The sequence below is a fragment of the Bradyrhizobium sp. 179 genome, assembly GCF_023073535.1.
In the GTDB taxonomy this organism is placed as follows: Bacteria; Pseudomonadota; Alphaproteobacteria; order Rhizobiales; family Xanthobacteraceae; genus Bradyrhizobium.
In genome coordinates this window covers 1-110,377 of the sequence record NZ_JADPJR010000005.1, presented here as the reverse complement: position 1 = coordinate 110,377, position 110,377 = coordinate 1, and the positions used below count along the sequence as shown (strand labels likewise).

Sequence of the window (110,377 nt, the reverse complement as noted above, 5' to 3'; positions counted from 1 at the left end):
TCCATGACTCGATGGAAGCCACTGTGGACCCTTATCCCGGGGTCCCGATTGGATGCCGATCACCCCGAAAACGGGGTCCTTATTCCATGCCGAAACACAGTGTGCGATACGGAGCCTTTTCGGTCGCGGGGACCTGCTGCATGGGCGGCAGTTCGCCAGTCCAGCGCCAGCGGTCGCGAGGATCAGCAAGCTCCCACTGCATGACAAGCCTGCTCGCATAGTCCGACTGCAAACCTTCAGCCGGCGAGAAGGCTAGCGACATAATCGCCTGCACTTCGTCTTGGCCGATCTCGTCAACGACACCCCACAGCTCAGCGTGCCGCTGAGCGCAGTCGACCGCGTCGGTTTTTTCCAGGATGCCATCGAGCCACCAGCCGACATAGTCCTGGCAAAGCTCTTCGAATGCGCCGACGTTGCTCATTCGGTATTGCTCGCGTCCAGCAAGCCAAGCTCCTGGGCTTTTGCCAGGGCTTTATTGATAGCCTTCGCGAGATCGGGCAGACGCGTGACCTTGATGGCGATGCCCTTTGGGGTCGGCTTTAGCTTGCCGTCGCGATGCATCGCGTGCTTGCGCACGTTGATGAGGTTGTGTCCCTGGTATGTCGACAGCTCGGTGATGATCGCGTCGTGGCGACGGTTGGCCCAAAACTGGTCGACAACGACCGGCTCGGCGAGCTCCGGCTTGCGTGCTCCCATGATCAGGCCGCCGTCTCAGTCATGCGAGATGCGAGCCATCGGCGATTTTCGCCGATCGTCACGCCAATGCGGCGAGTGGAGATCCTTACAAACTGGGGACCCTTGCCATCACGCAATAGGCGTTGCCCCGTGCTACGGCTGAAGCCATTGAGGCGGCACCACTCATCGAACGAGAGCATCCGAATGTCGGATAGTGCGAGGTCGTCGGTCACGAAACGCTCCCTGAGCATCTAAGATGCCAAAGGAGTATTCAGCGCGCGCTAGGCTGTAACCGTAAAATAACTCGGCCTCTCAATCCTTGAACCAACCTTCATCGCGCGCGCGAACCTTGGCGCCGCGAAACAACTGACGCACACGCTCCATTTCGGCTCGCCCAATCTTGTCGGGCCCAAGTCCGAAGTAAGTCTCGGCATACCATCGATAGAAGGCCTCCTTCCCAGCGCCCGGGTTGCCAAGCATCCACGACTGTTCCAGAGCGACAAGCTCTGCGCGCGTGAAATAGTCCTCGCGCTTGCGCTTCTGGTCCCCGACGTGCCGAGGATCGGAAACAAACTTGGAAGGAGGCCTTCCCATCTTTCAGCTCTCAGCCCGACGGAGCTGGACGACGTTGTCGGCCGGCGCGACGATCGCCAGCAAGTAAGCCTCCCACTTGCGCAAAGCTTCTCCGATCTCCGCCTCGTAGGAGTGATGGTCGTAAACCCCGCCGATGCCTGACTTGTGGCCGGCATGGTTCAGGACCAGCTCGGCGATATGCGGGAGCACGCCCAGCTTGCCCAAGCGCGTCCGAACCGTGCGGCGCAGGTCGTGCAGGCGCCATGGTGCCAAGCTCTTGCCGGCGGCCGTGGTAATCGCGGCGTTGATCCGGAGGGTGTTATAGCTCCAGGCGTTGAAACCGCTTGGGCCGCCTCCGAAGACCGTCTCCCGGCCGTGCCGACGCGGTACTTCAGTATGCCGCGAGCAGTCTCGGGCAGCGGCAGGACAAACGGGCGTTTGCTCTTGATGCGCTCCTTGGGGAACGTGATTTTTCCGGCATCCAAATCGAGCTCCGACCAGCGGAGCGCGCCGATCTCGTCGCGCCGACAGGCTGTGAGGAGCAGAACCCGCACGATGCGGCCGAAGTCATCGTCACCGCAATGGCGCCAGATCGCCCGGATCTCGTCGTCGGTCAGGACGCGATCGCGCGGCTCTTTGCCCTCAATCGGGTTCTCCGTCCCGATCACCGGATTGGCCCTCACCTTGGCCTGACGCAGTGCCCAGACGAAGAAGGCCCCCAGGGTGCCGCGTGCGCGGGCCGCCGAGGTCGGACCATGGTCGCGGACGAGATCGCGCAGCAGCCCCGCGACGTCCGAGAAAGTCACCTTCGTGACGCCCTTCTTGTGCAGCGGCGTGCAGTGGTCGAGCAGATACCGCTTGGCAGCGATGTAGGTGTTGGGCCGCATCTTGGACACGCGGGTCTCGAGATATTCCTCTGCCGCCTTCAGGAAGGTGTCGGCCTCTGCTGCCTGCTCTGCCTCCAGGCGCTTCCGATCGGCTACCGGGTCAATGTGGAGCTCGACCTGGGCAAACCGCTTCCGCGCGATCTCGCGAGCGTCCTTCAGCTCCAGCTTCCGCACGTCCCCAAGGCTCTCGCGCCGCTGCTTCCGGCCGATCCGGTACTGAACAACGAACGAGCTTCGCCCTCCTCGGAGCCGGACACCGAAGGAAGGCAGCTCAGGATCCCAGTGGATGAAATCCGACTTGTCAGCCGGCGCGACCAATTTGCGGACCGAGGCGTCAGTCCATTTATTTGCTCTATCCGAAATCATGGGAAGCAGTCCTCGTTTTTGGGAAGCACGGGGGACGCGTCAACTTGACCAATAGTGAACACTGCTGAGGCCGACAGTCACGTGCTAGTGCCGACTAAGCCATTGATATCTGTGGATGTTGACGTGTCCTGAATGCTCGTGACGCTTCAGGCTACCTGTTAGCCGGAGATCGACAGCACATGGCCCAAGCCCCGAGATGAACATGGCGTCGTTGACGGGCGTGGTGATGGCATCGCGCCGCCCGGTGAGCAGCGCGGTCGCGATCGCACGGTTGTCGCCCTCGAGCGTCGCACGGATGCGTGCATCGATCGCATCACGCAAGCCCTGCATGAAGGCTGCGTAGCGCAGCCGCAAGCCGCCGGTCTCCGGCGGGGCTGCCACCGAGCTCATCTTGACGACGAGATCAGGACGCTCGCCGGCGAGATCGAACGAGACGGTTGCCGCCATGTTGATCAGGTCAGGACCTGCCTGCGCGGCATGCACCTCGGAAAACATCGCACTCGGCTTGCGCCATCGCGGCAGGCCGTTGAAATAGTCCGCAACGCCGTCCCTGCCCCGGTAGAGTTTCGGGTTGGAGCCGAAGAAGAACGCGTTGCTCGCATAGAGCGAGGACAGCGCGGCTGCATCAAGCGTCGCGAAGCCGGCGCACCATTTCGCGATGATGGCGGAAACGATGGCGTCGGTTTCGTTGCTCATGGGTGCCTCAACCTTTCGCGACTTCCTTTGCAAACGTGTCGCGCAGACCGATGGTGCGCGAAAACACCGGCTTGCCCGGCGTCGAGTCCTTGTCGCGCACGAAATAGCCCTGGCGCTCGAACTGCATCGGCTCGGTCGAATTGCTCTCCGCGACCGATGCCTCGATCCGCGCATCGGACAGGATCTCCAGCGACTGAGGGTTGAGATCGGCCGCGAAATTCGAGGCGTCCGGGCTCGGATTGGAGAACAGCTGGTGATAGATGCGGATTTCAGCAGGCTTCGACGTCGCTGCCGGCAGCCAGTGCATCGTCGCCTTGACCTTGCGCCCATCGGGCGCGTTGCCGCCCTTGGTCGCGGGATCGTAGGTGCAGCGCAGCTCCACCACCTCGCCTGCGTCGTTCTTGATCACGCCGGTGCACTTGACGAAATAGGCATAGCGCAGGCGCACCTCGTTGCCTGGCGACAAGCGGAAGAATTTCTTCGGCGGGTTCTCCATGAAGTCGTCGCGCTCGATATAGAGCTCGCGGCCGAAGCTGATCTTGCGCGTGCCGGCGCTGAGGTCATCCGGGTGGTTGATCGCCTCGAGCTCCTCGACCTGCCCTTCCGGATAGTTCTCGATCACCACTTTCAGCGGCTTCAGCACCGCCATGCGGCGCTGCGCTGTGCGGTTCAGCTCCTCGCGGATGCAGAACTCGAGCATGCCGACATCGACCACGCTGTTGGACTTGGCAACGCCGATGCGCCTGACGAATTCGCGCAGCGCGGCCGGCGGCACGCCGCGGCGGCGCATCCCCGCGATGGTCGGCATGCGCGGATCGTCCCAGCCCGCGACATGGCCGTCGCGAACGAGCTGGGTCAGCACGCGCTTCGACAGCAGCGTGTAAGTCAGGTTCAGCCGCGCGAACTCGTACTGGTGCGGCTTCGAGGGCACCGGCAGCTTGTCGATGAACCAGTCATAGAGGGGGCGGTGGTCCTCGAACTCCAGCGTGCAGATCGAGTGCGTGATGCCCTCGATCGCATCCGACTGGCCGTGGGCATAATCGTAGCTCGGATAGATGCACCACGCGTCACCGGTGCGCGGATGATGCGCGTGCAGGATGCGGTACAGAACGGGATCGCGCAGATTGATGTTGCCCGCGGCCATGTCGATCTTAGCCCGCAGCACGCGTGCGCCGTTCGGGAATTCGCCGGCCTTCATGCGGCGGAACAGGTCGAGGTTCTCCGCAACACTGCGGTCGCGGAACGGCGAGTTCTTGCCGGGCTCGGTCAGCGTGCCGCGCGAGAGGCGGATCTCCTCCTGGGTCTGGTCGTCGACATAGGCGAGGCCGTCGCGGATCAGCTGCTCCGCCCATTCATAGAGGCGATCGAAATAGTCGGAGGCGAAGAACAGGTTCTTGCCCCAGTCGAAGCCGAGCCAGCGCACGTCGGCCTGGATCGCATCGATATATTCCTGTTCTTCCTTGACCGGATTGGTGTCGTCGAAGCGCAGATGGCAGCGGCCCGGAAACTCCTGCGCGATGCCGAAATTGAGCGCAATCGACTTGGCGTGGCCGATATGCAAATAGCCGTTCGGCTCCGGCGGGAACCGGGTCACGATCTCCTTGTACTTGCCCTGATCGAGATCGGCCTGGATGATGTCACGAATGAAATCGCGCCCAACCTCAGTCGCCACCGGTTCTGTCATTACGAAAATCCTGTAGGGAAATCAGCGGTTCTTCTGCCAAATTCGTGTGGCCGCGCCAAGGCCCACGAGGTCGGCCGACGGGCTTTAGTTATGTCCCGTTCCTGCTATACACCACCGCTTCCCATGCATAGGCCCTGCCAAGAATGACCGATTCCGTCGTCACGCGCTTCGCTCCCTCGCCGACCGGCTTCCTCCATATCGGAGGCGCCCGCACGGCGCTGTTCAACTGGCTCTATGCGAAGAAGCACGGCGGCAAGATGCTGCTGCGGATCGAGGACACCGACCGCGAGCGCTCCACCGAGGCCGCCATCGCTGCCATACTCGATGGACTCAAATGGCTTGAGCTCGGCTGGGACGGCGAGGTCATCTACCAGTTCGCCCGCGCCGCCCGCCACCGCGAGGTCGCCGAGCAGCTGCTCGCCGACGGCAAAGCCTATCGCTGCTACGCCACGGCCGAAGAGCTCGCCGCCATGCGCGAGAAGGCGCGCACAGAGGGCCGTACTCGCCTCTATGACGGCCTATGGCGCGACCGCGACCCGGCGACCGCCCCGACCGATGTGAAGCCCACCATTCGCCTGCGCGCGCCGCAGACCGGCGAGACCGTGATCGAGGACCAGGTCCAGGGCCGCGTGGTCTGGCAGAACGAGAATCTCGACGACCTCGTACTTCTGCGGGGCGATGGCAATCCGACCTACATGCTCGCCGTGGTCGTGGATGACCATGACATGGGCGTCACCCATGTCATTCGCGGCGACGACCATCTGATCAACGCCGCCCGCCAGAAGCAGATCTACGATGCGATGGGCTGGACGCTGCCGAGCATGTCCCACATCCCCCTGATCCACGGCCCGGACGGCTCGAAGCTGTCGAAGCGCCACGGCGCGCTCGGCGTCGATGCTTATCGCGCCATGGGCTACCTGCCGGCGGCGCTGCGCAACTACCTCGTCCGGCTCGGCTGGAGCCATGGCGACCAGGAGATCTTCTCGACCGAGGAGATGATCGCAGCGTTCGACCTCGCCGGCGTCGGCCGCGCCGCCGCCCGCTTCGATTTCGCCAAGCTAGAAAACCTCAACGGCCACTACATCCGTCATGCCGACGATCAATCACTCGTGAAGATGTTCGAAGATGTGCTCAATCACGTCGTGCCCAGCCGCGACGAGATCAAGGCCAAGTTAAACGACAACACGCGAGCGCAGCTCTTGAAGGCCATGCCGGCCCTGAAGGAGCGCGCCAAGACGCTGATCGAGCTGATCGATGGCGCCTACTTCATCTTTGCCGACCGCCCGCTGCAGCTCGATGCCAAGGCGCAGGCGCTGCTGACAGCCGAGAACCGCAAGCTGATCGGCCAGCTTCATTCCGCGCTGGAGAAAGTCGAGACATGGAGCGGCGCCAGCACGGAAGCTGCGCTGCGCAGTTTTGCCGAGGAAAATAGTCTCAAGCTCGGCGCGGTCGCCCAGCCCTTGCGGGCCGCGCTGACGGGACGGACCACCTCACCTGGTATTTTTGAGGTTTTGGACGTTCTTGGACGCCAGGAGAGCCTGGGCCGGCTTAAAGATCAGTCTACGACGTAAGTCGACCATGCGTGCGGCGATCTTGCAGCGCACACAGCAATAATATACCCATCTCCCCGTACATTCTGGAACATCCGGCCTGCCCCCAACGATCTCCTTTGGGGCTCCGGCTCCGGCCCGTTTCACCACACATCGGGGACCTACGATGGACGCAAAACCAAGCAATAAGACCGCCACGCTGACGGTCGGAAACAAGAATTACGATCTTCCGATCCTCAGCGGCAGCGTCGGACCTGATGTCATCGATATCGGCAAGCTCTACGGCCAGTCCGGCCTGTTCACTTACGACCCGGGCTTCACCTCGACGGCGAGTTGCCAGTCCAAGATCACCTATATCGACGGTGACGCGGGCGTGCTGGAATACCGCGGCTACCCGATCGAGCAGCTTGCCGAGCACGGCGACTTCCTGGAGACCTGCTATCTCCTGCTCTACGGGGACCTGCCCACCGCCGCGCAGAAGAAGGATTTCGACCACCGCGTGACGCATCACACGATGGTGCACGAGCAGATGGCTCGCTTCTTCCAGGGCTTCCGCCGCGACGCCCATCCGATGGCGATCATGGTTGCGGCCGTCGGCGCGCTCGCCGCGTTCTATCACGATAGCACCGACATCAACGATCCGAAGCAGCGCATGATCGCTTCCATGCGCATGATCGCGAAGATCCCGACGCTGGCGGCAATGGCCTACAAGTACACGGTCGGCCAGCCCTTCATCTATCCGAAGAACTCGCTCGGCTTCGCCGAGAACTTCCTGAACATGTGCTTCGCGGTGCCCTGCGAGGACTACAAGGTGAGCCCGGTTCTCGCCGACGCGCTGGAGAAGATCTTCATCCTGCACGCCGACCACGAGCAGAACGCCTCGACTTCCACGGTGCGCATCGCCGGCTCCTCCGGCGCCAACCCGTTCGCCTGCATCGCGGCGGGCATCGCCTGCCTCTGGGGCCCGGCGCATGGCGGCGCCAACGAAGCCGCGCTCAACATGCTCTACGATATCGGCACGGTCGATAAAATCCCCGAGTTCATCGCCAAGGTGAAGGACAAGAACTCTGAAGTCCGCCTGATGGGCTTCGGGCACCGCGTCTACAAGAACTACGATCCGCGCGCCAAGATCATGCAGAAGATGTGTCACGCCGTGCTCAGGGAGACCGGCCATGGCGAGGATCCGATGCTGAAGGTGGCAATGGAGCTCGAGAAGATCGCGCTCAGCGACCAGTACTTCATCGAGCGCAAGCTCTATCCGAACGTCGATTTCTATTCGGGCATCACGCTGAAGGCGATGGGCTTCCCGGTCTCGATGTTCACCGTGCTGTTCGCGGTCGCCCGCACCGTCGGCTGGATCAGCCAGTGGAGCGAGATGATCGAGGACCCGCATCAGAAGATCGGTCGTCCGCGCCAGCTCTACACCGGCGTCGCCAAGCGCGACTACGTGCCGATCGCCACCCGCAAATAAGTTCGGCCATTACGGCTTTCGAAACGGCGCCATCTCACAATGGCGCCGTTTTTGTTGGGCCATCCACGATGACGCGCCAATCGCTGAGCGAACCACCGGCAGCGAGTTTCCCACCGGCACAACTTGCTGCCGCGCACAACAACAAGTCGGCGCATCGGAGCGGTAATCGCTTGACAGCCGAAACGCTCCGCGGGCAAATTCTTACACTAAGTAAGAATGACGACTGGGATGGAAATGCCGGATCAGCCGAGAAGTCGGCGGCAGACGCGCGCTGCCATTTTGACTCATTTGCTGCAGTCGGGCGGCTCGTTTCGGCCGCCGCTGGCGAAGGCGGTGCGCCTGTCCGAGGCGAGCCTGTCGCGCATCCTGCTCGACCTGAAGGCCGAACGCCTGATCGAGGAAGTGCGGCGCCCTGCCCCTTATGTCGGCGGCCCGACGGGCCTCGTGTCCCTCGACGGCTCGGTCGCGCTCGCAGCCGTTGAGCTGACCGCCCAATGGCTCAGCGTCGGCGTCGGCGGTCTCTCCGGCGAACTGCACTACACCGAGCGTCTGCCGTTGCCGAAGGCGCCGACGGTCGAGACGGTCGGCCGCGTCTTCCGCGAAGCGATGACATTGCTGCGCGACTGGACGCGCCGCCGCCACATCACACTCTCACAGATCGGCGTCTCCATTCCGGGCCTTGGCCGCTTGACCATATCCGGCAATCCGATCATCCCCTGCGACGTCGGGCGCATCAGCGGCATGATCGGCGAGATGTTTGCCGGCGTGCCGCTGGAATTCACCAATTCCGTGGTGGCGCACGCCACTTTTCACCGCTGCCGCACGCAGAACTATCCATTCAGCGGCACGCATCTGTTCGTCTTTGTCAGCCATGGCGTTGCCGGCGCCTGGATGGATGACCCGACTGAAGCTGATGCACTCCAGCCGGTCGAACTGGGCCACATGGTATTTGGACCGGAAGGACCGCGCTGCCGCTGCGGCCATCTCGGCTGCGTCGAGGCCTATACTTCGCTCACCGCCATGGCCGAGCTCCTCGATATCTCCGACGCCGAATTGCTCCAGCCCGGCAGCCAATGGGTGCACACGATCCCGCGCTCGGGGCGGGTGCGCCAGGAGCTGCGGCGGCGGCTGTTCCGGCTTGGCCTTGCGATCGGCAACACGCTGAACGTGAAGCCATGCGGTGGCGTCGCCATCAGCGGCTGGCCATCGCTTCTCTCCGACGACGATCGCAATGCCGTGGTCGAGGGGATCGACGCCTGCCTGCTGGGCGGCCGGACATTGGCGCAAGTGTCCATCGCTTTCGTGCCACCCTCGACCGGCAACGATCCGCAGGCTGCCCTCGCCTTCGCCGCCTTTTGCCTGGCCAGCCGCGGCGGCATGCCCGCCGCATCGAGGGAGGCCGCCTGACATGCCCTAAGTCGTTCGGCCTCAACGCGCAAAGCACTTGAAACGGAGGAACTTGCCATGCCGATCACAACAACCAGGCGTCGTCTGCTCGCTGGATCTGCTGCCGCGCTCGCGCTGCCGGCCTTTGCCCGCGCGCAAGGCGCGGTCAAGCCGCGCCTGACCGCGATCTCGCAATGGTCCGCAGGCAGCGATGGGGCGGCTATCACCGCGCTCGGCAAGAAATTCGAGGAGAAAGGCGGGGTTTGGCAGCACTCGCCCGTCCCCGGGTTCACCACGGAGATGATGAACAAGCTACGCGCTCAGATCATGGCCGGCGATCCACCGGCCTGTTCGCAGCTCAAAGGCCCGGAGATTGCGGCCTGGTCGAAGATTGCTCCAACCGTCAATCTCGACGACCTAGTTGCCGCCGCCAGCTACGAAAAGGTTGTCGCTCCTGATCTTGCACGATTGCACAAGCCGGGCGGCAAATGGATTGCACTGCCGCTGCAGATCTACAGCACCAACATGCTGTTTCTCTCCAAGCGCGCGATGGACAAGGCCAAGGCCGGCAAGATCCCCGTCACATGGGCCGACTTCAACGACCTTGCCGAGAAAATGAAAGCGGGCGGCGTCACTTATCCCATCGCCAACGGTGGTACCCGCCCGGACGATGGCCAGAAATTCGAGGCCGCTCTCGCCGGCATCAGTCCCGCCTCCTACCGCGCAGCCATCATGAATCTTGACGAGAAGGCGTTGAACGGGCCCGAGATAGGCGCTGCCTTCGCACAGGTGCGCAAGATCGCCGACTGGATGGATCCCAATGTCGGTGCTCAACACTTTTCGACCAACCTGAAGCGCTTCGTCGACGGCGACATGGGCATGATGATCATGGGCGGGTGGGCACAGGGCGTGTTGCGCAACGCCGGTTTCAAGTTCGACGACTTCATCATCGCCCCTGGCCCGAGCGACAATACCAAGCCGGTCTTTCTGTTGAATGCCGATGCGTTCATATTCTGGCAGCGCAAGGAGCCCGACCTCCAGGCCGGCCAGACGCTGATGGCCCAGCTCGTCATGGATCCAGCGATCCAGACGATGTATTCGCAGATTACGGGATCGATACCCGTGCGCACCGATGTCGATCTTTCCGGTGAAGGCTGGTCGGATGGTCAACGGCGGACCGCAGCAGCTCTGAAAGACGCTATCGCCAGCAATCAGGCGGTCCTGAGCCTCGCGCACAATATGGCGCAGGAGAACGGCATGACCGCTGCGATGATCGACGTGATCACCGAATATGTGAAGAACAAGACGATCAAGCCGGAGCAGGCGGTCACCCGCCTCGCCGAGGCCGTCGAGGGCGCGCGTTGATCGATACCGTCTCCATAGCAACGCGGCCCGCCCGGCCGGCGATTGCTGGCGCGGTGCGCCGGCTGCCTGAGTATCTGATGATCTGGGTGCCGCTGCTGCTGTCCGCTGTGCACCTCGTGTCGTTCTCGCTGTGGACGATCTGGATATCGTTCACGCCATCCACTCTGGTCCCGGTCTCGGGCTGGGTGGGTCTGCGCAACTACACGGCGGTCGCGGCATCTCGGAACTGGCAGATCGCCTTCGATAATCTCCTACTGTTCGGCAGCGCTTTCGTGCTGCTGAGCGTGATGACCGGCCTTGTCCTTGCGATCCTGCTCGATCAGCGCATTCGCGGCGAGAACCTGCTGAGATCCATCTTCCTCTACCCCCTTGCGGTGTCGTTCGTGGTCACGGGCACGGTCTGGAGCTGGTTGCTCAGTCCTGGCATCGGGATCCAGAAACTGGTCCACGACCTCGGCTGGACCTCCTTCAAGTTCGATTGGCTGATCGACCGCGACATGGCCATCTGGACCATTGTCATCGCTGCGATCTGGCAATCCTCCGGCTTTGCCATGGCGCTCTTTCTTGCCGGCCTCAGATCTGTCGACGCCGACATCATCAAGGCCGCGCAGATCGACGGCGCCGGGCCGATCCGAATCTACCGGCGCGTCATTTTGCCGACGCTGTGGCCGATCACCATCACCGTGGTCGTGGTGCAGCTGCAGTTTGCGATTTCGGCCTTCGACCTCGTCCGCGCGCTCACCAACGGCGGACCGGGAATCGCGACCCAGCTACCGGCCCTTGTCGTCTACGACCTGATGTTCCAGCGCAGCCTGCTCGGCCGGGGGGCGGCGGCAGCGGTGCTCATGTTGCTCATTCTTCTCGCGGTCCTGCTGCCCTATGCAGCGTGGCGTTATGTCCAGCGGCGGCGTGCTACTCATGCGTGACCGAACCTTCGCACCAAGCCGGATATCGATCTATCTCATCGTTTTTTTGATCGCGGCGGCCTGGCTCACGCCATTGGTCGTTGTCGTGCTGAACTCGCTCCGCACCAATGAGGAAATCGCGCAGGCGTCGATGATCGGCTGGCCGAAACACTGGGCTTGGAGCAATTACGCAACTGCCTGGAGCGGATTCTGCGTGGCCGAGACCTGCGCCGGCATCAGGCCGTACATGCTGAACTCGGCGCTCATCACGATTCCCGCGACGATTTTCTCGACCATGCTCGGTGCGATCGCCGGGTACGCCGTGTCGCTCTGGCGTTTTCGCGGAGATACCTGGATCTACGGCATCGTGACCCTCGGCCTCTTCCTTCCCCAACAGATGCGATTGCTTCCCTGGACAATCGTGCTGCGGGACATCGGTCTCATCAACACGCTGACGGGCCTCGTGCTGATTCACACGATCCAGGGGCTGTCCTTCACCACGTTGTTCTGCCGAAACTACTATGCCGCCGTGCCCCATGAATTGATCAGGGCCGCGCGCATCGACGGGGCCGGGTTCTTTCGTATTTTCTGGCGCATTATTCTGCCGGTCTCGGCTCCCATCCTGATCGTCACCGTGATCTGGCAGTTCACGCACATCTGGAACGAGTTTCTCTATGGCGTGACGTTCACAAGCGGCCAACAGCAGCCCGTCACGGCCGCTCTCATCGCGCTGTCTGCTGCGGTCGCAGATATCCCCCAGCACGGCGTGCAGAGCGCGGCAGTGATCATCGCAGCCCTGCCCACTTTGTTGATCTATCTCCTCGGCGGCAGGTACTTCGTGCGCGGCCTTACCGCCGGCGCAGTGAAATGATGGATTTGTCATGGCAGCACTGAGCATTCGCGCCCTGTCCAAGCGGTACGCCAACTTCGAGGTACTGAAGGGCGTCGATCTCGACATCGAGAGCGGCGAGTTCACGGTCCTCGTCGGGCCATCCGGCTGCGGCAAGTCCACGCTGCTCAACATCGTCGCCGGGCTCGACCGACCGAGCACGGGGACGATCGAGATTGGCGGGCGCATCGTCAACGACATCCCGCCCAAGGACCGCGACATCGCCATGGTGTTCCAGTCCTACGCGCTCTATCCGTCGATGACGGTGCGCCAGAACATCACCTTCGGCATGGAATGCCGTCATGTGCCGAAGGCCGAGCAGGAGAAGGCGGTCGCGAACGTGGCCAAGCTGCTCCAGATCGAGCCGCTGCTCGGCCGCAAGCCGTCGCAATTGTCCGGCGGCCAGCGCCAGCGTGTGGCGATGGGGCGGGCGCTGGTGCGCAATCCCCTGCTCTTCCTGTTCGACGAGCCGCTGTCCAATCTTGACGCCAAGCTGCGCGTCGAAATGCGGATGGAGATCAAGCGGCTGCACCAGCGGATCGGCGCCACCATCGTCTATGTCACCCACGACCAGATCGAAGCGATGACGATGGCGACGCGGATCGCCGTGATGCATCAGGGTCGTGTGCAGCAATTCGCCGACCCCGATACCGTGTACCGCTACCCGGCCAATTTGTTTGTGGCGCGTTTCATGGGTTCGCCGCCAATGAACACGATGCCGGCACGGCTCGAGAGCGGGAATGACGGGCCGGTGGTCGTGATCGGCGCCGGGCGGCCGGAGGAGGTTCGTCTTCGCCTTCGAGGATATGACGCCGCGGCATCCTACGTCGGTCGCGAAGTGGTGTTTGGCATCAGGCCGGAATGCATTGCCGAAGGCAGCCGCGCATTTTCCGGCGATGCGCCTGTCCTCGTCGATGCGCCGGTAGAAATGGTCGAGCCGACCGGAGCCGAGACCATGGTGTTGCTGCGGCTCGGGGGCGAGCCCGCGATGGCGCGCGTCTCGCCCGATATCCGCCCCGCGCCCGGCGCGTCCGCCTCCTTTGCGCTCGACACGCGCCGTATTTGCCTTTTCGACCCCGAAACGGAGCGACTGATCGCATGACGAAGACCACCTATTCCGGCCTGGCGGGCCGCGTGGTGTTGATTACCGGCGGCGCCAGCGGCATTGGCGCCGCCTTCGTACGGGCCTTCGCGGGCCAGGGGGCCCACGTCGCCTTCCTTGACATCGATACGAATGCCGGTGAAACGCTGGTGCGGGAAGTGGCGGCAGCGCGCGGGACCACGCCGCTGTTCGTGCCCTGCGATCTCCTGGACATCGACGCCTTGCGCACCGCGATGGCAGAGGTCCACCGTTCGCTCGGCGACGCCGCCGTTCTCGTCAACAACGCCGCCAACGATCAACGCCAGGTTCTCTCCGAGGTAACGCCGGCCGAGTTCGACTGGATGATCGGCGTCAACCTCAAGCACGTCTTCTTCGCAGCACAGGCGGTGGTGCGACAGATGCAGGCGCGCGGTGGCGGCTCGATCATCAACATGTCGTCCATCGCCTGGATGCGCGGCGCACCGGCGCTGCCGGCCTATGCCGCGGCGAAAGCGGCGATCGTCGGCTTCACCAACTCGCTGGCCCGGCTGGTCGGGCCCGACCGCATTCGCGTCAACGCGATCGCGCCGGGCATGGTGATCACCGAGCGCCAGCGCCGGCTGTGGTATCCGGACGAGCAGGCCATCGCCGAGATGCGCGCGCGCCAGGCCGTTCCCGATGCGGTGACACCCGACGACATCGCCAACATGGCGCTGTTCCTCGCCTCGGACGAGAGCCAGCGCATCACGCGTCAATGTTTCCAGGTCGACGGCGGCCTCGGCTAGCTCACCGGCCTGCCTTTGCGCATCGTCGCGAGCACGATGTCGGCGGCGAGCACGCTCGGCGACTTGTTGCCGGTCGACATGATCTGATCGAGTCGTGCGAACGCTTCGACCTGCTCCCGCCGCAGCGGCGAATCCGTCAGCAGGGTAGCGAGGGCCGGTGCCAGCTTCTCCGGCGTGCAGTCTTCTTGCAGGAATTCGGGAATCACATCCTTGCCGATCACCAGATTGGCGAGGATCACCGAGGAGACGCGGATCGCGCGGCGCAGGATGAAGGCCTCGATCGCGCCGACGCGATAGGCCGTCACCATCGGAATGCCCGACAGCGCGAGCTCGAGCGTCACCGTGCCGGACTTCGCCAGCGCCGCGTGGGCAATGCGGAAAGCGGCGCGCTTGTCGTTCTCGCCGATCACGATGTGCGGCTTGACCGGCCAATTCGCGATGCCCTCGCGGATGGTCGCTTCGAGGTGCGGCATGGTCGGCAGCATCAGCTCGAAGGCGCGCCCCTCCGCCTGCAACCGTCCGAGTGCTGCACCGAAGACGTCGAGGTGATGCCGGATCTCGCTACGGCGGCTGCCGGGCAGCACCAGGAGCACCGGCGGCTCGCCGTCGCGACGCGCCTGCTCCTCCGCGTTCGGCCGCAGCGACGCCAATTGCTCGACCAGGGGATGTCCGACATAACTGCATGGCGGCCCGCCGAGCTTGCGGTATTCCTCCGGCTCGAACGGCAAAAGGCCGAGCACATGGTCGACATAGCCGAGCATGGTCCGCGCCCGTCCCGGCCGCCATGCCCAGAGCTGCGGCGAGACGTAGTCGACGACCGGGATCGCGTGATTGCGGGCACGCACGTGGCGGGCGACGCGATGGGTGAAATCGGGGCTGTCGATGATGACGAGCGCGTCGGGCGCGGCCTCTAGCACGGCATCGGCCGTCTTGCGGATCAGCCGCAGGATTTTCGGCAATTGCTGAACGACGGCGGCAAAGCCGACGATCGACAGCTCTTCGATCGGAAACAGCGTCTCGAGCCCCTCGCGCGCCATGGTGCGGCCGCCGACGCCGACGAACTCAACGCCGTCGCCGAGCCGCTGGCGCAGCACCTGCATCAAGGCGCTGCCGAGCCGGTCGCCGGATTCCTCCGTTGCGATCAGGAAGATCTTGCGCTTGCGATCGCGGCCCTGCATCACGCCGGCAGGCCGATGACAAAGAGGTATTTTGCGTCGGCGAGCGCAATCATCGCCTGCGGCTCGGCGGCGATGGTGTTGTCGGCGACGACGGCGATGCCGGCAAGGCCGGCCTTGGCAACACCCTCGATGGTGCGCGGTCCGATCGTCGGCAGGTCGAAGCGCAGGTCCTGGCCGCTCTTCGGCGCCTTCACCAGCACGCCGCGGCCCATGGCCGCGCGGATGCGACCCTCCTCACGCAGCCGCGCGACACGCGCGAGCAGCGCGTCGGTGCCCTCGATGTCCTCGATCGCCACGACGTGACCGTCGATCACCACCGCGGCCTGCCCAATGTCGAACGGACCGAGCGCGCTCAGCACCGCCCGGCCGCGCTCGATGTCGGTCTTGCTGGCGTCACTCGGCCAGGCGCGGCTGATGCAGCCGTCGGGCATCAGGAGATCGGGCGCGACGTCCTTGATGCCGACCATGCGAAAGCCGTCCTGCTCGAGCATGCGGCCGACGCCGGACAGGAGATGATCGTCGCCGCCGCGGAAGGCGCGAATGACGTTGCCGAGCAGGCGCAGCGTCTTGACGTCGAACCGGATCTCGGACAGCGAAGGGCGGACCAATGTGCCGATGAAGATCAGGTCGCTGCAGCCTTCTTCGCGAAACAACCGCATCGCGCGGCCGAGCTGGCCGACCGAGATCCAGCGGTGGCGGAATTTCTCGACCCGCGCCGGATCGCAAGCCCCGCGCAGCGGAAACAGCACCGGCGTAATGCCGCGCGCCGCAAGCGATTCGGCGACCGCGAACGGCATGGCGCCGCCGCCGGCGACGATGCCGACCGGTGAGGAAACCTCCGCAGCCGCCGATGTCATGCCCGCGGCCATCCGAGGATCACTTCGCGATGGCGGGAAGACAGAGCGGGCGCTTGCCCTTGCCGATGAAGTCGAGGATCTCGGCGATCGCAGGGTCTTCGCCCGCGAGCGGCCGCGCCGCCTCCAGCCGCTCGGCGAACGTGCCGGGACCATGGAAGAGTTTTTGGTAGAACCCACGCACGGTTGCAAGCCGCTCCTTGGTGAACTTGCGCCGCTTCATGCCGATCACATTGAGGCTTTCCAGGACCGCATATTGGCCGTTGACCAGCCCGTATGGAATGACGTCGTCGCGGACACCGCACACGCCGCCGACCATGACATAGGGGCCGACGCGCGTGAACTGGTGCACCGCCGACAGGCCGCCGATATAGACGGCGTCGCCAATCTCGCAATGACCGCCGAGTGTCGCTGACGTCGCGAAGATCACGTTGTCGCCGACCACGCAATCATGGCCGACATGGCTGTTGTTCATGAAATAGCCGCCGCTGCCGACTCGCGTCAGCCCTCCACCCTTGATCGTGCCGACATTCATCGTCGCGCCTTCCCGGATGGTGCAGCCGGAACCGATCTCGAGTTTCGTCGGCTCGCCCTTGTAGCTGAGATCCTGCGGAGCGCCGCCCAGCACTGCGAACGGCGAGATCACGCAGCCATCGCCGAGCGAGGTGTGGCCGATGACGGTGACGTGTCCGATCAGCTTGCAGTTCGCGCCGATGACGACGTTCGGGCCGATGATGCAATAGGGTCCGATCTCGCTGCCATCGCCGATCACGGCGCCGTCCGCGATCCGTGCGGTGGGATCAATCTTGCTCATCAAGCCAATCTTACTCGTCAAGAAGGTCAGGTTATGTATTGAAGTCGCTCGGTTTTCGGGTGGTTAGCGCGACTATGCCCGATCTGTCCAGTGACGTATCATCTCGCCGTGTTTCATGTGCTGGAGAAGGCGGCGGCCTTCCCGGCTCATCAGCAAGTTCATGCGGAGCTTCAGCGGTCGTGGTCAGAGCCCTTGCCTTGTTGCTCGCACAGCTCGTGGCCACACCGGTCGTCTCCGAGACGATCGAGACCGACCAACGCGGCCCCGTGGATCTGGCGACGTTCGAATGCCGCGACATCAACCGCAGCACGATGCTTCAGCGCGTCTGCTACGACCGGGCGCAGCAGGACCTCGTCGTCGCCATCAACGGCAGGTACGATCGTTATTGCGGCGTGGCGGCGGAGACGGTCGAGGGCCTTCTGGGCGCACCGTCCATGGGTCAGTTCTTCAATCGGAATATCAGCCGCGAGGTGGCCGGCAGCCGCTACGATTGCCGGGCATGACGAGCGCGCTCAATCCGTCAGCATGGCGCCGACGTCGGCTTCCGCAACCACCTGCCCGTTGACCTTGGCATCGCCGTGAAACCACCACATGGCCTTGCGGCGGCCGAGCGAGCGCATGTGATATTCGATGGTATCGCCGGGCAGCACGGGCTTGCGGAACTTGCACTTGTCGATGGTGAGGAAGTAGACCGCCCGCGGCTTCTCGGTGCCCTCGACCGACTTGATGCCGATCACGCCAGCGGTCTGCGCCATCGCTTCGATCATCATGACGCCCGGATAGACCGGGCGCTCGGGGAAGTGCCCCTGGAAGGCCGGCTCGTTGAAGGTGACGTTCTTGATGCCGATGCCGCTATAATCGGCACGGATGTTGATCACGCGGTCGATCAAGAGCATCGGAAAGCGGTGCGGCAGGGTCTGAAGGATTGCATTGATATCCACCAGCTCGAACTTAACAGGCGATTCCTGCGTCATTCCCGTCCCTCGTCCTTCGGATCGACCTTGCTGTCGCGCACCAGACGCTCCACCGCGATGATCTCCTTGAACCATTGCTTGGTCGGTTTGGCAAAAAAACCACCCCAGCGTCCGCCCGGCGGGATGTCGTCCTTGACGCCGCTCATCGCGGTGACCTGGGCTCCATCGCCGATCTTGAGGTGGTTGTTGATGCCAACCTTTGCTCCGAGCGCCACGTTGTCGCCGATGGTCAGGCTGCCCGCCAGCCCGATCTGAGCCGCCAGCAGGCAATTCCGGCCGATGGTCACATTGTGGCCGATCTGGACCTGATTGTCGATTTTGGTGCCCTCGCCGATCACGGTATCGCGCAAGGAGCCGCGATCGATGGTGGTGCCGGCGCCGACCTCCACATTGTTCTGGATCAGCACGCGGCCGGTCTGCGGCACCTTCAGGTGGCCTTCGGGCCCGAAGAAGATGAAGCCGTAGCCGTCCTGGCCGATGGAGCAGCCGGGGTGAATCAGCACGTCATTGCCGATCAGGGCGCACTGGATGGCGGTGCGGGCGCCGACATTGCAGTCCCGGCCGATCTTGACGCCGGGGCCGATCACCGCCCCGACGCCGACCACGGTGCCGCTGCCGATCTCGACGTTCGGGCCGATCACGGCGAGGGGATCGACGATTACGCCGTCTTCGAGCCGGGCCGTGGGATCGATGATGGCTGACGGCGCGATGCCGTCGTTGCCGATCCAGGATTGCGGCCTGAGCGCATCGCCATGCCATTCCCGCGCGAGCCTGACGAAGGCGCGGAAAGGCTGCGCCACCCGCAGCACAGCCACATGTGCGGGCACCCGGGCTTCAAAGCGCGGGCTCACCAGACACGCCCCCGCCTTGGTCGCCTTCAGCTCATCGACGTATTTCAGGTTGTCGAAGAACGCCAGATGCATCGGTCCGGCTTCGTCGAGCGACGCCAGACCCGTCATGGTGTCGTTGCCTCTCGCGGGGTCGACCAGTTGCGCCTTGGCCAGCGCAGCGATGTCGGCCAGCGCTGAGGCAGGCGGCTTTGTGAAGAAGGTCGGCTGCGCCATTCCACCCCGTCGCGGTCGGAAACCGGCTCCAGTGATCCGGATCGTGCCGTGCTGATCGAATTAGAACGTGGTGCCGCCGCCGAACCGGAACTCCTGCGTGCGGTCGTACTTGCCCTTGCTGAGCGGCACGGCGTAGTCGAAGCGCAGCGGACCGAACGGCGACTGCCAGATCAAGCCGACACCGACGGACGAGCGGATCACCTTGCTGTCGTCGTAGACGAGGCCGGTACAAGTTCCGGTGCTCGTCGGATTGATAGTCGACGGGATACAGCCGGGCGCATTGACCTCGTTAGTGCCAGAGACGCCGTTGAAGGCCCAACTTGTCGGTCCCTTATAATCGTAGAGACCGCCGGCGTCGGCATAGACCGCGCCCTTCAGACCCACTTCCTTGGGCAGGAACCAAAACGGCATCTGCAACTCGAGCGAAGCGCCCCAATATTTGGTGCCGCCGAGCGCGTCCTGCGTACCGAAAGGATTCAGATCGCGCGGGCCGATGCCGTTCGGGGCGAAGCCACGGACGAGGTTCGGGCCCATCTGGAAGTGGTCGAGCATCCGCAGATCATCGTTGATCTTGGTCAGAACACCGCCCTGGAGACGGACGATGCCGACGATATCAGACACCAGCGGGGCGTAATACTTTCCGTCCGCCACGGTCTTCAGATAGCTGACGTCGCCGCCGACGCCGGCGAAATCCTGCCGGAAATCGATGAGCAGACCGTCCGTGGGGTTCTTGTTGTTGTCCAGCGTGTTGTAGGTGAGCGTGTAGCCCAGCGCCGAAGTCAAGGTCTTGCCGTTGGCAAGCTCCTTGCGCACCGGCAGAGAGGCTTCACCATCGCTGTAGCATCCCAGGCCGTTGGTTGAGGCAGCCAGAGGAATACCGGTGGCCGCGGAGAACGCCGGGCTCGGGTTGAACGCGGCCGAACCGACCACATTGTTACAGTTCGCCAGGTAGCTCGGCAGCGTGATTTCCTGCTGGTAGATCGAGTAGCGCAGCTGGAGCGACAGATCTTCACGCAAGGAGAAGCCGAGGCGCGGCGAGAAGCCGAGCGTCTTCGTGCCGTAGGAGATGTAGCTGTTTGAAAGCTGCTGGCGCTGATACAGGTCGAGGCCGAGCGCGACCCGGTAGTCGAGCAGATACGGCTCGACGAACGACAGCGAGTAGCCGCGCGCATATTGGCCATAGGTCACCGCCGCCTTGGCGAACAGGCCGCGACCGAGCAGATTGCGCTCGGAGACCGAGACCTCGGCCAGCGCGCCGTCGGTCGTGGAGTAGCCGCCCGAGATCGAGAAGTCGCCGGTCGATTTCTCTTCCATGTCGACGACCAGGATCACGCGGTCGCTCGACGAGCCGGGCTCCGTCGTGATCTTCACGCTCTTGAAGTAGTCGAGGTTCTTCAGCCGCCGCTCGGCGCGGTCGACCAGCGCGCGGTTATAGGCATCTCCTTCCGAGATGTCGAACTCGCGGCGGATCACGTAGTCGCGCGTGCGGGTGTTGCCGCGCAGGTTGATGCGCTCGATATAGGTGCGCGGGCCCTCGTCGATGTTGAAAACGACGGAGACGGTGTGCGCCTCGAAATTGCGGTCGCCGCCGGGACGAACGACTGCGAAGGCGAAACCGCGGCGCGAAGCCTCGATCTGCATCTCCTCGACCGACTTCTCGACCGATTCGACGTTATAGAGCGAGCCGACATTGACGCGCGAATAGCCGCGCATCGACGAAGGATCGAAGTTCGGAATGCTGGAGCGGAAGTCGACCGCGCCGACGCGGTATTGCGCGCCTTCCTCGATCTTGAAGGTGACGTTGAAGCCCTTCTTCTCCGGATCGTATTCGGTGAGCGCGGCCACGACCTGGACGTCGGCAAAGCCGTGCTTGAGATAGAAGCGGCGGATCAGGTCGCGGTCGGCCTCGACGCGATCGGGATCGTAGATGTCGCCGCTGGCGAGGAAGCTCAGCAGGTTCGATTCGCGCGTCTTGATGACGTCGCGCAGCCGATAGGACGAGAACGCATTGTTGCCGACGAACTCGATCGACTTGACGCCGGTCTTGGCGCCCTCCTCGATCGTGAAGATCAGGTCGACGCGATTGTTCGGCTGCTCGATGATCTCAGGCGTGACGCGCACGTCATAACGGCCGGACCGGCGATAGATTTCGGCGATTCGCAGCGTGTCGGACTGCACCATGGCGCGGGAGAAGGTGCCACGCGCCTTGGACTGGACTTCAGTGGTGAGCTGCTCGTCCTTGATCTTCTTGTTGCCCTCGAAGGCGACGCGCCCAATCACCGGGTTTTCCACCACGGAGACGATGATCTGGCCGCCGGGGCCGCGATTGATCCTGACGTCCTGGAACAGGCCGGTTTCGATCAACGCCTTGAGGCCGTCGTCAATGGCGCCTTGATCCAGGCGGCCGCCCGGACCCGGCTTGAAATAGGAGCGGATTGTCTCCACCTCGACACGGCGATTCCCCTGGACGGAAATCGACTGCACGGTCTGCGCGAGCGCAGACGAAGACACAAAAACAGCCCCAACCGGGGCAATCACCGGCGCGCCGAACATGATCAGGGTTGCGAGCAAGCCCCCCCGGAGTCGCAGTCCAAACTTCATCGCGCAACGCGCCCTTATCATTCCATACCAGACCCACCCAACACCGGTCTGGAAGATTCCCCAAGTTCACGCCGCTTGTAGCCAATTTCCCGGACGCCGCAAACGGCCGAAAGCGCCGTGATTTCAATTTCATTGCAAGACGTTGCTCAACAGCAACGCCACAAAAACGCCCCTATCAGGACGCCGCCATCCGAAGGATGTCGTTGTAGGTCGCAAACACCATCAACATCAGCACCAAACCGAGCCCGATTCGGAACCCCATTTCCTGAGTCCGTTCGGACAGAGGCCGGCCGCGGACAACTTCTGCCGCGTAGAACATCAGATGGCCGCCATCGAGCAGCGGAATCGGGAACAGGTTCAGCAGACCGATCGACACGGACAGCACCGCACACAGATTGATCACGAACTGGAACCCGGCGCTGGCCGCCTGCCCCGACATCTTTGCGATTCCCAGGACGCCGCTGACCTCGTTGGGATTGCCGTTTCCGACGAACAACGAGCCCAGGAACTTGAAGGTGCTGGTGATGATGAACCAGACCTGCTCGACGCCGATCTTGAGCGCTTCGCCGACGCCCACGGGGGCGGTCGAAGCCTCACCGGCCTGCGACTTGTGCTCGACACCGAGCACACCGACGCGGTGGCGGTTGCCGAACGGATCCTTGCGCTCAAGCAGCGCGGGGGTCGCGGTCAGCGATACGATGGCGCCGTCCCGCTTGACCTGGAACGCAAGCGTTGAACCCGCGCTCATCGCAACGATCCGCTGCATGTCGGCAAAGCTCTCGATCGGCTTGCCGTCGATCTGGACGACAACGTCCCCGACCTTGAAGCCGGCGGCAGCCGCCGCGCCGTCGGCGACGACGCCGTCGACGCGCGCAATCGTGCTCGGCTTGCCGTAGTACAGCGCCATGCCGGCGAAGATCAGCGCGCCCAGGATGAAATTGGCGATGGGTCCGGCCGCGACGATGGCGGCGCGCGGGCCGACCTTCTTGTGGTGGAAGCTGCCGGCGCGTTCCTCGGCCGTCATGGCGGCGAGCGTTTCGGCCGAGGGGGTCGAGGCCTCGCTCTCGTCACCGAAAAACTTGACGTAGCCGCCAAGCGGAATTGCGGAGATCTTCCAACGGGTGCCGTGACGGTCGTTGAAACCGACCAGCTCGGGTCCGAAGCCGAGTGAAAAGGTTAAAACGCGAACGCCCGCCCAGCGCGCGACCAGGAAATGGCCGAGCTCGTGGAAGAACACGACGATGGTCAGGACGAACAGGAAGGGTACCGCGTAGCCGAGGAGCCCATGGCTCAACGTGTTGAAACTATGGACGAAAAAGTCGATCATCGATTCCCCTCATCCAGCGCCGCAAGGCCCTGGCCCGAACCATCTAGGATGCCTTTAAGGCAATTTGAGGCAATAGGGCGGCAGCTCTATTTCGCGCAACATGGTCAACGGATATTGCGTCGTCAGCCGAGGTCATCGCCGCCTGGTTCCCGCTACGTATCCAGTCGTCCAGCGTCGCCTCGACCAGGCGCGCGATCGCACCAAACCGGATCTTGCCGGCAATGAAGGCGGCGACCGCGACCTCGTTGGCGGCGTTGTAGACGGTGGTCGCTCCCTTCCCGGTCCGGAGCGAATCGTAGGCCAGGCGCAGACCTGGGAACCGCTCGAAATCCGGCGCCTCGAAGGTCAGCACGCCGATCTTGGCCAGATCGAGCTTGGCCGCCGGACCCTTGATGCGGTCGGGCCAGCCCAGGCAATGCGCGATCGGCGTCCTCATGTCGGGCGCACCGAGCTGCGCCACGACGGAGCAATCGGAAAACTCGACCATGCCGTGGATGATCGACTGCGGATGAACAAGCACGTCGATCTCGTCGGGCGCGAGCGCAAACAGATAGGACGCCTCGATCACTTCGAGCCCCTTGTTCATCATCGAGGCGGAATCGATCGTGATCTTCTGGCCCATGCTCCAATTTGGATGCTTCAGGGCCTGCTCGAGCGTCGCCTGCTCGATGTCGGCAGGCTTCCAGATCCGGAACGGGCCGCCCGAGGCGGTGATGATGACGCGGACGAGCTCGTCGCGATTGCCTGAGCTCAACGCCTGGAATAGCGCATTGTGTTCGGAATCGGCCGGCAGGATGCAGGCGCCGGCTTTTGCCGCGCGCTGCATGAAGAAATCGCCGGCGCAGACCAGACATTCCTTGTTGGCGAGCGCGACATGCGCACCGCGATCGACCGCGGCCAGCGCCGGCTTCAGCCCGGCGGCGCCGCTCACGGCCGCCATCACCCAGTCGGCCGGACGCGCACCGGCCTCGATCACCGCGCTTTCGCCGGCGCCGCATTCGGTGCTGGTGCCCGCCAGCGCAGTCTTGAGCTCGCCGAGTTTGGAGCTATCGGCGATCGCGACGAAGCGCGCGGAAAATTCCTTCGCGAGCTTGGCCAGTGCTGCGACATTGCCGTTCGCCGTCAGCGCCTCGACACGGTAGCGCTCGGGCGAGGCGCGAAGCAAATCCATCGTGCTGTCGCCGATCGAGCCGGTGGCGCCGAGAACCGTGACGCTGCGAACGTCGGACGCAGCAAGCCTGTTGTTACGCAATGGGACTGCGCTCATATCCTCACCAAACCATAAGACCGCTTCCGGCGCTATGCACACCATGGCGGAGAAAGCCGATAATCCATGCCGCCAGGATGGCGGCGACAAAGCCGTCCAGGCGATCCAGAAGTCCGCCATGGCCGGGAATTAAGTGACTGGAATCCTTGACACCGAAGCGCCGCTTCACCGCGGATTCGAACAGATCGCCCAGGGCCGACACCACCGATAGAGCAGCGCTGACGAGTAGCAATGGGGCCAGCTTTCCGAGCCCGCACGCCGCGAAGCCTGCCGCAACCAAGAGGCTTGCGACAAAGCCGCCGAGAGCGCCCGCCCAGGTCTTCTTCGGACTGACGCGCGGCCATAGCTTCGGTCCACCAATGCTGCGGCCGGCGAAATAGCCGCCGATGTCTGTCGCCCACACCACGAGCAGCACGAACATCAGGGCGGCGAAGCCGTTGACGAGATCCTGCCGCACCAGGATCGAGGCCAGCAGCGCCGCCGATGCATAGGCAAATCCGGCAGCCGCCCAGACGAACTTGCCCCGCGCGATCAGCAGCACGATCACGCCGCCGATGAAGCCGGCGATGACAGCGGTCCTGAGCGCGCCGAAGGCAACGCAGAATCCCATGATGGCGATAACGATGGTCCCCGTCCCCGTCAGCGCGGCCGAACCCGCGCCCACCACCATCAGCCATTCAGCGAACAGCCCGATCGATACCAGGGTGACGAGAAGTGCCCACAGCCAGCCGCCGGCGTAGGCGAGCGCAATGGCGAGCGGCGCCAGCACGAGCGCCGCGAGGACCCGCAGCACGAGATTGCTCGAGGCAGGCGCGGAGCCCGCCGGTGCGGCGTCGGGTTCGCTCACGAGGCGGTTTTCGCGACCAGGCCGCCGAAACGGCGCTCGCGCCTGGCAAATTCGGCGATCGCGCCTTCCAGCGCTGCCTTGTCGAAATCGGGCCAATGGATCCGCACGAAGACGAGCTCGCTATAGGCGGCCTGCCACATCAGGAAGTTGGACAGGCGCTGCTCGCCGCTGGTGCGGATGATGAGATCGGGATCGGGAATGTCGGGCGCGTCGAGATGCGCGCCAAGCGTCTCGGCGTCGATCGTATCCGGATCCCGCCTGCCCTCTGCGACCTCGCGCGCGAGCTTCTGCGCGGCCTTCGCGATCTCCTGCCGCGAGCCGTAGTTGAAGGCGACGACGAGCGTGAGGCGCGTGTTGTCGCGCGTCAGCTCCTCCGCCTCGTTGAGGAGCGCGCAGATGTCGCTCTCGAGCCCTTCGCGCTCACCGATGATGCGGACCTTGACGCCGTCGCGATGCAGGCTCGCCAGATCGTTGCGGATGAAGCGCCGCAGCAGGCCGAAGAGATCGCCGATTTCGCTCGCCGGGCGCGACCAGTTCTCCGAAGAGAACGAGAAGATGGTGAGATAGCGAATGCCGAGCTCGTGCGAGGCGCGCACCACGCGGCGCAGCGCGTCCACGCCGCGGCGATGCCCCTCCGCACGCGGCAAGCCGCGCGCAGCCGCCCAACGCCCGTTGCCATCCATGATGATGGCGACATGCGCGGGCGCGTCGGACCGGTCAGATCCTTCCGTTGCGGGCGCGGCGGCGTTGGACATGAAGGCGATGCCTTAAATGGTGAGGATTTCTTTTTCCTTGGCGGCCAGCAGCTGGTCGATCTCGGCAATCGTGCCGTCGGTCGCCTTCTGCACCTCGTCGGCGTGACGCTTCTGATCGTCCTCAGACATCTCGTGATTCTTTTCGAGCTTCTTGAGCACGTCGAGACCGTCGCGACGGACATGGCGCGCGGCGACCTTGGCGGCTTCCGCGTATTTGTGCGCGACCTTCACCAGCTCCTTGCGCCGCTCCTCGTTGAGCTCGGGGATGCGCAGGCGCAGCACCTGGCCCTCGGTCGCGGGCGACAGGCCGAGATTGGAATCGACGATCGCCTTCTCCACGGCCTTGACCATCGACTTGTCCCAGACCTGCACCGAGATCAGGCGCGGCTCCGGCACGCTGACGGTGGCGAGCTGGTTCAGCGGCATGTGGGTGCCATAGGCATCGACCTGCACCGGATCGAGCATCGAGGCCGAGGCGCGCCCCGTCCGCAGGCCGCCAAGCTCGTGCTTGAGAGCCTGCACGGCGCCCTGCATGCGGCGCTTCACTTCGTTGAGGTCGAAACTACCCGTGGCCATCACGTTTCTCCTTCAAATCCCGGCGACCGGTCCGCGCCCTTCTCTCGGGCGCGACGACGAGCGGTCAGCCGGCGACAATGGTTCCGTGGCCGGTGCCACGCAGAATCGCACCGATCGAGCCCGGCTCCGCGATCGAGAATACGATGATAGGCAGCGACGTCTCGCGGGCAAGCGCGAAGGCGGTCGCATCCATCACCTTGTAGCCACCCTCGATGGCCTGCGAGTGCGTCAGACGGTCGAACCGCGTGGCGGTCGGATCCTTCTTCGGATCGGCTGAGTAGACGCCATCGACATTGGTCGCCTTGAGCACTGCCTGGGCGCCGATCTCGGCGGCGCGTAGCACCGCGGTCGTGTCGGTGGTGAAGAACGGATTGCCGGTTCCGCCGCCGAGCAGCACGATCCGGCCCTCGGCGAGGTATTTGTGCGCCGCGGTGCGGGTGAACAGCTCGGAAATCTCCGGCATGACGAAGGCCGACAGCGTGCGGGCCGGCGTGCCCTTGCGCTCGATCGCCGCTTCCAGCGCGAGGCAGTTCATCATGGTGGCGAGCATGCCCATGGTGTCGCCGGTCGGGCGCGACACGCCGCGGGACGACACCTCGACCCCACGCACGATGTTGCCACCACCGATCACGACCGCCACTTCGGCGCCAAGCTTGCGGGCGGCGATCAGATCATCCGCGACCCGGTCGACGGTCACCTGGTCGATACCAAAACCCTGCTGTCCCGCGAGATATTCGCCGGACAGCTTGATCACGACGCGACGATAGACCGGATCAGTCATGAGCACTTTCCTCGTCCGGGCGCCGCTTCCGGCGGCACGCCGGAAGGAACGTTCCGGCGCTTACTTCTTGCCGCTGGCCGCCGCGACCTCGGCTGCGAAGTCGCTTTCCTGCTTCTCGATTCCCTCACCGAGAGCATAGCGCATAAAGCCCGCGATCTTCACGGGCCCGCCGACCTTGCCTTCGGCCTCCTTCACGGCCTGCGCCACCGACTTGCCGGTGTCGTGGATGAAGGCCTGCTCGAGCAGGCAGACTTCCTTGTAGTAGGTCTTGAGGCCGGACTCGACGATCTTCTCGATCACGTTCTCGGGCTTGCCCTGCTGGCGGTATTTGTCGGCGAGCACGTCCTTTTCGCGCTTGACAACCGCCGGATCGAGGCCGGTGGGATCGAGCGCCAGCGGGTTGGCGGCGGCGACGTGCATCGCGATCTGGCGGCCGAGGGCGGCGAGCTCGTCGGCCTTGCCGGGCGATTCCAGCGCCACGATCACCCCCATCTTGCCGGCGCCATCGACGACGGCCCCATGGACGTAGCTCGACACCACGCCCTGGCTGACTTCGAGCTGGGCGGCGCGGCGCAGCGTCATGTTCTCGCCGATGGTGGCGATCGCGTCATTGATCGCGGTCTCAATCGTGACGTCGCCGACCTTGGCGGCCTTGATCTTTTCGACATCAGCACCGACGTCGAACGCGACCTGGGCGATCATCTTGACCAGCCCCTGGAACTGGCCGTTGCGCGCCACGAAATCGGTCTCGGAGTTGACCTCGACCACGACGCCCTTGGCGCCCTTGGTGAGCGCGCCGATGAGCCCCTCGGCCGCGACGCGGCCCGACTTCTTGGCGGCCTTCGACAGGCCCTTCTTGCGCAGCCAGTCCTGCGCCGCTTCCATATTGCCGTCGTTTTCGGTGAGCGCGGCCTTGCAGTCCATCATGCCCGCGCCGGTCGACTCGCGCAGGTCCTTGACCATCGCAGCTGTGATCGTTGCCATCGTTGAAAATCCTTTGTGCCTGCCGGTTCGCCGCGGCGCGGCATCGAGGCGCCCCGCCGCGGTCCATCTCAGGAATTCGCGTCACTGAAATGGTGGCCGGACCCTATCCGGCCAACCCATCGCTCTTTTTGACTATTCCGCTTCCGCGGTCAGCGCCTTGGCCTTGGCCACCCAGGCATCCGCGCGGCTCGGCAGACCGACTTCTTCCCCGATCCTGTGCGCGGTGTCGTGGTCGAGCTCGGCGAGCTGCCAATAGTGGAAGATGCCGAGATCGTTGAACTTCTTCTCGATCGCACCCGACACGCCCGGGAGTTTCTTGAGGTCGTCGGCGGTGCCCCGGGGACCCGCAAGGCCCTGGAAGCCGCTCGAGGAAGCGGCCGGCAGCTCTTCGGCGACGACCGGCTGGGCCGAGGCGCCGATATCGATGCCCGAATCGCCCTGAGCGCGCGAGATGCCGTCGATCGCGGCACGCGCAACCAGGTCGCAATACAGCGAGATCGCGCGGCCGGCATCGTCATTGCCCGGCACCACATAGGTGATGCCCTTGGGATCCGAATTGGTGTCGACGATCGCCGCGACCGGGATGTTGAGCCGCTGTGCTTCCTGGATCGCGATGTCTTCCTTGTTGGTGTCGATCACGAAGATCAGGTCGGGCAGGCCGCCCATGTCCTTGATGCCGCCGAGCGAGCGGTCGAGCTTGTCGCGCTCACGCTGCAGCGTCAGGCGCTCCTTCTTCGTGTAGGAATTGGCTTCGCCGCCCGACAGCACGTCATCGAGGTGACGCAGGCGCTTGATCGAGGCCGAGATCGTCTTCCAGTTGGTCAGCGTGCCGCCGAGCCAGCGCGAATTGACGAAATATTGCGCGCAGCGCTTGGCCGCGTCCGCAACGCCGTCCTGCGCCTGGCGCTTGGTGCCGACGAACAGGATGCGGCCGCCCTTGGCAACCGTGTCGCTGACGGCCTGGAGGGCCTGATGCAGCATCGGCACGGTCTGGGCGAGGTCGACGATGTGGATGTTGTTGCGGGTGCCGAAAATGAACGGAGCCATTTTCGGATTCCAGCGGTGAGACTGGTGACCAAAGTGCACGCCAGCTTCGAGCAGCTGACGCATGGTGAAATCGGGTAGCGCCATCGTTCTAATTCTCCGGTTGGTTCCTCCGGAAACGTGTGAGCAAAACGGAGCGTTCTCGCCCCGGTTGCCACCGGACGGCCTTGTGAGCCATGTTTCCGTGTGAGATGGCGCGCTATATAGCGCCATTTCGGCCAGAAGCAAGGAAATAAGGCGGGTCCTCCAGGGCGCCCGAAAGCTTCAGTCGCTTCCTGGCGCCCCCTTTTCAGATCCCTAGCACTTCGGCTGGCCGGGCGGACAGGTCTTCGGTGGCGGGCCGGCCGGTCGCGGTGGAGGCGCCGGGCGCGGCGGCGCGGCGGCCATGGGAGGTGGTGCCGGCCGTGCGACTGGGGGTGGCGGCGGCGCAGGCCGTGCGATCGGAGGAGGTGGCGCCGGTCGCGCCATCGCGGGCGGAGGCGGCGCGGGCCGGGCCACGGGCGGCGACGGCGCCGGTCGAGCTACGGCCGCGGGCGGAGGGGCGGCCCGCGGCGGCGAAGGTGGCGCGACACGGGGCGGCGGCGGTGGCGTCGGTCTCGCCACAGCTTGGGGGTGCTGCGGCGCAACGGGCTTGGACGCCTGCGGCGGCGGCGCCGGTCGATGATCCTGAACCCTGGATGGCTCTCGCGCCGCCACTGGCGCCGGTGGAGGCGCCGCCGGCTTGGCCGTGCTTGGGACCGCCGGCTTACCACCGGCGGCTGCAGCCGGCGGCACTGCGCCCGGCTGCGGACCGGCTGGCCTGCCGCGCACCTCCGCTCCAGGCGGCATCGTTGCCCCTGGCCTAGATAACCGCGCTGACGGGGTCATCGGACCCGCGGGAGCCGTCGGGTTTGCCGGCGCCGTCGCCGCGTGCGGCGGCGTGGGCGGAGGGTTGCCGGCAGGCGCCGTCGCGGTCGAAGCAGGTCTGCCATGGGGCGTGGCAGCACCAGGCGCTCCCCCTACCCCAGCCGGAGGTGGCGGTCCGCCAGCGGTGCCGGGCGCAGGCAACGTATTGGCCTGCGGCAGCTTGGCCGGAGCCGGCGCTTGCGGCGTGGCAGCAGGAGCACCTCCGGCGGGGGCTGTCGCGGTCGGACTGGGTGCACCCGGTCTCGCACCAGGAGTGACATTGGCGGGAGCAGGAGCCGGTGCCGAGATCCCCGGTCGCGCCGTCGGCTGGATGGTCGCACTCGGCGGCATCGGCGCCTTGCCCTGCTGGATCAGGGCGGCGCGCTGGATGACGGCCTGCGGCACCGCTGGACCTGCCGGGTTGGCGCGTCCGGCGACGGCTGGTGCCAGATTGCCCAGCGCGGGCGCTGCCCCGGTCGGCGGCGCCGGCGGCCGGTTGATCACGGTGTTGATGACCGTCGTATTATGAATGTTCGCATAGATGATGTTGTTCGGCGGCGGCGCGACATAGGCCGGCGGCCGGACGAACACCGGGATTGGGACGAACACCGGCTGCGGCAGCACGAACAGGCCGACCACGGGCAGCGGCGGCGGCAGCACGACGAAATCCGGCGGCGGCGGCGGCAAATAGTAGACCGGCGGCGGTGGTGGCGGCGCGAAGCCGAAATCGGGATCGCTGAAATACAGCACGGAGCGGTCGACATAGACCACCTCCTCCGGCGGCGGTGGCGGCACGTCGTAGTCGATCATCGCAAAGCTCGGCGGCGGCTCGGGCGGTGCGGTGAGGATCGCAAGGCGTCGGCGCGCATCGGCCGCATGCGGCCCGCGCGGATAACGGCGCAGATAGGACCAATACGCCTCCGGCGTGTCGGTCCGATAGGTCCGCCGCCAGGTGATCGCCTCGCGGCGCGCCGCGACGATCGCCATGACTCGCTTGGACAGCGGATCATTGGGAAAGGCGGCGAGGAATTCCTCATAGGCCGCCAGCGTGTCGCGCTCGAGCGCGGCGGCGTAGGCATCCTGCACGCCGAGATCGCGGATCGGCTTGCTCCGGATCGCGGCGACTTGGTCGGGCGAGGCCTCCGGCGGCGGCGCGTCCGGCGCCCGCTCGAAGAAGGAAAACTGGGTGGTGATCTTCTGCTCGTTCCAGGGCACCTGCGCACCCTTGGAGGCCTCGTTGACGCGCAGGCGGACGCGGTCGAATACCTCGGGCAGCAGCAGGCCGCCGGTGCGGATCATTTCGGCGAGCGACTGCGCATAGATGCCGTAGGGCCCCGCCTCCTCCGGCGCTACCGTGCCGGGCGCCGCATTGAAGGCGATCAGCATGTTCGCCTCGGGCTCGACCAGCGCAAGGCCACTCGCGATCGGCTGGCCGCCCTCGATGAAGGGCTGCGCGCGGGCCGCATCGAGCACGATGATGCTCGCCTTGAGCGGAATGGCGGCGAGCTGGCGGATATAGTCGCTGACGCGCAGGGCCTCGGTCGGAATATCGGTGTCGCGGGTGATGTTGGAATCGACCGGGATGAAATAGTTCTCGCCGGCAAGCTGTACGCCATAGCCTGCGAAATAGACCATCGCGACGGTGCCAGGGCCTGAGGCCTGCGCCTTCTGAATGAAGTCGCGAAGGCTCTTGCGCAACGTGTCGCCGTCGAGATCGCGCGCGCCGACGACGTCGAAGCCCGCGGCCTGCAGCGTCTGCGCGATCAGGCCGGCATCGTTCGCAGTCGTGGCCAGCGGCGACTTGGCATAAGCGCCATTGCCGACCACGAGCGCGATGCGCTTCTCCGGCTGCTGCGCGTTTGCGGGGCCCGCGATGTTAGCGGCCGCAAGCAACAGCATTGGCAGCAAGGCGAAGATAAAAACTCGGTTTGTCCCACGCATGGCTTGTCCGCCGCTGTTGTTGTTGAAGTCCCTACCGTACACTAGGCCCGTGGCAGCCTGAACGGAATTTGAACGGATTGCGGCAGCCGATGGCCGTAGCCAACGTCTGTTCGGCAAGCCCCCTCACTTGAAAGTATGAAAGCGCACTACTCCGCCAGCCGGAGCTCCGCGACGGTCGTCCTCGCAGCCACCTCATCAACCGGCGAGAAATCCACCGGGCCCGGATTCTTGTAGGCCGAAGTCATGGCCAGGGTGAGGCCATATCCCAGCAATCCGGTGCTGGCATTCGCGATCACGGCGTTCTTGCGGTCGCTGTTTCGGGCCAGATAGAAATAGGTTCGGCCAGATTGGACCGAGATGTCCTGACGCGTCTCGCCAGGAAAACCGGGCTCTGCCGCGAAAAACTGATGCTGGCCGGCCGGCCGATCGGCGTAGAGGTAGGTGCCGGTCTTCAGTCCCTTGAGCACCGCGCCATCCAACGCAAACTCCCAGCCCGCGTCGGCTACGCCACCGAAACCCTTCTCGCGGAACACCACGATGCGCGCCTGCCCCGCCTTCGGCGGTCCAATCTTCAGCATCGCGGTCGCGTAATCCAGCCCGCTCCGCTCTGTTTGACAGCCACATAGCATAGCCGCCGCAATGAGCAGCAAAACCCCACGCAAAATCATCGACGCCCCCGCCTACCCAGGCGTGAGGCTAGCGCAAAACAGCTTTTGATTGCAACACAGTCAGCATGGTTGTCCTGTGCCGCTCCACTGCAATTGCTACGCCTCGACCTTGCGGCCGGCCTCTGCCGGAAAGAGGCGCGACCACCCCCGATGCTTCGCGAGGTGGATTCAGCCCTGGGCAATCAACTCGACGGTCCCCGTATTGAGCCGATAGATGCCGCCGACCACCTTGAGCTTGCCCTGCTCGACCGCTGCGTTGAGAATTGGGGCGGCCGATTTCAGCTTGGCGACGTTGTCGATGACATTCTGGCGAATAGCGTTGTCGAGCGCATTCCCACTTTGCTGGGCAACCGCCTTCACCGCCGGCGCGATCGCGGACACGAGCGAGGGGATGTGCCCCGGCAGCGGCTTGTCGTCCTTCAGCGACTTGATCGTCGCCTCGACGGCGCCGCAGCTGTCGTGGCCGAGCACCAGGATCAAGGGCGTGCCGAGCACCGCGACCGCGTACTCCATGCTGGCAACGGTTTCATTGCCCGCGAAATTTCCGGCGACGCGGCACACGAAGAGGTCTCCGCGTCCGCTGTCGAAGGCATATTCGGGTGCGATGCGCGAATCGGCGCAACTCAGAACGGCCGCGTACGGATTTTGACCGCCGACCAATGCCTCGCGCTCATGCGTGAAGTCGTGGCGACGGGAAACGCCCGATACATAGCGCGCATTGCCATCCATCAACCGCTTGAGTGCGGCATCGGGCGACAGCACGTTCTGCGGTTTGGGCGGCGCCTTTGCCTCCTTGGCCACCGCGGTCCCGCCAAACGCCGCCATCCCGAGCGCCGAGGCGGCAAAAAGCACCATCGAGCGCCGGGAGGGAGCAACCGTTTGATGCAGATTTTCAGAGCATTTTTCGCACATGGCTGTTGTCCTCCCTGAAGACCCGCCGAACACGATTATCCGGCAAACAGCTGATAGCTGCGCCAGGCAGATTTCGAAACCAAAGAATGATAGTCAAGATTTGGTTTGCCGCGGTGCCGGCAACGTCAGAGCTGCTGCACGTCGACCACGCCAGCGACCGCCTTGATCGCACCGGCGATCTGCGGCGAGACCTTGAAGCGGCCGGGCAGCTTCATCTCCACCTCGGTCTCCAGGTCGAGCATCATCACCAGCGAGACTTCGCCGTCGCCGTTGGAGCGCGGTGCGGTGCCGGGACTGCCGATCTTTGGCGCGGCACCGTTCGCGGGCGCCATCTCTGGCCCGGCGAGACGCTTGGCAATCGACTCCAGCGGCTTGGTATCGCGCACGAAGATGCGCAGGCCCTTCTGCGTCTTGGCGGCGGCATCATCCAGCGGTTCGGCATGCAGCACGCGGGCGCGGACGTCCTCGCCCTGGAGCTCGGCGCCGAGCTGGAGCAGCACGGCGGCGCCCGGCTCCAGCACGTCGCGATATTGCGCAAGGCCTTCGGAGAACAGCACGGCCTCGAAATGGCCGGTCGGATCGGACAGGCCCATGATGCCCATCTTGTTGCCGGTCTTGGTGCGCCGCTCCATGCGTGAGACCACGGTGGCCGCGACCTTGCCGGCAGTCGCGCCGGTCTTTACCGCGCGCGAGAACTCCGCCCAGCTCTGCACCCGCAGGCGCTTCAGCACGGTGGCGTAATCGTCGAGCGGATGTCCGGACAGGAAGAAGCCGATCGCGTCGTATTCACGCCGCAGCCGCTCGGCCGGCAGCCAGGGCTCGACCTGCGGCAGCATGATGCTGGGCGCATCAGCCGAGCCGCCGAACATGTCGTTCTGGCCGATCGTCGCGGCTTCATGCGCGCGCTGGCAAGCGGCCAGAATCGCGTCAGCGCCGGCGAAGACGCGCGCCCGGTTCGGCTCCAGCGTGTCGAAGGCGCCGGCGGCGGCGAGACTCTCGATGATGCGCTTGTTGATCGCGCGCGGCGAGACCCGCGCGGCAAAATCGGCGAGCGAGGTGAACAGGCCGTTCTTGGTCCGCTCCGCGATGATCTGATCGATCGCCTGGATGCCGACGCCCTTGAGCGCGGCAAGCGCGTAATAGATCGTCTTCTCGCCGACCTCGAAGGTCGCGCCCGAGCGATTAATGTTCGGCGGCTCGAGCTTGATGCCGAGGCGCTGCGCCTCGGAGCGGAATTCGGAGAGCTTGTCGGTGTTGTTGAGATCGAGCGTCATCGACGCCGCGATGAACTCCACCGGATAATGCGCCTTCATGTAGGCGGTGTGATAGGACACCAGCGCATAGGCCGCCGCGTGGCTCTTGTTGAAGCCGTAATCGGCGAATTTGGCGAGCAGCTCGAAGATGGTCTCGGCCTGCCCCTTGGGCACGCCGTTCTTCACCGCGCCCGCGACGAAGATCTCGCGCTGCTTCTCCATCTCGGCGCGGATCTTCTTGCCCATGGCGCGGCGCAAGAGGTCGGCGTCTCCGAGCGAATAGCCCGACATCACCTGCGCGATCTGCATCACCTGTTCCTGGTAGATGATGACGCCGAAGGTCTCTTTGAGGATCGGCTCCAGCACGGGATGCAGGTATTCCGGCTCCTCGTCGCCGTGCTTGCGCGCGCAATAGGTCGGGATGTTCGCCATCGGACCCGGGCGATAGAGCGCCACCAGCGCGATAATGTCCTCGAAACGGTCGGGGCGCATGTCGATCAGCGCGCGCCGCATGCCCTGGCTTTCAACCTGGAACACACCGACCACGTCGCCGCGCGCCAGCATCTGGTAGCTCTCGGCGTCGTCGATCGGCAGCGTGGCCAGATCGACGTGGATGCCGCGCGGTTTCAAGAGCTTCACCGCGACGTCGAGCACGGTCAGCGTCTTCAGGCCGAGGAAGTCGAATTTGACGAGGCCCGCCGGCTCGACCCACTTCATGTTGAACTGGGTCACCGGCATGTCGGATTTGGGATCGCGGTAGAGCGGCACGAGCTCGCTCAAGGGGCGATCGCCGATCACGATGCCGGCCGCATGGGTCGAGGCGTGCCGGGTCAGGCCTTCGAGGCGCTGGGCGATATCGAAGGCGCGCGCCACCACCGGGTCTTCGTCGCGGAACGCCTGGAGCTTCGGCTCGCTCTCGATCGCAGCCGCCAGCGTCACCGGCGCGGCCGGATTCTGCGGCACGAGCTTGGTCAGCTTGTCGACCTGCCCGTAGGGCATCTGCAGCACGCGGCCGACATCGCGCAGCACGCCCCGCGCCTGCAGCGTACCGAAGGTGATGATCTGCGCGACCTGGTCGCGGCCGTAGCGCTGCTGCACGTAACTGATCACCTCGCCGCGACGGTCCTGGCAGAAGTCGATGTCGAAGTCCGGCATCGAGACGCGCTCGGGATTGAGGAAGCGCTCGAACAGCAGGCCGAACCTGATCGGATCGAGATCGGTGATGGTCAACGCCCAGGCGACCAGCGAGCCGGCGCCGGAGCCGCGGCCCGGCCCGACCGGAATGCCTTGCGACTTCGCCCATTTGATGAAGTCCGACACGATCAGGAAGTAACCCGCGTATTTCATGCGGGTGATGACGTCCAGCTCGAAGGCAAGGCGCTTGGCGTATGTCTCCTCCGTCGTGCCTTGCGACAGTCCGTGGACGCGCAGGCGGTTGGCGAGCCCCTCCTCCGCCTGGCGTTTCAATTCGGCGGCTTCGACCGCGGCGGCATCCGAACTCGATGCGGCGCCGACGGTGAAGAAGGGCAGGATCGGCTTGCGTGTCATCGGGCGGAACGAGCAGCGCTCGGCGATCTCCACCGTCGAGGCCAGCGCCTCCGGAATGTCGGCGAACAGCACGGCCATTTCCGCGCGGGTCTTGAAGCGGTGATCGGGCGTGAGCTGCTCGCGGTCGGTCTCGGCGATCAGGCGCCCCCCGGCGATGCACAGCAGCGCGTCATGCGCTTCGTAATCGTCGGTCGCGGCGAAATACGGCTCGTTGGTCGCGACCAGCGGCAGGCCCTTGGCATAGGCGATGTCGATCAGGCCGCTCTCGATGCGCCGCTCCTTGTCGGTGTTGTGGCGCTGCAATTCGACGTAGAGGCGGTTGCCGAACAGGCCGGCGAGACGCTCGCAGCGCAACGCCGCGATTTCGGCCTGCCCGGTGGCGAGCGCCAGCGAGACAGGTCCATCCGGACCGCCCGTGAGCGCGATCAGCCCCTCGGTCTCACCTTGGAGCCAGTCGAACTTGATGTGGGGGGCGTGGGTGTCGGGCGTCTCCAGGAACGCCCGCGAGTTCAGCCGCATCAGGCTGCGATAACCGCGCTCCTGCGCCGCCAGCAGCACCACGCGCGACGGCCCCAGCGCGTTGCGCGCATTCGGATCCTGGTCGCCGAAATCGACCGCCAGCTCACAGCCGACGATCGGCTGAATGCCGGAACCCGCCATCTTGTCGGAGAACTCCAGCGCACCGAACATGTTGTCGGTGTCGGTCAGCGCCAGGGCCGGCTGGTGGTCTTTCTTGGCGAGCTCGGCGAGCTTGGCGATCTTGATCGAGCCCTTGAGCAGCGAATAGGCCGAGTGAACGTGAAGGTGGACAAATCCGGCGCTCGGCATGGTCGCGTGACGGCCTCTTGCAGGGGGGGATGGAGCGGTCGCCGGCTCCTCAAGGCAATCATGCACTCGCCCGGCCGACTCGCCTCCTAATGGTGCGGTGTGGCGCCGCGAGAGTCCACGGCGGAGCGGCCGATCCGCCGCGTCGTCCCGCTTTTCCCCAACCGCCTCCTCTAGAGCTGGGGAATCACTTGGGCCCAGATCGCGATCATCCCGACGAACAGCGTGATCGAGGCCAGTGCGGCGGCTTCTTCCACGAAAACCCTGAACATGTCTCGCTCCTTTTCCTAGAACGTATGAAGAACATTGTTCTCATTTCGTTCTCTGGAGTCAAGCCAGCTCAACCATTCCGAAAGGGGATGGTTAACTCGTTGAATTCGAAAAGAAAAAAAGCCCCGGCGCGAGGCCGGGGCTTTTCGACGGTCGCTTCCTGAAGGAAGCGATTTGTCTTAGTAGCGGGCAACCATCGGGCCGCCGAACTTGTAGTTCAGGCGGACGAGGCCCATGTCGACGTCCTGACGGATGCGCTCGGTGCCACCGAAGCCAGCGAACGTCACGTCCTTGTCGGCCAGGAAGATGTGGTTGTACTCGACGCCAACCGACCAGTTCGGGGCGAAGCCGAACTCGAGGCCGGCACCGACCGTACCACCCCAGCGGGTGTCGCTGGACGAGGCGAGCAAGGGACCGCCGAGGCCATAGATCTCGTACTTGTCGCCGACCACAGCCGCACCGCCCTTGACGTAGAGCAGCACGTTGTTCCAGGCGTAGCCGACCTGGCCGGTGATCAGACCGAACGAATCGATCTTGGTGCGGTTGCGGGTGAGGAACAGCGCGCTGACATTGTCGCCCGTGAAGTCAGCCCAGTTGCCCTGGCCTTCCACGCCGAACACGAACTGGCCAGACTGCCAGCGATAGCCGATCTGGCCACCGACCGTGCCGCCGGTTGCATCGTGCGAGCCTTCGCGGCCGACACCAACGAAATCCCAGGTGGTGCGAGCCGAACCGCCACCGCCGTTGACGCCGATGTAGAAGCCGCTCCAGTCGTAAACTGCGGCGATCGCCGCCGGCGGAGCCTTGGTGTAAGGCCGCGCCGCCAGGTCAGCAGCCACCGCCGGCGCAGCCGCGCTGAGCGCAATCAGGCTGACAGCGGCAAGCAACAAATTCTTCTTCATTTGATTCCCGTTCCAGTTTCTTCAGTAGGCCCCCGGGCCGTGCCGTCGTCATATCAGCGATCGACAGAATTGCTGTAACCACGACGCAACAGTTAGAGCCAAAGGGCCGCGCTTCATTAATGAACATTTAGCGCAGCGCACCGGAAACCCTTTTGAAACAAGTGTTTTCAGCAGTTCCAATGTCGACTACACGACATAAGCTGCACGCGCGCGTAACAACGTCGCGGGCACATTCGCGTGATTGGAGAATTCAGATGCGAGTCCAGGCTACTCTCCCCATTGTCGCCACATTTTCGCTCGGGCTCGCCACATTTGCGCTCGGGCTCAGCGCGAGCTCGCCGGCGCGCGCCTTCGGCACGCACCATCCATTCTGCCTCACCGGCGATGAATGGCCCGGGCTGAGCAATTGCAGGTTCGATACCTATGCGCAGTGTCAGGCGAGCGCATCCGGCCGCGCGCTGACCTGCATCGCCAATCCGTTCTTCGCAGGCCAGAGCGATGATCCCTACGCGTATCAAAATCGTCCGCGCGCGCAGACGCCGGGCTATGCCTTGCCGCGCTGAAATACGCGGCGCGTGGACCATGCTCGTCGCAACCGGCTTGCTCCTTACGAGCACTCTAGCGCACGCGCAGACCTATGATCCGCGCTATCCGGTCTGCATGCAGATCTACGGCCCGGTCGGCTATTTCGATTGTCGCTACAGTTCGCTCGAGCAGTGCAGATATCTCGCCGTCGGACGTTCGGCGAGCTGCGCGGTGAATCCGTATTTCCCGCCAAAGAAACCGGCGTCCCCTCGCCGACCGAGCCGCGCCGCCGCTGGCGCCGGATAATCCAGCGATCGTATGGTCTGGCGTCTCTCAGCTTTGCCAGGGCGTGTTGCGGATGCGCGTACGCATTTGGCTTGCGGAACGTGGGATCGTGATCTTCGATGGCATCTAGGTTCCCGGCCCGGCTGCGAGCCGGGGATGCCGTCTCTAAGCTTGCAATGCTATCGGTTCTAGCAGATCCCGCCCTACACCGGCGTATAGATCACGAGCTTCAGCGCGGGATCGTCGTTGGCCTGAAAACTGGTGTGCTCGAACCGGAGCACGCCCTTGGTCGGATGGTTCATGGTCTTCAGGCCCGAGGCGGTGCTGCGGATCTCGTGCGCCTCCCACCAATCGACGAATTCCGGACTGCCCTGACGCAGCCGCGTGAGCAGCTCGGTGAAGGCGGGATCGCCGGCCCAGACGTCGTGAGTGGCGCGAAACATCGCGACCATGCTCTTGGCGACGTCGGTCCAGCTCACGCCATAGAGTTTTCGCGTCTGCTTGTTCGTCAGCACCAGGAGCAACGTATTGCGATCCTGCTCCGGCAGCTGGCCGAAGCCAAAGATCTCCTCGGCCGCCGCGTTCCAGGCCAGCACGTCCCAGCGCCGCCCGGTGACATAGGCGGGCTGCGTCAAGCTCTCGATCATCCGCCGGATCGGCGGCGGCACGATCTCGGGCACGAAGGCAGCCCTCGCGCCGTCGCGCGCCAGCGCCTTCAGATGCGCATGCTCGGTCTTGCTGAGACGCAGCGCGCGGGCGAGCGCATCGACGGTGGTGATCGAGGGGCTGACGGTGCGGCCCTGTTCGAGGCGGATGTACCAGTCGACGCCGATGCCGGCGAGCTGCGCGACCTCCTCACGCCGCAGCCCCGCGGTGCGTCGCCGGCGGCCCGCCGGAAGGCCTACTGCCTTCGGTGACAGCTTTTCGCGGCGGGACCTGAGAAAGTCGCCGAATTCGACGCGACGTGGGTCGGCCATGATGTCGTTCCCGCCATGGAGGGTCCTTGCAATACTAGGATAATACCAGGCCTTCTTGTCCCCTCCAAGGCAGCGCATATGCGCTTCACCCGACCTTGAGAGGTGAAACATCGTGAAAGCTGCCGTACTCAAATCCTTCGGCTCGCCACTGGTGATCGAGAATGCCCCCGAACCGGTGCTCGGCACCGGCGAGGTCATCGTCGATGTCGTTGCCACGCGCGTGCTGTCCTACATGAACGAGGTCTTCGACGGGACACGCAATTATGCGCTCGAACTGCCGATGATCCCCGGTCCCGGCGGCATCGGCCGGGTGCGCGCGATCGGCCCGGACGCAACCAGGCTTGCGATCGGCGACTGGGTGTTCTGCGATCCGACGGTGCGTTCGCGCGACGATGCCGTTGCGCCCGACATTGCCCTGCAAGGGCTCACGGCCGCCGGCCCTGGCGGCATGCGCCTGCAACAGCATTTTCGCCACGGCTCGTTTGCCGAGCAGATGCGGGTGCCCACCGAGAACGTCACACGGCTCGGCGCGATCACGCCGGAGGCAGCGGCGCAATGGTGCGCCCTTGGGACGCTGCTCGTGCCCTATGGCGGCTTCCTCGCCGCGAACTTGCGACCAGGCGAGACCGTGCTGGTGAGCGGGGCCACCGGCAATTTCGGCAGCGCGGCCGTCTCGGTCGCGCTGGCAATGGGCGCGGCCTGCGTGGTCGCGCCCGGCCGCAACGAAACAATCCTGGCCGACCTCGTCCGCCGCTTCGGCAGCCGCGTGAAGCCGGTCAAGCTGACTGGCGTTGAGGACGACGACCGCGAGAGCATGAAGCACGCATCATCAGGTCCGATCGACTGCGTGCTCGACATCATGCCGCCCTCGGTCAGCACCAATGTGGTGCGCGCGGCGGTCATGACGGTGCGCCCGTATGGCCGCGTCGTGCTCATGGGCGGCGTCGGCATGGCGGGCGGTGCAGGACTCGAGCTGCCCTACCCATGGATCATGCGCAACTGCATCAGCATCCACGGCGTTTGGATGTACCCGCCGGACGCAGCAACCCGCCTGATCGCGCTGGTGCGCGCCGGGCTGCTCAGGCTCGACGAATACGAGGTGACGGCGTTCGATCTCGACCACGCCAACGGGGCCGTGGAACACGCCGCCGCCAATGGCGGGCCGTTCAAACTGACGGTGATCCGGCCTTGAGCCCTAGAGGCGCGGCGCAGCGCCGTCGCCAATTTTTTTCGCAAGTCCCGCCAAGCACTTGGCTACTGTGCATGGGGTTGTTCTCGCATTTTAGTCGAGCTCGACCACCTGGCCGTTCGACAGCGAGACGCGCCGGTCCATGCGCCCGGCGAGCTCCATGTTGTGGGTCGCGATCAGCATCGACACCTGCGTCGCCTTGACCAGCTGCATCAGCGCCTGGAACACGTGCTCGGCGGTGCCGGGGTCGAGATTGCCGGTCGGCTCGTCCGCAAACAGCACGCGCGGCGCGTTGGCCACCGCGCGCGCGATCGCGACACGCTGCTGCTCGCCGCCCGACAATTCCGCCGGACGATGGGTGATGCGGTCGCCGAGACCGAGATAGCCCAGAATCTCCTTGGCGCGCTTGACGCTCTCGGATTTTTTCAGGCCGCGGATCATCTGTGGCAGCATGACGTTCTCAAGCGCCGAGAACTCCGGCAGCAGCCGGTGCGACTGGTAGACGAAGCCGATATCGGTGCGGCGCAACTGGGTGCGCTCGATGTCGGGCAGCTGCGAGGTCGGCGCGCCCGAGACATAGACCTCGCCGGAATCCGGTGCCTCGAGCAGCCCCGCAATGTGCAGCAGCGTCGACTTGCCGGAGCCCGACGGCGCCACCAACGCGACCGACTGCCCGCGCCACAACGCCAGCTTGGCGCCGTCGAGGATCGTCAGCGGCATCTCGCCCTGCACGTACTGCCGCTTTATCTCGTGCAGATAAATGACCGGTACATCATCCGCCCCATGCTGCTGCTCCATCAGCCCCTCACTCGTACCGGAGCGCTTCGACCGGATCGAGGCGCGCGGCGCGCCACGACGGGTACAGCGTCGCCAGGAACGACAGCGTCAGCGCCATGACGACAACCGCCGTGGTTTCGCCGACGTCGATCTCGGCGGGCAGCTTCGACAGGAAATAGAGTTCAGGCGAGAACAGCTCGGTGCTGGTGAGCCAGGACAGGAATTGCCTGATGGACTCGATGTTGAGGCAGATCACGAGACCGACGAAGAAACCGACCAGCGTGCCGACCACGCCGATCGAGGCGCCCGTGATCAGGAAGATCCGCATGATCGAGCCCTGCGAGGCACCCATGGTGCGCAGGATCGCGATGTCGCTGCCCTTGTCCTTCACCAGCATGATCAGGCCGGAGACGATGTTGAGCGCTGCGACCAGCACGATCATGGTCAGGATCAGGAACATCACGTTGCGCTCGACCTGGAGCGCGTTGAAGAAGGTCGAGTTGCGCTGGCGCCAGTCGACCAGGAACACCGGGCGGCCCGCAGCATCCGTCACCGCCTTGCGGAAGGCGTCGATCTTGTCGGGGTTGGTGGTGAACACCTCGATCGAGGTGACGTCGTTGCTGCGGTTGAAATAGGCCTGCGCCTCGGCCAGCGGCATGAACACGAAGCCGAGATCGTATTCGGACATGCCGATCTCGAACACGGCGACGATCTTGTACGGCTTGATGCGCGGCGTTGTGCCCATCGGGGTGACCGCGCCCTTCGGCGCCACCAGCGTCACGCTGTCGCCGGCATGCAGCGACAGCTGGTCGGCGAGCCGGCGGCCGATCGCGACGCCCTGCCCCTCGTCAAAGCCCTCGAGCGAGCCCTGCTTGATGTTCTTGGCGATCGAGGTGAGGTTGTTGAGGTCGTCGGAGCGGATGCCGCGCACCAGGACGCCCGAAGCGTTCCATGGCGATGACGCCAACGCCTGGCCATCCACCACGGGAGCAGCGAGCCGGATGCCCTCGACCTGGCTGAGGCGGTCGGCGACATCCTTCCAGTCGGTCAGCGGCGATTCCAGCGGCTGGACCAGGATATGGCCGTTGAGCCCCAGAATCTTGTCGAGCAGCTCCTTGCGGAAGCCGTTCATGACGGCCATGACGATGATCAGCGTCGCCACGCCCAACATGATGCCGAGAAAGGAGAACCCGGCGATGACCGAGATGAATCCCTCCTTGCGGCGCGCTCGCAAATAGCGCCCCGACAGCATCCACTCGAATGGCGCAAAAGGCGCGGTCTGCACGGTTTCGGTCATGGTCTCGTCCATCGCTCGATAATCCCATGATTCGGGGTCAATTGTGGCCGGATTGGCGGCCGCGATATCGCGCGATGAACAATATTCAGCCGACTAGGCGGGCGACCGCGTCCGCAGGCGACATGGTCTCGCGTGCGCCGTCGGCTCGCCGCTTGATCTCGACCTTGCCGTCAGCAAGCCCCTTCGGTCCGATCATGATCTGCCAGGGGATGCCGATCAGGTCGGCGGCGGCGAATTTGGCGCCGGCACGCTGGTCGGTATCGTCATAGAGGACATCCACGCCCTTGGCGGTGAGCTCCTCATAGAGCTTCTCGCAGGCCGCATCGACCGCGGCATCGCCCTGCTTGAGGTTGAGCACCACGGCGCGGAACGGGGCGACGGCTTCCGGCCATTTGATGCCGGCATCGTCATGGCAGGCCTCGATGATGGCGCCAAGCAGGCGCGAGACGCCGACACCGTAGGAGCCGCCATGGATCGGCACCTCGACGCCGTCGGGACCGGCGACCAGCGCCTTCATCGGTTCGGAATATTTAGTGCCGAAGTAGAAGATCTGGCCGACCTCGATGCCACGGGTGTTCACTCGCTTGTCCGCGGGCACCTCCTGCTCGAACCGCGCGGAATCGTGAACGTCCTCGGTAGCAGCATACAGCGAGGTCCACTGCTTGATGATCGGCGTCAGATCGCCCTCATAATTGACGTCCTCGCCCGGCACCGGCAGGTCCAGCACGTCGCGATTGATGAAGACGCCGGATTCGCCGGTCTCTGCCAGCACTATGAACTCGTGGCTGAGATCGCCGCCGATCGGGCCGGTCTCGGCGCGCATTGGGATCGCCTTCAGCCCCATCCGTGCGAAGGTTCGCAAATAGGCGACGAACATCTTGTTGTAGGCGACCCGCGCCGCCGCCTCGTTGAGGTCGAAGGAGTATGCGTCCTTCATCAGGAATTCGCGGCCGCGCATCACACCGAACCGTGGACGCTGCTCGTCGCGGAATTTCCATTGAATATGATAGAGATTGAGCGGCAGGTTCTTGTAGGACTTCACATAGGCGCGGAAGATCTCGGTGATCATTTCCTCGTTGGTCGGTCCGTACAGCAGCTCGCGCTTGTGGCGGTCGGCAATGCGCAGCATCTCCGGACCATAGGCATCGTAGCGGCCGCTCTCGCGCCAGAGGTCGGCGAGCTGGAGCGTCGGCATCAGCACCTCGATCGCGCCCGAGCGGTCCTGCTCCTCGCGCACGATCTGCTCGATCTTCTTGAGCACGCGGAAGCCAAGCGGCAGCCAGGCATAGATGCCGGCGGCCTCCTGCCGGATCATTCCGGCGCGCAGCATCAGCCGATGCGAGACAATCTCGGCTTCTTTCGGATTTTCCTTCAGGATGGGCAGAAAGAATCGCGACAACCGCATGGCAACACTCTAGGAATCAGTGACGGGTTGCAGTGAAACCGGATTGGGAGCGAAAACACAAGACCGCGAGTGAGGAAAAGCCGCTAACGCGGCGGAATTCCTGTCATTTTCCGTTGACCTCAGGTTTGGCTTGAGGAGCAGCATGCCAGCAAAGCCGGCGAGCCTAGGGCGGCGCCACCTCGAGTTCATCCTCCAGCGTAATGCTCTCGAAGTCGCTCACCAGTGCATCGATACGGATATGCCAGCGGCCAGCGAAGGGCAGTTCGACCTTGCGCACATGCCAATAGCCGTCCGGCTCCAGCGAGGTACCCCGTTCCATCGGCTCGATGCCGCGCTCGGGCAGGCTCAAGGTCAACGTCACCTCCTTAGCCGCGAGCGGCGTCCCCTCGCCGGTCATGAGCTGGACCACGAAGTCATCGACACCGGCCTTGCCCGGCGAGACCAGGACTTGGAACATTGCCTTGTCGCTGTGGACGTGGATCGCGAGCGGCGCCCCGGGAAGCATGGTCCGCGGCGGCGGCGTGAAGCGCCAGCCGGCGACGACCGCGAAGATGACGAGTGCGATCGCGCATTCGAACAGGATCGAGCGCTTGAGGGCGGACGCGGCCTCGTGATCGCTCGCCAGCGCCGGGCTCAGGTGAAAGCGGTTGAGCGCGGCGAGTGCGAGCAGCATGAGGACCAGCGCGAGCTTGATTGAAAGGATGAGGCCATAGCGGGTCTCGACCAACGCTGAAAGCCTTTCGAGCTGGACGAAAGCGAGCCCAAGGCCGGTCAGGGCCAGCGTGGCGACGGCCAGCACGGCGATTCGGGAGAAGCGGTTTACGACAGGCAAGGCCGTGGCCGCCGGCTTCGACACCAGCACAACGAGCGGCGCCAGCGCCCCGATCCAGAACGCGACGCCGAGACCGTGGAGGAAGACCGCCGGCCGCGTCAACATTTCGGGTGGCGCCGTTGCGGCGTGCCCGGTCGTGGCCAGTGACAGGCCGACGCCGATGAACGCGATGAACGCAAGAGCGCGCGCGTACCAGGCAGCACGCAGCGCCATCAGGGCCAGCAGCATCGCAGCGACGGCGACCAGCAAGGCGGGGCCGGCGCTGGTCGCGAATGCGACTTTCCAAGGCGCGGCCGTCGCAAGAGCTGCCGGTGGCAGGCCGAGAAGATCGAGACCCAGCGCACCGAGGGACATCACCGCGCTCGGAAGGCCGATCGCGAGTGCCACGCGCGGCACGATCATGCTGGTCGTCGACCACGCGATCCAGTGCGCGAACAACACACCGCCGACACCAACAAACAGCCCGATGTAAAGACCAACCCGCGCCAGCCAGATGAGTATGCTCAACCCGCTATCCGTATTCGCGAGAGGCTTCGTCCCCGTCGGCATGCCGATCGAGAAGATCACCGATCCGGCCACGGGATGGCCGTCCTGCGAAATCACGCGATAGCTGAAGACCGCCGTACCCTGCGGCAGGTCCGGCGGCATCGCAACCGAAATGGCCTCCCCCGACGCGTCGATGCGCAGATCGTCCCGCGTCCTGCCCGCGCCATCGATCAGCCGGATCGCGCCGGGCGTGACGGCCTCGTTGAAACGCAGCATCACAGCCTCCGGCGCGGCCATGAGCCTGCTGCCGCTCGCCGGCTCGGCCGAGATGAGTGCCGCATGCGCCGAGGCCCCGGTCGCAAAGCCGATGACCAGGAGCAGCGTCGCGAGCGCGGCGAGCAGGCGCATCAGGGTTTCGGCAGCAGCTTCACACCCGGGGCGGGCGACTTGCCCTCCTGCGAATGCCCGGCCCCCTCAGCCGGGATCTCGATCCAACGGCTGACACCGGTCTCGCATTCCTGGACAACGGGGAAATACAACGTCGTGTTCGGCTTGAGCTTGTCGGTTAGGACCGTATGCATGACGAACTCGTCATAGTTCTTGTCCGGCAGCTTGCCGCCGGCCCACGCGACCTCCTTGACGCCGGACGAGACCTTATTGCCGTGATAGTCATATTCGCTGGCATATTTGCCTTCGACGACATCGATGGTCCAGCCTGCCTTCGGCATCGGCTTCACCGCGATCACCCCTTCCGGAATCTGCACGCGGATCTTCACCGTGGGCGAACCCGCACAACCATGGGGCACTGTGAAGACAGCCTTGTAAGACGCACCCACCGTGGCTTGCTTGGTCTCGAGCGACACGTGCGCCGCCGCCGGCGAGGCGGCGAACGCAGCAATCAGGATCAGGCGGAATAGCTTCGACATGTTCAGCCTCCCGAGAGTTCGGATCCGTCTCATTTCATCTTCATCCCCGAGTGATCCGGCATTTTCTTCATGTCCATATGACCTGAATGCTCGGCATCGCCCGGCGCCTGCGCGCCGACGCCCTGCACGTCGAGGGAGACTGCGACTTTGCCGGCCTTCTCGAACTGAAGCGTCACTGGCACCTTGTCGCCCTGCTTGAACGCGCCCTTCAGCTCCTGGAGCATCAAATGATTGCCGCCGGGCGCAAGCCTCACGGTCTTGCCGGGATCAATGACGAGCCCCTTGTCCAGCGGGCGCATCTTCATCACGCCATTGTCCATCGCCATCTCGTGAATCTCGGTCTTCCCCGCGAGGTCCGCGGAAGCGCTGACCAGCCTGTCGGCCGCCGCCCCCTTGTTCTCGATGGTGAGATAGCCGCCCGCGACCTTGGCGCCGCCCGGCGTCGCCCGGCTCCAGGCTTGCGAGATCACGAGATCGCCGGCCTTGACGTCGTCGGCCGATGCAACGGCGCAGCCGCCCAGCAGCAGCGCGATTGTGAGGAGAGTCTGCTTCACTTTCTTCATTTCGATAGCCTCATTGATGATTACTCTGGCGGAGACGTCCGTGGTCATTTGCTATTTGGTGCGTCACCATCGATACCTTATTCCGGCGTATACCGCCCGCCCGGTGCCCGGCTCGAACAAGGGTGACGTCGCCGTTGCCCGATCGATGATGCTCGCGCTAGCAATGTAGGTCTTGTTGGTGAGATTGCGTCCCTCGACATAGGCGGATAGCGGACCGCCATTGTCGAACCCGGCTTTCAATCCCAACAGCGCATAAGGCTCTGTCTTGAGCGTGTTCATGCTATCGACAAAATAGCCTTGTGGCACCCATTCGACGTTGGGGCCGACATAGAGACCCGTCGGATGCTTGTAGAGGAGCTCTGCGCGCAGGTAATGACGGGGCGCGCCCGGCAATTGATTGTCCCCAAAGACAGGGTCGCGGTCGAAACGGAAGTCGTTGAACGTGTAAGAGACGTTAAGCCAGACCTTGTCCGGCGCGGAGCCATTGACGAAGATGTCGCGAAAGATTGCTGCACCTGCCCCGGCCTCGATTCCCTGGTGAAGCGTCCGGTCGGCATTGGTCACGTTGCAATTCCCGAACGCGCTATAGAGGCATTGCAGCTCATCGCGAATATTGGCGCGATAGGCGGTGAGCTCCCAGGCATAATCCGGCCGCCTCATGCGCGTTCCGACTTCGTACGTGGTCGCGATCTGTGCGCGGATGCTGGTGAACGGGATGGTTGGAATGCCGGGACCAATCGAGCTCTCACCGAAGCTCGGCACCTCGGCACTTCGCGAGACATTTGCGAAAGCTTGCCATGTTGGATCGATTTGCCACAGGAGGCCTGCCTTCGGCGACCAGAGATTGAACCGCGTTGCTCCCGATTGATCTCCGTCGCCGAGGAAGCGATCCTGCCGATTGCGAGTTGCGTACAGAAACTGGGTACCGGCTATCATTGCGACACCCGGAAGGAAGTAGAAGCTGTCTTCAACATAAACGGAGGCGTTCTCCGAGCGATCGATCGAGGAAGAAAGCAGCCTGCCCTTCTGACCGGCAAGATTGGCAAACTGCTGATTGGCGATGCTACCATTCAATACGTAGACACCCGCGACCAGTCTGTTGCGAAAACCGCCGATGGTGCGGTCATCCGTGACCTTCGCGAAGCCTCCATAGTCCTTGTAGCGGTAGTCCAGCCACTGGAAAATCGGATGCATCAGATGGCGGTCGAGCCCGAAGGCGCCGAATTCAAGCTTGGTGTCATCGAAGCGGACGGTCGTCTTGTTGGCCAACCTGACTGTATCGATATTACGCTGCTGATCCATGGCAACGTTCGCCGGAGCGGCAGCCTCCGGATCGGTCAAGGCAGACGCCTTGGTCACGGTACCAGGGATCCGCTGCCGCACCTCGTTGGCGTTGAGGTAAAACCGTGTCTCAACGTCCGGAGAGAATTGATAGCCGAAATTGCCGCTCAAGCGATTGCTCGAGCCGAAGCTATGATCGCGAAATCCATCAGCGGCCTGCGTGGAAGCGGTCACGAAACCGTCCCACGGCCCGTTCGCGCCGCCTGCGTTCGCCTGAAGCCGCTTGAAGCCGAAACCTCCGACGTCGAAAGACACGCCGTTCGGAAATGAATCGCGGCCCGACGGAGTTACAAAGTTGATGGCGCCCCCGAGGGAATTCGCGCCGAACTGGAGTGCGTTCCCGCCCTTGTAGACTTCGACATATTTGTAGGCAGTAGGATCAATCTCCTGGAAATCGCCATAGCCGTCGGCAGTGCTGATCGGGATGCCGTCCATGTAGAGTTGGACGCCGCGAAGGTGGAAGTTGCGCGACAGGCCCGATCCGCGAATCGAGAGCCGCGTGTCGTCACCCCATTTAGGCTGGGCGAACACGCCAGGCACGTAGTCCAGCACGTCCTTGATCGTGTTGGCGGGCGTCGAATTCCTGTAAGATTCCGCCGTTACGAGCGCTACGCCGCCCGGCGTCTGGTTGATTTCCGTCAGCGCTTGTTGCGCGGTCAGCACCGTCAGGGACCCAGGGACCCTGGCGCCTTGCACGCTCGCGGCTTGCTGCGGCAGGCCAGCCGGTCGTGCGCTTCGCGCCACACGCGCTGATCGCACCGCGTCGCGCTGAGGCCGGACCCGAGCCGCGCGCTTTTGCTGTGGAGCTTCAACAATAACCGAGGGAAGTTCCGACCGACTTACCTGGGCACCCGAAGTGTGTGGAAAAGCCAAAATCGATACGGACGCGAGCAGAATGCAGCGCGCGTGCACACTCCGCAAAGAACGAAGACAAGGCATGGGACATTTCCTGACAGCGGCACGCAGCCGATCTGTTGCGAAGCGAGATGCGGCATCAGCAAGCCGCACCGAGCGCAAGTTCGTCGCGGGTCAGGAAAATTGAGGGGGCGCGCGCGCCTGGGCGCCAAAGCCCCTATCGGCAGCAACGACGGATATGTCCAAGGCGTGCCATGCCACGCGCTTGGCGTGACGGAAGGGGATGGAGAGCCCAACTTGGGGCGCCGAATCGAGCGAGGCGTTGGCCTGCGCCAAGCAACACAGCGCGCACGCGCCGGTGTGCGCGGTGGGGCTGCCGGACTGATCGTTCAGGCCCCCCTGCTCACCCCCGCTGTGGCAGATGACGCCGGCGGACAGCGGATCGGCAACGGCCTGGCCGGCCGCCAAGCAGGCGGCAATCGGCGCCAGCACCTGCATCGCCAGGGCGAGCAGGACAACGGGTAGGAATTTTTGCAAGCGCGCGCGCATCCGCCGAACCGTTCGTTCGTCCCCTAACTAAACACCGCCCCAAGCCCCGAGTCGAGGTCGGTTCCGCCGCCTTGTTGGCCTAGCGAAAACATCTCGAAGTGGTCGGGAGCACCCTGCCCGGGGCGCCAGGGGTCCGGCATTGAGGCAAGTCAAGCCACCTCCCTCATCCAAAAATTCCTGTTATTTCCCATACATTTACAGGGATATGAGCCCGATCATTTCGTTACATGCTCGAATTTTGAACATTCGTTGCCGAAAATGATGACAAGTGAGAAAAGTTGATCTAGCATCCCTCTTGCTCAGGCTGGCCGTGAGGTCGAAGCCTGGTGGTCCAAGTCTCGGGAGGAGCCCCTGGCGCGCAAAACGCAGCGTCGCCCCGTCAATCAAGAGCAAATCTTAGAATCGGGGATAATAGGGTCGACACAATTTTTGAGCGGGGCCAGGGCCCCGCTTTTTTTTGCCCGCATTTTATTTGCCCATGGTTTCGATGCCAATGAGCGCGTCCGCCAATCCGTCCAACGGAGGTTCGAGCTGGTGGCGTCGCGCTGCGAGAAATCTGACGCCGCTGGGTCTATCGGCGTTTGTTCGAAGAGTATCCCGAAACGTGGGGCGACGTTCCGCTCGATAGGCAGCGAGCTCGTGATGGGATCGATGCTCACGCTGATGATCGGGGCAGACGCTGATGCTGCGATCCAGCGATTGATTGCAGATTGAGTGGCATCAGCTCTTGTGAGACACTTTCGGACATCGGTCGCGCATTCAATGACGCGCCGACGATAATATTTTACGGGAGCGAGCGATGTCCGGGACGAAAGATTTTTCGACGACGAGGCGCGATCTTCTTCAGGCGGCAGCGACCGCCGGCGCCGCGACTGCCATCCTCGGCAGCATGGGCATAAACCCAGCACTTGCAGCCGAAGTCGGACGAAGCGAGAAACCGCTGAAAGCGGCCTTCTCCAACGCGGGCCTCCAGGCCACCTGGTGCGCGCAGGGCAAGCAGGCCGCGGAGTTCTGGGGCAAGCTGTTCAATGTCGAGGTGACTTGGTTCGATGGTCAGCTCGACGCGGTCAAGCAGCGCGCCGCGATCGACAACATGGCCTCGCAGAAATGGGATTTCGTCGCGATTCAGGCCTTCGGCATCGGCACCCTCACCCAGCCCGTGCAGAAGATGATCGACGCCGGCACGCCCGTCATCGACATGGACACGCTGATTGCGCCGCTCGACCAGATCAATGTCCACTCCTTCCTTGCCCCCGACAACGAGTTCATGGGCGCCTCGGTAACGCAGGCGCTGTGCAACGCGATGGGCGGCAAGGGCAAGATCATCATGACGCAGGGTGCGCTCGGCCACACCGGCGCACAAGGACGCGCCAAGGGTTTTAACTCGGTGGTCAAGCAATTCCCTGGCATCGAGGTGCTCGACACCCAACCGGCCGACTGGGACGTCTCCAAGACCGCCCGCCTCTGGGAGACCTATCTCACCAAATATCCGCAGATCGACGCTGCGTTCTTCCACAATGACGACATGGCGCTCGCCGCCTACAACATCATGAAGGCCCGCAACCGCACCAACATCCTGATTGGCGGCGTCGATGCCATGCCGCCGGCGATCCAGGCGGTGAGCGAGGGTCGCATGTTCGCGACCGTGCGCAATCCGTCGTGCCGCATCCATGGCGGCGCCATCATTGCAGGCGTATCGGCCGTGGTCGGCGGCGAGAAGAGCGGACAGGGAATCCCGAAGAACGTCGTCACCGACGGCCCGGTCGTGACCAAGGCCAATGCCGCCGGGATGCAATGGATGCAGGATCACTTCCTGATCTGAGCCTCCATGCCTGCGGGACATCAGCCCATCCTGGAACTGAAGGGCATCACGAAGAGCTTCGGCGGCGTCGAAGCGCTTCGTGGTGTCGACTTCGCGCTTCTTCCCGGCGAGATCCATGGTCTCGTCGGCGAGAACGGCGCCGGCAAAAGCACGCTGATGAAGATCATCGCCGGCGTGCACACCGAATTCTCCGGCCGCTTCCTGGTTGACGGGGCGCAAACGCATTTCCGCTCGGCGCGCGATGCCCATGCGGCCGGCATCGCCATGGTGCACCAGGAGCTCAGCGTTGCGCCCGACCTCACGGTTGCGGAGAACGTCTTTCTGGGCAACCAGCCGGTCAACCGGTTCGGCCTGGTGCAATGGCGGCGGATGGCGCGCGAAGCGGGCGAGCAGCTCGCCCGCTTCGGCATCGACGTCGACCCGATGTCGCGGCTTGGGGACCTCCCGATTGGGCTCCAGCAGTTGATCGAGATCGCTCGCGTGCTGTTCTCGGGCGCTCGCATCGTCATCCTGGACGAGCCGACCTCCGCCCTCTCTCCACCCGAGGTCGAGCGGCTGTTCACAACGCTCCGGCGTCTGCGCGAGGAAGGCACTGCGATCGTCTTCATCTCGCATTTCATCGAGGACATTCTGCGCGTGTCCGACACGGTGACCGTCTTCCGCAACGGGCGGAAGGTCGCGGAGACCGCCAGCGCCGCGACCAGCAAGGGCGCGCTGATCGAGGCCATGATCGGCCGCGGCGGCGAAACGCTCGAGCATAGCTACACTGACGATTTGATGCTGCCGCGGCCGAGCGACAGCCCGGTCGTCCTGAAGGTCGACCAGCTCTCCCTCGCGCGCAGCCTTCAGGATGTCTCGTTCGAGGCCCGCGCCGGCGAGGTGCTCGGCATCTACGGCTTCATGGGCTGCGGCCAGCAGGAGCTGTCGCGCATCCTGTTCGGCAAGCTGAAGCCGGACAGCGGCACGCTCGCCGTCGAGGGCACACCAAAGACCTTCGCCAGCACGGCGGCGGCGCGGCGCGCCGGCGTCGCGCTGGTGCCCGAGAGCCGGCGCGACATGCTGTTTCACCAGGAGCCGGTCTACAAGAACATCTCGATCAGCATTTTGGATCGCATCTCGGCGCTGCTGCTCAAGCCGGCGCAGGAGCGCGATATCGCAAGGCGCCAGGTCGAGCAATTGCAGATCAGACCGCCCGTGGTCGGCCTCGACCTCGGCATGCTCTCCGGCGGCAACCAGCAGAAGGTAGCGCTGGCGAAATGGCTGACCTATCCGCCCAAGCTTCTGGTGCTGTGCGAGCCGACCCGCGGCATGGATGTCGGCGCCAAGAACGACGTCATCAACATCGTCCGCGACCTCCGTGCCAAGGGGCTTGCCGTCATCGTGCTGTCGACCGAGCCGGAAACGGTGCTGTCGCTGGCCGACCGCATCCTCGTGCTCAAGCGCGGCGCATTGGTGCGGGAATTCAGGAACGAGCCGGTCAGCAAGGACCGCCTGCTGGAAGCGGCGTGACGGAGAAGCACCATGGCGAGCAGTGACACGGTTCCGGCGGCGGCTGCTCGAGCGCGGGGACTTGCGCCCTTCCTGCGCTCGCAGATGCGCAACATCGCGCCATTCCTGACGCTGATTTTCCTGTCCGGCTTCTTCGCCTTCGCCAGCCCCTCCTTCGCGACGCTCGACAATCTCGGCAACATCCTCACGCAAGTGTCGGTGACAGGCATCATCGCGGTCGGCCTCACCTTCGTGATCCTCTGCGCCGAGATCGACCTCTCGATCGCCAGCATCGCCAACGTCACCGGCATCGCGGTCGCCTATTTCACGCTCCAGGAATCCTACGTCAACATCGCGAATGTGCCGCTGCCCGGCGCGGTCGCCATCATCCTGTCGATCCTGCTCTGCGCGCTGCTCGGCCTCGTCAATGCGCTGGGGCTGACCGTGATCGGCATCCCCTCCTTCATCATGACGCTGGCGATGATGCAGATCGCGGCCGGCATCTCGGCGCTCCTGGTGCGCGGCCAGATCGCTTACAAGGTGCCGAGCCTGATCACGACGCTCGGCTCGGGCTCGATCGGTGGCATCCCCTGGATCGTCATCGTCGCCGCCATCATGCTGCTCGGCGGGCATCTGGTGCTGACCTACACGCGCTTCGGCCGCTACGTCTACATGGTCGGAGGCAATCGCGAGGCGGCCGAATATTCCGGCCTCAACGTCAAGCTGATCCTCGGCGCGGTCATGGTGATCTCGGCGGTCTGCTCCGGCCTTGGCGGCATGCTCGGCGTTGCCCATTTCGGCAGCGCGCAGCAGAACGAATTCGACACCTACCTGCTCGACTCCATCGCCGCCGTCGTTGTCGGCGGCACCAGCCTGTTCGGCGGCCGCGGCGGGATCGGCAACACCATCGTCGGGCTTTTCGTTCTTGGTGTTCTCAATAACGGGCTCGACCACGTCAACATCGACAGTTTTTTGAAGATCCTGATCCGCGGCCTGATCCTGCTGGCGGCGCTGGTCATTAACGTCTATGCGCAGCGACTGAGGGAAAAAGCCGCGGAGTAGACGGCCTTCAAAAGGAAAACAGCGAAAACAACCCCATGCACAGTAGCCGGGGCCAGCGAAATCAATGACTTGCCGGCGGCTTCGCGGCATTGCGGCATTGCGGATTTTGCGAAGTGGATTTGACTCGTCGGGCAAAACAGGGGCATGATGTCACGATGGCCGGCGGCTCCGAGAGGCGGTGCCTGCTCCCGTGATTGCGAGCGGAGCGAGGCGATCCAGACTGTCACCGCGGAAAGATTCCGGATTGCTTCGCTGCGCTCGCAATGACGATGTGAAGGCAGCAGAGGAATCCTGGATCGTCTCAATCGCGAAGCCAGGGAACGCGTCCTAACTCTCGGCCTCCGTATCCGACGGCAGCCGCGAGAAGCGGAAATTGCAATGGCTCGCACCGCCGGCCAACGTTTGCGTCCTTTCCAGGCGGATGCCTTCGTGGCATAGGCGTCGAAATCAAGCCCGCAAATGTTCGGCAGGATGTCCTTGTCGCCGTGGCGCGCTGCGAGCTTGCAGAAGCCACAGGCCTTGTAGTTGATGCCGAATTCGAAGGTGTCTCCTGGATCCGGCTCTACGAAATCGTAGACGAAGTCCTCCGGAAACTCCCTCTGATGGCTTTCCGTGACGCTCCTTGCCGCCTGCTCGCGCAGCAGAGCTTGGTTCTCGGACGACAGGAATTGTCGTCCCGAGGCAAGGCGTTCCGCCTCTGACACGGTGAGCAATTGCGCCTTGTGGGTTTCCCGTTCGATCTCCCCGATCACCGGGACCGGCACACCGTGGCGCCGGAGCACCCGACTGATGGCCATAAAACCCGTGAGACGCATGAAGAAATCACTCATGCGGCTGGCCGCGCCGCCGACATAGGGCATTTGGGTCAGCACGATTTCGAATTCGTCCATGACTTCCTGCCTGATCTTCTCGATGTCGGATAGTCGCGCGCGCTCGCGCAATATCGCATCGGCAAGGTCGAGGCGATGCCGCATGGCGGCTTCCATTGCGTCCCGATGCGTCTCGTAGAAAGGATGGATCTCAGCCATTGGACACCCGATATGATTGGCTCATTGCAATGTGGGCGACGCCGGTTTCATTCTGCGGCGATCGCCTCGATCTCCAGCAGCCATTTGCTGTCAACGGTCTCGACGATCACGACCGTCAGCGCGGGTTGGTGCTCCCCGAGCACCGCCCGACGAATAGTGCGGTTGGGCACGACCTGGTTGCGGTCGGTCAGGAACGTGGTGACCTTGACCAGATGCTCGACGCCCAGACCCGCAGCGGCGAGCACTTCCCTGACGTTGCGCCAGGCCTGCTCGCATTGCGCCTCGAAACCTTCGGGCACGGTGCCGTCCGATCTCTCTGGCACCTGGCCGCTGATGAACAAGAGGCGGCGATGCTGCTTCAGTTCAAGTCCCATGCTGTAGCCGCCGGCTGGAGCGTGGACCGTTGCGGGATTGTGGGTGACGACGTGAACTTGCGGCATGGGGTCTCTCCGTGTTGCGGCCGACCCTATCCGGCGGCAACGCCGCGGCGCAAAGCACTATTGCGGCGGTTCAGCGCAAGAAAATCTATTGCAAGCACGCAGCCATTCAGTGACAAACTGGGCAGCAATGACTTACATCCTTCCACCGCTCAACGCGCTCCGCGCATTCGAAGCCGCCGCGCGGCATCTCAGCTTCAAATTCGCCGCGCACGAGCTGCACGTAACGCCCGCCGCCGTGGGGCAGCAGGTGAAGGCGCTGGAGGCGCGCCTCGGCGTACGCCTGTTCGAGCGGCTGCATAAGCAACTCATCCTCACCGCGGCCGGCCGGGCCTATCTACCGGGGATATCCGAAGGCTTTCGCCACATCGCCGAGGCGACCTCGCAATTGAAGCCGGCAGGTGCAGTGCTGCTACAATTGGGCGTTCATGGCAGCATCGACCTGCGCCGCCTCGCATTGGCGGAGTTTCGCAGCGCGCATCCAGATATCGGTTTGCGGGTGCTGCAGCCCGCCGGCCTGCACGAGCTGGTCGAGGGCAAGGTCGACTTGCTGATCGCTCGCGGTCTTGGCCACCATCCGGGCTATCGCTGCGAGCGGATGGATGAGGGATCGGGACTGGGTGATTGGCTCGTCGCGCCTGAAGGCACCGCGGATTGCCCCGAGATCGTGAGCTTCCGCGAATGGCTGCGCGCCTTGCTGGCCGAGCACGCACTTTCGAATACACCCCCGCGCTTGGTCGGCAGCATCAGGAGTTGAGGCGACCGCAAAGCCGCAACAACTCGGCGTCAAGCGACCGCGGCGCCGGTGTTTCTTCTAGCAAAACGGCCATCAACCGGCCGGCAAGTCCCCGCTGCGTCGGTCTAAACTGATGCGAAGGGGACGGCGCCTGCCATCATTTCCGATACTGGTCGTCCCTCACCTTTTCCAACCAATCAACATTCTTGCCGCCAACGGATTCCTGGATCGCAATGTGGGTCATTGCCGTCGTCGGTGAAGCGCCATGCCAGTGCTTCAGTCCGGGAGGAAACCAGACAACGTCGCCGGGCCGAATCTCCTCGATCGCACCGCCCTCACGCTGCACCCACCCAAGCCCGGCGGTCACAATTAGGGTCTGACCTAGGGGATGCGTGTGCCAGGCTGTCCGAGCGCCGGGCTCGAACGTGACCTGGCCAGCTCCTACTCGGGCCGGATCGGGAGCCTGGAACAGCGGGTCGATCCGGACCGTCCCAGTGAACCAGTCTTCCGGTCCCTTTTGGGAGGGACGCGAGCCGTTTCGTTTGATGTCGATATCCATTTGAGATTCCTTCTGTGTTTCGGACGAGAGCGCCCGGTGAACTCCGATGGTAACAGCGACGGCGCCGCTGACGAGTACGTTCCGACGTGTGATCATCTCACGCCTTCGCTCATCGAGGGTCGTACCCGGGCTTCTTGTAGATGGTGTCCGGCTTGGCAATGATGTCGGGGTTGTAGACCTTTTCGGTCCAGTGTTTCGGCTCGACGTCCTCGATGCCGACGGAAACGGATTCCTCTCCGTAGCAGAGCGCGCCAGTGACCGCTTCGGCGACCGCTTGCGCAAGGGCTTGCTTCTGGAGTTGGCTTTTGCCCGAATAGAGTTTGACGATGACGTGTGGCATTGCTGGATTCCTCAGTGTGGACGCTTCTCGATGACGTCCTTGACGACCGGCGCTGCGGAGAATGCGTTGGGCCAGCCGGCGTAGAAGGCGAGATGGCCGAGCACCTCGCCGGCTTCCTCCCGCGTCAACCCGTTGTCCATCGCGCGGTTCAGGTGATAGGCGATCTGCGCGACCTGACCGGTCGCGATGAGAGCGCTCACGGTGACGAGGCTGCGGTCGCGGGGAGCGAGAGCCGGCCGGAGCCAGAGATCCCGGAACAGCACGTCTGTCGTGTACTCGACGAGGCTTGGCGTGGTTTGCCCGAACTGCTCTCCGACGCGCGTGGCCCGCTGCTTCTCCGCCGCCTCGTCGAGCGAGAGCTGCGGTCCTAAGGCCGGCGGGAGCTGGTCGGCTCCGATGTTGCGGCTCTTGAACACTTCCCTGGCCGCCGGGATCGCATCCATCGCGTTCGCCCAGCCCGTGTAGAACGCCAAGTGGGTGATGATCTCCGATATCTCCGACGCCTTCACGCCGCTGTCGAGCGCGAGGGCCAGGTAGTGCGGCAGTTCGACGATTTGGTCGCGGGCGATCAACGCGGCAACCGTGACGATGCCGCGGTCGCGACGGGAGAGGCCCGTTCGCTTCCACAGGTCGTCGACGATGAATTTCTGCGCATACCCTTCGAGGGCCGGCGCGACGGCGCGGATGTCTTCGGGCTTGGGCATGCCGTTTGCTCCTTGGTGGGGTGCCTGCGCCGCGGCCGCGACGGCGAACAGGCAGAGTGAGATCAAAGTCGCGGCGAGCGTTCTCATTGTAGGGATCCTTCCGATGTCATCGGGTTCGCGATCAGCCACCAAGCGACGAGCGACGCGCACAGCACGGTCGCCGAACTGACGAGAAACAGAGCGTTCAGTCTCCCTCCGGCCGCGATCAATCCGAGCGCAGGGCTGGCGAGACCCTGGGCGAGATCGAGGAAACCGGTGTAGGCGCCCATGGCGAGGCCACGGCTCTGCGCCGGCAACGGACCGCCTCCACGCCGAAGCCGGGATAGACCAGCGAGAAGCCGAAGCCGGTGAGCGCAGCGCCGGCGAGGGCCATCTCCGGACGAACGGCCAGCCAGATCAGCGCCTGGCCGACGGCCTCGATCGCCGCGCAGACCAGCGCGACTTTCGCTCCGCCGATCCTGTCGGCCAGATGGCTGAAGAACACGCGGGCCAGGATGAAGGCGATCGCATACGTGGTGTAGGCGGACCATCCGTTGGCCCATCCCCTCGTCGCGAACAGCAGGGCGACGAACGTGGTGACTGCGCCAAAGCCCACGGAGCCGAGTGCCGAGCCCAGACCTGGCACCCAGACTGCACCGATCACTTCGACGAAGGAGGCGCGCGCGTGCTTCTCCGGCGCGACCGCCGGGAGCAGAGCGACCAGCGGCAGAGCGACGAGCGGCGCCAATGTGGTCGCGAGCGAGATCGCCGCGAAGCCGTGGGCCGCATATAGCGCGGAGCCGGCAGGGGCGCCGATCGCGAAGGCTGCGAACATGGGCGATCCGACCCAGGCAATGACCTTACCGGTGTTGCCGGAATGGGCGAGCGCCAGCCCCCAGCTCACCGCGGCCGTGATGATGAAGCTTTCCGCTCCGCCGAGGAGCCCACGGCCCAAGAGGAGGATCGCGACCGAGAGCAACGGAGACCCGCTGAAGCCAAGCGACAGCAAATACAGCAGCCCCGCGGCGGCCGCCGCCAGCAGGCCGGCGACGACCCCACGCTTGGCTCCCCGCGCGTCAGAGAAGTGACCGGCCCACGGCCGGGAGATCAACGATGCGGCGAACTGGCTTCCGGCGACGAGGCCCACCACGAACGTGCCGAGACCCAGCCCATCGTGCACGTGAAGAGGAAGCACGGGCATGGCCACGCCGATGACGAGGAAGGCGACGAAGACGACACCCATGATCGGGAGCAGCGTGGCCGTGACTCCGGGCGCCGAGACAGGCTGCTGCGTGGCTGCGATCGACATGCCTCAGAGCTCCTGCCTGGTCGGCCTGTAGAGGATCTCGTTGATGTCGACTTCCGCAGGCTGGCTCAGCGCGAACGCAACGGCCCTCGCGAACGATTCTGCGGGCACTGCCACCTGATCATAGAACGAGCGGATTCCCGCCGCTGCCGCGGGGTCCGAGATCGTATTCAGGAGCTCGGTCGCCACCGCACCCGGCGAGATCACCGTCGTCCGGATGTTGTAAGGCTTCACCTCCTGCCGCAGGCCTTCCGACAGCGCGCGGACGGCGAACTTCGTCGCCGCGTAGACGGCGAAGCCGGGTCCGACCTTGTGTCCCGCGACGGACGACACGTTGACGAAATGACCCGACTTCTGCCGCTGCATGTGCGGAAGCGCGGCGGCGATGCCGTACGTCACTCCTTTGAGGTTGACGTCGATCATCCGGTCCCACTCGTCGACGTTCAGTTGCTCGAGCGGAGCCTGCGGCATCAGACCGGCATTGTTGATCATGACGTCGATGCGGCCGTAGGTCTGCACTGCAGAGTCGACAAGTGCCTTCACCTGTTCTCGGCGGGTCACATCCGTTTCCAGAGCATGCGCGTTCCCGCCGCGCGCCTCGATCTCGTTCGCGAGCGCCTGGAGGCGATCCGCCCGCCGGGCGCCGAGCACGACAGTCGCGCCCTGCGCCGACAGGAGCCGCGCAGTGGCCTCGCCTAGCCCGCTGCTCGCTCCGGTCACCACGACGATCTTGTGCTTGATTCCGTCTGTCATAGGTCCTTGCCTTCTTCTGGAGCCGTGCTGCGGCTCGATGGCTGATCAGAACCTAGGCCTTCCTCGCCCGCGCGATTAGGTGATAAATTGTGAATGCAGTCATTAGGCAGGCTTATGGATGAATCGGGACGACGCAAGCGACCTCATCGCCTTTCTCGCTGTCGCGAGGGAACGCAATTTCACGCGCGCGGCGGCGAAGCTGGGCATGACGCAGTCCGCGCTCAGCCAGATCGTCCGTGGCCTAGAGGAGCGGCTCGGGGTTCGATTGTTGAACCGGACGACGCGCAGCGTCACCCCGACACAAGCCGGGGAACGGCTGTTCCTAAGTGTCGGCCCCAAGTTCACCGAGATGGATGCAGATCTCGCCGAGCTGGGCAAATTGCGGGAGAAGCCTGCTGGAACCGTTCGGCTGACGGCTACCGAATACGCTGCCGCCGAGATCCTTCTGCCGGCGCTTGGGAAGCTCCTGCCTAAGTACCCCGACATCCATGTCGAGGTCATCATCGACTACGGGCTGACCAACATCGTGGCACAGCAGGTCGATGCCGGCATCCGCCCCGGGGAGCTCGTCGCCAAGGACATGATCGCCGTGCGCGTCAGCCCCGATCTCCGAATGGCCGTCGTCGGCTCGCCATCGTACTTCGTCGATCGCAAGCGGCCGAAAACGCCGCAGGACCTGACTCAACACAACTGTCTCAACCTGCGCCTGCCGACGCACGGCGGCAGCCTCTACGCTTGGGAGTTCGAGAAGAATGGGCGCGAGCTCAATGTGCGGGTCGAGGGGCAGCTGGTATTCAACAGCGCCGGTCTCCTTCTCGATGGCGCGTTGAAGGGTCTAGGCCTCGCCTACCTGACTGAGGGACACGTGCAGCCGTACGTATCGCAAGGCCGGCTGCTTCGCGTACTGGCGGATTGGTGTCCGCCGTTCTCTGGCTATCATCTATACTATCCGAGCCGGCGGCAACCCTCGCCGGCGTTTACGCTGCTGGCGGACGCTCTCAGATATCGTGGCAAATAGGGCTGATCCCTCTTGGCCCATTGCATCACTTCGCGGCAACAAAGCCATTCCGTCGCTTTCGGGTCGAAGCGGACATTGAGCAAGCTGCTACGTCGCGGCCAATGACGTCTGATAGGCGATCTCGTCAGCTCGCCAGCACCTCACCGCGTGCCCGTCCGGCCGCGTCTCCAGCGCCGGCCCCGGCTCGCTCCGGCACACCGCTTCGGCGTAACGACAGCGCGGGCTGAACGCGCATCCGTCCGGGGGATTGAGCGGATTGGGCAGGTCACCGCCCGTGGTCGCCAGCGGGGCGTGGCGCAAGGGATCGGGGATGGCGGCGATCAGGGCCTGCGTATAGGGATGCGCCGGCCGTTCAAAAATCTCGCGCCAGTGGCCATTCTCGACGATGCGGCCGAGATACATCACGGCGACGCGGTCGCTCATGTGCTCGACGACGCCGAGGTCATGGCTGATCATGATGTAGGACAGACCGAGTGTCTCCTTCAATTCCAGCAAGAGATTGATGATCTGGGCGCGGATTGAGACATCGAGCGCCGAGACCGGTTCGTCGCAGATGACAATCCTGGGATTGAGGATCAGCGCCCGCGCAATGCCGATGCGCTGACGTTGGCCGCCCGAGAATTCATGCGGGTAGCGGTCAGCCTGTTCGGGCCGCAGTCCCACATGCCGCAGCATCGTCGCGACGCGATCCTCGATCTCGCTTTTCGCGGTCACGCCATGGACGCGCAAGGGATCTTCGAGCGTGCGGCGAACGGTCTGGCGCGGATTGAGCGAGGCGTAGGGATCCTGGAACACGATCTGCACGATGCGAGCCAGCGCCTTGCGGTCCGCGGACTGCCTGTTCGTGACGACCTGCCCGTCCAGCACGATGCGGCCGCGCGTCGGTGTCAGGAGACCGAGGATCGAGAGCGCAATCGTCGATTTGCCCGAGCCGGACTCGCCGACGAGGCCGAGGCATTCGCCGCGCCTCAAGCTGAGATCGACACCGTCGACGGCACGGAGCAGCCGTCTTTCGCGGCCTAGCAAGCCGCCCCGCAGCGGAAAATGGACTGCGAGATCCTCGACGCTGAGAATGAGATCGTCGTCCGGCCTCCCCTGTGGCTCATGCATGATGGTGACACCTCACCAGACCGCCGGCGCCCAGCAAATCCGTCCCCGGCGCAGTGGTTCGGCAAATATCGGTCGCCTGCGCGCAGCGCGGATTGAACCGGCATCCGTCCGGGAAGCTTGTGATCGCGGGAACGACGCCCGCGATCTCCTTGAGCCTGGTCCGGCCAAGCGCAGCGCGACTGCCGAGCCGGGGCAGCGAGGCGACGAGGCCTTGCGTATAGGGGTGCGAGGGCGAGCGGAAAATATCCGCCGAGCCGCGCTCCTCGACGATGCGGCCGGCATACATGACGGCAACGCGGCGGCAGACATTGGCGACCAGGCCGAGATCGTGGCTGATCATCAGGATGGCCGTCCCCCGCTCGGCGCATAGATTGCGCATCAGCTCGATGATCTCCGCCTGCACGGTCACGTCGAGCGCGGTGGTCGGCTCGTCTGCAATCAGGAGATCAGGACCGCAGGCCAGCGCGATGGCGATCATCACGCGTTGCCGCATGCCGCCCGAGAGCTGGTGCGGGTAATCCTTCACGCGCCGCTCGGGCGCGGGGACGCGGACGCTCGCCAGTGCATCCACCGCCAGCTGATTGGCTTCCCGCCAGCTCTTGCCCTTGTGCAGCACGAACATCTCGGCGATCTGTCGGCCCACAGGCGAGACCGGGTTCAGGGCCGTCATCGGCTCCTGGAAGATCATGGCGATGCGGTTGCCGCGCAGCGCCCGCTGTTTGGCGGCGGAAAGGTGCTGGATCTCCCGCCCCTCGAAGCGGATGACGCCGCCCCCGATCGACAATGGCGGCCGCAGCAGGCCGATCAGAGCAAGCGCCGTGATGCTCTTGCCGCAGCCGGATTCACCGACAAGACCGAAGGTCTCGCCACGATCGATGCGGAACGAAACGCCCTCGACTGCGGGGACCTTGCGGGATCCGTCGTTGAGATCGATGCGCAGATCCTCGACTTCGATCAGCGGCGAGCCCGTCATGTGCGCCGGCTCCGCGACTGCGGATCGAGAATGTCGCGCAGGCCGTCGCCAAGCAAATTGAGGCCGAGCACCGTCAGGAAGATGGCAAGGCCCGGGAAAACCGAGAGCCACGGCGCCGTCGTGATCTGGTCGCGGGCTTCCGACAACATGCTGCCCCAGCTCGGAAACGGCGGACGCACGCCGAGGCCGAGGAACGACAATGCGGCTTCGGACAGGACCGCACTGCCCATGCCGAGCGTGCCGATGACGACAATCGGTCCGAGCATGTTGGGCAGCAGCTGCGTGATCATGATGCGCATATCGCCGTAGCCGAGCACGGTTGCGGCCTGCACATAGCCCTGGCTCCTCAGCGACAGCGCCGAGGCCCGTGCGATCCGGCAGGAGAAGGACCAGTTGGTCAAGCCGAGCGCGATGAGCAGGCTGGTCAGGCCGGGTCCAAGCACCGCCATGATTGCCAGCGCGAAGATCAGCGACGGGATCGCGAGCATGAGGTTGGTCAGGGCGTTGACGACATCGTCCCACCAGCCGCCCCAATAGCCGGCGCTGAGGCCCAGTGCCACGCCGATGACGCTGTTGATGAGCTGGGAGACGATGCCGACCGTCAGCGAGACGCGCGCGCCATACACGACGCGGGAGTAGATGTCGCGGCCCTGCCCGTCGGTGCCGAACCACCAGGTCCAGCTCGGCGCCTCCTCTGCATTCATGAGGTTGGCGTCCATGACGGGATCGGTGTGCGCCAGCCATGGCGCGAGCAGGCCGACCAGGATCGCAAGCGCGAACAACGCGCCGCCGATGACGAGATTGGCGCGGAGCTTCATGCGTATCTGATCCTGGGATCGATCACGCCGTAGAGCACGTCGATCAGCAAATTGAGCGCGAGAAAGAACAGCACCACCACGAGAATTGAGCCCTGGACGGCCGGAATATCGCGTTGGAGGACACTGTCGACCAGCAGCGAGCCGATGCCCGGCCATGAGAACAATTTCTCGACGACGACGGCTTGCCCCATCAACGCGCCGAATTGCAGGCCCATTGTCGTGAGAATCAGGACGAGAGCGTTGCGCATCACGTGCCACTTCACGACACGCGTCTCGCTCATGCCCTTGGAGCGCGCGGTGCGGACAAAATCGGCGGTCATGATCTCGAGCACCGCGGCGCGCGTCGTCCGGGCCAGCAGCGCCATCGGCGAGACGCCGAGCGTCACGGCCGGCAGGATCAGATATTTGAGGCTGCCGTCGCCATAGCCGAAGCTCGGCAGCCAGCCAAGCTTCAAGGCGAACAGGTACATCAACAGCAGCCCGAGCCAGAATTTGGCCATTGAAAGGCCCGACACCGCGACGACCATGGAGACCGTGTCGACGATGCCGCCTGGTCGCAAGGCTGCGACAAAGCCGAGCGGAACGCCGATCGCGATCGCAAACGTCAAGGCTGCGAATATCAATTGCACCGTCGGCCACATCCGTTTTGCGATCATGGTCGTGATCGGCTCGCGGGTCCGGAACGACGTCCCCAGATCACCTGTCGCAAGCTTGCCGATGTAGGCGCCAAAGCGCATGTAGACGGGATCGTCGAGGCCGAGCTGCTTCTTCATGCGCTCCACGACCTGCGGGTCGGCTGCACCGCGGCCGTCATCGCTCATGCTCGATACGATGCTGCCAGGCACCACGCTGAACAGGACGAAGACCACCAGCACCACGGCCAGCACGGTCGGAACGGTTTGCAGGATTCGACGGATCAGGAAGGCGAGCATTGCAACTGTTCCTCCCTCCCTCCGTCGCTTCCTGCGATCGAGGAAGGGTGAGAGCGCGGGTCACTTGGCGGGCGATGTCTCGTCCACCCAGAGGTCCTCGACGTTTTGATGGGTCAGTTCCGTCGCATTCAGCTGAATCCCCTTCAGCCACGGCTGCACCGCCATGACCGCCTTGTTGTAGTTGAAGAACCAGACCGGAGCCTCTTCATAGAGCAGGGCATTGGCCTTCCGGAGCAATTGGTCGCGTTTTGCATCGTCGTCGGCCTGTCCGGCCTCGTCGATCAGCTTGTCGAAATCCGCGTTTTTGAAGGACGTGTAATTGCACGCTGATTGCGGCGTCGACGAGTAGAAGCATTTCAGCGCCGCCTGGGGATCCGGGCCTGTCGCCATGGAATAGACATAGGCCTGGAAGTCGCCCTTGCGGATCACCTCCGCCAGCACCGCGGTCTCGACCTGCTTGACCTTCACCTTGACGCCGACGCGGTCCAGCATCGGGATGATGGCCTCGACGATCGGCAGACCCCAGCTTTCGTTTTGACTGGTCGTCCATTCGAACTCAAAGCCGGTGGGATAGCCGGCGTCCGCAAGCAACTGCTTTGCCTTCGCGGGATCGAAGGCATAGGGCTTCATCGCCTTGTCGTAGAGCGGCGAGGTCAGAGGCAGCCAGCTCGTGGCGCGATAGGCCTTGCCCTTGACCAGCTTGTTGATGATCAGGTCGGTATCAATCGCGTGGTTGATCGCCTGCCGGACGCGCTTGTCGGCGAACGGCTTGAAGGTCGGATTCATTCCCATGTGACGGGTGAAGACCTCGGCGACTTCGACGATGGTGCCCTTGAGGCCAGGGTCGGCCTGATAGGCGACATATTGCGCGGGCCCGAGCACGGACGTGTCGATCTCCTTGTTGCGGAAAGCGACATCGCGGGCCGCGGCCTCGCCCATGATCGACACGATGAGCTTGTCGGCATAGGGCTTGCCGGGCTTGTAGAACCGGTCCCACCGCTCCAGGACGATGCGCGATCCCGGCACGTGCTCGACGAACTTGAAGGGTCCAAGACCGATCGGCTTCTGGATGAAGCTTTCCTTGGCGCCCTCGTCGGCGGGATAGATCGAGGTCAGCGCGTTAAAGAAGTAAAAGCCCGGATCGACCTTCTCGGTCAGCTTCATTTCGAGGGTGAAGTCGTCGATCTTCTTCAGGCCGGAGATCTCTTTGGCCTCTCCCTTCTCGACCGCGGCCGCGCCCTCGATCACACGCACGAAGCGCGCGCCGGGATAGGCCTTGGTGCCGTCCATGATCCGATTGTAGGACCAGATGACGTCGTCAGCCGTCATCTTGCGGCCATTGTGGAAATACGCGTCGTCCCGCAGCTTGAAGGTGTGAACGAGGCCTCCGCCGGAGACCACGTGCTCCTTGGCAAGCTCCAGAACCGGCTTGCCTTCCGTGGAATTCCAGATGTAGAGCGACCGGTGCAGAGCCTTGGCGTAGATCTCGTCCTGGGCGCGCTGCGTCGTGTGAATGTCCAGGCTAGTGAAACTCGAGCCATAGGGCGCGGTCATGCGGATGGTTCCGCCCTTGCGCGGTGTCTGGGCCTCCGCCGTGGCGGCAAGCGCCAGTCCCAAGCCAGCAACGATCGCCATTGTCCTGAACATCATGTGTCCCCCGAATGTAGGCGTGCTCTGATCGGCGAGTTGACCATTCACAGCATGTCGAATGCAAGCGCCTTGAAGGAATGACCTATGCGGGCTTCACCTCTCCCGTGGGAGAGGTGAAGCCGGATCGCCGACCGGGTCCAAATTCGTCACGCCTGGCCGACGGCGAACTCCGGCTGCCAGTCGCGCAGTTTCCGCGCTGCACTGGTGACGTCGCCGATAGCTGCAAACGCCCCCGCCTCCACCATCATCGCCCGCGCCAGCCGTACGGCGCGGGCTTCGCTGATCGCCCGCGTGCGCGGGTCCGCGATCAGCTCGAAATCGATGTTGTGGGCGAGCCCGAAGATGCGGCGGATGATTTTTGCGGCTGCGAAGCCGACCGCGTCGGCGAACAGGCGCTGCATGTAGGCCTGCCGCTCGGCTTCTAGCCGTGCGGCGCCCTGCTCGCCGGCAAAGAGCGAGACGGGATAGGCATCGCCTCCGGCTCCGGCGCGCCAGAGGTCGAGGAATTTGCGGGCGAACTCGCGCCAGACCTGCTCGACCGTCTCCAGCACCCAGGCCTCGAATGCGGCGCGCTCGCCCGGCGAGCGCTCGTGGCCGGCGGAGGCGAAATAGGCCATCAGGAGGTTGGCGAGCACGGCCCCGACGTCGAACCCGATCGGGCCGTAGAACGCGAATTCGGGGTCGATCACACGCGTCTCGCTCTCCGTCACCATGATCGAGCCGGTGTGGAGGTCGCCGTGAATCAGCGCCTCGGGGCTTGCCATGAACTTCAGCTTGAGGCGGGAGATCGCCACATGCAGGTCCATGTCATCGCGGAGGCTTGCCGCCAGGCCGTCGAGATACGGCGCGGTCCAGCGGTTCTGCTCAGCGATGCGGTAGGGATCGGTGAAGATCAGGTCCTCGGTGATCTTGCACAGCGCATGATTGCCGGCGAAGGCGGCGATGCCCTGCTTCTTCTCGGCCGCGGAGAGCGCAAGGTCGGAGGTGAAGAACAAGGTCCTCGCCATGAAGGTGGTGATGTCGTCGACAAAGCGCGGATATTGCGTTGCCGCGACCAACCCCTTGCGCATGATGATGTGGGGCTCGAGCAGCTCCATCATCGTGAGCGCCAGCGCCTCGTTGTGATGCAGCAGCGCCGGCACGAGGCCGGGCGCGAGCTGGGCCTGCTTCGACAGCGCCAGGTATTCGTAATGAGCCCGCGACAGCGGCAGCGGCCAGCTCTCGCCGACGAGCCGAACATAGGGCAGCGCCTGCTTCACGGCGATGCCGCCGCGGTTGCCCTTGACGATAAAGACGAGGTTGAGATTGCCGTCGCCGACCTCGGTGATCGCCCAGGATGGCGGCTCGCCGCCGAGCAGTGCCCTAAGCTCCGGCAGGCCTGCGAGATAATCCCGCAACGCCGCCTCATGCAGAATCCGGTAATCCCCCGCCTGCGCCTCGACCATGACGATCCCATCCCATGTTTGGCATGGCCGGATCGTTACTCCCGCTCCAGGAAGCTCGAGCCGATCTCGGCCTTTCTTTTGATCGGATCGTAATCACAATAGACGCTATCCGCCACCAGGGTGTAGCTGGCGCTGACGGTGTATTTGTCGAGCTTGACCGAGTTCAGGCCGATCACCGAAGTGCTCTTGCCGCCGTTCCATTTGAACGGCGTCGAGCTCTTGGCCTGCTCGCAAGCCATCACGGCTTCGTTGAAGACGTAGCCCTCGACGAACGCCTTCAGGGTGCGCACCTGCACCGCCATCTTCCATTCGACATAGCCGACGGCACCGAGACCGGCGACGATCAGCACCAGAAGCGCAATAACGACCCGCTGAAAAGTCCTTTTGACCCCAATAAAAAAGCACAAAATTTTTAGGCAAGACGAGCGCGCACGCCTCCCCTTCGAGACGACCGCTTCGCGGTCTCCTCGGGATGAAGCTAACGGACATCGGCGCTCGTTGGAACTGCTGCCGCGCACTCTGTCCTCATCCTGAGGGCCCGCCAACGGCGGGCGTCTCGAAGAATGGGCCGCACGGAAACCGCTCACAGGACGCGGTAGTCCCGCTCGGTTGAGAGATAGCTAGAACGGCATTCCCATCATCTTCGACAGGCGCTCGATCGACAGATAGCCGGCATGATACGCCATCATGCCTAGCGCATAGATGATCGCCGAGATGATCGTGGTCCAGATCAGCTTGCGTCCCATCCGCGTCAGGACCGGCGCGCCGGGATCGGTGCCGGGCGCACCGACGCCGTCCTCATGCTGGCTGCGCACGCCGAACGGCAGCGTCAGGAACAGCGCGACCCACCAGATGACGAAGTAGATCGCGATGGCGGTCGATATCTGGATGGCCATAGGGCGGCCTTATGCCTGCTCGATCTCGACCAGCGCGCCGGAAAAATCCTTGGGGTGCAGGAACAGCACCGGCTTGCCGTGGGCGCCGATCTTGGGCACACCGTCGCCGAGCACGCGCGCGCCCTCCTTCACCAAGGTGTCGCGCGAGGCGATGATGTCGACGACCTCGTAGCAGACATGATGAATGCCGCCGTCGGCGTTGCGCTCGAGGAATTTGGCGATCGGCGAGGCCTCGCCATAGGGCTCGATGAACTCGATCTTGGTGTTGGGCAGCGTCACGAATACGGTGGTGACGCCATGCTCGGGCAGCGCGACGGCTTCCGAGATCTGCGCCCCGAACGCCGCGCCATAGATCTTGGCGGCCTTGACGGCGTCCTTGGTCGCGATCGCCACATGGTTGAGCCGGCCCAGCATCTTCCCCTCCTCAAACTGTCAGCACGTGTACCAGACAGGGGGGCTTCTTGCCCCAATGTTCGTTGATCACGGCCCGGACAGCGCGTCGCACCGATTCAGCCAGCGCGTCAGGATCGCGGCGGCGCGGCCGCGGCAGGCCCTCGATGGTAGAGACCACGGCGTCGAAGACGATGTCGTCGAAGGCCTCGCCCGCCCTGTTCTTCTCGGGGATTCCGACCAGATCGATCTCGGGATCATCGGCGAGCTCGCCCTGCTCCGTCATGGCGACAGCAACGAAGGCGCAACCGGAAAAGGCCATGCGCCGCCGCTCGACCACCGCGCGGGACTTGGAGTCCTCCAAAATCGTGCCGTCCTTGTAGAGACGGCCCGACGGCACCTCGCCGATAATGCCGGGATCGCCGGGCCCGAGCTTGACGAGGTCGCCGTTGCGGCAGACCAGCACGCGCGGCACGCCGGCGGCGCGCGCGAGCTTTGCGTGCTCGTGCAGGTGCAGGGCCTCGCCATGGACGGGGATCAGAAGCTGCGGCTTCACCCAGGAGATCAGGTCGCGCAACTCGTCGCGGCGGGGATGGCCGGAGACATGGACCAGATGGTCGCGGTCGGTGATGATCTCGACGCCCTGGAGCACCAGATTGTTGATGATCGAGCCGACGGCCTTCTCGTTGCCGGGAATGGTGCGCGAGGAGAAGATGACGCTGTCGCCGCGGTTGAGCGTGATCTCGGGATGATCGTCATTGGCGATGCGCGCTAGCGCCGCGCGCGGCTCACCCTGGCTGCCGGTGCACAGCGCCAGCACCTTGTCCTGCGGAAGATGGCCGTAAATGTCGGGTGAGCGGAAATTCTGCACGCCGTCGAGATAACCGGTCTCGCGCGCGACCTGCACCACGCGCTCCATGGCGCGGCCGACCACGACAACCTCGCGGTCGGCGGCTTTCGCAGCCTCAGCCACGGCCTTGATGCGGGCGACGTTGGAGGCGAACGTCGTCACCGCAACGCGGCCCTTGGCGGCCTTGACCAGATCGATAATGGTTCTGGCGACCTCGGCCTCCGACGGCGAGCGGCCGTCGCGCACGGCGTTGGTGGAATCGCCGATCAGGGCGAGCACGCCCTCCTCGCCCAGCTCGCGCAGGCGCTTCTCGTCGGTCGGGGCCCCCAGCGTCGGGGTCGGGTCGATCTTCCAGTCCCCGGTATGCAGCACGATGCCGACCTCGGTGTGGATCGCCAGCGCATGCGCTTCCGGAATCGAGTGCGCCATCGGGATGAACTCGACGTTGAACGGGCCGACATCGATGCGGCCCCCCGACGGGACCACCGTCACCGGAATGTTCGGAGCACCGCGCTCGGCGGCGCATTTGGCCTCGAACAAGGCCGCGCTGAATTTGGTCGCGTAGATCGGGCATTGCAGCTTCGGCCAGAGATCGATGATGGCGCCGAAATGGTCCTCATGGGCGTGGGTCAGCACCAGACCCATCAGGTTCTTGCGCTCCTTCTCCAGGAAAGAGATGTCCGGCATGATCAGGTCGATGCCCGGCAGGTGCTCCTCGTCGCCGAAGGAGACGCCGAGATCGACCGCGAGCCAGGCGCGCTGTTGGCGGTTGCCGAGGCCGTAGATCGACAGGTTCATGCCGATCTCGCCGACACCGCCGAGTGGCGCAAACACGAGTTCGTCAGGCCTCGCCATCACACAGCTCCCACGGAGGCGGCCGGGCCGAAGAACACCTCGCCTGCTGCGACCGGCACCCGCCGCCCCTCCGCGGTGCGGACGATTAGGCAGCCTGTGTCATCGATAGTGTCAAAAATGCCTTCCAGCGTCGTCGCTCCCGTGTGGATTGCGACCTTCTCGCCGAGACCGGCTGCGCGTTGCAGCCAGAGCCTGCGGATCTCGGCAAAGCCGCGGCCATTGTCCCAGATCCCGCGGAACTCGACCCAGGCGTCGGACAGGGCAGCAAACAGCTCCTCCGCGCTGATCTGGACGCCGAGCGCGGCCAGCGACACCGCCGGCGTCGGCGTGCCCTCCGGCGCCGCGACGACATTGGTTCCGATGCCGACGACCACGGCAAGGCGATCGCCAATGGCCTCGGCCTCGAGCGCAATGCCGACCAGCTTCTTGCCGCCGGCAAGCACGTCGTTCGGCCATTTCAGGGCATAGCGGGGACGACCCTCGCCGAGGCGAAGCGCCGCCTCCAGGCTGACCTTCTCGAGCGCCGCCTCCTCCGCGAGCCCCGCGGCGAAGCCGAGCGTCGCGGCGACGGCAGGGGCGACGTCCATGACTTCGAGGATGCTGGCCGCGAGATTGCCCCGGGGCGCGATCCAAGCGCGCTGGCGCCGGCCGCGGCCGGCGGTCTGCTCGGACGTGACGAACCACATCGGGCCGCGTTCGCCGGCGCGGGCGTGCTCGATCGCGTCGGTATTGGTCGAGCCGGTCCGTTCGAAGGCCGCGAGCTTGTAGCCCGCCGATTGTGCACGAGGACCGAGCGCGAACCGCATCCTAGAACAGCGACTTTGCCGCGGCGGAGGCGACGCTCACCACGGGGCCTGCGAACAGCGCAAACAGCAGGTTGAACAAGCCCGCGACCGCCAGCACCGTTCGCACCTCGATCCTGACAGGATCGACCTGGCCGGCCGGCTCGTCAAAGTACATCGTCTTGACGATGGCGAGATAGTAGTAGGCGCCGACGACGCTGGTCAGCACGCCGATGACCGCGAGCGTGAACAGGTTCGCCTTGATGGCGGCGACGAAAACGTACCATTTGGCGAAGAAGCCGGCGAGCGGCGGGATGCCGGCGAGCGAGAACAGCAGCATCGCGAACATGAAGGCGAGCAGCGGATTGGTTCGCGACAGACCTGCGAAATCGCTGATCTGCTCCACGGCCTGGCCGTTGCGCCGCATGGCAAGGATGATCGAAAACGAGCCGAGCGTCATCGCGACATAGATCACGATGTACATCAACACGCCTTGCGCACCTTCGACCGTGCCGGAGGCGAGGCCGACCAACGCGAAGCCCATGTGGCCGATCGAAGAGTACGCCATCAGGCGCTTGATGTTGCTCTGGCCGATCGCGGCGAAGGAGCCGAGCGCCATCGAGGCGATCGCCACGAACACCAGGATCTGCTGCCACTGCGAGACGATGCCGGGGAATGCGGTCAGCGTGACGCGGGTGAAGACCGCAAGCGCGGCCACCTTCGGCGCCGAGGCGAAGAAGGCGGTAACCGGCGTTGGCGCGCCTTCATATACGTCCGGCGTCCACATGTGGAACGGCACGGCCGAGACCTTGAAGCAGAGGCCGGCGAGCAGGAAGACCAGGCCAAAGACGAGGCCGACATTCGAGACCGTCGCGGCCGATGCGATGCCGGTGAAGCTGACCGTGCCGGTGAAGCCATAGACCAGCGAGGCGCCGTAGAGCAGCATTCCCGACGACAGCGCGCCGAGCACGAAATACTTCAGACCAGCTTCGGTCGACTTGGCATTGTCGCGGTTCGAGGCCGCCACGACATAGAGTGCCAGCGACATCAATTCGAGGCCGAGATAGAGCGAGATCAGATCGCCGGCCGAGATCAGCACCATCATGCCGAGCGTCGAGAGCAGCACCAGGATCGAATATTCGAAGATCCGCCGCGACGGATCGGACAGGAACTCGGTCGAGAGCACCAGTGTCGCCGCCGAGCCGATCAAGGCCAGGATCTTCATGAAGCGGGCGAAATCGTCGACGATGAAGCTGCCGCCGAAGGTGACCTGCTTGCCCGCGGGCTGCATGTAGACGAGCGCGCCGACCACGATGAGCAGCACCACCGCCAGCGAGGTGACGGTCCTGGTCGTCCCCTGCCCGCGATAGGCTCCCAGCATCAGGAGCGCCATCGCGCCGACCGCGAGCACGAGCTCGGGCAGCACCGGCGCCAATTGATATCCTGCAGTCTCAAAGCTCATGACGATATCCTGACCTGCCCGATCACTGGAGCAGTGCGGCGGCCTTCACGGCCGTCACAGCGGTGTTGTAATTGTTGACGAGTTGCTGGACCGAGGCGGCCGAGATGTCGAGCACCGGCTTCGGATAAACACCGAACAGGATCGTCAGCGCAATCAGCGGGAACAGCGTCACGCATTCACGCAAGGTAAGATCTTTCATGCTCATCAGCGATGGCTTGACCAGCGCCCCGAACACGACCTTGCGGTAGAGCCACAGCGCGTAACCTGCCGACAGAATCACGCCGAAGGTGGCGAAGAACGCGGTCGGGATCGAGACCTTGAAGGTGCCGAGCAGCGTCATGAACTCGCCGACGAAGCCGCTCGTGCCGGGCAGGCCGACATTGGCCATGGTGAAGACCATGAAGGTCATCGCGTAGAGCGGCATCCGGTTGACGAGGCCGCCATAGGCCGCGATCTCGCGGGTGTGCAGGCGGTCGTAGACGATGCCGACGCAGAGGAACAGCGCACCGGAGACGATGCCGTGCGAGATCATCTGGAACATGCCGCCGGCGACGCCCTGCATGGTGCCGGCGAAGATGCCCATAGTGACGAAGCCCATATGCGCCACGGACGAGTATGCGATCAGCTTCTTCATGTCCTCCTGCATCAACGCCACCAGCGAGGTGTAGATGATGGCGATGGCCGAGAGCGTGAAGATCAACGGCGCGAAGTCATGCGAGGCCAGCGGGAACATCGGCAGCGAGAAGCGCAGGAAGCCGTAGCCGCCCATCTTCAGGAGGATCGCGGCAAGGACGACCGAGCCCGCGGTCGGCGCCTCGACGTGCGCGTCGGGCAGCCAGGTGTGCACCGGCCACATCGGCATCTTGACCGCAAACGAGGCGAAGAAGGCCAGCCACGCCCAGGTCTGCAAGGAGCGCGGCACGGCGGTGTGCATCAGGGTCGGGATGTCAGTGGTGCCGCCGTTCCAATACAGCGCCATGATGGCGAGCAGCATCAAGACCGAGCCGAGCAGCGTGTAGAGGAAGAACTTGAACGACGCATAGACCCGGCGCGGACCGCCCCAGACGCCGATGATCAGGAACATCGGGATCAGGCCGCCTTCAAAGAACAGATAGAACAGCACGAGATCGAGCGCCGAGAAGGTGCCGATCATCAGGGTTTCCAGGATCAGGAACGCCATCATGTATTCGCGGACGCGGTTCGTGACCGCCTTCCAGCTCGCAATGATGCAGAACGGCATGATCGCGGTGGTCAGGATCACGAGCGGCAGCGAAATGCCGTCGACACCCATGTGGTAGGTGATGCCGGTGGCGAGCCAGTTCGCCTTCTCGACGAACTGGAAGTCGGGGTTTGCGGGATCGAAGCGCATGACCAGGATCACCGACACCACAAAGGTGATCAGCGTGGTCCAGAGCGCAATCCAGCGCGAGTTGCGCTTGGCCGCCTCGTCATCGCCGCGGCTGAGATAGACGATCAGCGCTCCGACCAGCGGCAGGAACGTCGTGACCGAAAGGATGGGCCAGGTCGTCATTTACTGGCCTCCAAAGCCGAACATGAACCAGGTGATCAGGCTGGCGGCGCCGATCAGCATGGCGAATGCGTAGTGATAGAGATAGCCGGTCTGGATCTTCACGACGTTGCGGGTGACGTCCAGGACCCGCGCCGAGATGCCGTCCGGACCGAGGCCGTCGATGATGAAGCCATCGCCCTTCTTCCAGAGCTGATAACCAATCCACTTCGCCGGACGGACGAAGATGATGTCGTAAAGCTCGTCGAAGTACCATTTGTTGAGCAGGAACTGGTACAGCATCGGCTGCGTCTTCGCGAGCTCGACCGGCAGGTAGGGCCGGCGGATATAGAACAGGTACGACACCAGGAAGCCCAGCACCATCATCACCGTCGGCAGGAAGGCGATGGTCTCGGGGATGTGGTGCATCTCCTCGATGATGTGCGGGTTCATCTTCACGGATTCGCGGAAGAACTCCTCGATGCCGTGGCCGGCGAACAGCTCCTTGAACGGCAAGCCGGCGACGAATGAGCCGACCGCGAGCACGCCGATCGGGATCAGCATCCAGATCGGAGCCTCATGCGCGGCCTCGTAATGATGCTCGTCATGCGGTTCGCCGTGGAAGGTCTTGAAGATCAAGCGCCAGGAGTAGAACGAGGTCAGGCCCGCGGCGGCGACCGTCATCAGGAAGCCGTAGACTCCGAATGGGTTGTGCGCGGCGTAGGCGGACTCGATGATCGCGTCCTTTGAGAAGTAGCCGGCGGTGAGTGGGAAGCCGGTCAGGGCCAGCGTGCCGACCACCATCACCGCGTAGGTGTAAGGGATCTTGCGCCAGAGGCCGCCCATGTTGCGGATATCCTGCTCGTGGTGCATCGCATAGATCACCGAGCCGGAACCCAAGAACAGCAGCGCCTTGAAGAAGGCGTGGGTGAACAGGTGGAACATGCCGACCGAATAGGCGCCGGCTCCCATCGCCACGAACATGTAGCCGAGCTGCGAACAGGTCGAATAGGCGACGATGCGCTTGATGTCGTTCTGGACGAGGCCGATGGTCGCCGCGAAGAACGCGGTGGTGGCGCCGAAGAACATCACGATGGCCTGAGCGTTCGGGGCGAGCTCGAACAGCGGCGACAGCCGCGCCACCATGAACACGCCCGCGGTGACCATGGTCGCGGCGTGGATCAGCGCGGAGACCGGCGTCGGACCTTCCATCGCGTCCGGCAACCAGGTGTGCAGCAGGAACTGCGCCGACTTGCCCATCGCGCCCATGAAGAGCAGCAGGCAGGTCAGGGTCAGCGCGTCGGCGTGCCAGCCGAGGAAGTCGATGGTCTTGCCGGTCAGGCCGGGCGCGGCATGGAAGATGGTCTCGAAGTCGGTCGAGCCGACCAGCATGAAGATCGCGAAGATGCCGAGCGCGAAGCCGAAATCGCCGACGCGGTTGACCAAGAAGGCCTTGATCGCCGCCGCATTCGCCGACGGCTTCTGGTACCAGAATCCGATCAGGAGATAGCTGGCCAGACCCACGCCTTCCCAGCCGAAGAACAGCTGCACGAGGTTGTCCGCGGTCACCAGCATCAGCATCGCGAAGGTGAACAGCGAGAGATAGCCGAAGAAGCGCGGCCGGTTCGGGTCCTCGTCCATGTAGCCGATGGAATAGAGGTGCACGAGCGAGGACACGGTGGTCACCACCACCAGCATCACGGCCGTGAGCGTGTCGACCCGCAGCGTCCACCAGACCTGGAGGTCGCCGGAGAATATCCAGGGCAGCAGCTGGATACGCGCGTCGTGGTGCATGAATCCGACATCGACCAGCGTCATCCAGGACAAGGCCGCCGACACAAACAAGAGCGCGGTCGTGATCAGCTCGGCGCCGCGCGAACCCGCCGCCGGCGGCTCAGTCGGGCCGTGGCCGTGATCGTCATGTCCGTCGCCGGGCTCGTGATGGGTCTCGTGGATGACGGACGCATCCTCGTGGATCGTATCGGACGCATGGGCGTGCGCGCCCTTACCGTGGTCGCCGTGATGCTCGACCTCGTCGCCCGAGGGGTTACGGGCGTGCGCGCCCACGAGCGCGATCAGGCCGGCCAGAATGGCGCCCAGCAGAGGCAGGAAAACGATTGCCTGAACCATTTGAGAGCTCAGCCCTTCATCAGATTGACGTCCTCAACCGCGATCGAGCCGCGGTTGCGGAAATAGACCACCAGGATGGCGAGACCGATCGCGGCTTCGGCGGCGGCGACGGTCAGCACCAAAAGCGCGAAGACCTGGCCGACGATGTCGCCGAGGAAGGTCGAGAACGCCACGAGGTTGATGTTGACCGAGAGCAGGATCAGCTCGATCGACATCAGGATGACGATGATGTTCTTGCGGTTCAGGAAGATGCCGAGAATCCCGAGCGTGAACAGGATCGCGCCGACCGCCAGATAGTGTCCGAGCCCGATCGTCATTTCACCCACTCCGCCGCGTCGGCATCCGAAAGCCCCTGCCCCGGCGCCACCTTGCGCATCGCCATCGCCATTTCCGGCGTGCGCGCGTTCTGAACGTTGATGTCCTGCCGCTTCACGCTCGCCTTGTGACGCAGCGTCAGCACGATGGCGCCGATCATGGCGACCAGCAGCACCATGCCCGAGAGCTGGAAGTAGTGGATGTACTTCGTATAGAGCACGAGACCGAGCGCCTCGGTGTTGCTGACATTGGCCGGGATCGCCGCCGTGATCGTCTTGCTGACGCTCGGATTGATGACCCAGAAGCCGACGGTGAGCAGCAGCTCGAACAGGAAGATGCCGCCGACCACGAGGCCGACGGGCAGGTACTCGATGAAGCCCTCGCGCAGCTCGAGGAAGTCGACGTCGAGCATCATGATCACGAACAGGAACAGCACCGCGACGGCGCCGACATAGACGACGATCAGGATCATCGCCAGGAATTCGGCACCCATCAGCACGAACAGGCCGGAGGCGTTGACGAAGGCCAGGATCAGGTACAGCACGGAGTGCACGGGATTGCGCGACACAATCACCATCACCGCCGACGCGACGCAGACGGCGGCGAACAGATAGAAGAACAGCGCGGGAAGGATCATCGGGCAGTCCCCGTCATTCCGGGGCGTGGGCAAAGCCCGCGAGCCCGGAATCTGGAGGTTGTGGCGCGAGATTCCGGGTTCGCGGTTCGCGCGCCCCGGAATGACGAGAGGATGGCGGGAAGGATCATGCTCTCATCTCACCGGTACGGCGCGTCGAGCTCGATCGCTTTCGCGATCTCGCGTTCCCAGCGGTCGCCATTGGCGAGCAGCTTGGCCTTGTCATAGAACAGCTCCTCGCGGGTCTCGGTCGCGAACTCGAAGTTCGGACCTTCGACGATGGCGTCGACCGGACAGGCCTCCTGGCAGAGGCCACAATAGATGCACTTCACCATGTCGATGTCGTAGCGCACGGTGCGGCGGGTGCCGTCGTTGCGGCGCGGGCCGGCCTCGATGGTGATGGCCTGCGCCGGGCAGACCGCTTCGCACAGCTTGCAGGCGATGCAGCGTTCTTCGCCGTTCGGATAGCGGCGCAGCGCATGCTCGCCGCGGAAGCGCGGCGAGATCGGGCCCTTCTCGAACGGATAGTTCAGCGTCGGCTTCGGCTGGAAGAAATAGCGCATGGCGAGGAAGAACGCCGAGACGAATTCCGACAGCAGAAGCGAACGTGCAGTGGCGTTGACGTTGATACCCATGACGGCCCTCACTTCGGCGCGATGCCGGCGAAATGCAGCACGCCGGCCACCACGATCACCATCGCCAGCGAGATCGGCAGGAACACCTTCCAGCCGAGACGCATCAGTTGATCGTAGCGGTAGCGCGGCACGATCGCCTTGGCCATCGCGAACAGGAAGAACATGAAGAATAGTTTCAGGGAGAACCAGATGATCCCCGGCACCCAGTTGAAGGGCGGCAGGTCGACCGGCGGCAGCCAGCCTCCGAGGAACAGGATCGTCGCCATCGCGCACATCGTGACGATCGCGACATACTCGCCGAGCATGAACAAGAGGTACGGCGTCGAGCCATATTCGACCATGAAGCCCGCGACGAGCTCGGATTCGGCTTCGACGAGGTCGAAGGGCGGACGGTTGGTTTCTGCCAGCGCCGAGACGTAGAACACCACAAACATCGGGAACAGCGGCCAGACGTACCAGTTCAGGATGGTGAGCTGCGGCAGCCCGATCAGGCTGGCAAGCCCGCGCGCATGCTGGGCCTCGACCACGGCCGACAGGTTCAGCGTGCCGGCGCAGAGCAGCACCGTAATGATGACGAAGCCGATCGAGACCTCGTACGACACCATCTGCGCCGCCGAGCGCAGCGCGGCCAGGAACGGGTATTTCGAGTTCGACGACCAGCCGGCCATGATGATGCCGTAGATCGACAGCGACGAGATCGCGAAGATGAAAAGGATGCCGACATTGATGTCGGAGATCACCCAGCCGAGATTGGTCGGGATCACGGCCCAGGCGGCGAGCGCGAGCACGCAGGAGACCAGCGGTGCCAGCAGGAATACGCCCTTGTTGGCGCCGGCAGGGATGATCGGCTCCTTCAGCACAAACTTGAGCAAGTCCGCGAAGGACTGCAGCAGGCCCCAGGGTCCGACCACGTTAGGGCCGCGCCGGATCTGCACCGCCGCCCAAATCTTGCGGTCGGCGAGCAGGATATAGGCGATCGCGACCAAGAGGACGACGAGCACCAGGACGCTCTGCGCGACCATGATGATCAATGGCCAGAGGAAACCGGTCCAGAATGCGCTTTCGAAGAATTCCATCAGATCACGCTCACTCCGCTGCGGTCAGCATCTGCCCCGAGGCGAGGCGCGAACATTCTGCCATCACGGCGGACGCACGCGCGATTGGGTTGGTCAGGTAGAAGTCCTCGACCAGCGGCTTGAACGGCGCCTTCTCGGGCGAGCCGCCCTTCGCCGCCAGCTTCTTGATCTGGTCGGCGGAGCCGGCCTCGATCTGGTCGAGACGGATCAGATGCGGCACGGCCTTGAAGATAGCCTGGCGAAGCTGCGCGAGCGAGTCATAGCCGAGCTTCTTGCCGAGCGCTTCCGACAGCGCACGAATGATCGCCCAGTCCTCGCGGGCTTCGCCCGGCGGGAACGCGGCGCGGCCAGTCATCTGCACCCGGCCTTCGGTGTTGACATAGATCGCCGACTTCTCGGTGTAGGCGGCGGCCGGCAGGATGACGTCGGCGCGATGCGCGCCGCGGTCGCCATGGGTGCCGATATAGACGACGAAGGTGCCGTCCGGCGCCTTGATCTCGTCTGCGCCGAGCAGGAACAGCAGGTCAAGCGTTCCGAACGTGGTCATCTGCGCCGCGTTGAGCCCGCCCGCCGTGGCGGAGAAGCCGATGTCGAGCGCACCGACGCGCGAGGCGGTCTCGTGCAGCACGCCAAAGCCGTTCCAGCCGTCCTTCACCGCGCCGACGTCGAGCGCGAGCTTGGCGCTCGCGGCGAGAATGGCGGCGCCATCGTGACGCGAGGCCGCGCTCGCGCCGACCAGGATGATCGGCGTCTTGGCGTCCTTCAGCACCTCCATGAAGGAGTGCTTGCCGGCCGCCAGCTCACTCAGCGTCTCGGTGCCGGCGCCCAGATGGTCGTAGTGATAGGTCAGGTCAACCTTGGGGCCGATCAGGCCGACCTTGAAGCCGCCGGCGCGCCAGCGCTTGCGGATGCGGGCGTTGAACACCGCCGCTTCTTTCCGCGGATTGGCGCCGATGATGAGCAGCGCGTCGGCCTGCTCCACGCCTGCCAGCGTCGGGTTGAAGATGTAGGCGCCGCGGCCGAGCGCTGGATCGAAGGCATCGCCGCCCTGCACCGCCAGATTGGTCGAGGCGTACTTGGCGAGCAGATCCTTTAGCGCGAACATCTCCTCGACGCCGGCGAGGTCGCCGGCGATCGCGCCGATGCGCTTGCCGTCGGTGCGCGCCGCCTTGGCGGCGATAGCGGCGAAGGCCTCGGGCCAGCTCGCCGCGCGCAGCTTGCCGGCTTCGCGGATATAGGGCCGGTCGAGGCGCTGGGTGCGCAAACCGTCGACGACGTGGCGCGTCTTGTCGGAGATCCACTCCTCGTTCACGGCCTCGTTGATGCGCGGCAGGATACGCATCACCTCGCGGCCGCGGGTGTCGACGCGGATCGCCGATCCCAGGCCGTCCATCACGTCAATCGACTGGGTCTTGCCGAGCTCCCAGGGACGCGCCGCAAAGGCATAAGGCTTGGAGGTCAGGGCGCCGACCGGACAGATGTCGACGAGGTTGCCCTGCAATTCCGACGTCAGCGCATGCTCGAGATAGGTCGTGATCTCCATGTCCTCGCCGCGCCCGGTCGCGCCCATCTCAGGGGCGCCGGCCACTTCCGCCGAGAAGCGGACGCAGCGCGTGCACTGGATGCAGCGGTTCATCGAAGTCTTGACCAGCGCGCCGAGATATTTGTCCTCGACCGCGCGCTTGTTCTCGGCGAAGCGGCTGGTGTCGACACCATAGCCCATCGCCTGGTCCTGGAGGTCGCACTCGCCGCCCTGGTCGCAGATCGGGCAATCGAGCGGATGGTTGATGAGAAGGAATTCCATCACGCCTTCGCGCGCCTTCTTCACCATCGGCGAACGCGTGGAGATCTCCGGCGGCTCGCCCTTGGGGCCCGGACGGCAGTCGCGCACGCCCCAGGCGCAGCTTGCGACCGGCTTCGGGCCGCCCTTCACTTCGACGAGGCACATCCGGCAATTGCCGGCGATCGACAGCCGCTCGTGATAGCAGAAGCGCGGAATCTCGGCGCCCGCCGCCTCACACGCCTGAAGCAGCGTGTACTCGGCGGGGACATCGATCTCTTTGCCGTCGATGATGAGCTTGGTCATACCTTAAGTCTTTCTCAGTGCGGCTGATCGACCAGATCGAGACGCCGCTCGATACGGTCCAGCCGTTCTTCCACACGATCGATCCGTCGGTTGATGCCCGTAATGGCGATCTCGACCTGCGCCAGCCTCAGATCAATGTGGCCCATTCTCTCTTCAACGTTGGTGACGCGGGTCTTCAGATCGCTCACATCCGCGGACACGCGATCGAGCTTTTCGTCGATCCGACGAAGATAAACGAGCACGATGTTGTCCGGCTGGTCGGTCATCGCCCTACTCCGCCGCGACCATGTTCACGGGATCGCGGACGCCGATATCGTCAATGTCGGCCTTGTGCGAATACTGGTCGATGCGCGCTTCGATCTCGTGACGGAAATGCGCGATCAGGCCCTGGATCGGCCAGGCCGCTGCATCGCCGAGCGCGCAGATCGTGTGGCCTTCGACCTGCTTCGTCACCTCCAGCAGCATGTCGATCTCGCGCTTATGCGCACGGCCCTCGGCCATGCGGGTCAGCACGCGCCACATCCACCCCGTGCCCTCGCGGCACGGCGTGCACTGGCCGCAGCTCTCATGCTTGTAGAAATAGGAGATGCGAGCGATCGCACGGATCAAATCGGTCGACTTGTCCATCACGATCACGGCCGCGGTGCCGAGGCCCGAGCGCAGCTTGCTCAAGCTGTCGAAATCCATCGGCGTGTCGATGATCTGCTCGGCCGGCACCATGCGCACCGACGAGCCGCCGGGGATCACGGCCTTGAGATTGTCCCAGCCGCCACGGATGCCGCCGCAATGCTTGTCGATCAGCTCACGGAACGGAATGCCCATGGCCTCTTCGACGTTGCAGGGCCGCTCGACATGGCCGGAGATGCAGAAGAGCTTGGTGCCGACATTGTTCGGACGGCCGATGCCGGCGAACCAGGCCGCGCCACGGCGCAGAATGTCCGGCGCGACGGCGATCGACTCGACGTTGTTGACGGTGGTCGGGCAGCCGAACAGACCGACATTGGCCGGGAACGGCGGCTTCAGCCGTGGCTGGCCCTTCTTGCCCTCGAGGCTTTCGAGCAGCGCGGTCTCCTCGCCGCAGATATAGGCGCCGGCGCCGTGCGCGACATAGATGTCGAACGGCCAGCCGTTGACATTGTCCTTGCCGACCAGCTTGGCCTCATAGGCCTGGTCGATCGCGGCCTGGAGGCGTTCGCGCTCGCGGATGAACTCGCCGCGGACGTAGATGTAGCAGGCATGCGCATTCATCGCGAAGCTCGCGATCAGGCAGCCCTCGACCAACAGGTGCGGATCATGCCGCATGATCTCGCGGTCCTTGCAGGTGCCGGGCTCGGATTCGTCGGCATTGACGACGAGATAGCTCGGCCGGCCGTCGGTCGATTCCTTCGGCATGAACGACCATTTCAGGCCGGTGGGAAAGCCGGCGCCGCCGCGGCCGCGGAGCCCCGAAGCCTTCATCTCGTTGATGATCCAGTCGCGGCCCTTGTCGATGATGGCCTTGGTGCCATCCCAGGCCCCGCGGCGCCGCGCGCCCTCGAGCCCCCAATCGTGGAGGCCGTAGAGGTTCTTGAAGATGCGGTCCTTGTCCTCGAGCATTTCAGTGCTTTCCGATCAACGATTGGACTGCTTGTAGGCAAGTCCGGCGGCGCAGACGCCAAACGTCAGCGCCCAGAGCAGGCTGGATTCCAGCGATGCGTTCAGGCCGAAACGCTGCAGCAGGAAGATGAACACGGCCGCCACGGCGGCATGCATGGCGATGAAGCCCCACTTCTTCACGGCACCGCTCCCCTGCACTGAACGCGACGAGAGAGCACGCATCAGGTGACCTCCTTCAGCGTGGTCGGCCCGGTGATCGGCGCCGAGAACTGGCGGCCGTTCTGCGGACCCGGCTTGGGCGGATTGCCCGAAGCAAAACCGTCGAGCACCTTGCCGAAGCTTTCCTTGGTCAGGTCCTCGTAGGTGTCCTTGCCGATCAGCACCATCGGCGCGTTCACGCAGGCCCCCAGGCACTCCACCTCTTCCCAGCTGAAATTGCCGTCCTTGGACAGATGGAAGGGCTCGTGATGGATGCGGTGCTCGCAGACGTGGATCAGATCCTCGGCACCGCGCAGGCGGCACGGCGTGGTGCCGCAAACCTGGACGTGGGCCTTCTTGCCGACCGGCGCGAGCTGGAACATCGTGTAGAAGGTCGCAACTTCCAGCACGCGGATATAGGGCATGTCGAGCATGTCGGCGATGACGCGGATTGCGGCTTCCGAGACCCAGCCCTCGTTCTGCTCCTGCGCGCGCCAGAGGATGGCGATGACAGCGGAGGCCTGGCGTCCGGCCGGATATTTCGCGATCTGCTGCCTGGCGAATGCGAGGTTCTCCGCCGTGAACGCAAAGCTCGCGGGCTGGACTTCCTTCGGTGCTAATCGGCGAACGGACATAGCTTCAATCTCTCACTGCATGCGGCGCGCGGTCTTGGCATTCGGATTCTTGGCATTCAGGGCTTCGATCCTGTCCTGCCAGAATGCGCTCGCGGTGCCGAAAACGTTGTAGCCGACGTGGGTCGAGACCTTGATGCGATCGAGGATCGACAGCTCGGTCACGGTCTCCATCCGGTTGCTGCGCGGATCGAACACGATCAGCTTCAGCGGGGTCTGTTCGAGGATGTAGCGCGACACGGCATGGGAGCGGTCGCTGCCGTGCTCCTCGCACATGATGACGCTGTCGGCCTGAAGCAGCCGCGCCCCGCCCTTGATCGCCTCGATCTCGACGCCCTCGACGTCGAGCTTGATCAGGTACTTGCCGGCGGCGGCAACCTTGCCGTCGTCGATCAGGTCGTCGAGGGCGATGACAGGCACCTCCTCGCCGCCCACCGAGGGATCGCCGGCGATGCTGAAGGCCTCGTGCTTGGTGCCGGATAGCCGCGCGGTACCGCGGGCTGCGCCGATCGCGCACTTCATCGTCTCGAAGCGGTTGCCGTTGACGCGGGCGTTGTTGGCGAGCTTCGGATAGTTCTGGCCCGACGGCTCGATCGCGATCGCCTTGTGCGAACCGAACGGCCTGCTCGACACCAGCACCGACCAGTAGCCGTAATTGGCGCCGCAATCGAGCAGCGTGTAATCGACGTCGACGGAGTCGGAAAACAGCAGCTCGAGCTCGTCCTCGTAATTGTAGGAGCGGTTGAGCAGCTTGCTCCAATAACCGTCGCCGTAAGGAAATTCGAATACGGCGTCGGGATTGAGCCTGATCGCGATGTTGCGCTCGGGCAGCGTCTTCCGCAGCAGGTTCGCGCAGGCGATGTAGCCCATATGCGAGAAGTGCGACGAGATCTTCGATCCCGTCACCAGCGCCAAGGCAGCCGTCCGCTCCCACAGGTTGGCCCCTTCAAGGGCCCCCGAGGCGCGGTCAAACTGAATTGGCGCCTGCGCCATCACCGATCGACCTCTCCGAACACGATGTCGAGCGAGCCGAGGATGGCCGAGACGTCGGCGAGCAGATGGCCGCGGCAGATGTGGTCCATGGCCTGGAGATGGGCAAAGCCCGGCGCGCGGATCTTGCACTTGTAGGGCTTGTTGGTGCCGTCGGAGACGAGATAGACGCCGAACTCGCCCTTCGGCGCTTCGACCGCGGCATAGACTTCGCCGGCCGGCACGTGGACGCCTTCGGTGTAGAGCTTGAAATGGTGGATCAGCGCTTCCATCGAGCGCTTCATCTCGCCGCGGCGCGGCGGCGCGACCTTGTTATCCGCGACGACGATGGGCCCCTTGCCATCGGGCGCGTTTAGCTTCTGGATGCACTGCTTCATGATGCGTACGGACTGGCGCATCTCTTCCATGCGGATCAGGTAGCGATCGTAGCAGTCGCCGTTCTTGCCAATTGGAATGTCGAAATCCATCTCGGCGTAGCATTCATAGGGCTGCGACTTGCGCAGGTCCCAGGCCGCGCCCGAGCCGCGCACCATCACGCCCGAAAAGCCCCACTCCCAGGCTTCCTTGAGCGGCACGACGCCGATGTCGACGTTGCGCTGCTTGAAGATGCGGTTGGCGGTGAGCAGGCGATCGAGGTCGTCCACCACTTTCAGGAACGGATCGCACCAGGCCTCGATGTCGTCGACCAGCTTCTGCGGCAGGTCCTGGTGCACGCCGCCGACGCGGAAATAGGCGGCATGCATGCGGCTGCCCGAAGCGCGCTCGTAGAACACCATCAGCTTCTCGCGCTCTTCGAAACCCCACAGTGGCGGGGTCAGCGCGCCGACGTCCATGGCCTGCGTGGTGACGTTGAGCAGATGCGACAGGATGCGGCCGATCTCGCAATAGAGCACGCGGATCAGCTGGCCGCGGCGCGGAACCTCGATGCCGAGCAGCTTTTCGGCAGCGAGGCAGAACGCGTGCTCCTGGTTCATCGGCGCGACGTAGTCGAGCCGGTCAAAATAAGGGATCGCCTGCAGATAGGTCTTCTGCTCGATCAGCTTCTCGGTGCCGCGGTGAAGAAGGCCGATATGGGGATCGACGCGTTCGACAACTTCGCCGTCCAATTCGAGCACAAGACGCAACACGCCATGGGCCGCGGGATGCTGCGGTCCAAAATTGATGGTGAAGTTGCGGAGATTTTGCGGTTGCTCGTTCATGGCGCAGCTCCTGCTGCGAAGCGAATAGCGAATGGCGAATGGCGAATGGTCATTTCGTGGACTTGTCCTGCAGAGAACGTATCAACGCGCGGAGCATTTTGCCCAAGCTCTCGCATCGACCCAAGACGCGCTCCAGATCGGATGCGGCCAAAATCCCGACACGCTCCGCCAAGAGCAGATGAGTTTCCAACTCCTTCAGCGATCCCTGCGAAATTCGCAGCGATTGCACGAAGCTGCCGGTGTTTTTGCGCCCGTGTCCTTCCGCCACGTTTGCCGGAATGGACGCCGCCGCCCGTCTGATCTGCGAGGTCAGGCCGAACAGCTCGTCGCGAGGGAAGTGAGCCGCCAATCGATAGCAGGCCTCCGCCAGAGACATGGCATCCTGCCACACTCTCAGGTCCCGATACGAACTGATGGACTGGTCGCTCAATTAACATCCCTATTCGCCACTCGCTATTCGCAACTCACTGCTTCGCCTTTTCATCGCCCGGAAGGACCGGATAGTCCGCCCCTTCCCACGGCGAGAGAAAATCGAACTTGCGGAATTCTTGGTTGAGCCTGACAGGCTCGTAGACCACCCGCTTCTCCTGGTCGTCGTAGCGGACCTCGACGAAGCCGGTGAGCGGGAAATCCTTGCGCAGCGGATGCCCCTCGAAACCGTAATCGGTGAGGATGCGGCGCATATCGGGATGGCCGACGAAGATCACGCCGTAGAGGTCATAGGCCTCACGCTCGAACCAGTCCGCGCCAGGGAACACATCGATCAGCGAGGGCACCTGGGTGGTCTCGTCGGCCTGGGCCCTGAGCCGGATCCGCGCGTTCAGCGTCGGCGACAGCAAGTGATAGATCACGTCGAAGCGCTTCTCGCGATCCGGATAGTCCACCGCCGTGATGTCGGTGAAGTTGACGAAGCGGCAGTTCGGATCGTCACGGAGGTACTTGACCACCTCGACAATCTTGCTGGCGTCGACGTCCACCGTGAGCTGGTTGAAGGCCACCGCGTGACCGGTGGCGGCGCCCGGCAGCGCGCTAACGATCGTCTGCCCCAGGGCGTCGAGCTTGGCGTCGTCCATGACGTAAAACCTTAGCGTTCGATGGTGCCGGTGCGGCGAATCTTCTTTTGAAGCAGCAGCACGCCGTAGAGCAGCGCCTCCGCCGTGGGCGGGCAGCCCGGCACGTAGATGTCGATCGGCACGATGCGGTCGCAGCCGCGCACGACCGAGTAGGAATAGTGGTAGTAGCCCCCGCCGTTGGCGCAGGAGCCCATCGAGATGACGTAGCGCGGCTCTGGCATCTGGTCGTAGACCTTGCGCAGCGCCGGGGCCATCTTGTTGGTCAGGGTGCCGGCGACGATCATCACGTCGGACTGGCGCGGCGAAGCACGCGGCGCGAAGCCGAAGCGCTCGACGTCGTAGCGCGGCATCGACATCTGCATCATCTCGACCGCGCAGCAGGCGAGACCGAAGGTCATCCACATCAAGGAGCCGGTGCGCGCCCAAGTGATGAGGTCGTCGGTCGCGGCCACGAAGAAGCCCTTGTCAGACAGCTCGGAATTGACCTCGAGGAAGAACGGATCATTGGCGCCGACCGGCTTGCCGGTCGATGGATCCAGGATGCCCTTGGGGGCCGGCGCAACAACCGGACCCGTGGACGATGTAGGGTTCAATCCCATTCGAGTGCTCCCTTCTTCCATTCATAGGCGAACCCGACCGTCAGCACGGCCAGGAACACCACCATGGACCAGAAGCCGGTCGCGCCAAGCTTGCCGAACGCCACCGCCCAGGGAAACAGGAACGCCACCTCGAGGTCGAAGATGATGAAGAGGATGGCGACTAGATAGAAGCGGACGTCGAACTTCATGCGGGCGTCGTCGAAGGCGTTGAAACCGCACTCATACGCCGACAGCTTTTCCGGGTCCGGCTGCTGAAACGCCACGATGAAGGGCGCGATCAGCAGCACGAGGCCGATGAGGCCCGCTACCCCTATAAAGACGACGAGTGGAAGATAGTTCTGTAGAATGCCGCTCATGACGAGCCCTTTTTCCCGCAGCCTCGGGACAGCCACGGATTCGTCCGATTTGGAATTATTCTGAGCCTTAGCGCAGTGCACCAATGGGCGCAAGACACGCTCTTTTCAGGCCCTTTGCCGCTCCCAGAACGGTGGAAATCCCGGAATCACCCCGCGCTGGTATGGAGCAGATCAGCTGACCCAGCAAGGGCGATCCCCGATCGGTCCAGGCGCGCTCGGCCGTGACGTCCACTATTGGGAAGGCGCACCTTAATCTAGGCTGAGACGCAGCAAAGTCCAGATTACAACCAGGACAGGCGCTCCCACTGCCCCCAGGCGACATTTTGGCCAACCCTGCCCCAGAGCAGCGCCGCCAGCAAGTCGGCGATGGCGGCGGCCCCGAGCAGGATAGGTGCAGCAAAGGCACGAATCCACAGGTGCGAACGATCGGACCAGCCATGCATCACGACGGGACCGGGGCTCGTCTGGCGAATGCTTCGGCGCGGGCGGCCGCCCGCTTCCGCCACCGTGCCAGCCACAGGCCGCTGCCGATCACGAGGATCGTGAGCACGTCCAGGCGTGGACCGCGGACCAGAGCCTGACCGTTCGCGCCTTCACGATGCTCTCCGCTCGCCCGCCATCACCATTTGTAGGCGAGGCTCGCGGTGATGCGGCGACGGTCGCCATAGTAGCATGAGGTGACGACCGCGCAGCTCGCGACGTAGATCTTGTCCGTCACGTTCACGACGTTGAGCGCCGCGCGCCAGTGGTTGTCCCACTCGTAGTGCACGGCGACATCGCCCAGCACGAAGGACGGAACGAGCGCGGTGTTCGCGGTGTCGGCAAAAGACGAGCCGACGTAGCGCACGCCGCCGCCAAGGCCAAAGCCCCGCAGCGGGCCCTCGCTGAAGGTATAATCGGTCCAGACCGAGGCGAACTCCCGGGGAGTGTTGGTCGGAACCGTGCCGATCAGCGCGGAATTGAGGTCCTGGCTCACGAACAGTTCGTAATTGGTGTAGCTCGCCACCAGCTTGAAATCCGGCGTGATGTTCGCCACCGCCTCGAGCTCGACGCCACGCGAGGTGACCTCGCCGTTCTGGGTCTGGAACAGCGGATTGTTTGGATCGGTGGTCAGCGCATTCTTGCGCTTCAGATCGAACCACGCGACGCTGAACCGTGCGTTGAGCCCGATCGGCTCGTACTTCACGCCGACCTCGGTCTGCTCCGATGTTTCCGGCAACTGCAGCCGTCCGGCCGCATTGATGCCGATAATCGGATTGTAGCCCGTCATGTAGGAGGCATACGGCGCGACGCCAAAGTCGAGATTGTAGATCGCGCCGACGCGGCCGGAGAACTTGCTGTCTGCGCGGCTTTGATCGGGGCCGAGCCGGTTGTGGTTGACGAGATCAACCCAGTCCTGACGGCCGGACAGCACCACCGTTAGCCGATCGAGCTTGACCTGATCCTGGAGATAAACCGCCGCCATGCCCTGAGTGAGATAGGCGTCCCGATACAGCGCTCCGTTGAACGGCGCGTTGACGCCGTAGACCGGATTGAGCACGTTAAGATTGGTCCCCGCGCCAAAGCCCTGCCGGTCGTCGAGGGCGTAATGCTTGAGGTCGACGCCGAGCAGCGCGGTGTGCTGCAGCGCGCCGGTGGCAAAGCGGTACTCGAGCTGGTTGTCGAGGTTTAATTGATTGGCGACCCCGCGGGCGTAGAAATTGCCGCGCATGATGTCGGCGGCCGCCGGCGTCGTCGCGTAGCCCAGCCCGTAGAGGCCGGTGTAGAAGACGTCGACATGTCCGAAGCGCGCGTTCTGGCGGAAGTCCAGGCTGTCCGTGATGTTCTTCGCGAACTGGTAGCCGAGCGTCTCCTGCTCGCGGCGAAACTGGTCGGCGCGGGGGTCGCCGACGAACAGGCTGGTAGGAATGCGGCCGAACGGCGCATTGGTGACGGTGCCGACATAGGGCAGGAAGTTCTCCGCCCTGGTGTTGTTGTGCGCAGCCGTGGCGTAGACGGTGAGCTTGGTGTCGGCGTCCGGCCGCCAGGTCACCGACGGAGCGAAGAAGAAATTGTTGTCGTAGACATAGTCGGTCTGAGTGCCGCCGCCCTGCACCTGGCCGACAAACCGGTAGAACATTTGCCCGTTGCCGGACTGCGGGACCACGCCGCCGAAGTCAAACGCCGTATAGGCGTTGCCGTAATTGTTGATGCCGGCCTCGAGATAGCGCACCGGCTCGGCGAGCGGCAGCTTGCTCACCGCGTTGACGAGACCGCCCGGCGCCGAGCCGCCGTACAGGATGCCGGACGGCCCGCGCAGCACCTCGACGCGCTCGAGGTTGAATGGTTGCAGCTTCCAGCTCGCATAGGAGGTGTAGAAGAGCTGCAGGCCATCGAGGAACAGTGACTCGTTCTGCGCCGGGAAGCCGCGGATCAAGAACCAGTCGTTGCGGAAATCGGCGCCGTAGGTGCCGCCGATCACGCCGGGCGTGTAACGCAGCACCTCGTCGAACTTGCTGACGATCTTCTGGTCGCGGATCTGCTCGGCACCGATCACGGAGACCGATTGCGGCGTCTCTATGATCGGCGTGTTGGTCTTGGTGCCCGACGAGCTGCGGCCGGCGACGTAGCCGTTCACCGGACCGAGCGGCGTTTCGACCACGCCGACATTGCGCTGCGGCTGCGGCTTATTCCTGTTGGCGGTCTGCACCGACGAGCGCGGCACACGACGCTGAGGGGTCGCCGCGGCGCGGCGGCGCGCTTCAGGCGCCGTGACCGTCACCGACGGAATGTTCTGCGCGCCACTCTGCGCCGATGCTTGTGCGAGCGATGCCTGCGGCACCAAGACCCAAGCGGATGCGGTCGCCAACACGGCCGACCGCAGCATTCCAAGACTGTTCAACGCGCCACCCCAAAGCTGCATGTTTTGATGCATCATGCCGCCAGTCCCCGCGGCGACATGCGCTTAGGGGGACGCTTATGGGAGGGCGCGCGAATTGCCTAATTGAAAGCTTCTTAGAAAAATTCTTAGAAGCACTTCAATATCTTCAGAACCGGAGATCTGAACGCGAATTCTTCTCGTTCGCGAGCATCTCGGCGGCGGTCGCCGTGAGCTGCCCAATCTGCCGCAGCAGTGTGTGGGATCGCTTCGCTCAAATGATCCAGCAGGCGCCGATTGCGTTGCTGCGCGCCGACGATCGCATCATGCGCGCGGGGAGATGAAACCATTTTGCGGAACCCGCGAAACCATCCGGAAACAGAGAGTGCCTAGAAGAGGAGCCCATAGACGACGGCAAAGTCCGTCGGGAGGCTCATATGAACCACTCAATTCACTCTGCTGATCGTGCGACCCACCTGAAGATCGTGGTGGTGGCGCTGGTTGCCGGCATTGCGGTGGCCGGCTTCGGGATTGCAGCCCGCACCCCTGCCGATTACAGCCAGACCGCCCAGTCCACCCAAATCATCAAGGCCGGCAAGCCGGTGGTGGTGACCAGCGCAGGCGCGTCGCAGATTCGCTGAGACGCACTCGACCGGGCTGACCAATGGCCGCCGCCGGGCGGCCATTTTCGTTTTCCAGAGCAATGCTTAACCGAGATGCACCGGCGGAGCGCAACGTCCTTGACTTCACCATGTCCCCCCTTTAAGTCCCCCCACGTTCCGCACGCGTTCAGCGCGCCACGCGGGAGTAGCTCAGTTGGTTAGAGCGCCGGCCTGTCACGCCGGAGGTCGCGGGTTCGAGCCCCGTCTCTCGCGCCATTTTGGCAATCCCTTCATAGTCTTAGCCTGAACTTCTCGACGCTGTCGCATCGGCGCAAGCCATGGACGACATTCGAGCCGGCATAGTCAGGCCGCGCCCGAATCGTCTACGCCTCCAAGAACTTGCGGGGTTCAGGGGTGTCCCCGAGCCACCGGCCAGAACGAGGAGGTCAGACATGGCGAAGAAGGCAGCCGCTCCCGCCACCATTACGCTCAAGCACCTCGCTGCTGACATTGCGGAAAGCCAGGACCTGTCGAAAAAGCGCGCCGAGGCCGTCCTGACCGACATGGTCGACCTGATCACCAAGCACCTGAAGAAGGGCGACCGCGTCCGGATCGTCGGCCTCGGCATTCTCCAGGTCCGCAAGCGCGCCGCCCGCACCGGCCGCAATCCCGCCACTGGCGAGCCGATCCACATCAAGGCCAGCAGGAAGGTCGCGTTCCGCCCCGTCAAGGAACTAAAAGAGGCGATCTAGCAATTACGCTTCGTGACGCCCGACCCGACATCGTTCTGTCCGCAACGCAGCCCGCTTTTCTGGTATACCGCCAGCTTCCCCCTGACCCGGCGGTTTGAGCAGAAATGTCCCCCCTCACCTTTTCGCATACCGTGACCGAGCGCTTCCTGCGCTACGTCACCATCGACACCCAGTCCGATCCGGAATCGGCGGCCTCGCCTTCGACCGAGAAGCAGAAGGATCTCGGCCGCGTGCTCGCCGCCGAGCTCAAAGCCATGGGCGTTGCGGACGCGCATCTCGACGAGTTCGGCTATGTCTATGCAACGATCCCGGCCAACACACCTAAGAAGGTGCCGGTGATCTGTTTCTGCTCGCACATGGACACCTCGCCCGACGTCACCGGCAAGGACGTCAAGCCGCAGGTGGTGAAGAACTATCGCGGCGGCGACATCGTGCTGCCCGGCGACACCAGCCAAGTGATCCGCTTCGCCGAGCACCCTGCGCTGAAGAACCAGATCGGCAACGACATCATCACGACCGACGGCACCACGTTGTTAGGCGCCGACAACAAGGCCGGCGTCGCCGAGATCATGGATGCCGCGCATTTTTTCATCAATAATCCGGATGTGAAGCACGGCACCATCAAGATCCTGTTCACGCCAGATGAAGAGATCGGCCGCGGCGTCGACAATGTCGATTTGAAGAAGCTCGGCGCCGATTTCGGCTACACCATGGACGGCGAGAGCGCCGGCTGCGTCGAGGACGAGACTTTCTCGGCCGATGGGGCCACAATCACTATCAACGGCGTCAGCGCCCATCCCGGCTATGCCAAGGGCAAGATGGAGCACGCGATCAAGATCGCCGCCGCCATCGTCGAGCGCCTGCCCAAGGAAGGCTGCTCGCCGGAGACGACCTCAGGCAAGCAGGGCTTTCTGCACCCGGTCGGCATCGAGGGCGCGCTGGAACAGGCGACGCTCTCCTTCATCGTCCGCGACTTCAACGAGGATGGGCTGAAGGAGAAGGAGGTCCTGCTCGAGAACATCGTCAAGGACGTGATGAAGGACTATCCGCGCTCGACCTACAAATTCGAGGTGCGCGAGCAGTATCGCAACATGAAGCAGGTGATCGACCGTCACCCCCACGTCCTCGAATACGCCATCGAAGCGATCCGCCGCGCCGGTTTGCGCCCGATGCGCACCGCGATCCGCGGCGGCACCGACGGCTCGCGCCTGTCCTTCATGGGCCTGCCCTGCCCCAACATCTTCGCCGGCGAGCACGCGTTTCATTCGCGGCTCGAATGGGTCAGCCGGCAGGATATGGAGAAGGCGGTGCAGACCATCGTGCATCTCGCGATGATCTGGGAAGAACGGGCCTAGCGCCTCTTATCGTTGTGCATGCGGAAATGGCCGGGCTTTATCCCCGGCCATTTGCTTTGGGATCAGGGCACCGGCATCGCGCGCGGGTTGCGATGGAACCGGTTGGCACTCGCCATCCACTTCGGCAGCGGTTCTCCGTCACGATGTCGCCCGCCGGCGACCGCTGCGGCCCAGGCCACTGCGGCCCCGATCAGGGTCGCGGCCGCAACCGAGAACGCAACGATAATCGAGTTGCGCCGCGCGCGGTTGATGGCTGTCCTGGCATCCGCGATCGAAGCATCGACCCGTCGTTCGGCGTCCGGCGCTGCGAGACCCGTCAGCGCGGCCACCTGCTGCACGAGATAGTTTCGATCATCGGTGCTGACACCGCTGTGGCTCGATGACGTCATCAGGATGCGTCCTGCTTCGGCGCGGGGTTCCCGCAGATCGGTGTTGGGCGGGCGCCGCGGCGCGCGGAACAGCTTGTCGAGCTCATAGCTCAACAGCGGTTCGGCGGCCGAAGTGTTGCTGGCCGAGCTGCGCGTCGGCGAACGGTCGATCGCAGCTGCACCGAGCAGCGCGAGCAGCGCGGCGCCGAGAAGCACCGCGAGAGCCCACGACGTCAGGCCATGCAGCCCGTCCCGCCGCTCGCGATCATCCTCGATCGTTGCAAGTGCCGGCGCCGGTCGCGCGGTCCGGCCGGCGATGTAACCGCCGAACCCAAAACTGACGATCGCCTGGATGATTAGATACAGGCCGGACAGCAACGCAAGCGCCGCTGAGGCATCCCGCCACGTCGGCGAGGCCGAGCTGACACCCAGGCCGACCGCGACGCCAAAGCCGATCAGGATGAACGACATTGCGCTGGCGGCGAGAGAGCCTGCAAGTACCGAGCTCCATTGGATGGTCCGGCGTTCGTCGGCTGTAGCCACGCCGCCCTCCATGACGTCTTCCCGTACGAGAGTTTCAATAGCCATTGCCGTTCTCTCAGCGCAGGCCGAAGAACGACAGGATCGCCATGATCACGACGATCAAGCCGATGAGATAAATCAGTCCGTCCATGGTCCCTTCCTCCTCAGATACCTCTGCTCGGTAATCACAAGGAATGAGGAACGTTCCAAATTTGGCATCTGCCATGGAACGCATCGGCGAGATGCGGATTGTCTGCCCGAGTCCCAAGGATGAAGATTGTGAGCACATGAGGCCCCAGCCGGTCAGTCCCGGGCTGGGGCCTTTGCGCTTAGGGCCGCCTCCCAAGTCTTGCTGTCATATGTTAACCACGCCGAGGGCGGATGATGAAATGTGTCGGCCGGAACCTTCCGGATCGGGAGCGCCGCGTGGACCGCAGAACAGCGTGACTGCATCAGGCAAATGCATTCCGGAAAAAGGCCATTCCCGTTTCCACCATCACGGTCGAGCCGCGACTTTCTTTGCGATCTGCTGGCCACCGAACGATCTCGTCGCGGCAACGGAGCGCTCCGCGCTGGTTAATGCCTGATTGCGGGAGCTCCTTTTGCACAAGGTACGCAAACGAATGGCCAAGTCGTGATGCCCGGCCGGTTTGCAGGTTCCGCTCCGCCGTGCGACAATGGGGCATGTTCGTGAAACCGTTCGCCAACGCTGTGGTGATGCTGCTGGTCGCGGCCGGGCTCGTGCTCGCGCCGCTGGCGACGCCTGCATCCGCCATGCCGGTATCCGGTGCTGTTGGCAGCATGCCCGCAATGTCAGACGACACGCAAGGCATGTCCGAAGACATGCCCTGCTGCCCGGATCAGACCAAGAGCAAGGCCTGCGATTCCTGTCCGTTCGTCGCATTGTGCATGCTGAGCCTGTCGCTCTCCGCTCCGTTCGGAGCGAGCACTTTGATCGAGCGGCAGCCACAGAGGAGCGCGCTCGCGCCGCGCAATGACCGCCTGCGCGACGGGCTCGCCGCCAAGCCACCCGACCATCCTCCTCGAACCCGGGCCTGATTGGGCGCTGACGCGCCTGATGATCGTGCGCGCCGACATCGGCGCGCGCGATTGCCTGCCGCTTGGCTGCATCCCGGCTCGCCGCGTGCAGCTCCGGCGGCTCCATCAGACCCATCGAGGAACTATAAATCATGACGACGCCCAAGCTCGCGCGCACCGCTCTGGCCGCGCTGATCGGTGCTGTGCTCACGGGGAGCGCTCACGCCGAGATCAAGAACTACGAATTCCAACTGGTTCAACCGACCATCAAGACCGGGGCCGATCGCATCGTAACCGTGCGGCTGGTCGACAAGACCAGCGGCAAGGCGATACCCGATGCGGTGATCTTCGCCACTCGGCTCGACATGGCGCCTGACGGCATGCAGGAGATGGTCACTAAGCTCACGCCGCTGCCGGGCACCGAACCCGGGACCTATCGCTTCAAGGCCAATTTCAGCATGGCCGGACGTTGGCAGCTCTCGCTGGGCGCCAAGGTGCAGGGCGAGACCGGCACGGTCGAAAACAAGCTCGTCGTCACGGCCGAGAAATGACCCGGCTCGCCGTTACTGGCCGTGCCGCTGCGATTTTCGCGGCGGCCGCTGTCGCGCTGATTGGCGGCCGCGCCATGCAGCCTCATTCGGAGTCAAGCTCGCTGACTTTCGCCGCGCATGCGGCGGACACGGGCGCACCGATCTATTTCCGGGATCCGGACGGCAGGCCGTTCTACTCGCTCACCCCGAAGAAGACGGCCGACGGCCGCGGCTATCGTGCCGTGCGGGCGAACGAGGACATCAGCTTCGACGAGCCCGACGAATCGCCCAGGGTTGTAACTGCTGACGCCAAGGGCGATCGCAAGATCAAATACTACCGCAACCCGATGGGCCTGCCGGACACCTCGCCAGTGCCGAAGAAGGACTCGATGGGGATGGATTACATTCCCGTCTACGAAGGCGAGGACAGCGACGACGGTTCGGTGAAGCTGTCGCCCGGCAAGATTCAGCGCACGGGCGCCAAGTCCGAGCCGGTCGTGAGGCGGCCCGTCACGACCCTGATCCGCGCGCCAGGGACCGTCCAGGAGGACGAGCGACGCGTTTCGGTGGTCGCGCTGCGCTTCGAGGGTTTCGTCGAGAGCGTCGCCAACGTCACGACCGGCGATCACGTTCACAAGGGGCAACCGCTGCTGAACGTGTACAGCCCGGCGCTGTCGAGCGCCGCCGCGGAATATCTCTCCGCGATCAATGCCGGCGCCACCGGCAAGGAGCTGAAGGGTGCGCGGCGGCGGCTGGAGAATCTCGCCACGCCGGAGCCCGCCGTCAAGGAGCTCGAACGCACCCGGGAAATCTCACTCTCGATTCCGTGGCTCGCGCCGCAGGACGGCGAGATCCTCGAGCGCAACGTCGTGCCCGGCATGCGCGCGGGGCCCGGGGACGTGCTGTTCAGGATCGCCGACCACCGCCTGCTCTGGGTGCTCATCGATGTGGCGGAGCGCGATCTGCCGCAGGTCGCCGTCGGCACGAAGGTGACCATCCGGCCGCGGGCGCTCGCCGGCCAGAGCTTCGCCGGGACGGTGGCGCTGATCTATCCCCATCTCAACGCCGCGACGCGCACCGCGCGAATCCGGATCGAGGTGCCCAATCCCGACGAAGTGCTGCGGCCCGAGATGTATGTCGATGCCGAGATCGAGGCCGGCACGCCGGGACCGGTGCTGGCGGTGGCGGAGAGCGCCGTGCTCGACAGCGGAAGCCGCCAGGCCGTCCTGGTCGACAAGGGGGAGGGCCGCTTCGAGCCGCATGAAGTGAAGCTCGGCCGTCGCGGCGGCGGACTCGTCGAAGTTACCCAGGGCGTGTCGGAGGGCGAGGCCGTCGTCACCTCGGCCAATTTCCTGATCGACGCCGAGAGCAACCTGAAGGCCGCGCTGAAGGGGTTTGCCGCGCCCGAGGGTGCGCAACCCGCCCCAGCGGCAGGCACGATGGGAGCGCGCCCATGATCGCCCGCGTGATCGCCTGGTCGGCGCGCAACCTGCTGCTGGTGCTGTTCGGCACCGGCTTCGCGGCTGCCGCCGGAATCTACGCGCTCGTCCATCTGCCGCTGGACGCGATTCCAGACCTCTCCGACACGCAGGTCATCGTCTATACCGAGTATTCGGGGCAGGCGCCGCAGGTGATCGAGGACCAGGTCACTTATCCATTGGCCACCGCCATGCTCACGGTGCCGAAATCCAAGGTCGTACGCGGCTTCTCCTTCTTCGGTGTTTCCTTCGTCTACGTGATCTTCGAGGACGGCACCGACATCTACTGGGCCCGCTCGCGGGTCCTCGAATTCCTCAACGCCGCCACCTCACGGCTGCCGGCAGGAGTGACGCCGACCATCGGTCCGGACGCAACCGGCGTCGGCTGGGTCTACCAGTACGCCGTGATGTCCAAGGAACTGAACCTCGCGGACACGCGCACCATCCAGGACTGGAATCTCAAATTCGCGCTCGCCAAGGCCGAGGGCGTCGCGGAGGTTGCGAGCGTCGGCGGCTTCGTCAAGCAGTACAACGTCGTCCTCGACGCGCAGCGGATGCGCGATCTCGGCATCACGATGCAGAAGATCCGGGACGCGATCCGTGCCAGCAATACCGACGTCGGCGGGCGTACCGTCGAGCTGTCGGAGTTCGAGTACGTCATCCGCGGAAAGGGTTACCTGAAGAGTATCGACGATCTCGGCAACATCGTCCTCAAGACCGACAAGGGCACGCCGGTGCTGCTACGGGACGTCTCCAGGGTCGAACTGGGACCGGACGAGCGGCGCGGCATCACCGAACTCAACGGCGAGGGGGAAGTCGCCAGTGGCATCGTCCTCCAGCGCTTCGGCATGAACGCGCTCGACGTCATCGAGAACGTCAAGAAGCGCTTCAGGGAGATCGCAACCAGCCTGCCCAAATCAGTCGAGATCGTGCCGGTCTATGACCGGTCGAACCTGATCTATGCCGCCATCGACACGCTCAAGCACACGCTGGTCGAAGAAAGCGCCGTCGTCGCGCTGGTTTGCATCGTGTTCCTGCTGCACGTCCGCAGCGCGCTCGTCGCGATCCTGATGCTTCCCGTGGGCGTTCTGATGGCCTTTGGTGCCATGAAGCTGCTCGGAATTGGCTCCAACATCATGAGTCTCGGCGGCATTGCGATCGCAATCGGTGCCATGGTCGATGCCGCCATCGTCATGATCGAGAACGCCCACAAGCACCTGGAGCGCGCCGAGCCCGGCCGCTCGCGGATCGCGATCCTGATCGATTCCGCCTCCGAGGTCGGGCCGGCGCTGTTCTTCAGCCTGCTCATCATCACCGTGTCGTTCATGCCGATCTTCACGCTGGAATCGCAAGAGGGACGGCTGTTCAGCCCGCTCGCCTTCACCAAGACCTTTGCGATGGCCGCGGCGGCGCTGCTCTCGGTGACATTGGTCCCGGCGCTGATGGTGATCTTCGTCCGCGGGCGGATCGTTCCGGAGCACAGGAATCCGATCAACCGCTTCCTGATCTGGATCTACCGACCGGTCATCAAGGGCGTGCTGCGCGCAAAGACATTGGTTATTCTGCTCGCGCTCGCCGTGCTCACGGTGACGATTTGGCCGGCGCGCCAGCTCGGAACCGAATTCATGCCGAATCTCAACGAGGGCACGCTGCTCTACATGCCGACGACGCTGCCCGGCATCTCGGTCACCAAGGCGGCCGAACTGATGCAGACGCAGGATCGCATCATCAAGTCGTTTCCGGAAGTGGCGTCCGTCTACGGCAAGGCGGGGCGCGCGTCCACGTCGACCGACCCGGCGCCGACCGAGATGTTCGAGACCGTGGTCAACCTGAAGCCGAAGGGACAGTGGCGGCCAGGCCTCACCATCGACGGGCTGATCGCCGAAATGGACAAGGCGCTGCAATTCCCAGGCGTGTCGAACGCGTGGACCATGCCTGTTAAGGCGCGCATCGACATGCTCTCGACCGGCATCCGGACGCCCGTCGGCGTCAAGGTCATCGGCACCGAGCTCGTCGAGATCGACAAGCTCGCGAAGCAGATTGAGCAGGTGCTGCGGGCGGTGCCGGGGACTTCGTCCGCCTACGCTGAGCGGAGCATCGGCGGCTACTATCTGGAAATCGCGCCCGATCGCTCGGCGCTGGCGCGTTACGGGATCATGGTCCAGGACGTCCAGGACACCATCGCGACCGCACTCGGCGGTCAGGCGATCACGACCACCGTCGAGGGCCGGCAGCGCTTCACGGTCAATATGCGCTATCCCCGCGACCTTCGGGACAATCCGAAGAAGATCGCAAGCGACATCCTCGTTCCCATGCCGGCCGGCGGCGCCGTCCCGCTCGCGGAAGTCGCGACCGTCCAACTCGCGCGCGGCCCGACATCGATCCGGACGGAGAACGCACAGCTCGCCACTTACATCTACGTCGACATCCGCGACCGCGATCTCGGCGGCTACGTCGCGGAGGCGCAGCGCGTCGTCCAGGCCAGCATCCAGTTTCCGCCCGGCTACTACGTGGTTTGGAGCGGCCAGTACGAATATCTCGAGCGGGCCATGGCCCGTCTGAAAATCGTCGTGCCGGCCACGCTCCTCATCATCTTCCTGTTGCTGTACCTCAATTTCCGGTCGGTCATGGACACAATGATCGTGATGCTGTCGCTGCCATTCGCGCTGGTCGGCGGGCTCTGGCTGATGTGGTGGCTCGGGTTCAACCTCTCCGTCGCCGTGGCCGTGGGCTTCATCGCGCTCGCCGGCGTAGCCGCCGAGACCGGCGTGGTGATGCTGATCTACCTCAATCAAGCGCTTGCGGAGATCAAGGAGCGCCGCGCCGCCGAGGGTTGGACATTGAGCCGGATAGACCTTCGCGAGGCCATCATGGAGGGCGCCGTCGAGCGCGTCCGCCCGAAGATGATGACGGTGGTCGCGATCATGGCCGGCCTGCTGCCGATCATGTGGAGCACCGGCACCGGCTCGGAGATCATGCAGCGCATAGCTGTGCCCATGATCGGCGGCATGATCTCCTCGACCCTGCTGACGTTGATCGTGATCCCCGCGATCTTCGGCATCGTGAAGGGCTTCCATTTGCCTTCTGCGGGCAAACCAGAACCTCCGGGAAAATCGAAGGCGACCGTTGCAAAGTCGCGAATCCAGGAGCCAGCCGAATGAGGTGAGCCATGATGCAGGACACGATGTCGGGAATGATGGGCGGCATGGGGCTGATCGCGGTTCTGGTCATCGTCGTGCTCGCGCTCGGGGCGGCAGCGCTGATCTAGTATCTCTTCTTCTCAAATCGGGGAGATTGAACATGGATCGCCTTCTCTTCGTGGCATTCGCGGCCGTCCTTGTCTCGTCGCCGGCCGGCGCGCAGCAGGACAGCGTGGCTCGGGGCGAACGCGATTTTCGCGTCTGTGCGGCATGTCACTCGCTCGAGCCCGACCGCAACATGACGGGGCCAAGTCTTGCAAATCTCTGGGGGAGGAAGGCCGCAAGCTTGCCGAGTTTCGAGCGCTACTCCGACGCGCTCAAAGCCTCCGGGATCATTTGGGATGACCGCTCGCTGGACGCCTGGTTAACCGATCCTGCGCGCATGGTGCCTGATAACGAGATGCCGTTCGAGGGTATCAAGGACTCACGCGTTCGCGCGGATCTGTTGGCGTTCCTTAAAGAGTCCACCAGGCCGGGGGCCGCGCCGGAGCGAACGGCCGAAAACCGCATGAATGGGAGTGGCATGATGGGAGGGATGATGGGTAGCGGCCGCGCCCCCAATCTGAAGAAGCTGAATCCCGCGCAGCGCGTCACCGGCATTACCCACTGTCGGGACACCTATCGGGTGACAACGGCCGACGGCAAGACGCGCCCCTTCTGGGAACGCAATCTGCGGCTGAAAACAGATTCCAGCGAAGACGGGCCGCAGAGCGGCGCGCCTGCTATCGTATCGGCCGGCATGATGGGTGACCGGGCGGACGTGATTTTCGCCGCGCCGAACGAAATCTCCAAAGCGATAGAAGATCACTGCTGAGTTCGTGGCTGGTCGCCATCTGGCCGCCACCAAGGTTTTGTTATTAGGCCGGAGCAACCTTCAGCTCCATGCGGGAGTGCCGTACCACGACAACCGCTCCCTGAAGCGCGAGGCCGGCCATGATTGCGGCCACGATGATATCGGGCCAGCCCGCACCGGTCCCGAACACGCCGAGGGCGGCCGACAACACGGCGATATTTCCGAGCACGTCATTGCGGGTGCATATCCAAGCGGAGCGCATATTGGAGTCGCCCTTGCGATGGGCCCACAGCAGCCCGAAGGAGGCGACGTTCGCGGCAAGCGCCGCGACGCCAACCATCCCCATGGTGAAAGCGTTCGGCAGCGTGCCATGGGCTGCGTGCCAGACCACCGTGCCGACGACCCACAGGCCAAAGGCACCCATCGTCAGCGCCTTTGCGAGCGCTGCGGCGGCACGATAGCGCAGCGCCATGCCGACCACCAGAAGGCTGATGGCGTAGTTCGCGGCGTCTCCAAGAAAATCGAGCGCGTCAGCCTGGAGCGACGCCGATCCCGCAGCAAGGCCCGCGCCGATCTCGGCCAGGAACATGACGGCATTGATGGCGAGCACAGCCCAAAGCACGCGACGATACGCCTTGTTGTCGCGATGGCGATCGAAATTGAGCGGCGGCGGTGAGCAGCATGCATCAGCCATGCTCACAGTATAGAGCGGTTGCACGCGCCGGACAATCACGGGGCCCGCTCCGCGAGATCAAGTTCCCCATACGTAACATTGTTGCGGGTCGACACTGTTCCCATCGCTGTGGTAGGCCAGCCTGATCGACAAGATGAGTAAATTCGTGATCTTGAACCGCCGGCCCCTCAGACTCAGGCACACGCGCAATTGGCGTGGGCTCGTGGCTGTGTTTGTCACGATCATGTACCTGCTGTCCGGCGCCCTCCACGGCACTCATGACATCGATGTGACCAGCCCGTCCGGCGGCTCGGAAATCGCTTCGATTCTCGATGGCTCCGCAGGCCACGGCGACCACAAGGTGATCGGCGGACACCATTGCCATGGCTGCTTCTCGGTGACGGTGGCGCAGCCGGCGCTGTCCGCCGCATCGGTCGCGCTCGTGTCTGCATCGCGCCCGCAGCGTGGACCCCGGCTCGCCGGAATTACTCCCGATACCGACTCGCCGCCTCCCAAACACATTGCCTGAACGGATTGGTCGGGCGCCCCGCGCCCATTAGGTTCATCCTTCACAGGTCGGCTTCATGTTTTGCAGGGCTATGGCCGCGCGCCTCGCGTGCGCGGCGGCATGTCTCATCGCCGGATTGGCGCTTGCACCGGCTTACGCCCAGACTTTGACGATGCGGAGCGCCCTGTCGCGCGCGCTGGAGGCGAGCCCGCGCCTGACGGCAGCTGAGCGCGACGTTGGCATTGCCACGGGCCAGCGCATCCAGGCGGGCGCGCTGCTCAATCCGGAGCTGTCCTATGAGCAGGACGATTCACTCGGCTCTGGCAAATATCGCGGGACGCGGTCGGCCGAGACTACGCTGCAAATCAGCCAGGCTTTCGAGCTGTTCGGCAAACGGGAAGCGCGGATTGCCGCCGGCGCAGCCGGCATCGAGGTCGCCGCGATCCAGCGCAAGGCCGTCAGGCTGGAGCTGCTGTCCGAGACCGCGATCGCCTTCCTCAGCGTGCTCGGCGCGCAGCGGCGCATCCAGATCCTCGACGAGCAGATCGCCGCGATCGATCGCCTGACGCCGCTGCTGCACCGCCGCGTCGAGGCCGGTGCCTCCTCGCCGGCCGAGACCGGCCGCGCCGAAGTCGCCTCCGCCCTGGTGAAAGCCGACCGCGAGCGCTTCAAGGCGACGCTGGCCAGCGCCCGGCGCGAGCTGGCGGTGCTGATGGGAGATCCCGCCGCGAAATTCGGCGAGGCCTCCGGCCGGCTCGACACCACCGGTCGGCCGCCGACGTTCCAGTCGGTGGTCGCCGCCATCGATGCCAATCCGCAACTGGTGCGCTGGACCGCCGTCTATGCCCAGCGCAATGCCGAGCTGCTGCTGGCACGGCTCAAGCCCTATCCCGACGTGCGGATCGCAGCCGGCTGGCGCCATTACAACGAAACCAATGACGATGCCGTGCGCTTCACCGTCTCGGTGCCGATTCCCGTGTTCGACCAGAACCAGGGCAACATCCTCTCCGCCCAGGACAGCCTCGCCAAGACCAAAGCCGAGCGCGAGGCCAACCGCAACATGCTGATCGTGATCGCCGGCCGCGCCTATGACTCGCTCCAGGGCTCACTGCGCGAGCTCGCGGTCCTGCGCGAGACGGCGATCCCCAAGGCCCTCGAAGCGTCCGAGGCGATCTCGCAAGGTTACGGCCAGGGCCGCTTCACCTTGCTTGAAGTGCTGGACGCCCAAGCGAGCGTCGCCCAGGCGCGGCTGCGGGAGCAGGAGGCGCTGCAGAATTTCCATGCAGGCGTTGCGACCATCGAAGGCCTCGTCGGCAATCCCTTCACGCTGGCGCGGGAGAGCGCACGATGAAGACGTCCTCCACCCTTGTCGTCGCCCTCGTTGCCGCCGCGCTCGGCGCCTACGCTTATTCCATGCTCGCGCCGGCCAGGCTCTCGCCAGCCGAGCATGCCGCGGAGAAGAAGCCGGAGAAACCGAACGACCATGTCGAGCAGGACGAGCACGGCGCCGAGCGCATCCGCATCTCCGACGTCAAGCTCGCCGCCGCCGGCGTGGTGCTGGCGGAGGCCGCGAGCGCGACCCTGACCGACACGCTCGCCTTCAACGGCATCCTGCGCGCCAATCAGGAAGCCGTGGTGCAGGTGACGCCGCGCTTTCCGGGGATCGCCAAATCGATCCTGAAGCGCATTGGCGACAAGGTCGCCAAGGACGATCTGCTCGCCGCGATCGAGAGCAACCAGAGCCTCACCGTCTACGAGCTGAAAGCACCGATCGCGGGCACCATCATCGAGCGCCAGATCTCGCTCGGCGAATACGCCTCCGAACAAAAGCCGGCCTTCGTCCTCGCCGATCTCTCCACCATCTGGGTCGACCTGTCGATCTACCGGCAGGACCTGCGGCGCGTCCGCCTCAATGACGAGGTGCTGATCGATCCCGACGATGGCCGCGGCGAGATCAAGGGCACGATCTCCTACATGGCGCCGATCGGCTCGAGCGAAACCCAGACCGCGCTGGCCCGCGTCGTGCTGCCAAATTCGGACGGGCGCCTGCGTCCCGGCCTGTTCGTCACGGCGCGGCTGATCCTCGCCGCGCGCAACGTCGCGGTCGCGGTGCGCCGCAGCGCGATCCAGACGCTGGAGAACCGGACCATCGTGTTCGTCCGCGAGGACGGCGACAAGATCGAGGCGCGGCCGGTGGAGCTTGGGGATGCCGATCCGCGCCATGTCGAGATCAAGGCGGGCCTTACGGCCGGCGAGCATTACGTCGCGGAGAACAGCTTCGTCGTGAAGGCGGAGATGGGCAAGGGTGAGGCCGAGCATGACTGAGCGTCTCATCGCCGCCTCAGTTCATCAACGCTGGCTGGTTCTGCTCCTGGCGCTCGGCGCCCTCGCCTTCGGCGTCTGGAATTTCCAGCACCTGCCGATCGACGCCGTGCCTGACATCACCAACGTCCAGGTCCAGATCAACACCCGCGCGACCGGCTATTCGCCACTGGAGACCGAGCAGCGCATCACCTTCCCGGTCGAGACCGCGATGGGCGGCCTGCCGAAGCTGGATTACACCCGCTCGCTGTCGCGCTATGGCCTGAGCCAGGTGACGGTCGTCTTCAAGGACGGCACCGACATCTACTTCGCCCGCCAGCTCGTCGGCGAACGCATCCAGCAGGTGAAGGACCAGCTTCCGGCCGGCGTCGAGGTCGCGATGGGCCCGGTCTCGACCGGGCTCGGCGAAATCTTCATGTATACCGTCGAGGTCAAGGCGGGCGCCAAGACGCAAGGCGGCCACGACTATTCGCTGACTGATCTGCGCACCGTGCAGGACTGGATCATCCGGCCGCAGCTTCGCAACGTGCCGGGCGTGATCGAAGTCAACACCATCGGCGGGTTCGAGCGGCAGTTCCACGTGCTGCCGGACCCCGGCAAGCTAATGGCGTACCGGCTCGGCTTTCGCGACGTCATGACGGCGCTCGCCGCCAACAACGCCAATGTGGGCGCCGGCTATATCGAGCGCAACGGCGAGCAATACCTGGTTCGCTCCCCGGGCCAGGTCGGCAATATCAACGAGATCCAGGACATCGTCATCGGCTCGCGCGGCGGCAATCCCGTCAGGATCAGGGATGTCGCGACGGTGACGGAAGGCCGCGATCTGCGCACAGGCGCGGCGACGCGGGCCGGCGAGGAAACCGTGCTCGGCACCGCGATGTTGCTGATAGGGGAGAACAGCCGGACCGTGGCGCGCCGCGTCGCAGCCCGCCTCGAGGACATCGCCAAGTCGCTGCCCGAAGGCGTCGTGACGCGGACCGTCTACGACCGCACCGATCTGGTCGAAGCCACCATCCGCACGGTCCGGAACAATCTGCTGGAAGGCGCGGCGCTGGTGGTGGCCGTGTTGTTCCTGATCCTCGGAAACATCCGCGCAGCGCTGGTCACCGCCTGCGTCATTCCGCTGTCCATGGCCATGACCATTACCGGCATGGTCGAGACCAAGGTCAGCGCCAACCTGATGAGTCTCGGCGCGATCGACTTCGGCATCATCGTCGACGGCGCGGTGATCATCGTCGAGAACTGCTTGCGCATGCTGGCCGCGGCCCAGCGCGAGAAAGGCGGGCTGCTGACGACCTCGGAGCGGCTGCGTGCGATCCTGCGCGGGTCGAGCGAGGTGATCAAGCCGAGCCTGTTCGGAACCCTCATCATCGCGGTGGTGTACCTCCCCGTGCTGACGCTGACCGGCGTCGAAGGCAAGATGTTCACGCCGATGGCGCTGACCGTGCTGATGGCGCTCGGCGCTGCCGTGCTGTTCTCCATCACCTTCGTGCCGGCGGCGGTTGCCATCTTCGTCACCGGAAAGGTATCCGAGCACGAGAACCTGTTCATGCGGGCGGCGAAGCGCGCCTATCTTCCCCTGCTCCGGTTTGCCATCGACAACCGGCTCGCCGTCGCAATCATGACCGCGCTCATCGTGGTCGCAAGCGGCATCGCTGCCGCGCGGATGGGTGGCGAGTTCATTCCGAGTCTGGACGAAGGCGACGTCGCCCTGGCCTCGATCCGGATTCCCGGGACCAATCTCACGCAGTCACTTGAGCTTCAGAAGGCGTTGGAGAAACGCATCAAGCAGATTCCGGAGGTGAAGGAGTTCTTCACCCGTATCGGCACCGCCGAGATCGCCACCGACGCGATGTCGCCGGCGCAGACCGACGGCTACGTCATGCTGAAGCCGCGCGCCGAATGGCCCGATCCGAACAAGCCGAAGTCGGAGGTGATCGAAGCCATCGACCATGCCGCCAACGAGATTCCCGGCAGCGCCTATGAGATCTCCCAGCCGATCCAGTTCCGTGTCAACGAGTTGATCTCCGGCGTGCGCAGCGACGTCGGCGTCAAGATCTTCGGCGATGACCTCGACATCCTGCAAGGCACGGCAAAACGAGTCGAGGCAGCGATCCGCGGCATCCGCGGCGCCAGCGACGTCAAGATCGAACAGGTTGCGGGCCTGCCGATCCTCACCGTCCGGCTCGACCGCCAGGCGCTCGCCCGCTATGGCCTCAGCATCAGTGAGGTGCAGGGTATCGTCGAGATCGCAGTGGGCGGCAAGTCGGCCGGCAAACTGTTCGAGGGCGACCGCCGTTTCGACATCGTGGTGCGCCTGCCGGAGCATCTGCGTGGCAATCTCGAGGCGATCAGGGCTATCCCGATCCCGCTGCCGCCCGGTGAAGAGGCCAGTTCCGGCACGGCCGTGCGAACCGCGCTGGCCGCCTCTCCCCTCGCCCAGATGCGGTATGTGCCGCTGTCATCGGTCGCCACCGTCGATGCGACGCCCGGCCCCAACCAGATCAGCCGCGAAAATGGCAAGCGGCGCATCGTCGTCACCGCCAATGTCCGCGCGCGCGACCTCGGCTCCTTCGTCGCCGAGGCCGAAGCGGCGGTGGCTGAGAAGGTCAAGCTGCCGCCGGGCTACTTCATCGGCTGGGGCGGGCAGTTCGAGCAACTGGTCTCCGCGACCAAGCGGCTGACGATCGTGGTGCCGGTAGCGCTGCTGCTCGTGTTCCTGCTGCTGTTCATGGGGATGGGATCGGCTGCGGATGCGGCACTGGTGTTCTCCGGCGTGCCGCTGGCGCTGACCGGCGGCGTCGCTGCGCTGCTGCTGCGCGACATCCCGCTGTCGATCAGCGCCGGTGTCGGCTTCATCGCGCTGTCCGGCGTCGCCGTGCTCAACGGGCTCGTCATCATCGCCTTCATCGAGCGGCTGCGCAGCGAGGGGCGATCCGTCGTCGATGCCGTGCGCGCGGGCGCGCTGACGCGGCTGCGCCCGGTGCTGATGACGGCCCTCGTTGCCTCCCTCGGTTTCGTGCCCATGGCGCTCGCGACCGGCGCCGGCGCCGAGGTGCAGCGGCCGCTCGCGACCGTGGTGATCGGCGGCATCATCTCCTCGACGGTGCTGACGCTGCTGGTGCTGCCGGCGCTCTACGTGCTGTTCCGCCGTGACGAGGTGCGCGAAGCGCCTACAATGGCGCCTGATTTGGCAGCGTCCGGGGAGCGCTAGAGATGGCCGGCCCCGACTATCACGGACATCACCATCATGGTCATGGCGGCCATCCGCACGATCATGATCACGATCATGCTCATGGTCTTGGCCACGCGCATGTGCATGCCCCGACCAGCTTCGGCAAGGCGCTCGCGATCGGCATTTCGCTGAACATCGCGCTGGTCGTGGCCGAAGCCGTGTATGGCTATATCGGCAACTCCACCGCCCTGCTCGCGGATGCCGGGCATAACCTTTCCGACGTGCTCGGCCTGGTCGTGGCCTGGGGTGCGTCGATTGCAGCGCGACGCGCGCCGAGCGGCCGCTTCACCTACGGCCTGCGCGCCTCCACCATCCTGGCCGCGCTGGCGAATGCGGCGTTCCTGCTGGTCGCAACCGATGCGATCGGCTGGGAGGCGATTTTGCGTTTGCGCGAGCCGGAGCCGGTCGCCGGCGTGACCGTAATGGTGGTGGCAGGTATCGGCATCCTCATCAACGGTTTTACCGCCATGCTGTTCGCACGCGGACGCAAAGACGATATCAACATCGAAGGCGCCTATCTGCACATGGCGGCGGATGCCGCCGTCTCGCTCGGCGTCGTCGTCTCGGCGGCGCTGATCATGTGGACCGGCTGGCTCTGGCTCGATCCTTTAACCAGCCTCGTCATCTGCGCCATCATCCTCTGGAGCACGACCAGCCTGTTGCGCGGCTCCATCGACATGTCAATGGCGGCAGCGCCCAAGAGCACCGACCTCGCCGCGATCAGGGCGTTCCTGCTGGCGCGGCCGGGCGTCTCCGCGATCCACGATCTCCACGTCTGGCCGATCTCGACCACCGAGACGGCGCTGACCTGCCACCTCGTCATGCCCGCCGGCAGCACAGGCGATGCATTCCTGATGGAGACCGCGCAATTGCTCAAGACCTCATTCCGCATCGGCCACACCACGCTTCAGGTCGAGACGCATCTTGACAACGGCTGCGCCCTGGCGCCGGACGATGTGGTGTAGGATCTCACGCCTCATCCACCCGTCGTTGCGAGGAGCACGCGACAAAATCGCGTAGCAATTTTGCGCTGATGCGACGAAGATTCCATGGGGGTGGATAGCGACCAAGTCTGAGGCCAGACTGAGGTTGCATCCATTCAACCTGGAGACGACGATGTTGCTCGATCATCC

At 64.3% G+C, this 110,377-nt stretch carries 104 protein-coding genes, 1 tRNA gene and 3 pseudogenes; 32 read left to right on the top strand and 76 right to left on the bottom strand.

Annotated features, from left to right (window positions below; genetic code table 11):
- Positions 1–79 precede the first annotated feature (79 nt).
- The 8 genes and pseudogenes from IVB12_RS01285 to IVB12_RS01250 all read right to left on the bottom strand — a co-directional run bounded on the left by IVB12_RS01285 (position 80) and on the right by IVB12_RS01250 (position 4,881).
- The gene (locus IVB12_RS01285) at positions 80–421 is read right to left on the bottom strand and encodes a hypothetical protein (protein ID WP_247294833.1); all 342 of its coding nucleotides are present in this window, start codon (positions 419–421) and stop codon (positions 80–82) included.
- Positions 418–696, bottom strand: coding sequence for a transcriptional coactivator p15/PC4 family protein (locus IVB12_RS01280; RefSeq protein WP_247294831.1), 279 nt, complete (start codon positions 694–696; stop codon positions 418–420). The genes IVB12_RS01285 and IVB12_RS01280 overlap by 4 nt, the downstream gene beginning before the upstream one ends.
- Before the next feature lie 2 nt (positions 697–698).
- Positions 699–908, bottom strand: coding sequence for a transcriptional regulator (locus IVB12_RS01275; RefSeq protein ID WP_235884683.1), 210 nt, complete (start codon positions 906–908; stop codon positions 699–701).
- Between the two features lie 364 nt (positions 909–1,272).
- Positions 1,273–1,458: a hypothetical protein gene (locus tag IVB12_RS01270; RefSeq protein WP_247294830.1), complete on the bottom strand. Its 186-nt coding sequence runs from the start codon at positions 1,456–1,458 to the stop codon at positions 1,273–1,275.
- A complete protein-coding gene (locus IVB12_RS01265) occupies positions 1,428–2,501 on the bottom strand; it encodes an integrase arm-type DNA-binding domain-containing protein (protein WP_247294828.1) in 1,074 nt (357 codons plus the stop codon). The genes IVB12_RS01270 and IVB12_RS01265 overlap by 31 nt, the downstream gene beginning before the upstream one ends.
- Before the next feature lie 161 nt (positions 2,502–2,662).
- A pseudogene (locus IVB12_RS01260) lies at positions 2,663–2,873 on the bottom strand (hypothetical protein); the annotation flags it as partial.
- A 12-nt stretch (positions 2,874–2,885) separates the two neighbouring features.
- A pseudogene (locus tag IVB12_RS01255) lies at positions 2,886–3,197 on the bottom strand (nuclear transport factor 2 family protein); the annotation flags it as partial.
- A gap of 7 nt (positions 3,198–3,204) precedes the next feature.
- A complete protein-coding gene (locus IVB12_RS01250; RefSeq protein WP_247294826.1) occupies positions 3,205–4,881 on the bottom strand; it encodes a glutamine--tRNA ligase/YqeY domain fusion protein in 1,677 nt (558 codons plus the stop codon).
- Positions 4,882–5,024: 143 nt separating this feature from the next.
- On the opposite strand from IVB12_RS01250, the gene gltX reads away from it, so the two are divergent.
- From gltX to IVB12_RS01210, 8 genes are all read left to right on the top strand, one after another.
- Positions 5,025–6,452 carry a glutamate--tRNA ligase gene (gltX, locus tag IVB12_RS01245; protein ID WP_247294823.1) on the top strand — a complete coding sequence of 476 codons (1,428 nt, stop codon included), beginning with the start codon at positions 5,025–5,027 and terminating at the stop codon, positions 6,450–6,452.
- Positions 6,453–6,597: 145 nt separating this feature from the next.
- Positions 6,598–7,902: a citrate synthase gene (gene gltA, locus IVB12_RS01240; protein WP_247294822.1), complete on the top strand. Its 1,305-nt coding sequence runs from the start codon at positions 6,598–6,600 to the stop codon at positions 7,900–7,902.
- Positions 7,903–8,130: 228 nt separating this feature from the next.
- Entirely contained in the window at positions 8,131–9,309 is a 1,179-nt protein-coding gene (locus IVB12_RS01235) for an ROK family transcriptional regulator (RefSeq protein WP_247294819.1), read from the top strand.
- Positions 9,310–9,366: 57 nt separating this feature from the next.
- Complete coding sequence (locus IVB12_RS01230) at positions 9,367–10,653, top strand: ABC transporter substrate-binding protein (protein ID WP_247294817.1); 1,287 nt, start codon at positions 9,367–9,369, stop codon at positions 10,651–10,653.
- A complete protein-coding gene (locus IVB12_RS01225) occupies positions 10,650–11,579 on the top strand; it encodes a sugar ABC transporter permease (RefSeq protein WP_247294814.1) in 930 nt (309 codons plus the stop codon). Before IVB12_RS01230 ends, IVB12_RS01225 begins: the two co-directional genes overlap by 4 nt.
- The gene (locus IVB12_RS01220) at positions 11,572–12,429 is read left to right on the top strand and encodes a carbohydrate ABC transporter permease (protein ID WP_346657751.1); all 858 of its coding nucleotides are present in this window, start codon (positions 11,572–11,574) and stop codon (positions 12,427–12,429) included. The genes IVB12_RS01225 and IVB12_RS01220 overlap by 8 nt, the downstream gene beginning before the upstream one ends.
- 10 nt (positions 12,430–12,439) lie before the next feature.
- A complete protein-coding gene (ugpC, locus tag IVB12_RS01215; RefSeq protein ID WP_247294808.1) occupies positions 12,440–13,549 on the top strand; it encodes a sn-glycerol-3-phosphate ABC transporter ATP-binding protein UgpC in 1,110 nt (369 codons plus the stop codon).
- Complete coding sequence (locus IVB12_RS01210) at positions 13,546–14,313, top strand: SDR family oxidoreductase (RefSeq protein WP_247294806.1); 768 nt, start codon at positions 13,546–13,548, stop codon at positions 14,311–14,313. The genes ugpC and IVB12_RS01210 overlap by 4 nt, the downstream gene beginning before the upstream one ends.
- Here the strand turns inward: IVB12_RS01210 and lpxB are convergent.
- From lpxB to lpxA, 3 genes are read right to left on the bottom strand one after another with little or no spacing between them, the layout of a single operon-like run.
- On the bottom strand, positions 14,310–15,494 hold the full coding sequence (gene lpxB / locus IVB12_RS01205) for a lipid-A-disaccharide synthase (RefSeq protein WP_247294803.1): 1,185 nt from the start codon (positions 15,492–15,494) through the stop codon (positions 14,310–14,312). The genes IVB12_RS01210 and lpxB overlap by 4 nt on opposite strands.
- The gene (lpxI, locus tag IVB12_RS01200; RefSeq protein ID WP_247294844.1) at positions 15,491–16,348 is read right to left on the bottom strand and encodes a UDP-2,3-diacylglucosamine diphosphatase LpxI; all 858 of its coding nucleotides are present in this window, start codon (positions 16,346–16,348) and stop codon (positions 15,491–15,493) included. The genes lpxB and lpxI overlap by 4 nt, the downstream gene beginning before the upstream one ends.
- A gap of 19 nt (positions 16,349–16,367) precedes the next feature.
- Complete coding sequence (gene lpxA / locus IVB12_RS01195) at positions 16,368–17,159, bottom strand: acyl-ACP--UDP-N-acetylglucosamine O-acyltransferase (RefSeq protein WP_247294800.1); 792 nt, start codon at positions 17,157–17,159, stop codon at positions 16,368–16,370.
- A gap of 179 nt (positions 17,160–17,338) precedes the next feature.
- On the opposite strand from lpxA, the gene IVB12_RS01190 reads away from it, so the two are divergent.
- A complete protein-coding gene (locus IVB12_RS01190) occupies positions 17,339–17,662 on the top strand; it encodes a KTSC domain-containing protein (protein ID WP_247294799.1) in 324 nt (107 codons plus the stop codon).
- Positions 17,663–17,671: 9 nt separating this feature from the next.
- Here IVB12_RS01190 and fabZ read toward each other — a convergent pair whose 3' ends face one another.
- From fabZ to IVB12_RS01110, 16 genes are all read right to left on the bottom strand, one after another.
- Positions 17,672–18,133 (bottom strand): 3-hydroxyacyl-ACP dehydratase FabZ, encoded by a 462-nt coding sequence (gene fabZ, locus IVB12_RS01185; protein WP_247275940.1) that lies wholly within the window; start codon positions 18,131–18,133, stop codon positions 17,672–17,674.
- Positions 18,130–19,197: a UDP-3-O-(3-hydroxymyristoyl)glucosamine N-acyltransferase gene (gene lpxD, locus IVB12_RS01180; protein WP_247294796.1), complete on the bottom strand. Its 1,068-nt coding sequence runs from the start codon at positions 19,195–19,197 to the stop codon at positions 18,130–18,132. Before lpxD ends, fabZ begins: the two co-directional genes overlap by 4 nt.
- A 60-nt stretch (positions 19,198–19,257) precedes the next feature.
- Positions 19,258–21,798, bottom strand: a complete 2,541-nt coding sequence (gene bamA / locus IVB12_RS01175; RefSeq protein ID WP_247294794.1) for an outer membrane protein assembly factor BamA — start codon at positions 21,796–21,798, stop codon at positions 19,258–19,260.
- A gap of 175 nt (positions 21,799–21,973) precedes the next feature.
- Positions 21,974–23,125, bottom strand: coding sequence for an RIP metalloprotease RseP (rseP, locus tag IVB12_RS01170; protein WP_247294792.1), 1,152 nt, complete (start codon positions 23,123–23,125; stop codon positions 21,974–21,976).
- A 43-nt stretch (positions 23,126–23,168) separates the two neighbouring features.
- Complete coding sequence (gene dxr / locus IVB12_RS01165) at positions 23,169–24,392, bottom strand: 1-deoxy-D-xylulose-5-phosphate reductoisomerase (protein ID WP_247294788.1); 1,224 nt, start codon at positions 24,390–24,392, stop codon at positions 23,169–23,171.
- A 4-nt stretch (positions 24,393–24,396) separates the two neighbouring features.
- Entirely contained in the window at positions 24,397–25,239 is an 843-nt protein-coding gene (locus IVB12_RS01160; protein WP_247294785.1) for a phosphatidate cytidylyltransferase, read from the bottom strand.
- Complete coding sequence (locus IVB12_RS01155; RefSeq protein WP_247294781.1) at positions 25,236–25,994, bottom strand: isoprenyl transferase; 759 nt, start codon at positions 25,992–25,994, stop codon at positions 25,236–25,238. The genes IVB12_RS01160 and IVB12_RS01155 overlap by 4 nt, the downstream gene beginning before the upstream one ends.
- Before the next feature lie 12 nt (positions 25,995–26,006).
- Positions 26,007–26,570, bottom strand: coding sequence for a ribosome recycling factor (gene frr / locus IVB12_RS01150; RefSeq protein ID WP_247294779.1), 564 nt, complete (start codon positions 26,568–26,570; stop codon positions 26,007–26,009).
- Positions 26,571–26,634: 64 nt separating this feature from the next.
- Positions 26,635–27,351 (bottom strand): UMP kinase, encoded by a 717-nt coding sequence (gene pyrH, locus IVB12_RS01145; RefSeq protein ID WP_247275932.1) that lies wholly within the window; start codon positions 27,349–27,351, stop codon positions 26,635–26,637.
- Between the two features lie 60 nt (positions 27,352–27,411).
- Complete coding sequence (gene tsf / locus IVB12_RS01140) at positions 27,412–28,335, bottom strand: translation elongation factor Ts (protein ID WP_247294778.1); 924 nt, start codon at positions 28,333–28,335, stop codon at positions 27,412–27,414.
- Positions 28,336–28,467: 132 nt separating this feature from the next.
- Positions 28,468–29,466 (bottom strand): 30S ribosomal protein S2, encoded by a 999-nt coding sequence (locus IVB12_RS01135; RefSeq protein ID WP_247294776.1) that lies wholly within the window; start codon positions 29,464–29,466, stop codon positions 28,468–28,470.
- 210 nt (positions 29,467–29,676) lie between these two features.
- Entirely contained in the window at positions 29,677–32,205 is a 2,529-nt protein-coding gene (locus IVB12_RS01130) for a caspase domain-containing protein (protein ID WP_247294774.1), read from the bottom strand.
- A 146-nt stretch (positions 32,206–32,351) separates the two neighbouring features.
- Entirely contained in the window at positions 32,352–32,783 is a 432-nt protein-coding gene (locus IVB12_RS01125) for a DUF2846 domain-containing protein (protein ID WP_247294772.1), read from the bottom strand.
- Between the two features lie 258 nt (positions 32,784–33,041).
- Positions 33,042–33,785, bottom strand: coding sequence for a carbonic anhydrase (locus IVB12_RS01120; RefSeq protein WP_247294843.1), 744 nt, complete (start codon positions 33,783–33,785; stop codon positions 33,042–33,044).
- Between the two features lie 125 nt (positions 33,786–33,910).
- Entirely contained in the window at positions 33,911–37,414 is a 3,504-nt protein-coding gene (gene dnaE, locus IVB12_RS01115; RefSeq protein ID WP_247294770.1) for a DNA polymerase III subunit alpha, read from the bottom strand.
- A gap of 446 nt (positions 37,415–37,860) precedes the next feature.
- A complete protein-coding gene (locus IVB12_RS01110) occupies positions 37,861–38,583 on the bottom strand; it encodes an outer membrane beta-barrel protein (protein WP_247294768.1) in 723 nt (240 codons plus the stop codon).
- A 254-nt stretch (positions 38,584–38,837) separates the two neighbouring features.
- Between IVB12_RS01110 and IVB12_RS01105 the strand changes: the two genes are divergently transcribed.
- Both IVB12_RS01105 and IVB12_RS01100 read left to right on the top strand, forming a co-directional pair.
- On the top strand, positions 38,838–39,146 hold the full coding sequence (locus IVB12_RS01105) for a DUF3551 domain-containing protein (protein ID WP_247294765.1): 309 nt from the start codon (positions 38,838–38,840) through the stop codon (positions 39,144–39,146).
- Between the two features lie 19 nt (positions 39,147–39,165).
- A complete protein-coding gene (locus IVB12_RS01100) occupies positions 39,166–39,414 on the top strand; it encodes a DUF3551 domain-containing protein (protein WP_247294762.1) in 249 nt (82 codons plus the stop codon).
- A 182-nt stretch (positions 39,415–39,596) separates the two neighbouring features.
- On the opposite strand, the gene IVB12_RS01095 is transcribed toward IVB12_RS01100, so the two are convergent.
- Positions 39,597–40,370, bottom strand: coding sequence for a helix-turn-helix transcriptional regulator (locus tag IVB12_RS01095; protein WP_247294760.1), 774 nt, complete (start codon positions 40,368–40,370; stop codon positions 39,597–39,599).
- A 112-nt stretch (positions 40,371–40,482) separates the two neighbouring features.
- On the opposite strand from IVB12_RS01095, the gene IVB12_RS01090 reads away from it, so the two are divergent.
- Positions 40,483–41,562, top strand: coding sequence for a zinc-binding alcohol dehydrogenase family protein (locus IVB12_RS01090; RefSeq protein ID WP_247294758.1), 1,080 nt, complete (start codon positions 40,483–40,485; stop codon positions 41,560–41,562).
- 90 nt (positions 41,563–41,652) lie between these two features.
- Here the strand turns inward: IVB12_RS01090 and IVB12_RS01085 are convergent, their stop codons facing one another.
- The 8 genes from IVB12_RS01085 to IVB12_RS01050 form a co-directional block, all read right to left on the bottom strand.
- The gene (locus IVB12_RS01085) at positions 41,653–42,357 is read right to left on the bottom strand and encodes an ABC transporter ATP-binding protein (protein ID WP_247294755.1); all 705 of its coding nucleotides are present in this window, start codon (positions 42,355–42,357) and stop codon (positions 41,653–41,655) included.
- A gap of 7 nt (positions 42,358–42,364) precedes the next feature.
- Positions 42,365–43,645, bottom strand: a complete 1,281-nt coding sequence (locus tag IVB12_RS01080; RefSeq protein ID WP_247294753.1) for a lipoprotein-releasing ABC transporter permease subunit — start codon at positions 43,643–43,645, stop codon at positions 42,365–42,367.
- Between the two features lie 73 nt (positions 43,646–43,718).
- Positions 43,719–45,038 (bottom strand): proline--tRNA ligase, encoded by a 1,320-nt coding sequence (proS, locus tag IVB12_RS01075; RefSeq protein ID WP_247294751.1) that lies wholly within the window; start codon positions 45,036–45,038, stop codon positions 43,719–43,721.
- Between the two features lie 163 nt (positions 45,039–45,201).
- A complete protein-coding gene (locus tag IVB12_RS01070; RefSeq protein WP_247294749.1) occupies positions 45,202–46,764 on the bottom strand; it encodes a CopD family protein in 1,563 nt (520 codons plus the stop codon).
- Positions 46,764–47,282: a YcnI family protein gene (locus tag IVB12_RS01065; RefSeq protein WP_247294747.1), complete on the bottom strand. Its 519-nt coding sequence runs from the start codon at positions 47,280–47,282 to the stop codon at positions 46,764–46,766. Before IVB12_RS01065 ends, IVB12_RS01070 begins: the two co-directional genes overlap by 1 nt.
- A 29-nt stretch (positions 47,283–47,311) precedes the next feature.
- Positions 47,312–47,845, bottom strand: coding sequence for a copper chaperone PCu(A)C (locus IVB12_RS01060; protein ID WP_247294745.1), 534 nt, complete (start codon positions 47,843–47,845; stop codon positions 47,312–47,314).
- A 63-nt stretch (positions 47,846–47,908) separates the two neighbouring features.
- A complete protein-coding gene (locus IVB12_RS01055; protein ID WP_247294743.1) occupies positions 47,909–50,125 on the bottom strand; it encodes a TonB-dependent receptor in 2,217 nt (738 codons plus the stop codon).
- A 90-nt stretch (positions 50,126–50,215) separates the two neighbouring features.
- The gene (locus tag IVB12_RS01050; RefSeq protein WP_247294741.1) at positions 50,216–50,590 is read right to left on the bottom strand and encodes a DUF2946 family protein; all 375 of its coding nucleotides are present in this window, start codon (positions 50,588–50,590) and stop codon (positions 50,216–50,218) included.
- A 799-nt stretch (positions 50,591–51,389) separates the two neighbouring features.
- On the opposite strand from IVB12_RS01050, the gene IVB12_RS01045 reads away from it, so the two are divergent.
- From IVB12_RS01045 to IVB12_RS01035, 3 genes are read left to right on the top strand one after another with little or no spacing between them, the layout of a single operon-like run.
- Complete coding sequence (locus IVB12_RS01045; protein WP_247294739.1) at positions 51,390–52,412, top strand: sugar ABC transporter substrate-binding protein; 1,023 nt, start codon at positions 51,390–51,392, stop codon at positions 52,410–52,412.
- 6 nt (positions 52,413–52,418) lie between these two features.
- Positions 52,419–53,921: a sugar ABC transporter ATP-binding protein gene (locus IVB12_RS01040; protein ID WP_247294736.1), complete on the top strand. Its 1,503-nt coding sequence runs from the start codon at positions 52,419–52,421 to the stop codon at positions 53,919–53,921.
- Positions 53,922–53,933: 12 nt separating this feature from the next.
- Complete coding sequence (locus tag IVB12_RS01035) at positions 53,934–54,962, top strand: ABC transporter permease (RefSeq protein WP_247275908.1); 1,029 nt, start codon at positions 53,934–53,936, stop codon at positions 54,960–54,962.
- 327 nt (positions 54,963–55,289) lie between these two features.
- Here IVB12_RS01035 and IVB12_RS01030 read toward each other — a convergent pair.
- Together IVB12_RS01030 and IVB12_RS01025 are read right to left on the bottom strand one after the other, a co-directional pair.
- Positions 55,290–55,990: pseudogene (locus IVB12_RS01030) on the bottom strand (L-2-amino-thiazoline-4-carboxylic acid hydrolase).
- Between the two features lie 47 nt (positions 55,991–56,037).
- Positions 56,038–56,430 carry a RidA family protein gene (locus tag IVB12_RS01025; RefSeq protein ID WP_247294733.1) on the bottom strand — a complete coding sequence of 131 codons (393 nt, stop codon included), beginning with the start codon at positions 56,428–56,430 and terminating at the stop codon, positions 56,038–56,040.
- A gap of 127 nt (positions 56,431–56,557) precedes the next feature.
- Between IVB12_RS01025 and IVB12_RS01020 the strand changes: the two genes are divergently transcribed.
- Positions 56,558–57,184 (top strand): LysR family transcriptional regulator, encoded by a 627-nt coding sequence (locus IVB12_RS01020; RefSeq protein ID WP_247294732.1) that lies wholly within the window; start codon positions 56,558–56,560, stop codon positions 57,182–57,184.
- A gap of 136 nt (positions 57,185–57,320) precedes the next feature.
- Here IVB12_RS01020 and IVB12_RS01015 read toward each other — a convergent pair whose 3' ends face one another.
- The 5 genes from IVB12_RS01015 to IVB12_RS00995 form a co-directional block, all read right to left on the bottom strand.
- On the bottom strand, positions 57,321–57,716 hold the full coding sequence (locus IVB12_RS01015; protein ID WP_247294841.1) for a cupin domain-containing protein: 396 nt from the start codon (positions 57,714–57,716) through the stop codon (positions 57,321–57,323).
- 115 nt (positions 57,717–57,831) lie between these two features.
- On the bottom strand, positions 57,832–58,062 hold the full coding sequence (locus tag IVB12_RS01010) for a tautomerase family protein (RefSeq protein ID WP_247294731.1): 231 nt from the start codon (positions 58,060–58,062) through the stop codon (positions 57,832–57,834).
- A gap of 11 nt (positions 58,063–58,073) precedes the next feature.
- Positions 58,074–58,853 carry a carboxymuconolactone decarboxylase family protein gene (locus tag IVB12_RS01005; RefSeq protein ID WP_247294729.1) on the bottom strand — a complete coding sequence of 260 codons (780 nt, stop codon included), beginning with the start codon at positions 58,851–58,853 and terminating at the stop codon, positions 58,074–58,076.
- Positions 58,854–58,971: 118 nt separating this feature from the next.
- On the bottom strand, positions 58,972–60,054 hold the full coding sequence (locus IVB12_RS01000) for an arabinose transporter (protein ID WP_346658477.1): 1,083 nt from the start codon (positions 60,052–60,054) through the stop codon (positions 58,972–58,974).
- Between the two features lie 3 nt (positions 60,055–60,057).
- Positions 60,058–60,804, bottom strand: a complete 747-nt coding sequence (locus IVB12_RS00995) for an SDR family oxidoreductase (protein WP_247294727.1) — start codon at positions 60,802–60,804, stop codon at positions 60,058–60,060.
- 118 nt (positions 60,805–60,922) lie between these two features.
- On the opposite strand from IVB12_RS00995, the gene IVB12_RS00990 reads away from it, so the two are divergent.
- Positions 60,923–61,822 carry a LysR family transcriptional regulator gene (locus IVB12_RS00990; RefSeq protein ID WP_247294724.1) on the top strand — a complete coding sequence of 300 codons (900 nt, stop codon included), beginning with the start codon at positions 60,923–60,925 and terminating at the stop codon, positions 61,820–61,822.
- Positions 61,823–61,909: 87 nt separating this feature from the next.
- Here IVB12_RS00990 and IVB12_RS00985 read toward each other — a convergent pair whose 3' ends face one another.
- The 30 genes from IVB12_RS00985 to IVB12_RS00840 form a co-directional block, all read right to left on the bottom strand.
- Positions 61,910–62,932 carry an oligopeptide/dipeptide ABC transporter ATP-binding protein gene (locus IVB12_RS00985; protein ID WP_247294722.1) on the bottom strand — a complete coding sequence of 341 codons (1,023 nt, stop codon included), beginning with the start codon at positions 62,930–62,932 and terminating at the stop codon, positions 61,910–61,912.
- On the bottom strand, positions 62,925–63,905 hold the full coding sequence (locus IVB12_RS00980; protein WP_247294720.1) for an ABC transporter ATP-binding protein: 981 nt from the start codon (positions 63,903–63,905) through the stop codon (positions 62,925–62,927). Before IVB12_RS00980 ends, IVB12_RS00985 begins: the two co-directional genes overlap by 8 nt.
- Entirely contained in the window at positions 63,902–64,723 is an 822-nt protein-coding gene (locus IVB12_RS00975) for an ABC transporter permease (protein WP_247294718.1), read from the bottom strand. Before IVB12_RS00975 ends, IVB12_RS00980 begins: the two co-directional genes overlap by 4 nt.
- Positions 64,720–65,655, bottom strand: a complete 936-nt coding sequence (locus IVB12_RS00970; RefSeq protein WP_247294715.1) for an ABC transporter permease — start codon at positions 65,653–65,655, stop codon at positions 64,720–64,722. The genes IVB12_RS00975 and IVB12_RS00970 overlap by 4 nt, the downstream gene beginning before the upstream one ends.
- Positions 65,656–65,715: 60 nt before the next feature.
- On the bottom strand, positions 65,716–67,302 hold the full coding sequence (locus tag IVB12_RS00965; protein ID WP_247294839.1) for an ABC transporter substrate-binding protein: 1,587 nt from the start codon (positions 67,300–67,302) through the stop codon (positions 65,716–65,718).
- 149 nt (positions 67,303–67,451) lie between these two features.
- A complete protein-coding gene (gene mtnK / locus IVB12_RS00960) occupies positions 67,452–68,750 on the bottom strand; it encodes an S-methyl-5-thioribose kinase (protein ID WP_247294714.1) in 1,299 nt (432 codons plus the stop codon).
- Between the two features lie 35 nt (positions 68,751–68,785).
- Positions 68,786–69,100 (bottom strand): hypothetical protein, encoded by a 315-nt coding sequence (locus IVB12_RS00955; protein WP_247294713.1) that lies wholly within the window; start codon positions 69,098–69,100, stop codon positions 68,786–68,788.
- 270 nt (positions 69,101–69,370) lie between these two features.
- Positions 69,371–69,646, bottom strand: a complete 276-nt coding sequence (locus IVB12_RS00950) for a DUF1467 family protein (RefSeq protein WP_247294711.1) — start codon at positions 69,644–69,646, stop codon at positions 69,371–69,373.
- A 9-nt stretch (positions 69,647–69,655) separates the two neighbouring features.
- Entirely contained in the window at positions 69,656–70,060 is a 405-nt protein-coding gene (gene mce / locus IVB12_RS00945) for a methylmalonyl-CoA epimerase (protein WP_247294709.1), read from the bottom strand.
- Positions 70,061–70,070: 10 nt separating this feature from the next.
- Positions 70,071–71,741 carry a ribonuclease J gene (locus IVB12_RS00940; RefSeq protein ID WP_247294708.1) on the bottom strand — a complete coding sequence of 557 codons (1,671 nt, stop codon included), beginning with the start codon at positions 71,739–71,741 and terminating at the stop codon, positions 70,071–70,073.
- On the bottom strand, positions 71,741–72,547 hold the full coding sequence (locus IVB12_RS00935) for a biotin--[acetyl-CoA-carboxylase] ligase (RefSeq protein ID WP_247294706.1): 807 nt from the start codon (positions 72,545–72,547) through the stop codon (positions 71,741–71,743). Before IVB12_RS00935 ends, IVB12_RS00940 begins: the two co-directional genes overlap by 1 nt.
- Before the next feature lies 1 nt (position 72,548).
- Positions 72,549–73,985 carry an NADH-quinone oxidoreductase subunit NuoN gene (gene nuoN, locus IVB12_RS00930; RefSeq protein WP_247294703.1) on the bottom strand — a complete coding sequence of 479 codons (1,437 nt, stop codon included), beginning with the start codon at positions 73,983–73,985 and terminating at the stop codon, positions 72,549–72,551.
- A 22-nt stretch (positions 73,986–74,007) separates the two neighbouring features.
- Positions 74,008–75,516, bottom strand: coding sequence for an NADH-quinone oxidoreductase subunit M (locus IVB12_RS00925; protein ID WP_247294701.1), 1,509 nt, complete (start codon positions 75,514–75,516; stop codon positions 74,008–74,010).
- The gene (gene nuoL, locus IVB12_RS00920) at positions 75,517–77,622 is read right to left on the bottom strand and encodes an NADH-quinone oxidoreductase subunit L (protein ID WP_247294698.1); all 2,106 of its coding nucleotides are present in this window, start codon (positions 77,620–77,622) and stop codon (positions 75,517–75,519) included. It lies immediately after the preceding gene.
- A gap of 8 nt (positions 77,623–77,630) precedes the next feature.
- Positions 77,631–77,939 carry an NADH-quinone oxidoreductase subunit NuoK gene (nuoK, locus tag IVB12_RS00915; RefSeq protein WP_008547737.1) on the bottom strand — a complete coding sequence of 103 codons (309 nt, stop codon included), beginning with the start codon at positions 77,937–77,939 and terminating at the stop codon, positions 77,631–77,633.
- Positions 77,936–78,574 carry an NADH-quinone oxidoreductase subunit J gene (locus IVB12_RS00910; RefSeq protein WP_247294697.1) on the bottom strand — a complete coding sequence of 213 codons (639 nt, stop codon included), beginning with the start codon at positions 78,572–78,574 and terminating at the stop codon, positions 77,936–77,938. Before IVB12_RS00910 ends, nuoK begins: the two co-directional genes overlap by 4 nt.
- Before the next feature lie 137 nt (positions 78,575–78,711).
- Positions 78,712–79,200, bottom strand: a complete 489-nt coding sequence (gene nuoI, locus IVB12_RS00905) for an NADH-quinone oxidoreductase subunit NuoI (RefSeq protein ID WP_026202312.1) — start codon at positions 79,198–79,200, stop codon at positions 78,712–78,714.
- Positions 79,201–79,214: 14 nt separating this feature from the next.
- Positions 79,215–80,282, bottom strand: coding sequence for an NADH-quinone oxidoreductase subunit NuoH (gene nuoH, locus IVB12_RS00900; RefSeq protein WP_212289280.1), 1,068 nt, complete (start codon positions 80,280–80,282; stop codon positions 79,215–79,217).
- A gap of 10 nt (positions 80,283–80,292) precedes the next feature.
- Positions 80,293–82,368, bottom strand: coding sequence for an NADH-quinone oxidoreductase subunit NuoG (gene nuoG, locus IVB12_RS00895; RefSeq protein WP_247294695.1), 2,076 nt, complete (start codon positions 82,366–82,368; stop codon positions 80,293–80,295).
- Between the two features lie 14 nt (positions 82,369–82,382).
- A complete protein-coding gene (locus IVB12_RS00890; RefSeq protein ID WP_247294693.1) occupies positions 82,383–82,634 on the bottom strand; it encodes a hypothetical protein in 252 nt (83 codons plus the stop codon).
- Between the two features lie 4 nt (positions 82,635–82,638).
- Positions 82,639–83,964 (bottom strand): NADH-quinone oxidoreductase subunit NuoF, encoded by a 1,326-nt coding sequence (gene nuoF / locus IVB12_RS00885; protein ID WP_247294691.1) that lies wholly within the window; start codon positions 83,962–83,964, stop codon positions 82,639–82,641.
- A 15-nt stretch (positions 83,965–83,979) separates the two neighbouring features.
- Positions 83,980–84,186 carry a hypothetical protein gene (locus tag IVB12_RS00880; protein ID WP_247294689.1) on the bottom strand — a complete coding sequence of 69 codons (207 nt, stop codon included), beginning with the start codon at positions 84,184–84,186 and terminating at the stop codon, positions 83,980–83,982.
- Positions 84,186–84,797 (bottom strand): NADH-quinone oxidoreductase subunit NuoE, encoded by a 612-nt coding sequence (gene nuoE, locus IVB12_RS00875; RefSeq protein WP_247277160.1) that lies wholly within the window; start codon positions 84,795–84,797, stop codon positions 84,186–84,188. Before nuoE ends, IVB12_RS00880 begins: the two co-directional genes overlap by 1 nt.
- A gap of 12 nt (positions 84,798–84,809) precedes the next feature.
- Entirely contained in the window at positions 84,810–85,787 is a 978-nt protein-coding gene (locus IVB12_RS00870; RefSeq protein ID WP_247294687.1) for an FkbM family methyltransferase, read from the bottom strand.
- Positions 85,787–86,983 (bottom strand): NADH-quinone oxidoreductase subunit D, encoded by a 1,197-nt coding sequence (locus IVB12_RS00865; RefSeq protein ID WP_247277158.1) that lies wholly within the window; start codon positions 86,981–86,983, stop codon positions 85,787–85,789. Before IVB12_RS00865 ends, IVB12_RS00870 begins: the two co-directional genes overlap by 1 nt.
- Before the next feature lie 49 nt (positions 86,984–87,032).
- A complete protein-coding gene (locus IVB12_RS00860) occupies positions 87,033–87,413 on the bottom strand; it encodes a four helix bundle protein (RefSeq protein ID WP_256466528.1) in 381 nt (126 codons plus the stop codon).
- 34 nt (positions 87,414–87,447) lie between these two features.
- Positions 87,448–88,056 (bottom strand): NADH-quinone oxidoreductase subunit C, encoded by a 609-nt coding sequence (locus IVB12_RS00855; protein ID WP_247294685.1) that lies wholly within the window; start codon positions 88,054–88,056, stop codon positions 87,448–87,450.
- Between the two features lie 11 nt (positions 88,057–88,067).
- Complete coding sequence (locus IVB12_RS00850) at positions 88,068–88,655, bottom strand: NADH-quinone oxidoreductase subunit B (protein ID WP_247294683.1); 588 nt, start codon at positions 88,653–88,655, stop codon at positions 88,068–88,070.
- Positions 88,646–89,011, bottom strand: coding sequence for an NADH-quinone oxidoreductase subunit A (locus IVB12_RS00845; RefSeq protein ID WP_008136158.1), 366 nt, complete (start codon positions 89,009–89,011; stop codon positions 88,646–88,648). The genes IVB12_RS00850 and IVB12_RS00845 overlap by 10 nt, the downstream gene beginning before the upstream one ends.
- A gap of 619 nt (positions 89,012–89,630) precedes the next feature.
- Positions 89,631–91,877 (bottom strand): TonB-dependent siderophore receptor, encoded by a 2,247-nt coding sequence (locus IVB12_RS00840; RefSeq protein WP_247294836.1) that lies wholly within the window; start codon positions 91,875–91,877, stop codon positions 89,631–89,633.
- A 92-nt stretch (positions 91,878–91,969) separates the two neighbouring features.
- Here IVB12_RS00840 and IVB12_RS00835 point away from each other — a divergent pair, with 92 nt between their 5' ends.
- The 5 genes from IVB12_RS00835 to pepT all read left to right on the top strand — a co-directional run bounded on the left by IVB12_RS00835 (position 91,970) and on the right by pepT (position 94,577).
- Positions 91,970–92,212, top strand: a complete 243-nt coding sequence (locus IVB12_RS00835) for a hypothetical protein (protein ID WP_247294680.1) — start codon at positions 91,970–91,972, stop codon at positions 92,210–92,212.
- A gap of 93 nt (positions 92,213–92,305) precedes the next feature.
- Positions 92,306–92,509, top strand: a complete 204-nt coding sequence (locus IVB12_RS00830) for a hypothetical protein (protein WP_247294677.1) — start codon at positions 92,306–92,308, stop codon at positions 92,507–92,509.
- A 160-nt stretch (positions 92,510–92,669) separates the two neighbouring features.
- Positions 92,670–92,746 (top strand) — tRNA-Asp (locus IVB12_RS00825).
- A 176-nt stretch (positions 92,747–92,922) separates the two neighbouring features.
- Positions 92,923–93,222 (top strand): HU family DNA-binding protein, encoded by a 300-nt coding sequence (locus IVB12_RS00820; RefSeq protein WP_091886018.1) that lies wholly within the window; start codon positions 92,923–92,925, stop codon positions 93,220–93,222.
- A 104-nt stretch (positions 93,223–93,326) separates the two neighbouring features.
- Positions 93,327–94,577 carry a peptidase T gene (gene pepT, locus IVB12_RS00815; RefSeq protein ID WP_247294674.1) on the top strand — a complete coding sequence of 417 codons (1,251 nt, stop codon included), beginning with the start codon at positions 93,327–93,329 and terminating at the stop codon, positions 94,575–94,577.
- Positions 94,578–94,639: 62 nt separating this feature from the next.
- On the opposite strand, the gene IVB12_RS00810 is transcribed toward pepT, so the two are convergent.
- Positions 94,640–95,533, bottom strand: coding sequence for a hypothetical protein (locus tag IVB12_RS00810; protein ID WP_247294671.1), 894 nt, complete (start codon positions 95,531–95,533; stop codon positions 94,640–94,642).
- Between the two features lie 10 nt (positions 95,534–95,543).
- The gene (locus IVB12_RS00805; RefSeq protein ID WP_247294668.1) at positions 95,544–95,693 is read right to left on the bottom strand and encodes a hypothetical protein; all 150 of its coding nucleotides are present in this window, start codon (positions 95,691–95,693) and stop codon (positions 95,544–95,546) included.
- 458 nt (positions 95,694–96,151) lie between these two features.
- On the opposite strand from IVB12_RS00805, the gene IVB12_RS00800 reads away from it, so the two are divergent.
- The 5 genes from IVB12_RS00800 to IVB12_RS00780 all read left to right on the top strand — a co-directional run bounded on the left by IVB12_RS00800 (position 96,152) and on the right by IVB12_RS00780 (position 102,527).
- On the top strand, positions 96,152–96,526 hold the full coding sequence (locus IVB12_RS00800; RefSeq protein WP_247294665.1) for a hypothetical protein: 375 nt from the start codon (positions 96,152–96,154) through the stop codon (positions 96,524–96,526).
- 131 nt (positions 96,527–96,657) lie between these two features.
- The gene (locus IVB12_RS00795; protein ID WP_247294663.1) at positions 96,658–97,056 is read left to right on the top strand and encodes a FixH family protein; all 399 of its coding nucleotides are present in this window, start codon (positions 96,658–96,660) and stop codon (positions 97,054–97,056) included.
- Positions 97,053–98,492 (top strand): efflux RND transporter periplasmic adaptor subunit, encoded by a 1,440-nt coding sequence (locus IVB12_RS00790; protein ID WP_247294661.1) that lies wholly within the window; start codon positions 97,053–97,055, stop codon positions 98,490–98,492. Before IVB12_RS00795 ends, IVB12_RS00790 begins: the two co-directional genes overlap by 4 nt.
- Complete coding sequence (locus tag IVB12_RS00785; RefSeq protein ID WP_247294658.1) at positions 98,489–101,674, top strand: CusA/CzcA family heavy metal efflux RND transporter; 3,186 nt, start codon at positions 98,489–98,491, stop codon at positions 101,672–101,674. The genes IVB12_RS00790 and IVB12_RS00785 overlap by 4 nt, the downstream gene beginning before the upstream one ends.
- 139 nt (positions 101,675–101,813) lie before the next feature.
- Positions 101,814–102,527, top strand: coding sequence for a cytochrome c family protein (locus IVB12_RS00780; RefSeq protein ID WP_247294655.1), 714 nt, complete (start codon positions 101,814–101,816; stop codon positions 102,525–102,527).
- A gap of 43 nt (positions 102,528–102,570) precedes the next feature.
- Here the strand turns inward: IVB12_RS00780 and IVB12_RS00775 are convergent, their stop codons facing one another.
- Positions 102,571–103,200, bottom strand: coding sequence for a cation transporter (locus tag IVB12_RS00775; protein WP_247294834.1), 630 nt, complete (start codon positions 103,198–103,200; stop codon positions 102,571–102,573).
- A gap of 133 nt (positions 103,201–103,333) precedes the next feature.
- Between IVB12_RS00775 and IVB12_RS00770 the strand changes: the two genes are divergently transcribed.
- From IVB12_RS00770 to IVB12_RS00750, 5 genes are read left to right on the top strand one after another with little or no spacing between them, the layout of a single operon-like run.
- Entirely contained in the window at positions 103,334–103,708 is a 375-nt protein-coding gene (locus IVB12_RS00770; protein ID WP_247294654.1) for a hypothetical protein, read from the top strand.
- A 55-nt stretch (positions 103,709–103,763) separates the two neighbouring features.
- The gene (ihpA, locus tag IVB12_RS00765; protein WP_247294653.1) at positions 103,764–105,038 is read left to right on the top strand and encodes a divalent metal ion exporter subunit IhpA; all 1,275 of its coding nucleotides are present in this window, start codon (positions 103,764–103,766) and stop codon (positions 105,036–105,038) included.
- A complete protein-coding gene (gene ihpB / locus IVB12_RS00760) occupies positions 105,035–106,012 on the top strand; it encodes a divalent metal ion exporter adaptor subunit IhpB (RefSeq protein WP_247294651.1) in 978 nt (325 codons plus the stop codon). Before ihpA ends, ihpB begins: the two co-directional genes overlap by 4 nt.
- Positions 106,005–109,223, top strand: coding sequence for a CusA/CzcA family heavy metal efflux RND transporter (locus IVB12_RS00755; protein ID WP_247294649.1), 3,219 nt, complete (start codon positions 106,005–106,007; stop codon positions 109,221–109,223). Before ihpB ends, IVB12_RS00755 begins: the two co-directional genes overlap by 8 nt.
- 2 nt (positions 109,224–109,225) lie before the next feature.
- Positions 109,226–110,209 (top strand): cation diffusion facilitator family transporter, encoded by a 984-nt coding sequence (locus IVB12_RS00750; RefSeq protein WP_247294647.1) that lies wholly within the window; start codon positions 109,226–109,228, stop codon positions 110,207–110,209.
- Positions 110,210–110,377: the final 168 nt, after the last annotated feature.

What these genes read in the sequence shown, in the direction of transcription:
- IVB12_RS01285 (WP_247294833.1), bottom strand. Translation starts at nt 421, where the DNA reads ATGAGCAACGTCGGCGCATTCGAAGAGCTTTGCCAGGACTATGTCGGC.
- IVB12_RS01280 (WP_247294831.1), bottom strand. Translation starts at nt 696, where the DNA reads ATGGGAGCACGCAAGCCGGAGCTCGCCGAGCCGGTCGTTGTCGACCAG.
- IVB12_RS01265 (WP_247294828.1), bottom strand. Translation starts at nt 2,501, where the DNA reads ATGATTTCGGATAGAGCAAATAAATGGACTGACGCCTCGGTCCGCAAA.
- IVB12_RS01250 (WP_247294826.1), bottom strand. Translation starts at nt 4,881, where the DNA reads ATGACAGAACCGGTGGCGACTGAGGTTGGGCGCGATTTCATTCGTGAC.
- gltX (WP_247294823.1), top strand. Translation starts at nt 5,025, where the DNA reads ATGACCGATTCCGTCGTCACGCGCTTCGCTCCCTCGCCGACCGGCTTC.
- gltA (WP_247294822.1), top strand. Translation starts at nt 6,598, where the DNA reads ATGGACGCAAAACCAAGCAATAAGACCGCCACGCTGACGGTCGGAAAC.
- IVB12_RS01235 (WP_247294819.1), top strand. Translation starts at nt 8,131, where the DNA reads ATGGAAATGCCGGATCAGCCGAGAAGTCGGCGGCAGACGCGCGCTGCC.
- IVB12_RS01230 (WP_247294817.1), top strand. Translation starts at nt 9,367, where the DNA reads ATGCCGATCACAACAACCAGGCGTCGTCTGCTCGCTGGATCTGCTGCC.
- IVB12_RS01220 (WP_346657751.1), top strand. Translation starts at nt 11,572, where the DNA reads ATGCGTGACCGAACCTTCGCACCAAGCCGGATATCGATCTATCTCATC.
- ugpC (WP_247294808.1), top strand. Translation starts at nt 12,440, where the DNA reads ATGGCAGCACTGAGCATTCGCGCCCTGTCCAAGCGGTACGCCAACTTC.
- IVB12_RS01210 (WP_247294806.1), top strand. Translation starts at nt 13,546, where the DNA reads ATGACGAAGACCACCTATTCCGGCCTGGCGGGCCGCGTGGTGTTGATT.
- lpxI (WP_247294844.1), bottom strand. Translation starts at nt 16,348, where the DNA reads ATGACATCGGCGGCTGCGGAGGTTTCCTCACCGGTCGGCATCGTCGCC.
- lpxA (WP_247294800.1), bottom strand. Translation starts at nt 17,159, where the DNA reads ATGAGCAAGATTGATCCCACCGCACGGATCGCGGACGGCGCCGTGATC.
- fabZ (WP_247275940.1), bottom strand. Translation starts at nt 18,133, where the DNA reads ATGACGCAGGAATCGCCTGTTAAGTTCGAGCTGGTGGATATCAATGCA.
- lpxD (WP_247294796.1), bottom strand. Translation starts at nt 19,197, where the DNA reads ATGGCGCAGCCGACCTTCTTCACAAAGCCGCCTGCCTCAGCGCTGGCC.
- bamA (WP_247294794.1), bottom strand. Translation starts at nt 21,798, where the DNA reads ATGAAGTTTGGACTGCGACTCCGGGGGGGCTTGCTCGCAACCCTGATC.
- rseP (WP_247294792.1), bottom strand. Translation starts at nt 23,125, where the DNA reads ATGATCGACTTTTTCGTCCATAGTTTCAACACGTTGAGCCATGGGCTC.
- dxr (WP_247294788.1), bottom strand. Translation starts at nt 24,392, where the DNA reads ATGAGCGCAGTCCCATTGCGTAACAACAGGCTTGCTGCGTCCGACGTT.
- IVB12_RS01155 (WP_247294781.1), bottom strand. Translation starts at nt 25,994, where the DNA reads ATGTCCAACGCCGCCGCGCCCGCAACGGAAGGATCTGACCGGTCCGAC.
- frr (WP_247294779.1), bottom strand. Translation starts at nt 26,570, where the DNA reads ATGGCCACGGGTAGTTTCGACCTCAACGAAGTGAAGCGCCGCATGCAG.
- pyrH (WP_247275932.1), bottom strand. Translation starts at nt 27,351, where the DNA reads ATGACTGATCCGGTCTATCGTCGCGTCGTGATCAAGCTGTCCGGCGAA.
- tsf (WP_247294778.1), bottom strand. Translation starts at nt 28,335, where the DNA reads ATGGCAACGATCACAGCTGCGATGGTCAAGGACCTGCGCGAGTCGACC.
- IVB12_RS01135 (WP_247294776.1), bottom strand. Translation starts at nt 29,466, where the DNA reads ATGGCGCTACCCGATTTCACCATGCGTCAGCTGCTCGAAGCTGGCGTG.
- IVB12_RS01130 (WP_247294774.1), bottom strand. Translation starts at nt 32,205, where the DNA reads ATGCGTGGGACAAACCGAGTTTTTATCTTCGCCTTGCTGCCAATGCTG.
- IVB12_RS01125 (WP_247294772.1), bottom strand. Translation starts at nt 32,783, where the DNA reads ATGCTGAAGATTGGACCGCCGAAGGCGGGGCAGGCGCGCATCGTGGTG.
- IVB12_RS01120 (WP_247294843.1), bottom strand. Translation starts at nt 33,785, where the DNA reads ATGTGCGAAAAATGCTCTGAAAATCTGCATCAAACGGTTGCTCCCTCC.
- dnaE (WP_247294770.1), bottom strand. Translation starts at nt 37,414, where the DNA reads ATGCCGAGCGCCGGATTTGTCCACCTTCACGTTCACTCGGCCTATTCG.
- IVB12_RS01110 (WP_247294768.1), bottom strand. Translation starts at nt 38,583, where the DNA reads ATGAAGAAGAATTTGTTGCTTGCCGCTGTCAGCCTGATTGCGCTCAGC.
- IVB12_RS01105 (WP_247294765.1), top strand. Translation starts at nt 38,838, where the DNA reads ATGCGAGTCCAGGCTACTCTCCCCATTGTCGCCACATTTTCGCTCGGG.
- IVB12_RS01100 (WP_247294762.1), top strand. Translation starts at nt 39,166, where the DNA reads ATGCTCGTCGCAACCGGCTTGCTCCTTACGAGCACTCTAGCGCACGCG.
- IVB12_RS01095 (WP_247294760.1), bottom strand. Translation starts at nt 40,370, where the DNA reads ATGGCCGACCCACGTCGCGTCGAATTCGGCGACTTTCTCAGGTCCCGC.
- IVB12_RS01085 (WP_247294755.1), bottom strand. Translation starts at nt 42,357, where the DNA reads ATGGAGCAGCAGCATGGGGCGGATGATGTACCGGTCATTTATCTGCAC.
- IVB12_RS01080 (WP_247294753.1), bottom strand. Translation starts at nt 43,645, where the DNA reads ATGGACGAGACCATGACCGAAACCGTGCAGACCGCGCCTTTTGCGCCA.
- proS (WP_247294751.1), bottom strand. Translation starts at nt 45,038, where the DNA reads ATGCGGTTGTCGCGATTCTTTCTGCCCATCCTGAAGGAAAATCCGAAA.
- IVB12_RS01070 (WP_247294749.1), bottom strand. Translation starts at nt 46,764, where the DNA reads ATGCGCCTGCTCGCCGCGCTCGCGACGCTGCTCCTGGTCATCGGCTTT.
- IVB12_RS01065 (WP_247294747.1), bottom strand. Translation starts at nt 47,282, where the DNA reads ATGTCGAAGCTATTCCGCCTGATCCTGATTGCTGCGTTCGCCGCCTCG.
- IVB12_RS01060 (WP_247294745.1), bottom strand. Translation starts at nt 47,845, where the DNA reads ATGAAGAAAGTGAAGCAGACTCTCCTCACAATCGCGCTGCTGCTGGGC.
- IVB12_RS01055 (WP_247294743.1), bottom strand. Translation starts at nt 50,125, where the DNA reads ATGCCTTGTCTTCGTTCTTTGCGGAGTGTGCACGCGCGCTGCATTCTG.
- IVB12_RS01050 (WP_247294741.1), bottom strand. Translation starts at nt 50,590, where the DNA reads ATGCGCGCGCGCTTGCAAAAATTCCTACCCGTTGTCCTGCTCGCCCTG.
- IVB12_RS01045 (WP_247294739.1), top strand. Translation starts at nt 51,390, where the DNA reads ATGTCCGGGACGAAAGATTTTTCGACGACGAGGCGCGATCTTCTTCAG.
- IVB12_RS01040 (WP_247294736.1), top strand. Translation starts at nt 52,419, where the DNA reads ATGCCTGCGGGACATCAGCCCATCCTGGAACTGAAGGGCATCACGAAG.
- IVB12_RS01035 (WP_247275908.1), top strand. Translation starts at nt 53,934, where the DNA reads ATGGCGAGCAGTGACACGGTTCCGGCGGCGGCTGCTCGAGCGCGGGGA.
- IVB12_RS01025 (WP_247294733.1), bottom strand. Translation starts at nt 56,430, where the DNA reads ATGCCGCAAGTTCACGTCGTCACCCACAATCCCGCAACGGTCCACGCT.
- IVB12_RS01020 (WP_247294732.1), top strand. Translation starts at nt 56,558, where the DNA reads ATGACTTACATCCTTCCACCGCTCAACGCGCTCCGCGCATTCGAAGCC.
- IVB12_RS01010 (WP_247294731.1), bottom strand. Translation starts at nt 58,062, where the DNA reads ATGCCACACGTCATCGTCAAACTCTATTCGGGCAAAAGCCAACTCCAG.
- IVB12_RS01005 (WP_247294729.1), bottom strand. Translation starts at nt 58,853, where the DNA reads ATGAGAACGCTCGCCGCGACTTTGATCTCACTCTGCCTGTTCGCCGTC.
- IVB12_RS01000 (WP_346658477.1), bottom strand. Translation starts at nt 60,054, where the DNA reads ATGTCGATCGCAGCCACGCAGCAGCCTGTCTCGGCGCCCGGAGTCACG.
- IVB12_RS00995 (WP_247294727.1), bottom strand. Translation starts at nt 60,804, where the DNA reads ATGACAGACGGAATCAAGCACAAGATCGTCGTGGTGACCGGAGCGAGC.
- IVB12_RS00990 (WP_247294724.1), top strand. Translation starts at nt 60,923, where the DNA reads ATGAATCGGGACGACGCAAGCGACCTCATCGCCTTTCTCGCTGTCGCG.
- IVB12_RS00985 (WP_247294722.1), bottom strand. Translation starts at nt 62,932, where the DNA reads ATGCATGAGCCACAGGGGAGGCCGGACGACGATCTCATTCTCAGCGTC.
- IVB12_RS00980 (WP_247294720.1), bottom strand. Translation starts at nt 63,905, where the DNA reads ATGACGGGCTCGCCGCTGATCGAAGTCGAGGATCTGCGCATCGATCTC.
- IVB12_RS00975 (WP_247294718.1), bottom strand. Translation starts at nt 64,723, where the DNA reads ATGAAGCTCCGCGCCAATCTCGTCATCGGCGGCGCGTTGTTCGCGCTT.
- IVB12_RS00970 (WP_247294715.1), bottom strand. Translation starts at nt 65,655, where the DNA reads ATGCTCGCCTTCCTGATCCGTCGAATCCTGCAAACCGTTCCGACCGTG.
- IVB12_RS00965 (WP_247294839.1), bottom strand. Translation starts at nt 67,302, where the DNA reads ATGTTCAGGACAATGGCGATCGTTGCTGGCTTGGGACTGGCGCTTGCC.
- mtnK (WP_247294714.1), bottom strand. Translation starts at nt 68,750, where the DNA reads ATGGTCGAGGCGCAGGCGGGGGATTACCGGATTCTGCATGAGGCGGCG.
- IVB12_RS00950 (WP_247294711.1), bottom strand. Translation starts at nt 69,646, where the DNA reads ATGGCCATCCAGATATCGACCGCCATCGCGATCTACTTCGTCATCTGG.
- mce (WP_247294709.1), bottom strand. Translation starts at nt 70,060, where the DNA reads ATGCTGGGCCGGCTCAACCATGTGGCGATCGCGACCAAGGACGCCGTC.
- IVB12_RS00940 (WP_247294708.1), bottom strand. Translation starts at nt 71,741, where the DNA reads ATGGCGAGGCCTGACGAACTCGTGTTTGCGCCACTCGGCGGTGTCGGC.
- IVB12_RS00935 (WP_247294706.1), bottom strand. Translation starts at nt 72,547, where the DNA reads ATGCGGTTCGCGCTCGGTCCTCGTGCACAATCGGCGGGCTACAAGCTC.
- nuoN (WP_247294703.1), bottom strand. Translation starts at nt 73,985, where the DNA reads ATGAGCTTTGAGACTGCAGGATATCAATTGGCGCCGGTGCTGCCCGAG.
- IVB12_RS00925 (WP_247294701.1), bottom strand. Translation starts at nt 75,516, where the DNA reads ATGACGACCTGGCCCATCCTTTCGGTCACGACGTTCCTGCCGCTGGTC.
- nuoL (WP_247294698.1), bottom strand. Translation starts at nt 77,622, where the DNA reads ATGGTTCAGGCAATCGTTTTCCTGCCTCTGCTGGGCGCCATTCTGGCC.
- nuoK (WP_008547737.1), bottom strand. Translation starts at nt 77,939, where the DNA reads ATGACGATCGGGCTCGGACACTATCTGGCGGTCGGCGCGATCCTGTTC.
- IVB12_RS00910 (WP_247294697.1), bottom strand. Translation starts at nt 78,574, where the DNA reads ATGATCCTTCCCGCGCTGTTCTTCTATCTGTTCGCCGCCGTCTGCGTC.
- nuoH (WP_212289280.1), bottom strand. Translation starts at nt 80,282, where the DNA reads ATGGAATTCTTCGAAAGCGCATTCTGGACCGGTTTCCTCTGGCCATTG.
- nuoG (WP_247294695.1), bottom strand. Translation starts at nt 82,368, where the DNA reads ATGACCAAGCTCATCATCGACGGCAAAGAGATCGATGTCCCCGCCGAG.
- IVB12_RS00890 (WP_247294693.1), bottom strand. Translation starts at nt 82,634, where the DNA reads ATGACCGACCAGCCGGACAACATCGTGCTCGTTTATCTTCGTCGGATC.
- nuoF (WP_247294691.1), bottom strand. Translation starts at nt 83,964, where the DNA reads ATGCTCGAGGACAAGGACCGCATCTTCAAGAACCTCTACGGCCTCCAC.
- IVB12_RS00880 (WP_247294689.1), bottom strand. Translation starts at nt 84,186, where the DNA reads ATGCGTGCTCTCTCGTCGCGTTCAGTGCAGGGGAGCGGTGCCGTGAAG.
- nuoE (WP_247277160.1), bottom strand. Translation starts at nt 84,797, where the DNA reads ATGTCCGTTCGCCGATTAGCACCGAAGGAAGTCCAGCCCGCGAGCTTT.
- IVB12_RS00870 (WP_247294687.1), bottom strand. Translation starts at nt 85,787, where the DNA reads ATGGCGCAGGCGCCAATTCAGTTTGACCGCGCCTCGGGGGCCCTTGAA.
- IVB12_RS00865 (WP_247277158.1), bottom strand. Translation starts at nt 86,983, where the DNA reads ATGAACGAGCAACCGCAAAATCTCCGCAACTTCACCATCAATTTTGGA.
- IVB12_RS00855 (WP_247294685.1), bottom strand. Translation starts at nt 88,056, where the DNA reads ATGGACGACGCCAAGCTCGACGCCCTGGGGCAGACGATCGTTAGCGCG.
- IVB12_RS00850 (WP_247294683.1), bottom strand. Translation starts at nt 88,655, where the DNA reads ATGGGATTGAACCCTACATCGTCCACGGGTCCGGTTGTTGCGCCGGCC.
- IVB12_RS00845 (WP_008136158.1), bottom strand. Translation starts at nt 89,011, where the DNA reads ATGAGCGGCATTCTACAGAACTATCTTCCACTCGTCGTCTTTATAGGG.
- IVB12_RS00840 (WP_247294836.1), bottom strand. Translation starts at nt 91,877, where the DNA reads ATGCTGCGGTCGGCCGTGTTGGCGACCGCATCCGCTTGGGTCTTGGTG.
- IVB12_RS00835 (WP_247294680.1), top strand. Translation starts at nt 91,970, where the DNA reads ATGGGAGGGCGCGCGAATTGCCTAATTGAAAGCTTCTTAGAAAAATTC.
- IVB12_RS00830 (WP_247294677.1), top strand. Translation starts at nt 92,306, where the DNA reads ATGAACCACTCAATTCACTCTGCTGATCGTGCGACCCACCTGAAGATC.
- IVB12_RS00820 (WP_091886018.1), top strand. Translation starts at nt 92,923, where the DNA reads ATGGCGAAGAAGGCAGCCGCTCCCGCCACCATTACGCTCAAGCACCTC.
- pepT (WP_247294674.1), top strand. Translation starts at nt 93,327, where the DNA reads ATGTCCCCCCTCACCTTTTCGCATACCGTGACCGAGCGCTTCCTGCGC.
- IVB12_RS00810 (WP_247294671.1), bottom strand. Translation starts at nt 95,533, where the DNA reads ATGGCTATTGAAACTCTCGTACGGGAAGACGTCATGGAGGGCGGCGTG.
- IVB12_RS00805 (WP_247294668.1), bottom strand. Translation starts at nt 95,693, where the DNA reads ATGGCAGATGCCAAATTTGGAACGTTCCTCATTCCTTGTGATTACCGA.
- IVB12_RS00800 (WP_247294665.1), top strand. Translation starts at nt 96,152, where the DNA reads ATGTTCGTGAAACCGTTCGCCAACGCTGTGGTGATGCTGCTGGTCGCG.
- IVB12_RS00795 (WP_247294663.1), top strand. Translation starts at nt 96,658, where the DNA reads ATGACGACGCCCAAGCTCGCGCGCACCGCTCTGGCCGCGCTGATCGGT.
- IVB12_RS00790 (WP_247294661.1), top strand. Translation starts at nt 97,053, where the DNA reads ATGACCCGGCTCGCCGTTACTGGCCGTGCCGCTGCGATTTTCGCGGCG.
- IVB12_RS00785 (WP_247294658.1), top strand. Translation starts at nt 98,489, where the DNA reads ATGATCGCCCGCGTGATCGCCTGGTCGGCGCGCAACCTGCTGCTGGTG.
- IVB12_RS00780 (WP_247294655.1), top strand. Translation starts at nt 101,814, where the DNA reads ATGGATCGCCTTCTCTTCGTGGCATTCGCGGCCGTCCTTGTCTCGTCG.
- IVB12_RS00775 (WP_247294834.1), bottom strand. Translation starts at nt 103,200, where the DNA reads ATGGCTGATGCATGCTGCTCACCGCCGCCGCTCAATTTCGATCGCCAT.
- IVB12_RS00770 (WP_247294654.1), top strand. Translation starts at nt 103,334, where the DNA reads ATGAGTAAATTCGTGATCTTGAACCGCCGGCCCCTCAGACTCAGGCAC.
- ihpA (WP_247294653.1), top strand. Translation starts at nt 103,764, where the DNA reads ATGTTTTGCAGGGCTATGGCCGCGCGCCTCGCGTGCGCGGCGGCATGT.
- ihpB (WP_247294651.1), top strand. Translation starts at nt 105,035, where the DNA reads ATGAAGACGTCCTCCACCCTTGTCGTCGCCCTCGTTGCCGCCGCGCTC.
- IVB12_RS00755 (WP_247294649.1), top strand. Translation starts at nt 106,005, where the DNA reads ATGACTGAGCGTCTCATCGCCGCCTCAGTTCATCAACGCTGGCTGGTT.
- IVB12_RS00750 (WP_247294647.1), top strand. Translation starts at nt 109,226, where the DNA reads ATGGCCGGCCCCGACTATCACGGACATCACCATCATGGTCATGGCGGC.